Genomic DNA, 112,513 nt, shown 5'->3' with positions numbered 1-112,513 from the left:
GCGGCACAAACCATCGACGGCGTCATCGCCAAGCTGGAGGTCGTTCTGCTGGAGGGCGAGGTCAGCGATGGCCCTTCCAGCTTTCCCTGGCCGCAGCTTCGTTCGGTGCTGGAAGACGTGAGAAGGCTGACAGCACCCAAGCATCCCTCAGAAGCGCGCGGATAACGCACGCACTCGTCATTTACCCAACAAACCTTCGGCGCGGCAAGAAGTCTCAAAGAATACGTCCGCGCCAGCGGCCTCACAACAATGGGAGAAGACAATGAAACGTGGTTTTCGCGCGCTCAGGGCTGCCCTGTGCATGGCCCTTGCGGTGTTTGCGCTGGGCATCGCCAAAGACTCCGCGCTTGCCGAGAGCACGAAGGAGCGCATCTTGCGCGAAGGCAAGATCGTCATCGGTATCCATAACCGCTCACCCTGGGGCTTTCGCGATCAGGCCACGGGAGAGGCCACGGGTTGGCATCCCGATTTGCTGAAGGCTGCCTTTTCCGAACTCGGCATCAAGGAGCTCGACATCCGCGTCACCGAGTTCGGTGCGCTGATCCCTGGTCTGCTTGCCGGCCGCTTCGATGCGGTTGCCTCTGGTCTTTCGATCACGCCCGAGCGTTGCCGGCAGGTCGCGTTCGGCTCTCCTGATCTGAAGGTGCACGACGCAGCCATCGTGCTCGCAGGCAATCCAAAACAGATCCATGGCTTTGACGATATTGTCGGCAAGCAGATCATCATGGGGGCGGGACGCGGCAGTGTTTCGGTCAAAAACGCAACTGCAGCTGGCGTGCCCGAGAACCGCATGTTGCTGTTTCCCGACATTGAATCGAACATCGCGGCCCTGCGTGTCGGTCGCATCGATGTGACGGTGCTATCGTCTCCCACCGTGATCGGGCTGCTTTCGGGCGGCAAGGCCAAGGGCCTGGAGAGTGCAACACCCTTCGTGACGACAGACGAGCAGGCCACTTATGCAGCGGTCGCCTTCCGCAAGGAAGATGCGGACCTGGCAGTGCTCTGGGATGAGCGGCTTTTAGCCCTCAGGCAGGATGGCACGGTCACCACCATCATGGCCAAATACGGCTTTGGCGAAACTGAGGCCGTGCCCAATACCATCACCATGGAGAAGCTCTGTGGCAGCGCCAGCCAGGCGGGTGCCGGCAAATGAGCATTCTCGACATCTGGCTCGGCATCCTCGAAGGATTTCGCGTCACCGCCACTGTCACCCTCTACGGCCTGTTGTTCGCTGTGCCCTTTGGGCTGGTCTTCGGCGTCGCGCAATATCTGACGACTGGGTTCGCCCGTTTCGTCGTCACCGCCGTCATCGAGTTCTGGCGCAGCTCCGCCGTCATCATCCTGCTCTTCGTCTTCTATTATGCCCTGCCGGTGGTCGGGGTGACGCTGCCGGCCATGACCGTCGGCGCCATGGTGCTGGGTCTCAACATCGGTGGCTATGCCAGCCAGGCGGTGCGCGCCGGGCTGCAGGCACTCGACCGCGGTCAAAAGGAGGCGGGACAGGCGCTCGGGCTTTCACGCCAGACGATCCTGCTGCGCATCGAGCTGCCGCAGGCGCTGGTCGCCATGAGCCCGACCTTCATCAACCTCGTCATCCAGCTGGTGAAGGCGACATCGCTCGTCTCGCTGATCACGCTGACCGACATGACCTTCCGCGCCAAGGAGATCTCCCAGGTCGAGCACGACCCGGTGCCGATCTATTTGTCGCTGCTCATGGCGTATTTCGTTGCCTGCTATCCGATCGCGCTTTTCGGGCGATGGGTGGAGCGGCGGGTACGCCCGGAAAGGCAGGCGCGCCATGGGATTTGACATCGGCTTTGCGCTGTCGACCATGCCGGCAATCCTGAGCGCCATCGGCATGACCTTGCTCGTGGCCGCCGCAAGTTGCCTGGGTGCTGCGGCAATCGGCTTCTGCCTCGAGATCATGCGGAGATCGGGCGGCATATCCGGCCTCGCCGTGCGCTTCCTGATCGATTTCATTCGCGCAACGCCGGTATTGGTCTGGCTCTACTGTCTATATTTCATCCTGCCCTATTACGGACTGCGCCTTAGCGCCCTGACCGTCGGCGTGACTGGCCTCAGCCTCTATTACAGCGGCTATCTCGCCGAGGTCTTCAAGGCTGGGATCGACGCCATCGCGAAAGGCCAGCAAGAAGCGGCCCAAGCGCTTGGCCTCGGCTGGATCGACGCGATCATCTTCGTCATCGCCCCACAGATGCTGCGCAACATCGCAGCACCCATGGGCAACTATTTCGTCTCCATCCTGAAGGCGACGCCCTATCTGGCGGTGCTCGCCGTGCCCGAGATGCTCGGCCAAGCCTTCGACATCGCCTCCGAAACCTACCGCTATGCTGAGCCACTCACCGTTGCCGGCATCATCTTCCTCGCGCTGGCGCTCGGGATTTCGCAAGCCATCAAATGGCTCGAGCACCGCCTGTCCGCGCCGATGGCCCGATGAACGACCAGCGCAGCGCCGACGCATGGCCCTGCCCTTTCAGAAAGATCTTCATCCATGCATGACACGTCGCAAAATCTCGCCGTCCAGATCACTTCGCTCCACAAATGGTACGGTGCCTTCCATGTCCTCAAGGACGTCAGCCTCACCGTGCCGCGCGGCGCCCGCATCGTCATTTGCGGCCCGTCCGGCTCGGGAAAATCCACCCTCATCCGCTGCCTCAACGGTCTGGAAAACTACCAGCAGGGAACAGTTCAGCTCGAGCAAACACGTCTGGGCGCCAATGCCAAGGAGACGGTGCTTGCGTACCGGCTCACCGGCATGGTGTTCCAGAATTTCAACCTGTTCCCGCACCTGACAGTGCTTTCGAACTGCACGCTCGCTTTGCGCCGCGTCGCTGGCATGGCGAGGCACGAGGCCGAGAGCCTGGCGCTTCACCACCTCGAAAGGGTGCGCATACCCGAACAGGCGCATAAATATCCCGCGCAGCTGTCGGGCGGCCAACAACAGCGCGTGGCGATCGCGCGGGCACTGTGTCTGAACCCACGCCTGATGCTGTTTGACGAGCCGACCTCAGCACTTGATCCGGAGATGATCAAGGAGGTGCTCGATGTCATGACCGGCCTCGCCCATGATGGCATGACAATGATCTGCGTTACCCATGAGATGGGCTTCGCCCGTGAGGTGGCCAACGAGGTTGTGTTCATGGATCAGGGCTGCATCGTCGAGCAGGCAACGCCGGCTACCTTCTTCTCGACGCCCAGCCACCCGCGCGCCCGCAGCTTCCTCAACACATTGCTGCATTGACATGACGGCAGCGCTGGCGAGCGACACACGTATATGGACATCTGTCGACTTCGACAAGGACGGCAAGCAGCATGGCTTGCTGCGGCTACCATTTTCGACCGATCTCTCCGCCTATGGCACCGTCCCGATCCCGTTCACCTGCATCAGGAATGGCGAGGGGCCGACGGCCCTGCTGATCGGAGGCAATCACGGCGATGAATATGAGGGCCAGGTCGCGCTGAGCAAGCTGGCCCGCCACGTGGCGCCCGGGGATGTGCGCGGCCGCATCATCATGCTGCCCGCCCTCAACTATCCCGCCGTCGCCGCCGGCCGGCGTCTGTCCCCGCTGGACGAGGGCAACCTCAATCGGCTGTTTCCGGGCGAGGCGAACGGCACCCCGACCCAGATGATTGCCCACTACGTCAGCTCGGTCCTGCTTCCGATGGCCGATCTCGTCATCGACCTGCATTCGGGCGGCCGATCTCTATCCTATCTTCCCTGCTGCCTGATCCGTAGCGGCAAGACGGCAGCCGAAAGCGCAGGACTCGTCGAGATCATGAACGTCTTCGGCGCCCCGATCGGGTCCGTCAGCGATGGCGCCGGCGGCGGAGGGGCAACGACCCTCTCCGCAGTCGCCCAGGCGCTTGGCGTTCCAGCTCTCACCACTGAACTTGGCGGGGGCGGCAATTTCTCGCGCGCCGGCGAGGCCATCGCCACACAAGGCCTCCAACGCGTCCTCAAGCATGTCGGCTTACTGCCCAATGTCGAAACCGAACCGGCACCGCCCGTCCGCCTCATGCGGGTCGATGGCAGGGATGCCTTCACATACGCGCCCATCCACGGCATCTTCGAGCCAGCTGCCGAAATCGGCGACACCGTACGTACCGGCCAATCCGCGGGCCTCATTCATCCCATCGAAGGGCCCCACCAGCCGACTGTAGAAATCCGCTTTGCCCAGTCTGGCCTCGTCGCCTGCCGCCGCGGGCCTGCGCTTATAGCTCCCGGAGACTGCCTGTTTAAGCTGGTAACCGATGTCGAACGCAAATGCCGCTAGCGATGCGGAAGGCGTGCCTCCAACGAGAACATGATGGTCTGGGTCGACGTCATCACCCAGGTTGAGTGAGGGCTCGCCCCCTTCCCTCACATCGGTCAATACCAATTTTCAGGGATACCCTCGGTTTTTCCACTGCCCTAGGTGAATGGTCCGCAAATAGCAGGGGGGATGGATGAAGCCGGATTCGTCTGAGTGGCACAGCTCGCAGGCGTATGATTTCATCGGAAAAGCACCAGCGGACGCACTCGCCTGGGAATTCCTTCGAAGGAATGCAGCCTACCAGCGCGAGTTCGCAGACATGCACAATGAAGGCTCCACGCGGGCCTCCTCGTCCCCGAACAGGCTGCGGAGACGGTGGGGGCTGCGATTTCCCAGCCAATCCTGAGCGCCCGGCGGCAAAGCAGCCGGTTTACTGGACACCAGAGGTCGACCCCGGCGTCATCCTGCTGGTCAATACTCCGCCGTTTTTGGCGGAGGACGCCGACGTCCAGGCCGCTCTACCGCCGGCAGTTTCACAAAGGGACGAGTTCGGTGAGCATATGCGCAATTTGTCTGCAGCAAATGGCTGGCAGATTGCGCTTGTTCATGGCACCGAGAGCAAGCACGCTCTGGCAGCGATAGTGCCCCTCGACGCCAAGGCACCCGAACGACTTTCAGCGGTCGACAGGTTTATCAGATCGTGCAAGGGACGCAGCGTACCGGACCCGCGGCTGACGTCATCGCAACGCACTCGACTTGGTCGCATGCTTCGCGCCCTCGACGGCCGCATCGAAGGCGCTTCCCATTTCGAAATAGCCCATGTGCTGTTTGGCTCGCGCTTCGTCATCGCAGCGGAATGGCAAGAGTCACCATTTCGCTATGCAACGCTCCGCCTCATACGCGACGGCCACAAGATGATTAATGGCGGCTACCGCCAGTTGCTGCGGTTCCGGCGTCGCGGCTCCTGAGCTTCTGATTGGCAAAGCCGGCGGCATTTTGCGTGTGCGAAATTCGACCCGCTCATTTCGCACCTGAACAGCGCTGTCCCCCTTCTCCATCATCACCCGTGTCCGCCGCTTGATCTCAGCGGCATTCACAAATGCGATGGAGACGTCCGATGAACGGTCGAAACACCGGCTTGCCGCCGCGCTTTCTGCGCACCAAGGAAGCGGCCACTTTCCTCAGTCTCTCCGCCCGCACCCTCGAAAAACATCGGACCTACGGAACTGGCCCCGCTTATCGCAAGCTTGGCGGCCGCGTCGTCTACGCCATCGACGATCTCGAAGCCTGGGCCGATCGCGGCGCGGTGACGTCCACTTCCGATCCGCGTGGCACAGTCCTGCCCGCCAAGCGCTATCCAACGACACCTCCGGCTCAGGCCGGTCGCTACGCCCGCTGATCGCGCGGCGGTTCCCTCTTGTCGGCTCGGACTCGCCTACCTTCGGAACGCGGACAGCTCGATCTGTTCCATGCGCTCCCCGGCGACTTCGCGCCCCGCGATGCGCAAGACCTCATGGCCTATCCCTTCTTCTCCCTCGCAAAATCCAAACGCGTCGCGCCCATCGACTTCAAGGCCGGCGACGTGACCATCCGCGTCGAGGCCGTGCCCGATCACGGCATGGCCACCATCTGGGACGCCGACATCCTGATCTGGGCCGCCAGCCAGATCGTCAACGCCCGCGACGCTGGCTTGCGCACTTCGCGCCTGATGGCGACCACACCATACGAGATCCTGACCTTCACCGGCCGCGGCGTCGGCGCGCGCGATTACCAGCGCTTGAAGGCTGCACTCGATCGGCTCCAGTCCACGACGGTCGCGACCTCCATTCGCCAGCCGGCGGAAGGCCGCCGCCATCGCTTCTCCTGGATCAACGAATGGCAGGAGCGCAACGATCGCAACGGACGCCCCGTTGGCATGGAACTCATCCTGCCCGACTGGTTCTATCGCGCCGTCCTTGATGACGCGCTCGTGCTGACGATCGACCGGGCGTATTTCGACCTGACCGGCGGCCTCGAACGCTGGCTCTACCGGGTCGTGCGCAAGCATGGCGGTCGCCAGTCCTTTGGATGGAGCTTCGACTTCGCGCATCTGCACCAGAAATCCGGCAGCCTCTCGCCGCTCAAGCACTTCGCCTACGACTTGCGCGACATCATCCGCCGGCAGCCCCTGCCCGGCTACCGCCTCGCCATCGAGCACCGGACCGATGGCCCAGACGTCCTCACCTTTGTCGGCTCCGATCCGACTTCTTTCACCCCGTCGCGCCAGCAACGGAAATCGTCAACGCGCTCGGGGGATAAGCTGTGAAATCACTCGTGCTATCGGGGACCGCCCCTATCGTGCCATCGGGGACCCGATGCTCGTGCTATCGGGGACCGGAATCGACGATTCATCGTCGCGATTCAAAGCCTTGTGGCCGCTGTAACTTATCTAACCTGGATTCCTTCGGAATCTTTCTAACGAACCTGCGCCTTTGCAGGCTTGAGGATAACCTCGCAACGCCGACCGAGAGCTGCCCATGTGGCCGCTCTCACCGCACGGCTCACCATCGACATCACGCCGACCTGCGCGGGCGCATCAAGATCATCGTGTTCCAGCGCGGCGTCACCGTCGCCAACATGCTGTCCGAGCTGCTCGCGCGCGAATTCCCGTCAACCCCAGGAGAAACACCATGACCGGCATCGCGGCCTCCCGCATGCGCGGCGGCCCGACACCGGCCGCGCTCCCGCACGACAACCTCACCCACGTCGAACTGACCTGGGTCGAGAAGAAGGTCGAGAACTGGATACGCTTCGGCACCCACGCGCACAAACAGATCCTCGACCGGCGCCGGCGCGTCCTGTCGTTCCGGCCCGACACGGTCTTCGCCTTCGTGCGCTGGGCCTCGAACGACTTCGGCACGATCATCTCGCGCATCGACATCGTTCGCGCCGTGTCGGGCGGCGAGGCGTACCAAACGCTGCCTTTCGTGCGGCCCGGCGGCGACATCCTGCTGAAGATCGAGAGCTGGCCCAAGGTCGAGCGCGTGCTGCAAGCGATCGACGCCATCGAGCGTCTCGGCATCAATCCGGAAGCTGTCTCGCCCGATCACTGGCGCCACGTCCACAACCGACTGACCGCCGGACATGAGCCGCGCGCCTACATGCTCGAACATCACCGCGCCTTCCTGCTGCGCCGGAGGGCGGAGCCGTGAGCCGCGCAGGACTTCTCCTCGCGACGACGCTCGCCGCGATGGGCGTCGGCTATCCGGCGCTCACACCGATGCCGACCAAACTCATCTTGAATGCGTCGGCGAGCGCGCCGATCGGCTTCTACACCATCGACTTCGACGGTCCCTTCGAAGTCACCGATCTTGTCGCCGTCGATGCGACCGAACCGCTCGCGACCTTCATGGCGACACGCGGCTACTTGCCCAAGGGCGTGCCGCTCATGAAACGCATCCTCGGCGTTTCCGGGCAGACCGTTTGCCGCTCGAACCTCACCATCACCGTCGATGGCGTCGAAGTGGGCGCGGCGCTGGAGCGCGACCGCACCGGGCGTGAACTGCCAATCTGGCAAGGCTGCCGCCGCATCCACACCGGCGAAGTCTTCCTGATGAACTGGCAGGTCCGTGACAGCCTCGACGGCCGCTATTTCGGCCTGACCTCCACCCACCAGATCATCGGCCGCGCAATCCCGCTGTGGACCGACGAAGACGGGCACGGCCGTTTCGAATGGTGCGCACCGACGCGCTGAACGCTGCCCCATCGGCGGAAGCGGTGTCCGTCGATGGCTTTCCCAACACCACCGCAAAGGAAACAGCCATGCCACAGATTGGTCAATTCACACGCGAAACCACCGGCTTTGCCGGACGCCTTGAGACATTCACGCTCTTCCGTGACGTTGTCATCGTTCCGGCGGACCCGTCCGACACCGAGAACGCGCCGGACTACCGGATCCACGCCAGCGACGATGGCAAAGCGGAAGCAGGCCCCGAGATCGGCGCAGGCTGGAAACGCACTGGCGAACGCGCGGGCGATTACGTCGCGCTGCTGATCGACGATCCCGCCTTGCCGCAGCCGATCCGCGCCAACCTGTTCCGCGACGACGATGCCGGCAACGCCTGGTCGCTGCACTGGTCGCGCCCGCGCGATCGCGGCGAGAAGGACTAATCCATGTCTGCTCGCCGTCCATCGACGAGCCGTCGGAGTGCGTACGGGCGGTCTCAATCCGCCCGACGCATGGCTCTCCTCCTCCTTACCGGCCTTTCCCTCGCGAGCGTCATACCCGCGGTCACGATGGCGCAGGGCACTCCCATCGCGCAACCGTCGCCGGGCGATCCCTATGCCGATCATATCGCGGAGGCATCGCGGCGCTTTGGCGTTCCGATCGCATGGATCGGGGCGGTGATGCACGCCGAAAGCGCCGGAGAGCCGGGCGCGCTTTCCTCCGCCGGCGCGATGGGCCTGATGCAGATCATGCCCGCGACCTGGATCGATTTGCGCGCGCGGCACGGCCTCGGCCGCGATCCCTACGATCCGCGCGACAACATACTCGCGGGCACGGCCTATCTTCGCGAACTGCACAATCGCTACGGCTCGCCGGGATTTCTCGCGGCCTACAACGCCGGACCCGGACGTTATGAAGAGTCGCTTTCCGGCCGCCCGTTGCCGGCGGAGACGCGCGCCTATGTCGCCTTGCTCGCGCCCTTCATCGACGGTTCCGCTGGCGCGAATCCGGCCGCCGCCGAGATCGACCGATCGGCGTGGATACGCGCGCCGCTGTTCGTCGCGCAGCCTAGCCGCAATTCAGCCGCCGCTTCCGTGTCGGCCGAACGACCTGCGGATGACGCCCCGGCCGCGACCGCCGTACGCGATGTTTCCGCTATCGTGCTACAGTCGAACGGATTGTTCGTGGCGCGGACCACCGCCGGAGAGCCGCGATGACGAGCCTCGGCCTCATTCGCAGCGGATCGCACACCAGCGTATCTCAGAGGGCGCAGGGGTGGGAGGCAGGCAACACAACCGGAGGATGGCGAGATAAAAGGCCGCGAGGTGCGGCTTCGGTCGGTTGTGGTTTTTCAAGGGGTTATGCAGCGATTTCGCGAGGTGCGGAGTTTTCACGCACCTCGCGGCAAACCCGTTTTCTCAAGGGTTTCCTGCGCTTGGCGCGATGTGCGGAGCATCGGCCATGACCGGCGACAACGAATTCCGTATTCGGCCAGGCCGCATCCGTTCGACGCGCGCCCAGGCCGCGCGTCCCTTCATCGCACAGGCGCTGGCGGCCGCGCAGAAGGCCGGCGCCCGTGTTTCGCGCTCTGGTCGGATCAGCCCCGGCAATCGCTCTACCTTCGGGCGCGGACGCACGGCGAGCGTTCGCGCCAACCGCCTCCTGACTGGCCGTTCGCGCATCGTCATCATCAAGACTCGGGTCGTGCGCCACACTGTGCGCGCCGCGCCACTCGCCGCCCATCTCACCTATCTGCGCCGCGAAGGCGTGACCCGCGACGGGGAGAAGGCGCGGCTATTCGGACCAGACACCGATGAGGTGAATGGCCGCGCCTTCGCCGAACGGTGCCAGGACGACCGGCATCACTTCCGCTTCATCGTCTCGCCGGAGGACGCCATCGACATGGCGGACCTCAAGACCTTCACCCGCGATCTCATGGGGCAGATGGACAAGGATCTCGGCACCAAGCTCGACTGGGCCAGTGTCGACCACTGGAACACCGACAATCCGCATGTCCACATCCTCGTGCGCGGACGGACCGATGACGGCCAGGACCTCGTCATCGCGCGCGACTACATCAAGGAAGGAATGCGCGCCCGCGCGGCCGATCTCGTCACGCAGGAGCTTGGCCCGCGCACCGATCTCGACATTCGCCGCAATCTGGAACGTCAGGTCGAAGCCGAACGCTGGACGCAGCTCGATCGCCAGCTTGTTCGCGACGGTCACGGTACCGGCGTCATCGACATGGCGGCCGATCCGAACACACCGCCCGACGAATATCACGCGCTGAAGGTCGGACGGCTTCGCAGGCTGGAAACGCTCGGGCTCGCCGAACAGATCGGCCCCGGTCAATGGATGATCGATGCGAAGGCCGAGGCGACGCTGTGCGAACTCGGCGAGCGCAGCGACATCATCAAGCGCATGCACCGGGCGTTGACCGAGCGCGGCATCGAGCGCGGCTCGGCCAGCTACGTTCTTGCAGCCGAGAGCCTCGATACGCCAATCATCGGCCGGCTGATCGAGCGCGGTCTCAACGACGAACTGAAAGGCACGGCCTACGCCGTGGTTGACGGCGTCGATGGACGCACGCACCACATCAAGCTACCCGACCTCGATGCAGTCGGCGACAGCGCGCCGGGTTCGATCGTCGAACTGCGCAAGTTCGATGACGCGCAGGGGCAGCGGCGTGTTGCGATCGCAATCCGCTCCGATCTCGACATCGATCGGCAGATCACGGCGACGGGCGCGACCTGGCTCGACCGGCAGAATATCGCCCGCGAACCGGCTGCGTTGTCCGAGGGCGGCTTCGGCGCAGTCGTTCGGAACGCGATGGATCGGCGCGCCGATCATCTGGTTGGACAGGGCTTTGGGGAACGCCATGGCCAGCGCGTCACCTACAACCGCGGGCTCATCGATGCGCTGCGTCGTCGGGAACTGGAAGCGGTTGGCGAAAAGTTCGCCGCCGAGACCGGCCAGCCGTTCAATCGCGCGGGAAGCGGCGAATATGTCGCCGGCACGTACCGCCAGCGCCTCACGCTCGCCTCGGGCCGTTTCGCCATGCTGGACGATGGCTTCGGATTCCAGCTCGTGCCCTGGTCGCCCTCCCTCGAAAAGCGGCTCGGCAAGCACGTCTCCGGCGTCGCACGCAACGACGGCGGCGTCGACTGGAGTTTCGGCCGCAAGCGAGGGCTCGGCCTCTAACCTCTCTCGGAAAGGACCGCCGTCATGTCGGCAACAAAAATCCTCTGGGGCCAGATCCTCACTGTCTTCCTGATCGTGCTCGGGACCAGCTGGGGCGCCACCGAATATGTCGCGTGGAAGCTCGGGTTTCAGGCGCAGCTCGGGCCGGCCTGGTTCACGGTCCTCGGATGGCCGTTTTACTATCCGCCCGCCTTTTACTGGTGGTGGTATTTCTACGACGCCTATGCGCCGTCGATCTTCGTCGAGGGCGCCTTCATCGCCGCATCCGGCGGTTTCATCTCGATCGCCGTCGCTATCGGCATGTCGGTCTGGCGGGCGCGCGAAGCCAAGAAGGTCGAGACCTATGGTTCGGCGCGCTGGGCCGAAAAGAAGGAGGTGGATGCCGCCGGCCTTCTCGGTCCCGATGGCGTCGTGCTGGGGCGCTATGATCATGCCTATCTGCGCCATTACGGGCCGGAGCATGTGCTGTGCTTCGCACCGACCCGCTCAGGCAAGGGCGTCGGCCTTGTCGTGCCCTCGCTGCTGACCTGGCCGGGCTCGGCCATTGTCCACGACATTAAGGGCGAGAACTGGCAACTCACCGCTGGCTTCCGCGCAAAGCACGGCCGCGTGCTGCTGTTCGATCCGACCAACGCGAAATCATCGGCCTATAATCCGCTGCTCGAGGTGCGCCGCGGCGAATGGGAGGTCCGCGACGTCCAGAACATCGCCGACATCCTGGTCGACCCCGAAGGCTCGCTGGAGAAGCGGAACCATTGGGAGAAGACGAGCCACGCGCTGCTGGTCGGCGCGATCCTCCACGTCCTTTACGCTGAGGGGGACAAGACGCTGGCTGGTGTCGCAGCCTTCCTCTCCGACCCGAAGCGACCGATCGAGTCGACGCTAGCCGCGATGATGAAGACAGCCCATCTCGGCGAAGCTGGACCGCACCCAGTCATCGCCAGCGCCGCCCGCGAGTTGCTCAACAAGTCCGACAACGAGCGGTCGGGCGTCCTCTCGACCGCCATGTCGTTCCTCGGGCTTTATCGCGATCCCGTCGTGGCGGAGGTGACGCGCCGCTGCGACTGGCGGATCACGAACATCGTAGGCGACAAGCGACCGACCACGCTCTACCTGGTCGTGCCACCCTCCGACATCAATCGTACCAAGCCGCTGATCCGCCTGATCCTCAATCAAGTCGGCCGACGCCTGACCGAGGATCTGCAGGCGAAGGCGGGACGCCATCGTCTACTGCTGATGCTCGACGAGTTTCCAGCGCTTGGGCGGCTCGATTTCTTCGAGTCGGCGCTGGCCTTCATGGCGGGCTACGGCCTGAAGAGTTTCCTGATCGCGCAGTCGCTCAACCAGATTGAAAAGGCCTATGGCGCGAACAATTCGATCCTCGACAACTGCCATGTGCGCGTCAGCTTCGCGACCAACGACGAGCGCACCGCCAAGCGCGTGTCGGATGCGCTCGGCACCGCCACCGAGATGAAAGCCATGAAGAACTATGCCGGCCACCGGCTGTCACCCTGGCTCGGCCATTTGATGGTTTCGCGCTCGGAAACGGCCCGGCCACTGCTCACACCTGGCGAGATCATGCAGCTTCCGCCCGCCGACGAGATCGTCATGGTGGCGGGCACGCCGCCGATCCGCGCGAAGAAAGCGCGCTATTACGAGGATGCCCGGTTCAAGGAACGCCTGCTGCCACCGCCCGCGCTCACCGCACCGAAGCAGCGACAACCCGATGATTGGACCGCGCTACCGCAGCCGCTGCGTCCGCAGATCGCCGAGATCAATGGAGCCACGCAGACCACCGATGACGATCCGACCGAATCCGGACGCCGCCAGCAACCGGAACTCAGTCGCGTGAACCCCGTCGAGAAGAAAGTACCGATGGACAACCCGTTCGAGATCAATGCCGACGGGGATGAGGTCGAAGATGATGCGGCGCGCAACAGCCGGATGAACCGTCTCATGCAGGGCCTCGCGCGTCAGGTCTCGCTCGATCCCGGCGACGGCATGGACCTGTGAGGCGCGCCGATGACGAAACCACGCCGCAAACAGCGCCTCTCCGCCTATCTCGATCCCGCTGTCATGAGCCGCCTGGCGGAGCACGCCGCGCGCCGTGACCATTCGCGATCGCTGGTCGCAGAAGCAGCGATCGAATCCTTCCTCTCACCCGATGCGGCCGAACGTCAGGAGGCGGTCATCACCAAACGGCTCGACCAGCTCGATCGCCGCATGACCCGGATTGAGCGCGATGTCGGCATCGCCGTGGAAAGCCTCGCGGTGTTCATCAAATACTGGGTCACGACCACACCCACCTTACCGGAACCGGCTGCACAGGCCGCCCGCGCCAAGGCCGGTGAACGCTATGATCAGTTCGTTACCGCGCTCGGGCGCCGTCTCGCCAAGGGGCCGAAGCTGCGGCAGGAGATTTCCGAAGACATTGCCGCCCCTTACGATGATAATAATTCCCGAGAGGCACACGCTCCGCCAGATTAACCTAAAAAACTGCCTGGCTGCGCCGTGTATACGGATTCGCCCGCAATACTTTCGAGGAATTGCTCTGGAAGTACGCGTTCCCAGACGCTTAAAGCCGCCTTGACCAGCGCCAAATACTGATCTTCATCGCCCCCTTCAATGCGCCGCCATGCACTGGGCATATAGCGAACCATTATCGAAAGGGCATAGAGGGTTGCGGCAGCGATCAATCGATAGTCTCTGAGCCCTCCAAGTGTCGGCAACAGGAGAGCGCTTCGTGTTCCGAATGGCGAGGAATGTGTTGGCAGAACGTTCCACCAGACATCGTGACCAACGTGGTCGACACGAGCCCTGAACATGGTTCCCGGACCGGAAAAGTCATCCACTCTTTGGATTTCTGCGAGAGGCCAACCGGCATTGTTCAGGCGCTCGGTAGAAATTTCACCCGAGCGATCATGAAACAGACCGTACGTGCTGTCAGCCTTCTTTTCCCCTCTGCCGTGGATTGAAAACTGCATATTGGTCTTACTGTCGTAGTGAGCAGATACCCAGTTCGCCGTCCCATTGAAGACCTCGGAGAAGAGATCATCGATCTCAGGCACCGATGCGAACAGGTCGCGAAGCGAGCATACGGTGCCTTGAGGTTGTTTTTCGATATCGCCAAGAGAACGTGCTTTTCGCGTCGGATAGCTAGACGTATCGTAACCAAGAAAGCTCGCCCATTGCGGCAGAAACCCGGTTGCCAAAACTCCAACACGAAGATCCGAAAAAATCCCGTTCGAGCCGGCGAGCGTATAAAGACCGTGTCCTTGTTTGGTCATTCCTTCGACTTCATCAAGGTCAATCGGCCCCGTTGGTGATGCCAGCATCTCTGCCTGCGCGAAGGCCATTGTCCCATAATAGAGTCCGAGAACACGTTTGTTGAGCCGATCTCCGGTTGCGGAGATGATATAATCAAGCGCACTGCGCATCGAGAAAGCAATGCCGGTGGCCTTGGTCGTCATGGCGTCAGGAAGCAATTGAGCATCTTCCGCTGCGGCACGGCGTTCAACAAGCTTGGTCGCCAAGTTTACACTTGTGAATTGCTGAAGCCGCATAAGAACAGCTTCGAGCGGGTTCTCTGCGGTGAGGCGTTTTGCAGTTTTCTGGCGCTGAATCTGTAGCTGGGGGGAGCGATCGGGCTCGATCCGCTTGTTTAGCCCGACTAGGAATGGAAAAAAGTTACTCAGCGGTTCCACTGGGATCGTTACACCGACTGCGAACGACTCTAGCATATACGGTTGGCCGTGGAAAAATATGTGCTCGACCTCGTTTCCTAGCGCACGATACTGCTGATTGGAGATTCCGCTGCTGCTGTAGAGAATGGCAATTCGAACCGACTCTGTCCCCCGTTGCGCCGTCAACTTGATCAGGTCTCCATGCACAAATTCCTGCATGTCTACGATTGACCAACCATGGGTCCGAAGTGGTTTGAGCACGATCTGCTCGATATCTCGCCGAAGTAGCTCAAGCCTTGGACTTGATGTTGCTGATTGCTGCTTCATCTTCAAGCTTTGCCGTTTCCCTGTATTTGCACGCTACACTACTATGCCCTTGATTCCTTGTTGAATCATCGCGATTTGCGGCTCTTTTAATCATCCCCGTTCGGGGACCGATCTGTTGCGTCCCCATTGGCATCGGGGACGACATGGCCGCTCACCATCATAAACCGGAGGCGATCGCACGCGGGGCGCGGATGCTGCGCACGGCGCTCGGTCCCGCCATCGCCAGATTTCTGGAAGACGCTGCCGTCGTCGAGGTGATGCTCAACCCAGACGGACGCATCTGGGTGGACCGGCTGTCGGAAGGCTTGGCTGACACAGGCGAAAAGCTGTCGGCGGCAGACGGCGAGCGCATCGTCCGCCTGGTCGCCCATCATGTCGGCGCCGAGGTCCATGCCGGGAGCCCTCGCGTCTCGGCCGAGCTGCCCGAGACGGGGGAGCGGTTCGAGGGGTTGTTGCCGCCTGTCGTCGCCGCACCCGCCTTCGCGATCCGCAAACCCGCCGTCGCCGTGTTCACGCTCGACAACTATGTCGCGGCCGGCATCATGTCGGCGGAGCAGGCCGTCGCGCTCCGCCAGGGCGTTGCGTCGCGGGCCAACATCCTCGTCGCCGGCGGGACATCGACCGGCAAGACCACGCTCACTAATGCGCTGCTCGCCGAGGTTGCGAAGACCGACGATCGCGTCGTCATCATCGAAGACACGCGCGAGCTGCAATGTGCGGCGCCGAACCTCGTCGCCATGCGCACGAAGGATGGCGTCGCCTCGCTCTCCGATCTCGTGCGCTCGTCGTTGCGCCTGCGCCCCGACCGTATTCCGGTCGGCGAGGTCCGCGGCGCGGAGGCGCTCGACCTGCTCAAGGCCTGGGGCACTGGGCACCCTGGAGGGATCGGCACGATCCACGCCGGCAGCGCCATCGGCGCGCTGCGCCGCCTCGAGCAGCTCATTCAGGAAGCAGTCGTCACCGTCCCTCGCGCGCTGATCGCCGAGACGATCGATCTCGTCGCAGTCCTGTCCGGCCGCGGCTCCGCGCGCCGGCTAGCCGAACTCGCCCGTGTCGACGCTCTCGGCCTCGATGGCGACTACCGCGTCACCCCCATCACCTCAAAGCCCAATGAAGGAGAATCCGCATGATCTCGCATGCCAGCAGAATGCCTCGCCGCCTGATGATGACGGCGTCAGCTATCGTCATCAGCGTGGCGATGGGCCCCGCCGCCCACGCCTCCGGCTCGTCGATGCCGTGGGAGCAGCCGCTGCAACAGATCCTCCAGTCGATCGAAGGCCCGGTGGCGAAGATCATTGCGGTGATCATCATCATCGTCACCGGCCTGACCCTGGCGTTCGGCGACACGTCGGGCGGTATCCGCCGCCTGATCCAGATCGTGTTCGGCCTATCGATCGCCTTCGCCGCGTCGAGCTTCTTCCTGTCCTTCTTCTCGTTCGGCGGCGGAGCGCTCGTCTGATGGCGGGCATCGTGGATCAGGCCGGCGAAGTGCCCGGCTTCACAGTCACGGTCCATCGGGCACTGACCGAGCCGATCCTGCTCGGCGGTGCCCCGCGCGCCATCGCCATCATGAACGGGACACTCGCTGGGGCGGTCGGCCTCGGCTTGCGCCTCTGGCTCGTCGGCATTGCGATCTGGGCGATCGGGCACGTCGCGGCTGCCTGGGCGGCGAAGCGCGATCCGCTCTTCGTCGACGTCGTGCGCCGGCACCTGCGCATTCCCGCGCATCTCACGGTCTGAGGGAGGGCTTGGCAGTGATGAACCTCGCCGAATATCGCAATCGCAACAGCCGGCTTGCAGACTTCCTGCCCTGGGTCGCGTTGGTGGGCGCCGGCCTCGTCCTCAACAAGGACGGCAGCTTCCAGCGCACCGCGCAATTCCGCGGACCCGATCTCGACTCGGCCGTTCCTGCCGAGCTGGTCGCTGTCGCCGGCCGTCTCAACAACGCCTTCCGGCGTCTCGGCTCCGGCTGGGCGATTTTTGTCGAGGCGCAGCGCCATCCCTCGAACCGCTATCCCGACAGCAAGTTTCCCGACGCGGCCTCGGCCCTGGTCGATGCCGAGCGCAAGGCAGGTTTCGAGGAAGCGGGCGCGCATTTCGAGTCCAGCTATTTCCTGACCTTCGCCTGGTTGCCGCCGGCCGAAGACGCTGCACGCGCGGAAACCTGGCTCTACGAGGGTCGCGAGAAATCCGGCATCGATCCCCGTGAGGCGCTGACCGGCTTTGCCGATCGCACCGACCGCATACTGCGCCTGGTCGAAGCCTTCATGCCGGAATGCCGCTGGCTCGATGACGCCGAGACCCTGACCTACCTGCACGGCTGCGTCTCGACCAAGCGCCATCGCGTCCGCGTTCCCGAGACGCCGATCTATCTCGATGCGCTGCTCGCCGACCAGCACCTCGCCGGCGGCCTCGAACCACGGCTTGGCGATCAGCATGTTCGCGTCCTCACGATCACCGGATTCCCGACCGCGACGACGCCCGGCCTACTCGACGAGCTGAACCGGCTCGCCTTTCCCTATCGCTGGTCGACCCGCGCGCTCCTGCTCGACAAGACCGACGCGACTAAGTTGCTGACCAAAATCCGCCGGCAATGGTTCGCCAAGCGCAAGTCGATCGCCGCGATCCTCAAGGAGGTGATGACCAACGAGGCGTCCGTCCTCGTCGACACCGATGCGGCGAACAAGGCCGCGGATGCCGACATGGCGCTGCAGGAACTCGGCGCCGACTATGCCGGCATGGCCTATGTCACCGCGACGGTGACGGTATGGGACGCCGATCCGCGCGCCGCCGACGAGAAATTGCGGCTGGTCGAAAAGGTCATCCAGGGCCGCGACTTCACCGCGATGGTGGAGACCGTCAACGCGGTCGATGCGTGGCTCGGTTCGCTGCCGGGCCATGTCTACGCCAATGTTCGGCAACCGCCGATCTCCACGCTCAATCTCGCCCATATGATCCCGCTGTCGGCGGTTTGGGCGGGACCGGAACGGGACGAGCATTTTGCAGCGCCCCCTCTGCTCTTCGGCAAGACCGAAGGCTCGACCCCGTTCCGGTTTTCCCTTCACGTCGGCGACGTCGGTCACACGCTGATCGTCGGTCCGACCGGAGCCGGCAAGTCCGTGCTGCTCGCGTTGATGGCTATCCAGTTCCGCCGTTATGCGCGCTCGCAGGTCGTCGCCTTCGACTTCGGCGGTTCGATCCGCGCGGCCGCGCTCGCCATGGGCGGCGACTGGCACGACCTCGGCGGCGATCTCAGCGATGGTGCAATCGACAGCGTCAGCCTTCAGCCGCTCGCGCGCATTCATGATGTGCCCGAGCGCGCCTGGGCCGCCGACTGGCTGGTCGCGATCCTGATCCGCGAAGGCGTAACGATCACGCCGGAAGTGAAGGAACATCTCTGGACGGCGCTGACCTCGCTCGCCAGCGCGCCGGTCGAGGAGCGGACGCTCACAGGCCTCGCCGTTCTGCTCCAGTCGAACGACCTGAAGCAGGCGCTGCGGCCCTATTGCGTGGGCGGCCCCTATGGTCGCCTGCTCGACGCCGAGCATGAATATCTCGGCTCGGCCTCCGTCCAGGCGTTTGAGACCGAGGGACTAATCGGGACCGGCGCGGCGCCTGCCGTGCTCGCCTATCTCTTCCACCGCATCGATGATCGTCTCGACGGCTCGCCGACGCTGATCATCATCGACGAGGGCTGGCTCGCCCTCGACGACGAGGGCTTCGCTGGCCAGCTCCGCGAGTGGTTGAAGACACTACGCAAGAAGAACGCCAGCGTCATCTTCGCCACGCAGTCGCTGTCCGACATCGACGGCTCGGCGATCGCGCCAGCCATCATCGAGAGCTGCCAGACCCGGCTCCTGCTGCCGAACGAGCGCGCGATCGAGCCGCAGATCACCGCGATCTATCGGCGGTTCGGTCTCAACGATCGCCAGATCGAGATCGTCGCGCGGGCGATGCCCAAGCGCGACTACTACTGTCAGTCGCGGCGCGGCAATCGCCTCTTCGAACTCGGCCTGTCCGACGTCGCGCTCGCGCTCTGCGCGGCATCCGCCAAGACAAATCAGACAGCCATCGCCCGCATCGTCGCCGAGCACGGCCGCGACGGCTTTCTCACCGCCTGGCTGCACCACCGCGACGTCGGCTGGGCCGCGGATCTCATTCCCACCCTCACCACCAAGGAGAGTAACCCATGAAACTGCGCCATTCCCGCGCAGCGCGTTTTGCTGCCGCGCTGCTGACCGCCCCCGTCGCCCTCGCGCCCATGCTGGCGACGCCCGCGCACGCCATCATCGTGTTCGACCCGTCGAACTATGCGCAAAATGTGCTGACCGCCGCGCGCACGCTGGAGCAGATCACTCACCAGATCACGTCGCTTCAGAACGAATCCCAGATGCTGATCAATCAGGCGCGCAACCTGACGAGCCTGCCGTTCTCCGCGCTCCAGCAGTTGCAGCAGTCTGTCCAGAAAACGCAACAGCTCCTCAGCCAGGCGCAGAACATCGCCTACGATGTCCAGAAGATCGACCAGATGTTCCAGCAGAAATACGGGAACGTCTCGATGTCGGCGAGCGATCGCCAGCTCGTTTTCGATGCCCGCTCGCGTTGGCAGAATACGGTCGGCGGTTTGCAGGACGCGATGCGCGTGCAAGCGGGCGTCGTCGGCAACATCGACACCAACCGCGCGCAGATGTCGGCGCTGGTCGGCCAGAGCCAGGGCGCGACCGGCGCGCTGCAGGCCACGCAGGCGGGCAACCAGCTCCTCGCGCTTCAGGCCCAGCAGCTCGCCGATCTCACCGCCGTCGTCGCGGCGAACGGCCGCGCGCAGATGCTGACCGAAGCCGAGCGCGCGGCCGCGGCCGAACAGGGCCGCGAACAGCGTCGCCGGTTCCTGACGCCCGGCTCGGGCTACCAGCCCGGAAACGCCCAGATGTTTGACAACCGGAATTGAGCGGGGCGATCGCCATGGACGGCAAAATGTTCGCCCGGCTCGGCGCCGTCGTCTTCGTCGGCGTCGCCATCACGGCCACCGTTATCGAGCCGACCCGGAAAGAGGAGGAGCTGGTGGTTCGCACGTTGAGCCTCCGGCAGGATGGCGATGCTGCTGATGCCCTGCAGCGTCAGCTTCGCGGATGCCGGGATATGGGCGAGGCCGCGACCCGTGACACGACCTGCCTCAAGCTCTGGGCCGCGAACCGCGATCGCTTCCTTGGCCAGAACACGGAAGCTCCGCAGACCGCCGCGCCGCAGGCGCCGACCTCGACCGCAACGATCGAGCCCGCGCCCACGCCGGAGCCGACGCCGAAGAAAACCGCTCCGGTCATGCAGCCGGAGCCCGCACGTCCGGGATCGCACTGACATGGGCGGCACCGGCGTCATCGACAATTTCCTAGGCGTCTTCACCCGCTACATCGATTCAGGTTTCGGCCTGCTCAGCGGGGAAGTCGCTTTCATCGCTACCACGCTCATCGTCATCGATGTGACGCTGGCCGCCCTGTTCTGGAGCTGGGGCGCGGATGACGACATCATCGCGCGCCTCATCAAGAAGACGCTGTTCGTCGGCGTCTTCGCCTATCTGATCTCCAACTGGAACAATCTTGCCCGCATCGTCTTCGAGAGCTTCGCGAGCCTCGGGTTGAAGGCGTCCGGCACGGGCTTTTCCGTCACCGACCTCCTGCGTCCCGGCAAGGTCGCGCAGACCGGCCTCGATGCCGGTCGGCCGCTGCTCGAATCCATCTCCGACCTGATGGGCTGGGTCGCCTTCTTCGAGAACTTCATCCAGATCGCATGCCTGTTGTTCGCGTGGGCGCTGATCCTGCTCGCCTTCTTCATCCTGGCCGTCCAGCTCTTCGTCACGCTGATCGAGTTCAAGCTGACGACGCTCGCCGGCTTCGTGCTGATCCCGTTCGGCCTGTTCGGCAAGTCTGCCTTCATGGCCGAGCGCGTGCTCGGCAACGTCATCTCCTCCGGCATCAAGGTGCTGGTGCTCGCCGTCATCATCGGCATCGGCTCGACCTTGTTCTCCCAGTTTACGCAAGGCTTCGGCGGCCAGACGCCGACCATCGATGATGCCATGGCGATCGTGCTCGCTGCGCTCTCGCTACTCGGCCTCGGCATTTTCGGCCCCGGCATCGCCAATGGCCTCGTCTCCGGCGGTCCGCAGCTCGGCGCTGGTGCTGCGGTCGGTGCGGGTGTTGCCGCCGGTGGCATGGTCGCGGCCGGCGCGGCGACTGTCGGCGCCGTCGCCTCCGGCGGCGCGGCGCTCGCCAGTGGCGCAGCCGCAGCAGCCCGTGGCGGCGCGGCTGTCGCTGGTGGCGCGTCCACGGCATACAGCCTCGGCGCCGCCGGACAGTCCGGCGCTTCGGGCGTTGCTTCGGGTCTCGGCAATGTCGCCAGCACCGGCGCGAAGGCCGCAGCCTCGCCTTTGAAGCGTGCCGCGACCCGCGCGGCCGACAGCCTGAAATCCAGCTACGCGGCCGGATCGCGCGCCGCGGCCGAGATCTCCGGCGGCGCATCGAGCGACGGCGGAGCGACTGAGGCTGCGCCTGCGGCCGCCTCGGCTCCGGCCAGCGACGGTCCGCCGGCCTGGGCCAAGCGCATGAAGCGCTCGCAGCAACTCGCCCACGGCGTCCAGGCCGCAGCCCATGCCGTCAAATCCGGCGACAGCCATGGCGGCGGCTCTTCCGTCAATCTCTCCGAAAGCGACTGACCATGAACTTCTTCAAACGACCATCGACCCACTACGGGAAAGCCCCACAGCCCGAAACGCCCTATCAACGCGCCGCACAGGTCTGGGATGACCGGATCGGCTCCGCCCGCGTACAGGCCCGCAACTGGCGCTACATGGCCTTCGGATGCCTTGCCCTTTCGGCCGGCTTGTCGGGCGGGCTCGTCTGGCAATCGGCCAGCGGCGCCGTCGTCCCCTGGGTCGTGCAGGTCGACAAACTTGGCCAGGCCCAGGCGATCGCCCCCGCCGTCGCCGACTATCGGCCTTCCGATCCGCAGATTGCCTTCCATCTCGCCCGCTTCATCGAGCAGGTCCGCTCGATCCCGGCCGACGCGATCATCGTGCGGCAAAACTGGCTGCGCGCCTACGACTTCACCACTCAAGGCGGTGCGCTCGCGCTCAATGAATATGCGCGCGCGAATGACCCCTTCACCAAGGTCGGCAAGCAGCAGGTCGCCGTGGAGGTGTCGAGCGTCATCCGCGCCTCGCCGGATTCGTTCCGCATCGCTTGGACCGAACGCCGCTATCAGGACGGCTCGCTCGCCTCGACCGAGCGTTGGTCCGCCATCCTCACCATCGTCGTGCAAACCCCGCGCGATGCCGAAAAACTCCGGGCCAATCCGCTCGGGATCTACGTCAACGCCATCAACTGGTCGAAGGAGCTTGGACAATGACGCCTGCCTTCCGCACAGCCGGAAAGCCGGCTCTCCGAAAATCCTCATTTGCGCTTCTGCTGTTCTGCACCTCTGCGCTCGCCGGCTGCGCGACCAACATGCCACCGCCCGAAATCAGCTACGACAACGCTGCGCCCGCCGTTCAGACGGTCGATCCGCCATCGCCGGTGCGTATCGTCGAGTTGCCGAGACCCTTGCCGCTCCCCGGCCAGATGAAGCCGGTCGACGGAGTACGCCAACCGGCGGAGGCGGCCGATCCCGCCGCCCGCGTCAATCAGGCCAACGCACAGGCTCGCGTGCAGCCGGTGCGCAACGGCTTCATCAACTCCATGCAGGTCTACCCCTTCACCCAAGGGGCGCTCTATCAGGTCTATACGGCCGTCGGGCAGATCACGGACATCGCGCTCCAGCCGGGCGAGCAGCTCGTCGGCGCCGGCCCCGTCGCCGCCGGCGACACCGTGCGCTGGATCATCGGCGACACCGAGAGCGGCACGGGTGCGGCGAAGCAGGTTCATCTCCTGGTCAAACCAACGCGGCCCGACCTGATGACGAACCTCGTCATCAATACCAACCTGCGCACTTACTACATGGAGCTTCGCTCGACGTCGTCGACCTACATGGCGTCTGTCTCCTGGCAATATCCGCAAGACCAACTCATCGCGCTGCGTCGACAGAACGCGCAGGCAGAGGCCGCGCAGCCCGTCTCGACCGACGTCGATGTCTCCCGCGTCAACTTCCGCTACGAAGTAACGGGCGACCGTGCGCCGTGGCGGCCGCTGCGCACCTTCGATGACGGCAAGCAGGTCTTCATCGAATTCCCGCGCGGCATCGGCCAGGGCGAGATGCCGCCGCTGTTCGTCGTCGGCCCGGAGGGCGCGACGTCCGAACTCGTGAACTACCGCGTGCGCGGCAACTACATGATCGTCGACCGGCTGTTCGCCGCCGCCGAACTGCGCTTCGGCGCCGACCGCAACCAAAAGCGAGTGCGGATCTCGCGCACCGATGGAAGGCCGGCGTCATGAGCGAGATCGAACCCGGAAAGGAGAAAGACCCGGAGCCGTCCGGCGAGGACGGCGCCCTGCCGCTGACCGGCGAGCCGGCCGCGCCGATGCGCCTGCGCCCGGAGCCGCCGCGCGTGACCCGGCTATCACGCAAAGTCCTGGCCGGTCTCGGCCTGGTCGCCAGCGTCGGGATCGGCGGCGCGCTGATCTACGCGCTGCAAATCCAGGGCGGGAGCAAGGGCAACGAGGAGCTTTATGCGACCGACAACCGTGCAACGCTGGACGGCCTGAACAGCCTGCCACGCGACTATACCGGGCCGGTGCTGGGCCCTCCGCTTCCGGGCGATCTTGGTCGACCGATCCTCAACGCGCAGAATGGCGTGCCGCCGATCGCGACGCCCAATCCCGGTATCAGCGCCGAGGAGCAGCGGCGGCTTCAAGAGCTGGAATCGGCTCGGACGGCGCGATTGTTCGCCTCCACCGAGACGCGCAGCGCGTCGCCGCAACCGGCGGCGACCGCCACGACGTCCACAGTCCCCGCGCCCGACCTGACAAATCTCGGGTTGGCGCCGCAGCCGGCGACGCCGCCCGCCCAGGACCGCCAGCTCGCTTTCCTCAATCAGACCCCGGACAAGCGCACGGTTTCTCCCGATCGCGTGACCGCGCCGGCGTCGGCGAATGTGCTTCAGGCTGGCGCGGTGATCGCAGCGGCGCTCATCACCGGCGTTCGCTCCGATCTTCCTGGCCAGATCACCGCCCAGGTGACGGAGAACATTTATGACAGCCCGACGGGCAGAATCCTGCTCGTTCCGCAAGGGACGCGCATCATTGGCCAGTACGACAACGGCGTCGGCTTCGGGCAGCGCCGCGTCTTGCTTGTCTGGAACAGGCTGATCTTCCCGAACGGCCGCTCGATCGTGCTGGAGCGCCAGCCCGGTGCTGATGCCGAGGGCTACGCCGGCCTCGAGGATGGTGTCGATTATCACTGGTGGGATCTTGCCAAGGCCGCCGCGCTTTCGACGCTGCTCGGCGTGGGCGCCGAACTCGCCAGTGACGACAACGGCCGCCTGATCAGCGCCATTCGTGGCGGTGCGCAGGACACCGTCAACCAGGCCGGCCAACAGATCGTTCAGCGGCAACTGCAGATCGCACCAACGCTGACCATCCGGCCGGGATTCCCCGTGCGCGTCATCGTCACGCGCGATCTCGTGCTCGAACCCTACGGAGGCTGACGTGGCAAAGCTGAAACTTGGTCCGATTGTAGACGACAAGCCGATCAAGGTGACGCTGGATCTCCCGGCAAGCCTCCATTGTGACCTCATCACCTACGCCGAAATCCTCGGCCGTGAGACGGGCAAGCCGCCGGCCGATCCAATTCGCTTGATAGTGCCCATGCTCGAGCGGTTCATTGCGACGGATCGAGGCTTTGCGAAGGCGAAACACTCGGCGGGAAGTTCAGGATCGGGAGGCTGACGCTCGCTCCGCTGCTCGTCCGGGCCATCGAACGCGCGAGGCTCAGGAGTCGGCGGCAGGCCGGATTGTCATTGCGCGGCGACCAGACTGCGCAAAATGGCAGAATCTCACCAACGATCCGCCGATAGACGATTCCGGGAAACTGAGCGGCGGTCCCGGCCTCGCTCATGACCGTCAGGCCCCGCCCAATCGCTACGAGCGACAAAAGATTGTCCCGCCCGACGTACTGTGTGTGGATTTCCGGGTGACGACCGAGATCGGCCAAGCGTTGCACGAGATAAGCTCAACGAGAACCCGCAACAGGTCCGCAGTTAGGTTCGTGTGTCGACTACAGTCGTCACCTCACAGTGACGACGTCTTCTGTCGCCTGATACGTTTCCAACTGGCGCACAACTTCCACTAGCTTGGTTTGAGGCGGGACGAGATCGATTTCTCTCATCGTGTCTTCGATCCAGTCACCAGTAGTCAGATTTATCGACGACTCCGATGACGAGTACGACCAGAGATCATTTTGCTCCCGCAGCTCGGAGAACAGTTCTTCTATGGTGCCGGCGGGCTTGTAAAATGTCGTCGGGCTTCCAGCCCCTGGCGAGAACAGGCACCAGATGAATGATTTGTCGTCTTGTGTTTTCGCTATCGGGAGGTGAGCAAGCCACGTTTCGACTGTTCCCTGCCCGACGCGACGAACACCGAAAGCATCCGCCTCCTCACCATTTCCCAGCAGTTGGGAACCTTCGACAAACTCGTTAAACACCGACAGGGCAGTCGAATATCCATCAAAGCTGTTACGCCTCTGGAGGTGATAGTATCGGTTGACGCAGGCATTCAGAATCATTGATCGCGTGAAGCCGTAGTTCTCTCGGACTTGATACGAGTGATCGGTGTAGTCGATTCCGAGAACCCGGATAGCGTCCGCGTCATCGGCCATGTAGACTTCTTCCTTACCCAGAGCCAGAAGGCGGGGCAGTTCCGCAGGAATGACATAGAGATGGTCAGCCAAGGCGACTAACCGCGATATCCCTAGAACCGCAGCACGGTAAGCATCCTGCACCGTTGTCGAATTATAGTCTCCATCCGGAACCGCTAGGTAGGGTGCATGGAAGCCGAGTTGTGCTCCTTTCTCCAGCAGGCGTGAGGGCAACTGATTTGGCAACGGGTCACCATTCCCCAAAGGGGTCGGGTCCTTTCGAGGTTCGGAGCCGCCAAGAAACGCGATAGCGCAGGCCGAGTAGCAGCCGTCTTCAGTGCGGACGATAGTCGTCATGCCCAGTCGGCGGAAGGTCATAGCGAGGTCAATGCCTTCGTGGAACGCGCCGCCGCCACTGTTCAACGAAAAGACTATTCTCCGCCATCGATCCTTCTCGGGAGAGATGTCGGCCTTGCGCAACGCCTCGACGACCCGATCGCTGTCACCTTTGATGATCGGACCTTCCATCCGGAAGCGTGCTTCGGCTCCTAGTTGCCCCTCAACCAACCCCTCGAAAGCAACTTCCGCTGCTTGGCCAACAGAGGGAACAAAAAGCGCGCAGACTAGCGAAACGACGTAGCGAACGTTCATTTTGCGATGCCTGGGCATAGCTCCTGAAAGACGCTGAGTGCCGTGGGATAGCCAGATGCCGAAGACCCGTCCAGAATCTCACCCGAAGCCAGGTCGCGCACAACGTAGTCCGCCATAAGGTCCGAAGAAGAAGCCTTCCCTTCGAACTTGAAGGCTTGCCCATGGACGTCAGTCCATGTCCGCTTCTTGCAGTTCGCCGTAACCCTGTCGCCGACCTTGACCTCCTTCATAGTGCGCTTCACGCAGGCCATCGAGTGATCCTGCTCGTATTCGACACAATAGGCTTTGGCGTCTTTCGGGGTATGCTTGACGACGATCACGGCCTTGGCAGTGCCGATTCCGGACTTCGACACCGTCGTAAGGTGCATGCCTGCCCGCGAACCGTAGTAAATCGAGTGATCCTCTGCCGCGAGAGACGGACTCGAAGCAGTGACTGCCGCGACCAACGCGATCCCCTGCGCGACTGAGTCGAGCCGATATCTGGCAAATGTTTTCATGAGATGTCTCCCCTAAGCCCGCGAGGGCAATTTCGATTTTCCGTCCCGCATCGAACGGCCCACCAGTGCGTGGGCCGTTCGATCCTTTTTAGGGTTGACCCGACAGCCGCTGATCCGGCATCGATCTCGGTCTGGAGAACGCATCATCTCGAGCGGGTCGCAGTTCATCGTCAACGGTTTCGATTTGATGCACCAGCTAACGTTCTGCAACTATGACTCCCTCAGTAGACCGTTGTATACAGTTCGCGGGCAATGGATATCTTTTGCAAATCTTGGGGTCTGTAAATGCCTCCGGTCCATCGGTGTGGGTCAGCAACCTGTAACCAGTCATTTCGGCGAGAGAAAGATTGATCAATTTCTTTGACGAGAATGCTTTCGTCAACAAGTCTGGACTAACCCCCATTTCCTCAAGGTACTTTTTCAAGACCGGGCCAAACTTCCGCGCGGCTTTCGCAGGAGTTCCAAGATGGACACCGACAAAACTTGCCGAAGTAATCTGTCGACTGACCCCACCCGCAATCATGTAGGTGCAGGCGGAATCGCAGTTGGCCATAGCCGACTTCGCGTAGCCTTTTACGTGCTTAACCTTGGGACACTTCTGATAGTCGGGCTGGCAAAGGACAACGACCGTCTCTCCTACTGCCACATCCAGATCATGCTGGCGTATCAGCCTCCCCAGTTTAAGTGCAGCATGGGTCTTGCCACCGCTGGAAGTCACCACGATGGGCAGACGCTGGTCTCCAAGACGCTCCAGCAATTTGCGAAGTTTGGACGGGGTATCCATCTCAATGGAACCGACCGCCGATATCCACTCAGTACATAGTGGTTCGCAAGAGACATCTGAGTTTCGAACCACTTGAAACTTCATCGACGTTTCAAGTGCCGCCGCTTGGGCGATTTGCATCGGTGTCGGCAGAGATGTGACGAAGGCTAACAGAATAGTGCAAACAATCCGCACAAAATAAGCTGATTTGGAAATCAAACCCTTTCCCCTCCCAAAATGGCCAAGCGGGTGATCCGCAAGAAGCTGATCTTTAACCGTGCTCCCGCCACTTCCCCTACTTCGAAATCCATAGCTCTACTTCCACGCGAACCCGCGTTGACCTTTACTTCGAATACGAAATCGAGACACTTGCTGGGATACCGCTCTCCGACGGAATTCTGTTGGTGGCTCAGCGAGCTCGAGAAGAAACGTGACTGGCAATTTGCGATCCTGCGGTCGCCGATCCGCCAAAGATTCAATATCGCTGACGGTGAACGCTCCCAGCGCTACAGTTTACCGCCTTTAACGCGCTGCAATTCTCAACGCATTCAGCGTCTCAGGTGTAATGGTCCCAGTAACTTTCAGACTGTAGTCGGCTTGCATCTTTTTCAGCGCAACTCTCATGTCTGGTCCAAGAACACCGTCGAGTTCGCCGTTGTAGTACCCATAAGCCAACATTGCGAATTGCACTTCTCGCACGATCTCTTTGAATTTATTAGCATTCCCCGGGAGTACCTTGAGAGGCGCGGGAGCTGGAGCGATCGCTGGCGCTCGATAAGTCGGAGCCGGATTCGGAGCAGCAAACGAAGGAGCGGGCGCAGAATATGTTGGCGACGGCGTCCGATATACAGGGGCCCGATAGACATATCCGCCGTTGGAAGATCGATGACTGCTATGGGAGCTATGGCTGCGGTGGGAACTGTGGCTTCGGTGCCCCGCCAAGGTGAACTGGTGGTCGAGCTTGAAAACGTCGAACAGCGATTTCAATTTCCCACCGTCATCGAACGACGGCCTAATCGGAGCTGCATAGATGTCGACAGGTAGGAACCCAGCTGCCAACAAGGACGGGATCGCAAACAATCTCTTTTTCATTGGGCCCTCAAAGCGCCGTATCCGTGACTACGAGGATGCCACTCGAAGAAGCCTCCACACTTGGTCCTCAGATCGCAACCGTCGCACTCTTCCATGTAAGCTCGCTTCCAATCCGAGATGGTGGATGGGGCTAAGTCCCGATACGGCTCCGGCACTGTGCACAACGGAAAATTGAAGAGTCGGGTCTCGATGCCCCGGCTCCTGACAAGGTCAATCGCGCAAGCCACGACATCAAAACCGACCGAGCTATCGTAAAACAACGTTTTCCAATTCTGACGCCCGTAGCCGATGTTTTCCATCTGCATGATGGCCCAGGTTTTTACGAAAGGTAGTGTCGCAGTGATGAAGCGCGCGAGATCCAGCAGGCCGTGTGCGTTTGGCTGCATCAGCACTGTGCGGAGCTCGATCTGCACCCCAGATCGGCAAAGGATTGCAAGGTTTCGGAGAAGCAGCTCCTGAGCGCCAGCTTTGCCGACGATCTCGTCATGGGTAATGGGGGAGCGCGAATAAAGCGGAATTCCCCAGAGCACTCTGGTTCGGTCGATCGATTGAAGGGCCGTCACATCGCTTTCGTCGAAGTGTTGGCCATTGGTTAGAATATGGAAGCGGAGATCCGAGCGCTGCCACATCACCCGCTGCAGGAATCCGAATAGCTGATCCTTGAACATCGTTGGCTCGCCGCCCGAAAGGCCAATGGTTGCTCCTTCGGGTGCGAGCAGCGCTGCCATTTCAAAATGGGGAAACAGATCGACGTGATGCTTCTTGGGCGGCTGCGAGCACATCACACACAGCTGGTCGCATCGTTCAGTGATCAGGAAAGTATTATGCGGTGACGTAGCGCGTATGAGGCGGTCGGCTACGCCGCGGCCCGGATTGACCAGCAAAACATCCCCGTCGACTTCCGATGGGTCGATGCCATGGACCCATAGCGTGCCGCCCTCGCCCACATACTCGGCACCGTCTGGACCAGCGGCCTCCAAAGCAGCCTCGTAACTATTGAGACCGTTGTTGCTTTCATCGCTGAAGCCCTCCAGGGAACGGAGACGGACAACAAATGGCTCGGCCGCGTCGCTGTCCACTTTGATGCGGAGCGGGATCATGCGTGCACGGAGACCATATGGTCCCCCCAGTTCCCCACGCCTGCCCAATGGGCAACGGAGGTTCGCGCCGCCTGGTCACGACGATAGAGAACCTCAAATACCTTATCGAACACAGACATATGTCGCCCGCAGAACCAAGTATCGGGCCGCGGGATGCCGATGCTGCCATAGCGAGAAACGTCATCAATGACGTCAGTCCCGCAAAATGGCTGGTAGGCGCAATGAATGCAGTCTGGATCGAAGTTGTTCAGCGAAGAGGCATTGAGGATATCAACCTTTTCGGTCTCGATCCCGGAACCGACATCCCCAACGCTGAGGTCAATGCGGCCAATGCGCGAGAGCATACGGGCTTCGTCGGTCGGATAGAAGCGGCCGTCATGGTCGATGACGATGTAGTCGGATCCGAAGAAATTCGGATTGCGGATGTCGACGTGATTGTCGGTACCCATCCTGAGCACACGTTTCAGGCACTGGCTGAAATAGTACTCTTCCATGAGGTTGCCCGTCCTCTCATTGCGGGCAATCAGCAGGTCGATAAATCGGCTGTGGAGCTTATTCCATCGCGAAGGCCCATCAGCCCCCTGCCCCAGCCGTCGAGCGAACCCTTGGTGGTTGATCGGCCGAAGGTATACCGAGTGGATGCCATAGCTTTCGAAATTATCGAGCAATGCTTCGAAGTCGGGCGGGTTGGCGACATCAATGGTCGGCAGCGCGGAAATTTTGCCTGCCGGAAAACGGCGAACGGCCTCTTCAAGGTTAGAGAAGAAAGCCTCGGTGCGGGCGGACTCGTGTGTCCGTTGCCGTTCATGGGTTAGCCGATCGCCATCCAAAGAGGTGCTGATGAATGTGTCATCAGCTTCCAGGAACGCCCACTCCCGCGATCCGAGGCTCTGAAGATTCGTGCAAACCACGAACTGCGCTTGGTCGAACCGGGTGCGGCAGAAATCTCGGACCCGCTCGAGCAGATCGATACGAAGCAGCGGCTCGCCGCCTTGGAACTCGATCTTGATGTCGGGGCCTTCAATTCCGTCAAGGAAACCAAGAACATTAGCCAGGGTCTCGTCTGTCCAGTCAAATCCCCGAGCCCCTTCCGCCGCACGCGAAACCTGGCAATAGTCGCAGGCTAAATTACACCGCAGCGTCGGCACCAGGATTACATAGGCCAACCGCTGTTGCTTCGATTGTCGTCGTGACCACCTGTAGGCAAACGAACTCCAGGAAAGATCGAACTCGTCAACGAAGGAATGACCGCCGTCCTGTAGGAAGGTCTCATCGCCAGCATTCAAGCTGTCGCCTGCGTAGCGCTGGAGAAACTCCATATTCGACAGGAAAAAACCACCGGCATCGTCAGCGAAGAGAATTCGATCTTCCGGATGCTCCCGGAATTTCAACGGCCAGACATTCACTTCGTCACCGCAGCGATCAGTGCGCGCCTCATTGGCAGGGTCTCGGTGTAGATTTTCTCGCGATAAAGGGCATGGAGAAACGATCTACTGATTTCTTCAGTGGCTCCCGCACCATGAATTGCCACGGTTGCATCATGGTCCATAAATCGAAGATGCGGGTGCTGCACCTGCATTTTCAAGCTGGCTGCCGATACATACTCTCTGAACCGTGGCGGCACTTCCACCACGGTTACGGACTCTGGTTCTTGTTTTACGGAAACCATTGCCTTCCCCCGTGGGGACATTGCTACGGGTCGGGCCGCCAATCAAGTCTGTGGTTGCATTTGGAGTACTTTGCGCCGGCAGCACTATCACCAGTCGGTCGCCGCAGCAGACAAAATTGCTAGTGAGATCGAACGGCAGATGAGGGGCTAATCAGATCCCATGCCCCCAACCCAGCAATTGGCGAATATGGCGAGCCGAAGATCCCGTGCCAGCACGGCGAAGTGCCGGACATGGAATGAGGCGACCCGAGATTCATTTTTCCGATGCGCCAAATCCCAGGCAACGGCGTCACGGAACTGTTCCTTGACCCGTTCGATCTGAGTTTCGACCGACACGAAATATACCGAGTCGTCAGACATCGCCTCTCTGACGATTTCCTCGCCGTCGGCGCATGCGGACAGCGCCGTTTCCGCTATTGTCGATGCGGCAGCATCGCGCCCCATTTTGCCGGTCGCTTCTTCAGCAGAACTAAATAGACAGGCGTACCAGGCCTTATTGGCGTCTGACACCAGCGGTCCGTAGACTAGTTTTGTTTCCACCAACGCCGGGCTGGCATCAACCCCAGCAAAGGCCGCAAGCACAAACGCCACAGGCAGAGAACGGGCTGCAATCCTCATTTGGCCAACACTTTTTTTGAAGGGGGCTTTTCGCGCTAGTCGACGGGATCGAGAATATCGGGCGTGTCGTTCTTCGGTGAGCCGACCTTCCTGGAAATCGGCCACATTGTCATGAGTTCGCTGGCAAATGGCTTCATTAAATCCTTAGGATCAAGCTCGGGCCCAATCCACCGAGCGTAGTCGACCGGTGCCAAGATCACTGGCATGCGATCATGGATCGTCGTCATCAGTTCGTTGGGTTCGCAGGTGACGACGCAAAAGGTGCGGATGAGTTCGCCCGTCGACGGGTTGCGCCAGATGTCGAAGATGCCTGCCAACGCGAAAGGTGAGCCGTCCTTCATGGCAATGGCATAGGGCTGCTTTTCCTTGCCGGTACCGTGGATGTCCTTCCACTCGAAATAACCGTCGATCGGGATCAGGCAGCGCTTTGAAGCATAGGCCCGCTTGAACATGCCGTTCGTGGCAATCGTTTCGTAACGGGCGTTGACCGAAGGTGGACGGCCAGGACTTGCCTCCTTCTGCCATGACGGGATCAGGCCCCATTTCGCCGTAACGAACATTGCGCTGCCCTTCAGCGCCTCGTCCTGGACGATGATCGGATACATCTGGCTTGGGGCGCCATTGTAGCGGGGAAAACTATTGTCGAGCCCGCCAACGGCTGCGGGATCAGCAAAGCCGAAGCTTCGCACCATCTCGGCGAGGGTCGATTTGACAAACACACGGCCGCACATGGTACGAATTTAGATGCGAATTCATGACGGGAGCAAGGGGACTGCCGATATGGGAGAGCGTGCGCAACGAGCATACGAGGCTGAGAACCGGAAGGCCTTCGCCGCCCTGCCCTGGCGCGAGCGCATGCGGGGCCGACTGCCCGGCCTTTTGATCCTCTTATTCTTTGGGGGCGCTCGCCGCCATCTTGGCGCTCGGGCCATTCCTCGCTCGCTGAACGCGGCAGTTACCTTCTTCAATGGAAAGCCATTGCCGACCGAGGCATTGCGTGAAATCTCTTACCTGCGGGAAGCAACGGAGGTTCACATGTTGAAGATTCGGTTTCTAAGCTTGGCCGGCGCTGCGGCGATCGGTTTGTTCATGGCGGCGCCTGCGAGCGCTCTGACCATGGCGGAATGCAGCACCAAATATAACGCCGCCAAAGACGCGGGCTCCTGAGCCGGCCAGACCTGGAACCAGTTCCGCAAGGATCAGTGCGGTTCAGATGCCAGCGCAACGCCCGAGCCAGCCAAGCCTGCCAAGAAGGCAGCAACTGAGAAAAAGCCGGCCAAAGCTGCAGACAAGGCGGCAGCCGAAGCTGCTCCAGCGGGGCTGTCCAGCAAAGAGTGCAGCGCCAAATATCAGGCCGCAAAAGACGCCGGCACCTTGGGCGACGTCAAATGGAACGATTTCAGAAAGACGCAATGCGCTGCTGGCGCATCTGCAACGGTAGAGCCCGCAAAGCCCACGAAGGCAGCCAAAACGACGGCTAAAGCTGAAGTGCCCGCCGCTGGTCTGTCAATGAAGGAATGCAGTGCGAAATATCAAGCGGCAAAGGATGCAGGCACGCTGGGCAGTCTGAAATGGAACGGGTTCCGCAAAGCACAATGCGGCGCTGATGCTTCCGACAACGACAACGCACCCCTGCCGACCGAAGCCGAATACACTGGCGAGCCAGACAAGGCCACGATCGCAGCACCCAAGGGTGTGACGTTCCCGCGGGGCATTTCGGCCAAATTTTCCAACGAGGCCCCTGGCAAGGCCAGGTTACATACCTGCTCTGAACAGTACTGGGCGAACAAGGAGGCTGGCACGCTTGGCGGCCTGATTTGGTCCCAGAAGGGCGGCGGTTATTATAGCCTTTGCAACGACCGCCTGAAGGGCTGACGCTTCTGCCCGCTGCGCAACTTAGCAAGACAGCCCCGGCCTAGTGTCGGGGTTTTTTGTGCCCAAAGCGAAAAAGGGAGCCCCACCACCTCTACGGCAGTGGGGCGGTTTGTCGACTAGATGTCAAAGGCAGGCGGCGGTGCTTCATCCTCTGCCATTCTCTTTTGCTGATTGTGCCTGCGCATGCTTTCAAACGCTTCTCTACGCGCCATGCCGATAAGGTAGGCGAGGAAGGCATCATTGATTTTCAGGCAAGTCAGGTCGAATGCACTCTCCAGGTACGCGATTATTTCTTGGTGAACCACCATGGCTCATCTCCCCCGGTGAACTTACGAATATTAACACCGAAGAAGTTGAGACGCATGTACACGGAGTGATGGTGGCCTGTGTGTAGCGGTGACAACTTACAATTTTCTATCGGCGTCAGTTCACAGGCTTCACAACTTTAATATTATCTATGGGCCTGTTGCTTCCGAGAAAGGCTTAGTCGAGCAGGCGCGGGGAGAAATGCCATGTCACAGCAAGCGTTCTCAACAGAAACAATCGCTACGACCACCATGCTCATTCAACAGGCAACAATTTTCCAGCTTATCCAGGCGGGAAAACTTGAAAGCGCTGATCTCGCCAATATCCTTGTAATGACGATCCAATCCGCCCAAACCAGCGGCATGCCCAACCCGAAAGAAATCTTGGAACTGATTGCGTGCGTGTACACTGGCAATCAATCCGCACCACTCCTTGACGAATTTCTCGTAAAGGGGGCTGTGCAGTAGAGACGAGATGCAAAAAAGCTCCGCTGGCCAGAGCCAGCGGAGCTTTAATACGCGTAATACCAAAACCATCAGGAAATAGGATTAATTACATTATCTCCAACTGATATTACTTCCTTGCGATGTGTAATAGCGCATATCGTGATTGGATAAGGGAGCGCTCGCAACGTAGCGAATATCCGTGCTTCGGTGTCCGCATCCAGGGCAGAGTCAGCGTTACGGCCGAAGGCAATACTCTGCGCTATGCTGTCATTAAGGATCACGACGTCCTGAGCTACCTATAACCAAACCAAACCCGCACCTGGGCTGACCTCAGACCTTACGCGCAAAAAGGGACTGCCCTCGCCGCGATCACTCCCTCAAAGCGCGGCGCTGGTGCTTTTCATACGCAGCAGCATGCCGAACAGGTCGCGCGGCTCGTCGGGGTCGGCAATGAGATCGAGTTCGGAGTAAAAGCCCGTGGCGGCAAGCTGATCACGGACGTAGCGCAGTGCTGAGAAATCCTCGGTCGCAAACCCTACCGAGTCGAACAATGTGATCTGCTGGGCATTGGCGCGTCCTAGCGTCCGGCCAGTGATGACCTCCCACAATTCCGTCACCGCATGATCTGCCGAAAGCTGCTGGATCTCGCCTTCGATCCGCGTCTGCGGGGTGTATTCGACAAAGATGGCGGATCGCAGCAGGATGTCGCGGTGCAGCTCCGTCTTGCCGGGACAGTCGCCACCGACCGCGTTGATGTGCAGGCCGCTGCCGACCATGTTGTCTGTGAGGATCGTGGCATACTGCTTGTCGGCGGTAACGGTGGTGATGATCTGCGCGCCCTCGACCGCTTCTTGCACCGAGGTGCAGATGGCGATGTCAAAGCCTAAACCAGCAAGATTGCTGGCGCATCTGCGCGACGCTGCAACGTCGATGTCATAGAGGCGCAGCTTATCTATACCGAGTAGCGCCCGGAACGCCAGGGCCTGGAACTCCGACTGAGCGCCGTTGCCGATCAGCGCCATACAAGAGGCATTCTGTGGTGCGAGATGTTTTGCGGCGACCGCCGAGGTGGCAGCCGTGCGCAGCGCAGTGAGGATGGTCATTTCACTAAGCAGTATCGGATAGCCGCTGCCGACATCCGACAACACGCCGAATGCGGTCACGGTCTGGCGGCCGTCACGCGTATTCTTCGGATGGCCGTTGACATATTTGAAGCCGTAGAGGCTGCCATCGCTGGTCGGCATCAGTTCGATCACACCGTCCAGGCTGTGCGAGGCGACACGCGAGGTCTTGTCGAAAAGTGCCCAGCGCTTGAAATCATCCTCGATATAGGCTGCGAGCTCGATCAGAAAACGCTCGACGCCGATGGCAAGAACCAGCCTCATCATGTTGTCGACGCTGACGAAGGGAACGATGGCCAGCGTGCCAGGCGCGGTCGTCTTTGGAGGTTGCGCCGGGCGGGTAACGGGGGACGAAATCATCGCGATGCTCCTGCGGAATTCTCGATCATCCGGCTTGCGCCCGAAGCGGCTTCCGTATCTTGCTTGTCAGTCAGCGCGGCGCGTTGCGAACGCAGCCGCCAGATCGAGGCCAATCCATTGGGGAAGAATAGCAGAACGACGATCATCGCCATGGCGATCAGCATCACTCGGCCCTCGTCGAGCCCTTCGATGCTGCCCAGCATCTCGGACGCGAAGGTCAGGATGATCGCGGCCGCAATCGGTCCGTAGATCGTGCCGGTGCCGCCGACCAGAACCATGGAAAGTACCAAGGACTGGACCGGAAAGCCGAAGATCTCCGGCGAGGCGACGCGAAGGTAGACGGCGAAGAAGCCGCCAGCGACGCCGGTGAAGAAGGCGGAGGCGACCAGTACCCTGAGACGCTGCAGCCCGGTCGGAATGCCTCGGGCGACCGCATATTCCTCGTTGTCGCGCAAAGCCCGCAACGACATGCCAAAATCCGACGCGACGACAAAGCGCAGGAAGATTGTCGACACGACAAGAAGGCCAAGCGCCACGTAATAGTAGCCGAACTTGAAATCGCGCAGGAAGCTGTGGCCAAATGCCTCGAGCGGGGGGATGCGCACGATACCTTGCGTGCCGCCAGTGATTTCGGACTGGCTCAACACCAGCTGCAAAACGAGCTGGCCAAAAGCGAAGGTCACCAGGACCACATAGATGCCCTTGAGCCTGATCACCGGCAGCGCGACAAGCGCGCCGGCAAGCGAAGCGGCAAGCCCACCGAGGAAGATGGCGATCCAGGGATCGACACCGAGGAACTTCGTCGCAAGGGCCGCTGCATAGACGCCGACGCCGAAGAAGGCGACATGGCCGAAGTTGAAGATGCCGGCATAACCGAGGCTGAGGTCCCAGTTCGACGCCACCATCGCGTAGATGAAGGCGATGATGAACAGGTGCCGCCAGTAGGTGTCCTGGACGAAGAAGGGCATCAGCACCGCGATGGCAAGTGCTGCCGCAATGACCAGTGTGCGGTTGCCAGCGAGTGAGCGGGTCATGCAACCCTCCTTCCGAACAGACCCTCGGGCCGCACCAAAAGCACTGCGATGAGGATGAGGAACAATGCCGAGGGAGCCCAATAAAAACCGACCGTGGTGATCAGGAAAGCTTCAACGAGACCGATGATGTAAGCAGCGCCGACGGTCCCAGCCAGGGAGCCCATGCCGCCGAAGATGACGATGATGAAGGCCTTGATCAGCGGTTCGGCACCAAGTCCCGGCGTCAGCAATCTGAGCGAGCCAAGCAGGATGCCGGTGAAGCCGGCAAGCACGGCGGAGAGCGCGAATGTGACGGCAAACATCGCCGGGGCATTGATGCCGATCAGCTTGGCTGCGTCGGGGTTTTGGCCGACGGCGCGAATGCCCCTGCCCGTCGATGTCCAGCGCAGGAATGCCCACAGTGCCGCCAGCACCAGCGGTGCGATGACGATGATGAACGCTTCCTGGGCGGAGATCGTGATGCCGAGAAGTGAAACCTTGCCTTCGACGATCGGGCGCAGTTGCTTGAGGCGCGGGCCCCACAGCATCTGGATGCCCTTTTCCAGGAACATCATGACCGCGAGTGTCGTCATGACCGTGATCAGTAGCATGTCGCGCTGGCCGTAGAACGGGCGCACCACCGTGCGCTCGATGAGAATGCCGAGCCCCGCCATGAAGGCCACCGACATGGCGATGGCAAAGCCTAGCCAGAGATTGAGGCCGGCGGCATCCGAAACCGACCAGGCGACATAGGCGCCAAGCGCCATGAAGACGCCGTGGGCAAAATTGAAGATACCGAGCGTTGTCCAGACAAGCGACAGGCCGCTGGCCATCATCGCGTAGATCGAACCCAGCACCAGCCCGCTGACAAGCAGGGCGCTGAAAGCATCAAGGCTCATCATGCGTGCTCCTCGCCGAAATACATTTGCATTATCTGTTCGTGGTCGACGTCCTGGCCTTTGCTGACCTCGCGGGTGATCTCGCCGTGGTCGACGAGATACATCCGGTCGGCGAGCGACAGGACGAACGATATGTCCTGCTCGACGAGCAAAAGGGGGATGCCGGTCTGCGAGATCTCGCCGATGGCAACAGCAAGCTCATCCTTGAGCTTGGGGGACAGGCCAAGCGTCGGCTCGTCCAGCATCAGCATCCTGGGCGCACACATCAGGCCGACACCGATGGACAGCATCTGCCGTTCGCCGCCGGACAGCGTCTTGCATTGCTGGCGCCGGCGCTCCTTCAAGCGCGGAAACAGCTGCAGGACCTTGTCGAGATTGGCCGACTTTTCCGGCTTGGCGCGCTTGCAGAAAGCGGCGAGTTCAAGCGTCTCCAGCACTTCCATCTGCGGAAACAGCAGATTGGCCTGGGGAACATGGATCAGGCCACGATCGACGATGGCCTGCGGCGACTTCCCCGCAATCTCGCCACCCAGAAAGCGGATGGTGCCGACGCGTGGCTTGATGACCCCTGAGATCGCATTCAGGAGTGTCGTCTTGCCGTGACCGTTGGGACCAAAGAGTCCGACGCGCTCATTGGCGCCGACCTTGAGCGACACCCCCATCAACACGTCGTAGCTATCGTAACCGGCACGAACACCGGCGACTTCAAGCGCAGGTTCCTGTGTCATAGGACAAGCTCCCGTTTGCCGAGATAGGCCTCGACCACGCGCTGATCGCGCACCACCTCGTGCGGATCGCCATGCGCCAGCACGGCACCCTGGTTGAGAACCATCAGCCGTTCCGACACTTTCAGAAGCAGAGTCAGGACGTGTTCGATGAGAATAATCGTCACGCCCCGGTCGCGGATGCGTAGCACGAGATCGCCGAGTTCCTTGATCTCGGGCTTGGTCAGTCCGGCGGCCGGCTCGTCTAGCAACAGCATCGCCGGATTACCGGCGATGGCGGACGCGATCATCAGTTGCTTGCGTTCATAGACCGAAAGGTCCATCGCCCGCAGCGACTGGCGCTGCTTGTCGAAACCGACAGCCTCGAGCGCGGCATCGGCTGCATCCTGCGCGGCCTCGCTTCGCAACCTGCCACAATAGACTGCACCGCAAACGACGTTTTCACGCGCCGTCATGGTCGGAAATTCTGCGTCCTTCTGGAAAGTCCTGACAAGGCCAGCCTGGCTAATCCGATAGGCTGGAAGACGCTGTATCTCCTCACCCTTGAAGATGATCCGCCCACCGGAAGGACCGAAGGGAATGCCGGTCAGGATGTTGAACAGCGTGCTCTTGCCGCTGCCATTGGGGCCGGCGATGCCGAAGATCTCACCCTTGAGCACGTCGAATGACACGTCGTTGACGGCGACCAGTTCGCCGAACCGACGGGTAACATTACGCGCTTGCAGGAGAGCGCCATTTTGATCTGGCGATGCGTTCATATCTCTTTTCCTCAAAGAGGGGTGACGGCCGGACGCCATGCGCACCGGCAGTCGGAAGTCGTGAAACATCACTTCATCCAGGGCGGTGTCTGGAACTCGGCGCCGGCAAGGTTGGCTGGATAGACAAGCTTGCGATCGCCGTCCCACAGCTGGAAGAACAGGATTGGCACGGCATCGGCGCCCTGGAGCGCGAGATGCGTCTTGGTATCGAAGGCGATACGGCCGATAGCGACCTGCTTGTCGGTTTCGCCGATGGCCTTGCCGATCGCCAGCCTATCGGCCGGGTCGCCAACCTTGGCGAGGGCATCGGCATAGATGTAGACCTGCTCATAGAGATGGGCGCCATAACCGCCCGGCTCGGCGCCGTACTTCGCCTTGTACTTGGACACCACCTCAGTGGCGCGCTTGTTGTCGCCGTTGGTGCCGTAAAGCCCGCCGATCATGTTGTACATGATGCCGGTGGACTTATCCTTGGTCAGCTCCATGAACTCAGGAACTGACGGCGCGTACTGGATGAAAACCAGGCTCTTGGTCGGCTGCTCGAGGAACTGCGTCAAGAACGTCGCCGCATTGGCCGAAATGTAGTCGGTGTTGACGATCACCGCAGGCTTGGCTTCGCGAACCTTGGCAAGGAACGGTCGCCAGTCGTTGATTTCGCCGAACGGTAGAAGATCGGTCGAAGTCACTGTCCAGCCGGCAGCCTCGAAGTTCTTCTTCAGCCCGTCCATGATCGTCTTGGAATAGGGATTGTCCGACGAGATCAACGCCGCCTTCTTGTTGTCGAGCGGCAGCTTGCCAGCCTTTTCGAAGCCGTCGACAACCGAGACCAGCTCAGATTCATAGGCGTCGTAGGTCGGCATATAGGACCAGACGGTCGGATATTTGTCGGGCGCGGCCGAAATGATAGCGCGTGTTTCAGCGCTGTTACCGGCGATGATATAGGGCATCTCCTGCTCCGCCATCAACTCGATCTCGAAATTTGTCGTGCTGGTGTAACCTGATACCATCGCGTTGACGTCGCGGTCGCCGGCGAGACGCTCGAAGACGCTGGTGACGACGTCGGGCGTTGAATCCTGGATGTCGCCGACGACGAGTTCGAGCTTGTAGCCGGCAACACCACCGGCAGAGTTGATTTCGTCGACCGCCATTCGCGCGCCATTGACCATCTCGGCGCCATCAGCGGCAGCCTTGCCGGAAACCGGAGCAAGCAATGCGATCTTGGTCGTCTTGTCTTGGGCGCTTCCCGGCACCATTCCGGCGACGAGCATCGATGTGGCCAGCAGGGCCGCCATCAGACGTTTGGTACTCATTTCACTCTCCCATTGTTGAAACAGATTGGCGTCGCCGACGATCGAGGCCCCCGGCGATCTGACTTGCTTGATGTGCTGGCGCCGCTTTTGCCGACGGCTTTTTTTCTTGCGGGCTCCCGCTTTGACGTGAGGTAAGACCATCGTCGCGATTATGTCAATAGCTCTTCAAGATTGACGATATTCTATTTTCTTGTAGAATTCTCTTCGTCGTTGGGTTACAGCTCAAATACGCCACAGAGCAAGAACGGGGAGAGTCATGAGCATCGAAACGGCCATTGAAAGCATCCAGAAAGTCGTTGAGCAGGAACGCGATTTCGTCGTCGGCCTGACGCGCGACCTAGTCAGGATTCCCTCCGTCAACCCGAAGTTCGAGGCGAATGAAAAACTCAACCGCGAGCCCGAGGTGCAAGCGCATCTGGCTCGCGTACTTGAAGAAATAGGTTTGAGCACGCAGCAGCAAGACGTGTTCCCCAACCGCCCCAATCTGATCGGTACGCTTGCCGGTAGCGATGAGCGGAGCTTGCTTCTCAACGGCCATATCGACGTTGTGCCGGTGGTCGACGAGGCGAAGTGGACTGTCGATCCATTCGGCGGCGAGATCCGCGACGGCCGGGTATGGGGCCGCGGCGCGATCGACATGAAATGCGGCATCGCCGCGATGGCTGCGGCCGTCCGGGCGATCGGCAAGGCCGGTTTCCGGCCCATCGGCCGCATCGATTTCCACGCCGTGGTCGACGAGGAAGCAGGCGGCTTTGGCGCCGCACACGCCGCAAAGACAATGCCCAAGGCCCGCGCCGGTATCGTCACCGAGCCGACATGGGGCGAAATCCTACCGGCGGCGGGTGGGCTCGAATGGGTCCGCGTTGCCATTCCAGGCAAGAGCGCGCATGCGGGCTGGCGCTACAACACCATCTACCCGCAGCGCCACGACAACCCAAAACGGCTTGAGCCAGGCGTCAACGCCATCGAACTTGGCACCCTGTTCATCATGGCCCTGCGCGAGTTCGAGCGCGAATGGGGCATGAACAAGTTCCACCCGCTGCTGCCGCCGGGCATCACCACCATCAACCCAGGCGTCGTCATTGGCGGCGTTTCGCCTGATGCCGACGGCAAGCCGACGCTGCTGTCCAATCCGGCGATCATCCCCGATGCCTTCGTCGTTGATCTCGACCTGAAGTTCCTGCCGCAAGAGAAGAAGGGAACCGTCCGCGCCGAGTTTGAAGCTTTCGTAGGCGCCTTCGCTTCGCAGCACGCCTTCCTCAGGCAGAATCCGCCGCGCGTCATCTGGGAGCTGCAGGGGCTGCATTTTCCGCCTCTCGACACGCCCGTCGACCATGCCATCGTCCAGTCGCTGGTCAGCCAGCGCAAGGCGCTCGGGCTGCCCGTCGAGATTTCGGCGATGGCCGGCGTCTGTGACGCCGCCCACTACTCCGGAGCCGGCATACCTTGCGTCATCTACGGATGCTCAGGCGACGGCCTGCACGGCATCGACGAATATGTCGAGATCGACAGCCTCGTCGAAACGACCAAGGTGCTGGCAGGCACGATCGCCGAGTTCTGCGGCCTGCGTGAAATCTGATCGTGCTGTCGAGCGCTGGAGACATTAATGGCCATTAGGGACGTGCTGATGCGGGAGGACCTCTCCCTGACGCCTTCCGAGGAGAAGATCGTGCGGCTGCTGCTGACCGACTATCCGACGTCGGGTCTGGGGACGGCAACGAGCCTGGCACGACGCGCCGGGGTAAGCGACCCAACCGTGGTGCGGCTGGTGATGAAGCTCGGCTTCGACGGCATCGCCGACTTCCAGTCGAAGCTGCTCGCTGAAGTTGAGGCACGACTGCATTCGCCGCTAGAGATGATGGGGGCCAAAAGTCCTGACGGCAGCCAGGACGCCGTGATCATCTCCTACCTGAAATCGGTGACGGCCTGCGTCGACAAGTCGACCACCGCGACCCCGCCACAGACCTATGACCGCGCCGCCAAGCTGATCATGGAAGCGAAAGGCCAGGTCGTTCTGATCGGTGGCCGCTTCAGCCGCCATGTCGCCGGCATGCTGGCCGGCTATCTCATGCAGTTCCGCCCTGGAATCCGCGAGGTGGCGTCACTTTCGGCCCAGGATTTCGACACGCTGGTCGACCTCGACAAGCGCGATGTGCTGGTCGTTCTCGACTATCGCCGCTACCAGCTCGACGTCGTCGCCTATGCGAGGCAGGCCGCAGCGCGGGGCGTGCGCATCGTGCTTTTCACCGACCCGTGGCTGTCGCCAATCGCCGATCTCGCCGAAGTGGTCATTGTCAGCCAGCTGGAGGTCGAGTCGCCCTACGACAGCATGGCCCCGGCGGTGGCGCAGATCGAAGCGCTTGTCGCCCACATTGTTTCAACGATGAGCGAAGCCACCCGGGCCCGCATCGTTGATCTCGAAAACGTGCGGCATGCCAATGCCGTCACACTCGACAGCACAAGGCGCACCTCGACCGAGCCGGACGCTGGCTCCGGCTTGTTTGGCCCGAAACGTTCGAAGAAAGAACCCAAGCAATGACCGAGACCTTGCCAGGGCGCGATGCACCCTATCAGCCGGGAGCAACGGCCCTCTTGATCGTAGACATGCAACGGATATGGCTGGAACCCGGCCTCGACCCAGATCATGCCGACCTGACCGCTGACCATTATTTCTATCGCGAGACCGCGACACGGACCATCCCCAATGCCGAGCGGCTGTTGGCGGCGGCACGCGACAATGGTGTCGAGGTTCTGCACACCATCATCCAGAGCCTCACCGAGAACGGCCGCGACCGCTCACTAGACCACAAGCTGACCCCGATGCACGTGCCGCCGAGCATGGCCGAGGGACTGCCCGTTCCGAGCCTCGCTCCGGTTGGCGACGAGATCATGTTGCCAAAGACCTCGTCGGGCATCTTCAACTCGACGAATGTCGACTACATCTTGCGTAACCTCGGCGTTCGACAGTTGGTCATAGCCGGCATCATGACCGACCAGTGCGTCGACATGGCGGTGCGCGACGCCGCCGACAAGGGCTACCGCGTCACATGCGTGTCCGATGCGTGCGCATCCTTCTCCCAGCTGCGCCACGACACCGCGCTCTCCGCTTTCAAGGGCTACTGCTGGACCGCCGATACGGCGACGGTCGTCGCCCGTTTCAACGCTTTAGGAAATAAGGCATGACCAACCGTTTCGAACCCCTGGTCGCCGTGGTGACGACCGACCTCGCCGCGGTGACACGCGGCCGCTCGGTCGTCGAAAGCAAGCTTGGCAAGGTCGCAGAAACCGGCATCGGCTGGCTCCAGGCCAATCTGTCGCTGACGCCGTTCAATTCGATCGCCGATCCAAATCCATGGGGTTCGGAGGGCGACCTCAGGATCCTTCCCGACCTCAAAGCGCGCTACAAGACCGACTTGACCGGCTCGGCCACGCCGTTCGACATCATTGCGGGCAACATCGTCGAACTCGACGGCACGCCTTGGCTCGGCTGCACTCGTACCATGCTGCAGCAAGCCCTGGCCGACCTGAAGGCGGCGACCGGCCTTTCGGTGGTCGCAACCTTCGAGCAGGAATTCCAGATCTTCGGCGCCAATTTCCCGACCGCACATTCGTTCTCGGTCGACGCGCTGCGCCGGACCGATCCGTTCGCGCCCAATCTGATGGCGGCACTTGAGGAAGCTGGCGTCGCACCCGAAGTGATCATCGCCGAGTTCGGCAGTGACCAGTTCGAGATCACGCACGCCCCCACCGACGCGCTGACCGCGGCGGACCGCGCGGTGGCGATCCGCGAGATCACCAAAGAGGTGGCACGCAATTTCGGTTGGCGCGCCAGCTTCGCGCCCAAGACAGCGCCATCGGCTGTCGGTAACGGCGTCCACATCCATTTCAGCTTCGTCGACGAGGCTGGCCAGCCAGTCACCTATGATCCAAAGGGTCCCGGCGGGCTGTCGGCAGCGGCAGGCTCGTTCTGCGCTGGGATCGTCAAGCATCTCCCTGCGATCACCTGTCTGACCGCCGCAAGCGTGCCGTCCTACTACCGCCTGACGCCGCACAACTGGAGCTCGTCCTACACCTGGCTCGCCGACAAGAACCGTGAGGCGACGCTGCGCATCTGTCCGACGGTGACTATCGGTGGCCGCGACCCAGCCAAGCAGTTCAACATTGAATACCGAGCGGCCGACGCCACCGCCAATCCCTATCTGGCGCTTGCGGCGATCGTCCGCGCGGGGCTCGATGGCATGACTCATAAGCTACCGGTGCCGCCGCTCGTCTCCGACGACCCGACACTAATGAGCGACGGTGAGCGAGCGGCACTCGGCCTTGTCAGGTTGCCGCAGACGCTGGATGCCGCGCTCGATGTGCTGCTCGACAACGCCACTGTGACCAGCTGGTTCGCGCCGGTGTTCATCGAAACCTTTGTCGGCGTCAAGCGCGCCGAGATTGCCAAGCTCGCCAGCCAGGACGCGGCGGCGATCTGCGAGCTCTACCGGACGCTCTATTGATGTCACAGCATGCTACGCATAGCCGGACCGATGATTGGCCAGAGGCCGTCGCCGTACTCAACGAGGCCGGCCGCTCGGACATCGTGCTGCTGTGCGAGCACGCGTCCAATCACATGCCCGTCGAGTATACTCGTCTGGGGCTTTCCGAACTCGACCTGCAACGACACATCGCCTGGGACATCGGCGCGGCAATGCTGACGCGCAGGCTGTCGACACTGCTCGATGCTCCGGCCTTTCTCAGCAATTACTCGCGGCTGCTGATCGACCTGAACAGACCACTCGGGTCGGAAGGTAGCATCCCTATACATTCCGAAGACACCGCCATCCCCGGCAATGCCGGCATCAAGGATTCAGAACGGGCGCTCCGTGAGGCCGTCATGTTCAAGCCCTTTCATGACAGAGTGAGCAAGCATCTCGACAATCGCGAGAAGGATCGCAAGCCGACACGCATTCTGACAGTACACAGCTTCACGCCAACCTATCTCGGCGTATCCCGCCCATGGCACGCGGGCGTGCTGTTTGCCGCCGCCACTGATCTGGCCGAAGCGTTGATTGCCGGTCTCCGCAGTGGAGAGCCGGGGCTCAACGTTGACGCCAACGTGCCCTACGTCATCAACCGCAATTCCGATTACGCCATACCGGTCCACGGCGACGACCGCGGCCACGAAGCCGTGCTGATCGAGATCCGCCAGGACCTGCTGAAATCGGCCGGCGAAATCGACAAATGGGCAAACCGACTGGTCGCTGCCCTGCCGGCTCTCAGTGGAGAAATGATGGCATGAGCAAATCTGGTCTGTCCCTGCGCGAACGCGACGCCAAGGTCATCGCCGAGATCGGCAGGCTTAGGTTTTCGCCGCTGAGCCTGGTTGGGGGACGCGGCAATCGCCTGATCGAGGAAGGTGGGCGCGAGGTGCTCGACCTCTCCGGATCGGCCGGCCCAGCCATTCTTGGCTACGGGCATCCAGCGATCGTTGCGGCAGTGGAACGTTCCGTTCGCGATATGGCCGGCGCCAGCCTCCTGCTCTACCCCAATGAACCGGCCGTCTCGCTTGCCGAAGAGCTTTTGGCGGTCACGCCGGGCGAAGGCGAAAGGCGCGTCTGGTTCGGGCACTCTGGGTCCGACGCCAATGATTGCGCCGTACGCGTACTGCAGGCTGCGACCAGGCGCTCACGCTTCATCTCCTTCATCGGCTCCTATCACGGCAACCTGTCGGGCTCGATGGGCATCAGCGGCCATACGGCCATGACCCATACCTTGCCGCGACCTGGTGTTCTGCTTTTGCCTTATCCCGACCCTTTCCGGCCCCGGTTCAGCGCCGACGACGTGCTCGCCTTGCTCGACTACCAATTCGAGACCACTTGCCCGCCTGACCAGGTCGCGGCGATCTTCATCGAGCCGCTGATGTCTGACGGTGGCTTGATTGTGCCACCACCCGGCTTCCTCCCTGGCCTTCAGCAACGCTGCCGCTGTCACGGCATCAAGATCGTCGTCGACGAGGTCAAGGTCGGTCTGGCGCGCAGCGGACTGATGCATTGCTTCCAGCATGAAGGGCTGACGCCCGATCTCGTGGTGTTCGGCAAGGGCCTTGGCGGCGGCCTCCCATTGTCGGCCGTTGTCGGACCCAGCGCTATCATGGATCACGCGCCGGCCTTCGCCCTACAGACCACTGCGGGCAATCCCGTCGCCACCGCTGCCGGCAACGCTGTGCTGAAGACCATTGCCAGCGAAAACCTGGCCGCACGGTCGGCGTGGATGGGCAAGCTGTTCACCGACGGCTTGCGGGGGCTTGGCGCGAAATACGATATCATCGGCGATGTTCGAGGTCGCGGTCTTGCCGTTGGCGTCGACCTCGTGGCGGATCGCAAGACACGCGAACCGGTGCCAGCCACCACTACCGCCAAGATCATCTATCGCGGTTACCAGCTAGGCGCCGCCTTCACCTATGTCGGGCTCAAGGCAAATGTTCTCGAATTCATGCCGCCCTTGACGTTGAGCGAGGACGAGGCAGCCGAAGGTGTCGCAATCGTCGGACAATCGATCGAGGACGTGCTTGCCGGGAAGGTCTCCGACAAGGACGTGGCCTCGTTCATGATGTGGTGAGGAGCGAGCAGAATGGGCTTGAGCTGGAAGGAAATTCCACCCGACATCCGTACCTTCATCGAGGAACAGAAGCTGTTCTTCGTCGCCACCGCGCCCATGGATGGACGGGTAAACCTGTCGCCCAAGGGCCTGGACACGCTGCGCGTGCTCGACGCGCGCACTGTGACCTATCTCGATTTGACCGGCAGCGGTAACGAAACTGCGGCCCACGTCACCGAGAACGGCCGCATGACGATGCTGTTCTGTGCCTTCACCGGCGAGGCGATGACGCTTCGGCTCTACGGAAAGGCCGATCTGCTGCGACCCGACCATCCGGAGTGGGAGGGGATGCTGGCGCTGTTCCCATGTCTACCGGGCACCCGTCAGATTTTCCGCCTTCACGTCGAGAGCGTGGCGACGTCATGCGGCTGGAGCATTCCCGTCATCGGCGAGATGCAGGAGCGGAATGAACTGATCGAGTGGGCCGAAGCCAAGGGCGAGAACAACCTCGAGGCCTACCGTTTGAGCAACAATGTCGTCAGCATCGACGGTCTTTCGACCGGCTACGTCTCCGACGATTTCTAGGCCAGCATGATGGACACGATTTCGATCACCTTCGCCGATGGCGAAGTCATGACCTTTGCACCGGCACCTGGCGGTTCGGTGCTGACCTCCGCCGAACAGGCAGGCAACGCCCTGGCTCACAGCTGCCGCGAAGGCACTTGCCGGACCTGTGTGGCGCGCCGCCCCAACGGCGACGAGGTGCTGCTCTGCGTCGAGCCGGCGCAGAGCGGATTTGAGGCCGTCGTGCCCTATCGCCGGGCCGACGTGTCGCCGCCCACACTGCGCCGCGCCAAGATCAACAGCTTTCAGCGCGTCTCGCGCTCGGTCTGGGAGATCAGGTATCGGCTGCAATTTCCGCTGCCATTCCTGCCGGGCCAGTTCGTGGAAGCGACGTTCCCCGGCATCGATGGCCCCAGGCGCTTTTCAATGGCCAACAGCCCAAGCGAGGCCGAACAGATCCTGCATGTGCGCGACATTCCCGGTGGGGCGATGGCCGAATACCTCGGCTCTCGGGCCAAGCCGCAGGATGCATTCACTGTGCGCGGCCCGTTCGGCATCTTCTACCTGCGCGCCAGCAAGAGGCCCAAATTGTTCGTCGCCGGCGGCACCGGACTGGCGCCGGTCCTCGCCATGTTGCGCTGCATCGACCGGACATCGCCGCCGCCGATGAGCCTGGTGCTGGGCTTCGCCGATGCGCAGGACGCATATGCCATCGACGAACTTAAGGAGCTGGCGAGCGAACTGGCGCTGGAGATCGTGCTGACGGCCGACACGACCAACGCAAGCTGGCCGGGCAAAACAGGAAATCCAGTCGCCGGCATCAACCATGTTACCGGCGTGCCCTTGCGAGAGGACACTGAAGCCTATCTTTGCGGACCGCCCGGAATGGTCGGCGCAGCGCGCAAGGCGCTGCGCGAGTTTGGCCTGCGCCAGGACGACATCTTCAACGAAGAGTTCGTGCACCAGACGCAGCCGGCGTGATCATAGCGCCACCGTCAGCGGTCGGCGAGGTGCTGGCACAGCTCGGTCCTATACACTTAGGGCGCTGAAGGCATAGCGGTCGACCGATGGACGTTCCTCTCGAAGCGGCGCAGCTTCGGCATTGTCGAGCGCGGCAACTAGCTCCCGGAGCAGTGCCGTTTCGCCTTTGTCGCCCCGCTTCATAGCGGCGCGTAGGTCGCGGCGAAGCTGGCCTTCATCACCTCGCCCGCGTTCTCAGTCACAGAAACTACAGACTCTTCTATGTCACCTATTGCTACCTATTGATCCTTAATATAGGACTATTTTGGAATTTTGTGGAGTCGTTTTTCATGTCGAACGTCCTTATGACAGTCGAACAGGCCGCCGAGGAGATGAAGCTTCATCCCAAAACTGTCCTCCGCTACATCCGCGAAGGTCGCCTCCAGGCCACACGGATCGGCAAAGCTTATCGTATCGACCGCTCCAAGCTGGACGCTTTCACCGGTATGGCGAGCGGGCGCACGCGGCCTCCTCGCGATGTCCGCGCCACAGTGATTGTCGAGATTCCCGCGTTAGCTACCGAAGCGGCCGAGCGCATGGCGACTTTCCTCGGCGCCGCGGCCCTGGGAGGCGACGCCGAGACCAGACCGTTGCACGTCAATACGGCCTTCGATCCGACCAGCGGCAATCTCAAGATCGTGCTCATCGCCGCTCCGTCCGACGCCGCAAAACTGCTTGAGCTTATCGATCTGCGGATGGGGCTGTTGCGATGAGTGATCCTGTCTTTCGCAGCGATACCTATGCGGCCGAGGTTATGCGGGAGTACCGCGCTGTGCTCGACCACTGGCCTGTGCCGAGGCAAGAGATTGAACTGCCGACCTCGCAAGGCGCGACATTCGTGCTCGCCTGTGGTCCCGAGGCGGCGCCTCCGGTGCTGCTGCTGCATGGCGCTCAGGCGAACGGCGCCGCTTGGCTGCCGGATATCGCGCTCTGGTCAAGCCGCTTCCGGCTCTATGCGGTCGACATGATCGGCGAGGCCGGCCTCAGCGCCCGGGTGAGGCCGCCGCTCATTGGTGACACCCACGCGATATGGCTCGACGATGTCTTCACCGGGCTTGGACTTGCCCGTGCAGCACTGGTCGGCACATCACTCGGCGGCTGGTTAGCGCTCGACTACGCCATGCGGCGGCCGACACGAGCTTCCGCGCTGGCGCTGATCTGCCCCGCGGGCATCGGAAGGCAGAAGAACTTTCTCCTCGCCGTCGCACCCTATTTGCTGTTGGGGGCCTGGGGAAAGCGCAAGATTCTTGAAAAGGTGTTCGGGCCAGCACCGAAGCACTTAACGACCGATCTCGAGGCGATCTCGGGCCTCATGGATAGTATCGGCCGCGCGATCAAACCGCGCGTTGTCAAAATCCCGCAGCTCAGCGATGCGGCGCTGGAAGCACTCGAAATGCCGATCCTCGCGATAGCAGGGGGACGTGATGCGCTTATCGACTCCTATGACACGCGCGCCCGGCTCGAGTTGCATGTGCCGCATGCCGAAGTCTGTTTCCTTGAGGAAGGGTATCACTTCCTGCCCGACCAGTCGCAGCGCGTGTTCGATTTTCTGGCCCGCAGCTTGGAGGGGCACGATGCCCGGGCCCGTCATGATTCCAAGACACGCGCCGTGTCTGATGAATTGTCGGAGAGCCGTTGGAGCCTATCGACGAAGCCTAGCACGACCTGAAGGATGTTCATGAATCGACAGAGCGGCCGACGATTACACCCGGCCGCCGGTGATCGGGATGTTCTCCGGCTCGACGCCCTGCGCGCCATTGGCGGCGGCATGTATTGAAGCGCAACTTGCCCCGCCGATTTGCACGCTACGCTGCGATATTCCCGCAGGCACGGACCGGAGGCCTTTCATATTTCAAGAGCTATCGCTTTCTATCTCGGAGACCCCGAAACGATAGGAGGCATAGCATGGCGAGGGCATCTTCTAATGCGGCACTACGGCGTACCATCCGGCGCCAACAATTGCGGGAGATGATCCCGCTGGCTGACAGTACCATTTACGAAATGGAACAGCGGGGGGAGTTTCCGCGACGCTTCGCTTTGACCCCACGATGCGTGGTTTGGGATCTGGGCGAGGTTCAGGCATGGCTCGCGGCCCGTCGCTCAAAACCAATTCTCCGCGCGCCCGGCCCCGACGTGAAACAACGTCGAGCGAGCCCGGTCAAAGAGCCGGATCGGGCGCCAGGATCGGCATCGACGGCGGGATAAGCGTTGGTACGTACTTCTTGCCGTCGACCCAGGCGTCCAAGATATCCGACCACTCCTGCATCATGTGCCGCCGCTGCACCTCATATTCGGCTTTGTTATAAACGCCGCGCGACGAGCGCCCGTCCTCATGTGCCAGGCACTTTTCGATCCAGTCGCTGTTGAAGCCGAGTTCGTTCAGCAGAGTCGAACCTGTCCGCCGCAGATCGTGCACCGTAAAAGGTTCCAGGGGCAAACCTTCCGCCTTCGCCCGTTCGACAACTGCGTAAGTAATCCGGTTGAAGGTGGCGCGCGACATTGGAGCATCTGCGTCATATCGCGACGGCAGAAGGTATCTTGAATTTCCCGCACAGGTCTTCAGGGCGATCATGATGTCGAGCACCTGACGCGATAGGTAGACGTTATGCGCCTTCGAGCGCTTCATCCGCTCCTTCGGAATCGTCCAGACCGCATTTTCGAAGTCAACTTCGTCCCAAACCGCGTCCTGCAGCTCGCTCTTGCGCACCATCGTAAGGAGGTAGAGCCGCATTCCTAGACGGATCGTGGGAAGCGTGGCGACGTGTTCGATCTGCTTCAGCATCACCCGAATTTCAGAGGGCGAAAGCGAGCGGTCCTTGGGCGCGAAAGTCGCAATCGATGCCGGTCCCACTTCGTCGGCCGGGTTGGAAACCTTCTCACCATGCAGGATCGCAAAGCCGTAAATCTGCTTCAGGATGTCTCGCACATGGATAGCCGTCGCGGGAGCGCCGCGCTCAACGATACCGCCACAATGGGCTCTTAGATCGTCTGGCGTGATCTCGGTCAGGAGACGATTGCGCCAAACAGGCAACAGCTCTCGCTCAAAGATGGAACGCCGCATGGCCCGCGTGCTGTCGGCCATCGGCGCGGCCGTGAGCCACTTCTGCCCGAACTCGCCGAAACTCTTGGCCTCTTTCAGGCGGCGCTTGTCGCGCTGCTTCTCGATCGCAGGCGATCGTCCTTCGGCTACGGCCCGCCTTGCATCGATGCACTTCTCCCGAGCCCGGGCAAGCGAGATACCATCGCGCCCGTACCTGCCCAGATAGACAGTCTCCCGGCGGCCGTTGAGCCTGTAGTCCAAGCGAAATGAGATCGCACCACTGGGCATGACGCGCACATACATGCCGTCGCGGTCGGCGACTTTGTAAATCTTCTCTTTTGGTTTCAATGCCTTGAGGGCGGCGTCCGTCAGCATCCCTACTGCCTCCTGAAAAGTACCGTCGGCACAAATCCGGGGCTCCGCGACAGATATTTACCATTATATTCAATGGCTTAATACCAAAAAAGTACCGTCACGAGCCTCATTGCCTGTGACGGTACTTTCAAAAATTCGGCTAAGCAATATGCCCAGGGTCCGTCAGACGGGCCGCCAGGACCAAACTATACCCACCGATAGTTGTCGATCGCCATCGGCAGGATTTATTTTTGTTTTCAGTGACTTACGTCGTACAATGGCGTAAATTCGGCGGCGTTCGGATAGGCCTGAATCATTCCCACTCGATCGTGCCGGGCGGCTTGGAGGTCACGTCGTAGACGACGCGGTTGATGCCGCGGACTTCGTTGATGATGCGGGTGGCGGCCTGGCCGAGGAAGTTCATGTCGTAGTGGTAGAAGTCGGCGGTCATGCCGTCGACGGAGGTCACGGCACGCAGCGCGCAGACGAACTCGTAGGTGCGGCCATCGCCCATGACGCCGACAGTCTGGACCGGCAACAGCACGGCAAAGGCCTGCCAGATGGCGTCGTAGAGGCCGGCCTTGCGGATCTCGTCGAGATAGATGGCGTCGGCCTGGCGCAGGATCTCGAGCTTTTCGCGGGTCACGCCGCCCGGGCAGCGGATGGCAAGGCCCGGTCCGGGGAAGGGATGGCGGCCGATGAAGCTGTCGGGCAGGCCGAGCTCACGTCCTAGCACACGGACCTCGTCCTTGAACAGCTCGCGCAGCGGCTCGACAAGCTTCATGTTCATGCGGTCGGGCAGACCGCCGACATTGTGGTGCGACTTGATGGTGACCGAAGGGCCGCCGGTGAAGGACACGCTTTCGATGACGTCGGGATAGAGCGTGCCCTGGGCGAGGAAATCAGCACCACCGAGCTTCTTGGCTTCTTCTTCGAACACCTCGATGAACAGCCGGCCAATGGTCTTGCGCTTGGTTTCGGGGTCGGCCTCGCCTTCGAGCGCATCGATGAAGCGGTCGGCGGCATCGACCAGGATCAGCGGCAAATTGTAGTGCTCGCGGAACATGGCGACGACGTCAGCCGCTTCGTTCTTACGCATCAGGCCGTGATCGACGAGGATGCAGGTCAGCTGGTCGCCGACCGCCTCGTGAATGAGCAGGGCCGCGACCGAGGAATCGACGCCGCCCGAAAGCCCGCAGATGACCTTCTTGTCGCCAATCTGCTTGCGGATCGCCTCGACGGCATGCTCGCGGTACGCGTGCATGGTCCAGTCGCTTTCGATGCCGGCGATCTTGTGGACGAAATTGCGCAAAAGCTTCGCGCCATCGGGCGTGTGCACCACCTCGGGATGGAACTGCACGGCGTAGAACTTGCGGGCTTCGTCGGCGATGGCCGCAAACGGCGCGCCGTTGGAAGTGCCGATGACGCGGAAGCCGGTGGGGATGGAGGTGACGCGGTCGCCATGGCTCATCCACACCTGATGGCGGGTGCCCTTGGCCCAGACGCCATCGAACAGCGCGCTGTCGTCTTCGATCTCGAGATAGGCGCGGCCGAACTCGCGGTGATGGCCGCCCTCGACCTTGCCGCCGAGCTGGGCGCACATTGTCTGCTCGCCGTAGCAGATGCCGAGAACCGGAATGCCGGCTTCAAACACTGCGTCAGGGGCGCGCGGGCTGCCGATATCGACAGTGGAATGCGGGCTGCCGGAGAGGATCACCGCCTTGGGGCTGATCCGCTTGAAGGCCTCGGCGGCCAACTGGAAGGGAACGATCTCGGAATAGACCCCGGCCTCACGGACGCGACGCGCGATCAGCTGCGTCACCTGGGAGCCGAAGTCGATGATGAGGACGGTTTCAGGGTGCTCGGAGTTCTTCATGGCGGGCGTTTAAAGAAAGATTCGAGTCTGCGCAATGGTTTGCTGCGCATGGCTGCCTGTGCGAATTCGCATCTTGGTGCAAGGCATCCGCCTGAGGTCAGCGCCGAGCATCGCCGTCAAGCACGCGTAAAGCCTGCATCAGCGCCTCGAAGCTGCCTGGCCCCAACCGTTCGCGATAGCCGCTTTCGATGTCGAGCTTGACGCGGTCGCCGTCGCGAAGTGCCGCCAATCCAAGCTGCGTGTAGTGAACAAGCTTGCCGCGTTTGTCGTGCGGATCGGCCACGCGTTCGATGATGCCTTCGGCTTCGAGGCCATCGAGAAGCTGCTGTACTGCCTGCTTGGAGATGCCTGCCCGCTCGATGAGCGCGGCCTGGCGAATGCCACGGCGCGGTATGTGACCGAGCAGACCCGCGCGGCTTTCGCTGAACCAATCGTGGCCAGAGGCGCGCATGGCAGCTGAAAACTCGGCTTGCCAGGCACGGCTCGCCTGCCAGAGACGCCAGCCGACATGATCGGGCAGCGGCGCCTCGGCATTTTCGTCAAGCTGCTTGACCATTTTTCCATCCACACATAAAGTCAAGCGACTTGACGATATTGATAACCAATGGAGACCGCGATGGCAATTCTCGATCAAGCGACCCTGTCGGTGTTAATCCCGGGCACGACCCATGTGCTCGATCGCAACGGCAAGGAGGCCTATGTCTATTTCGAGCAAGGCGAGACGGCGCACATGCTGCTCGAAGACGGCGAGACCAGGAAGGGCGTGTGGAAACTCGCTGACGGTGGTTATGTCGTCGAGTGGGACAATGGTGCGGTCGGACGCTGGAAGATCGACCACGAGGCAGGTGCCGTGACCTACATCAACAGGGATCGCGATATCCAGGTGAAGCTGATCGGCGTCTTGTTCGGCAACGCCAAGAACCTGCCGCGCGCGGCGCAATAGGCAGGATGGTCGCCCACAAGGGACGACCATCCAAATTTCGTCAGGCGAGTTCTTCGTCGCGCTGGGCAACAAAGACAAGCACGAGCAAGATGGTGATGAAGAAACGGAAGGCATCCGGCACGCCATTCCATGTCTTCGACATCCACATGCCGAACCATTCGCCGCCGACCGACATGAAGCCAACCTGCCATACCAGGAAGCCGAGCGTCAGGCCGGCAATGGACAGCGTCTTGGCAGCATTGAAGCTGCGCGCATCTTTGCGAAGGTTGGTGGCAAGGCGGTAGGCGCCGATCCAGCACAGGATTGCCGTCAGGGATTCAGCGGCAATGATCAGGAAGTAGAACAGGTTGTGAAGCGCTGGATTGGTGATCGCGCGATACTTGATGGCCGCATCCGGGAAGATCGTGTCCATGCTCAGGACATGCTGCACGAAGGCGAAATTGGTGCCGTAGTCGGTGATGTTGCCGAAGGCGACAAGCGTTGAAAACAGTGCGATGGCAGCAACGGCGGCGGTCTTGGATATGCGGGTGATCATCATCTTATAAGCTACTCCTGAAAAAGCACGTGCACGCTTCGACACTGTTGCCCCATCTCGTCCGAGCAACAGAGCGCGGGTCGAGAAAAAGCATCAGCGTCGATGAGCGTGCATGACCATGCGCCGCATACATCAAACGCCTTGGCAAAGCTCATGGCAAAAGAGCGCAGTGCGCAGCCCGTCAGACTACTAAAGCTTGAGTTCGCCGCTGCTTATCGCCTGGCCCAGCAGGTGCACGGCATGCGCCAGCTTCTCATCGACGACATGGAGATATTCGGTCCAGTCGTCGACATGGCCTATATCGGCGGCGCCGTCCGAGATGCCGCGCAGGCCAATCAGCGGCACGGAAAACATCTGGCAGGCGCGGAGCACGGCAAAGGTCTCCATGTCGACCATGTCTTCTGAAATCGCGTCGTAGCCAGCACCTGAGATGATGGCGCCGCCGGTCGACAGGCTGGCTTGCTTCACCCCAGGGATTTTCAACGGCAAAGCCACGGTGACCGGCAGGTCGAGGAAAGGCGTGGCTCCCTTTTCAAAGCCGAGCGCTGACGCATCCATGTCGCGGTAACTGACCGAAACGGCCTGATAGACCTCTGTCTGTTCGAGCCTGCGGCTACCGGCGGAGCCAAGGCAGACAACAAGATCGGGCAAGTAGTTGGAGGCGGCGAGCAGCGCAAGTTCACCCGCCACCCTGACCCCTGCTTCAACCGGACCGACGCCTGTCATCACAGGGACAAACAGCTTTTGCAGATGCGGGCCATATTCGGCATCGGCCGCCATGACGAACAGCACCTTGCGACCGGCGAACTCAGTCACATCAGTCATGGTGTCAGCCCTCGATACCGTCACGACCGGCAATCGCCATCATCGTGCCCGTCATGGTGGCAATCAGCTTGGCCTCGCCGTCGGCCGAAATCGCATAGGCCTGGCCGTCGGCGACAACGATTGTGCGGCCGGGCTTGGTGACCGAGCCGCGAAACAGGAAACGCTCGCCCTTGCCGGGGGCCAGGAGATTGACCTTGAACTCGATGGTGAGCACGCTCGAGCTTTCCGGGATCAGCGAAAAGGCAGCATAACCGCAAGCGGAATCGAGTGCCGTCGAGATGACGCCGGCATGGAGAAAGCCGTGCTGCTGCGTCAGCTGATCTGAAAACGGCATCTCGATCTCGATGATGCCTGGAGTGACGAGCGTGAGCTCGGCACCGATGGTCCGCATCGCGCTCTGGCGCGCGAACGAGGCCCTGACACGCTCGTCATAATCGGGTGCGGGTACGATCTTGGCTGCCATTGCGATGTCCTCTTGGCATTCTTATCGCAAAGCCGGCAAATGCAGGCAATCGGAAATGCTGCAGCGCAAAAGTGGTGACGAGGTCAACCCTTGCGACGCATGGCGGCAAAATAAAAGCCGTCGGTGCCACTTCTTGCCGGTGTCAGCGACAGGCCTTGCGCGCCAAAGCGCACGGCATCATCGCGACCGGGGAAGCGCTGCGCCCAAAGTGCCGGATGATCGACCGCTGCAAAGCTCTTGTCGCGACCCAAGAACGCCGCGACCTGGTCGGCGTTCTCTTCATCGAAGACCGAACAGGTGATGTAGACCAACAGGCCGCCCGGCTTCACATAGGTGCTGGCAGCGTCAAGGATGGCCGACTGCTCAGCCTTGCGAATGTCGAGCTGCCTCTGGGTGAGACGCCATTTGGCATCGGGCCGGCGGCGCCACGTGCCGCTGCCGGTGCAGGGTGCGTCGATCAAGACGAGATCCATGTGACCGGTGAGAACGGAAAGCTCGGATGGCTTGGTGACGACCTGGACATTGCGGTTGTCCGACCGGCGCAGGCGATCAAATATCGGCGCAAGGCGCGACTTTTCCGAATCGTAAGCGAATATCTGGCCGCGATTTTCCATCGCAGCCGACAGCGCCAGCGTCTTGCCGCCGGCACCGGCGCAAAAATCGAGCACCTGCATGCCTGATGTGGCACCAGCCAACTCGGCGGCAAGCTGCGAGCCCTCGTCCTGGATCTCGAACCAGCCCTTCTGGAATGCCGGCTCGGCCTGGACATTGGGGTGACGGCCGCTGCCGTCGATCGGCGGAATGCGCACGCCATGCGGGGCAAGTGCCATGGGTGCTGCCTGGGTGCCTTCGAGTTCGCCGATGACGCGGGCGCGGTCGGCCTTCAGCGTGTTGGCGCGGATATCGAGCGGCGGACGGGCGGCAAGAGCTGCACCTTCAGCCACCCACTCGCTGCCGAAAGCGCGTTCGAGCAGCGGCGCGCACCAATCGGGAGAATCAGCGCGGACAACATCGGGCGCGTCAGTGAGCTTGCGCTCGGCGATAGCCTTGAGTTCGTCAGCGCTCAGCGGCTCGGGTGCGAACTTGTCGCCGTCGAGCGTCTGGTTGAGTGCCTCGGCCGACTGGTCCCATTCAAGCAGCAGGGCGCCGAAGCCGAGCGCGCGCGACGTCTCGTCGCCAAGCAGCCAGGCTGCGGAACGCTTGCGGCGCAGTGCATCATAGACAATGTTGCCGATCGCTGCGCGGTCGCCGGCGCCAGCGAAGCGGTGGGACAGCCCCCAATCCTTGAGTGCATCCGCAGCGGGCCGATGCCGCCTGTCGATATCGTCGAGTACTTCGATGGCCGCAGCCAGTCTTCCGCCAAGTCGCATGTTCGGTGTTTCCGCTTTCGGTTGACCCGTATCAGGCCTAGCTAAACAGCGGCGAGGCAATGCACAAGCGTCGGGCGAAGCTTCCAGGGTAAAAACTTCCCCCGAACGGGTCAGGCGAAAAATGAAACAGGCGCGGATCGCTCCGCGCCTGCCTGGTTCGGTCAATCCCGGCTTGTTATTCGGCCGCCTGCAACGTTTCGCCAAGGTCGAAGCGGTCGGCGTTCATCACTTTGGTCCACGCCGCCACGAAATCCTTGACGAATTTCCCCTTGGCGTCCGTGCTGCCATAGACTTCGGCAAGAGCGCGAAGCTGCGAGTGCGAACCGAAGATCAGGTCGGCGCGGGTGGCGGTCCACTTGACCTCGTTTGTGGTCCTGTCGCGTCCTTCGAACACGTCCCTGGCATCAGAGACCGCCTTCCACTCCGTTCCCATGTCGAGCAGGTTGACGAAGAAGTCGTTGGTCAGCGTGCCTGGCCGGGTGGTGAAGACGCCATGCGCGGACTCTCCCGCATTGGCGCCAAGCACGCGCAGGCCACCGACCAGCACCGTCATCTCGGGTGCCGTCAGCGTCAGAAGCTGCGCCCGATCCACCAGGGACTCCTCAGGCGACAGGCGCTGCTTGCCGCTGGCATAGTTGCGAAAACCATCGGCCGCCGGTTCAAGCGGGGCGAAGGAGTCGACATCGGTCTGCTCCTGCGAGGCGTCCATGCGACCCGGCGTGAAGGGCACCTTCACGTCCTGGCCGGCGTCCTTGGCAGCCTTCTCGATCGCGGCAACGCCGCCGAGAACGATCAGGTCGGCAAGCGAAACCTTCTTGTTGCCGGTCTGCGAAGCGTTGAACTCCTTCTGGATCGCTTCGAGCTTTTCGAGGACAGACGCCAGCTGGGCGGGCTGGTTGACCTCCCAGTCCTTTTGCGGGCTGAGGCGAATGCGCGCGCCATTGGCGCCACCGCGCTTGTCGGAACCGCGGAACGTCGAGGCCGAAGCCCAGGCCGTCGAAACCAGCTGCGACACCGACGGCACCGAGGCGAGGATCTTGGCCTTCAGGGCAGCGATGTCCTGCTCATCGACCAGGACATGATCGATCGCAGGAATCGGGTCCTGCCACAGCAGTTCTTCCTTCGGCACCAGCGGGCCGAGATAGCGCGCGACCGGGCCCATGTCGCGATGGGTGAGCTTGTACCAGGCGCGTGCGAAGGCTTCGGCGAACTGGTCCGGGTTCTCGAAAAAGCGCCGCGAGATCTTTTCGTAGGCAGGATCGGCCCGCAAGGCGATGTCACTGGTCAGCATGGATGGCGCGTGACGCTTCGACGGGTCATGCGCATCCGGCACCGTGCCAGCGCCCATGCCGTGCTTGGGTGTCCACTGGTGGGCACCAGCCGGGCTCTTGGTCAGTTCCCACTCGTAGCCGAGCAGGTTCCAGAAGAAGTTGCCGCTCCATTTCGTCGGCGTCGTGGTCCAAGTGACTTCCAGGCCACTGCCGATCGTGTCGCCGCCCTTGCCGGTGCCGAAGCTGCTCTTCCAGCCGAGGCCCTGCTGCTCGATGCCAGCGGCTTCGGGCTCAGGCCCGACCAGCGCGGCATCGCCGGCGCCATGGGTCTTGCCGAAGGTGTGGCCGCCGGCGATGAGAGCAACGGTCTCCTCGTCGTTCATCGCCATGCGCGCGAAGGTCTCGCGGATATCCTGCGCCGATGCCAGCGGATCCGGGGTGCCGTTCGGGCCTTCCGGATTGACGTAGATCAGGCCCATCTGCACCGCGCCAAGCGGGTTGGCGAGCTCGCGGTCGCCGCTATAGCGTTCGTCGGCCAGCCATTTGCCTTCGGAACCCCAGTAGATGTCTTCTTCCGGCTCCCAGACATCGGCGCGTCCGCCAGCGAAACCGAAGGTCTTGAAGCCCATCGATTCCAGCGCGACGTTGCCGGCGAGGATCATCAGGTCGGCCCAGGAGATTTTACGGCCATATTTCTGCTTGACCGGCCACAACAGCCGGCGCGCCTTGTCGAGGTTGACGTTGTCTGGCCAGCTGTTGAGCGGCGCGAAGCGCTGCTGTCCGGCTCCCGCACCACCACGGCCGTCGCCAATGCGGTAGGTGCCCGCGCTGTGCCATGCCATGCGGATGAATAGCGGCCCGTAATGGCCAAAGTCGGCCGGCCACCAATCCTGCGAGTCCGTCATCAGGGCATGAAGGTCCTGGATCACGGCGTTGAGGTCGAGGCTTTCGAATTCCTTCGCGTAGTCAAACGCCTCGCCCATCGGGTCGGACAGGGCCGAGTGCTGGTGGAGGACCTTGAGGTCCAGCTGGTTCGGCCACCAGTCACGATTGGTCCTACCAGCAGAAGTGTGCGCGACCGGGCATTTGCCCTCGCTCTTGTCAGTCGTAGCGTCCATGTTCATCTCCGAACGTATGTCTGTCGTTGTGCTTGCGGTCTGTCGGCCAGCTTCGCGGTGGGCTGGCGAGCTCTACAGGAGAACCCGGTAGCGCTCGCTCGCAGCGATCGAATTCTGGCTGTCCGGCGCACTGGCACTGGTGGTCGTCGGCTTTGTCATGGCTTGCGCCTCCCTCATGGATAGAACTCGCTAGACCGTCCAGGCAGCAGAAAGGCTGCCGCCCGATTGGAACCATTCCAGTCTAGGACGCGATTTTGATAAAGCCAAATTGCCTTTTCTAACGATCTTGATAACCTGAGATTATGATACGCCTGACAATCCGACAGATGGAATATTTCGCGGCACTGGCGCAGACGCTGCATTTCGGCCGCGCCGCCGAGTTTGCCGGGGTCAGCCAGCCAGCGCTTTCAGCGCAGATCGCAGAGATGGAAGAGCGTCTGGGGTGCACGCTGTTCGAACGCGGCGGCAAGGCGGTGCGCCTGACCGAAGATGCGCTGGAACTGCAGCCGCGCATCGAAAACATCCTGGCCGAAATCCGCGAGGTCGAAACGACCGCCCGGCGCGGCAGGCTGGCGATGGAAGGGAGACTGCGCCTCGGCATCATCCCGACGGTGGCGCCTTACCTTTTGCCGCATATCCTGCCGGCGCTGAAGCGCGAATATCCCAATCTCAGGCTGGAACTGCGCGAAGCGATCACCGGATCACTGGCAGAGGACGCGCTGAACGGCCGTATCGACGCTTTCGTCGCCGCCCTGCCGCTCGATTTTCCCGGCCTGATGGCGCAGGAGCTGTTTTCCGACCGCTTTTATCTTGCGGTTCCTGCCGACGACCCGGATTTCGCATCGCCGCCGGTGCCACCAGAAAGCCCGGCATTGGAACGGCTGATGCTATTGGAAGAAGGCCATTGCCTGCGTGAACAGGCGCTCGCCGTGTGCGGCAGCGTCAAGCCGGTGGCGATGGCCAGCTATGGCGCGACCAGCCTGACCACTTTGCTGCAGATGGTGGCGCATGGGCTAGGCGTAACACTGATACCGGAGATGGCGGCGGGACCCGCCCACGACCAGCGCGATTTGAAAATCGTGCCCTTTGCCGAACCGGTGCCGGAGCGCCGCATCTGCCTTGCCTGGCGCCGCAACAGCCCCAGGCACAATGAGTGCATCGAGCTTGCGCGGATTATCCGCGAACTGCAGCCGCTATTGCGGCATTGAACTCGGACAGCACCGCATCATCGGCCGCGCTGCGGGCTTTGCGCGACTGCACCAGGCACGCCTGCGACCGCAGGATGACGCCGTCCGACAAGATTTTCAGATGATTGGCGCGCAGCGTCGAGCCGGTCGAGGTGATGTCGACGATGACATCGGCCGAGCCGGCAGCCGGAGCGCCTTCTGTCGCGCCGAGGCTCTCAACGATGCGATAGACCTGGATGCCGTGCATCTGGGAGAAGAATTGCTGCGTCAGCCGCCAGTATTTGGTGGCGATGCGCAGGCGGCGGCCATGGCGCTGGCGGAAATCGGCGGCGACATCGTCGAGATCGGCCATGGTGTCGACGTCGAGCCAGATGTCAGGCACGGCGACGACGACATCGGCGTGGCCGAAACCGAGGCGAGCCGTGATTTCGGCCTTGCTTTCCCAGTCGGCGAGGTTTTCGCGGATCAGGTCTTCGCCGGTGATGCCGAGGTCGACATTGCCCTGGCCGATCTCGCCTGAAATCTCGGAGGCCGACAGGAAGGCGATCTCGATATCGGCCCTGCCCTCGATCGAGGCGCGATAGCGGCGGTCGTCATCAGGCAGGCTGACAGCAAAGCCAGCCTTGGCCAGCACGTCAAGCGCCTGCTCCTTGAGCCGGCCCTTGGACGGGAGCGCGATCGATATCGCCATCAGTTGATCTCCCTCAGGGCTTCGATACGGTCGAGCCAGACGGAGAAGCCGACACCGGGAATGGGTTTTGCCGCACCGAGCAGCGTCAGTAGCCGGTCGTAGCGGCCACCACCGGCCAGCGGGCGCTCGGCATCGGGGCCGGAAATCTCGAAGACGAGGCCGGTGTAATAGTCGAGCGGACGACCAAAGGCTGCATCGTAGCGCACGGAATTGGCGGCGAGGCCATGACCGGCGACGGCCTTGGCCCGGGCGGCGAAATTGTCGAGTGCCGAACCAAGCGTGAGCCCGGCACCGGCGGCGAACTGCTTGAGGGCAGCGGGCGCTTCGTCGAGCACGACGTCGATGGCGAGGAAGCGTTCGAGTGCTTCGAAGGCGTCGCTCGACAGCCGTACGCTGCGCAGTTCGGCCTTTTCGATGAGACGGCGGGCGATGTCGTTGGGCGTGCGGCCAGCCGAAGGCGACAGGCCAGCCTGCTCCATGCCAGTGGATATGTAAGCGGCAAGGGCATCACGGTCGCCATCGGCGACCAGTGAAGCTGCCGGTTCGGTCAACGCGGAGGAACGGGTGGGTGCCGCGAGATCACCAAGTGCCGCAGCCAGAAGCTCGTCCGAGCCGAAGGCGCGGGCAAGGCGCATGCGCCAACCGCGCGGCAGGCCGAGAGCTGCCAGCACCGCCTCGAAGATCGCCTGATCGCCGAGCGTGACCGTGAGGTCGCGGCCCGGCAGGCACAGCGACAAAAGCGCGTGCGCATCGGCCACCGAACGTGCGTCGGCAACCGCCGTATCGGTGTCGCCCAAATCCTCGACGCCAGCCTGGAAGAACTCGTTGCCACCCTCGCGGCGCTGGCGAAACACCTCGCCGAGATAGGAATAACGGCGCGGCGTGCCGGACTGGGTGTGGATGTGGTCGAGGCAGACCGGAATGGTGAATTCCGGCCGCAGGCACAGCGCCGCGCCCGTCTCGCTTTCGGTCAGAAAGATGCGGCGTCGCAAATCCTCGCCGGCCATGTCGAGGAACGGGTCGGCCGGCTGCAGCACCGGCACGTCGACGGCATCGGCCCCGCGCGCGGCGAAGAGCTTCAGGATATCGGACGCGATGGCAGGGTAGCGCGGGGTCATGCCCAACAGTCCTTCACGTAAGCGAGGCGCTGCCCCTCACCCTTACCCCCTCCCCGTAAACGGGGCGAGGGGGGCGCCAGCGTTGCGGCCAATCCCCTTCTCCCCGTTCCACGGGGAGAAGGTCCCGGCAGGGGGATGAGGGGCAGCGCGGACCGCTGCATGTTTTCGCTAGCCACGGCTGCGCTCTTCCGCCTGCGCCGCCAGGATCTTCTTCACTTCGGCAACGAGGTCGGTTTCCGGCACGGTGATCTGCGCCGGACGTGCCGCGCGCCATTCAGCGTTGTCGGTGATCTCGGCCGACAAACGCGCACCCTCGATCAGGTCCTTGATCTGGATTTCGCCCCGGGCGCGCTCATCGCCGCCCTGGATGATGACCACAGGCGAGCCACGGCGGTCGGCATATTTGATCTGTGCTTTCATGCCGGCGCCACCGAGATACATTTCGGCGCGAATTTTCGCCGCGCGCAACTCGGCGACCATCTTCTGGTAGCGGCCAAGGCTTTCGGTGTCCTTGTCCATGACCAGCACGACGACAGGCGCGATGACGTCTGAGGTGTCGAGCTTGCCGAGGTTCTTCAGCGCCGTCATCAGGCGAGACACGCCGATGGAAAAGCCGGTGGCCGGCACCGGCTCGCCACGGAAGCGCGACACGAGGCCGTCGTAACGGCCGCCACCGCCAACCGAGCCGAAGCGCACGACCTGGCCGTCGTCATTGGGGATTTCAGCCAGCAGTTCGGCCTCGTAGACAGGACCAGTGTAATATTCGAGGCCACGCACGACCGAGGGATCGATCTTGATGCGCCCGTCGTCATAGCCTGCCGCTGCGACCAGCGAGCCGATCTGCGCCAGTTCGTCAACACCTTCGGTGCCGCGGACATTGCCGGATACGATGGCCTTGAGGTTCTGGGCCGTGCTGTCGGAATCGGCGGCACCGGCTTCGGTAAAGGCGATCACCGTGTTGATCGCCGCATCATCCAGGCCAGCACCCTTGGTGAAGTCGCCCTCGCCTTCCGTGCCGCCGTCCCAGCGGCCCTTGCCAAGCAGGAGCCTGACGCCTTCGGGGCCGAACTTGTCGAGCTTGTCGATGGCGCGGAGCACAGTCAGGCGGCGGTTGGCGTTCTCGTCGCCGCCAAGGCCGATCGCCTCGAGCACGCCATCGAGCACTTTACGGTTGTTGACGCGGATGACGTAGTCGCCGCGCTTGATGCCCAACGCTTCCATGACGTCGGCCATCATCATGGTCATCTCGGCATCGGCCGCGACACCCGGTGTGCCGATGGTGTCGGCATCGAACTGCATGAACTGGCGGAAACGGCCGGGGCCGGGCTTTTCGTTGCGGAACACCCAGCCGGAGCGGTAGCTGCGATAGGGTTTTGGCAGCTTTTCGTAGTTTTCGGCGACGAAGCGCGCCGTCGGCGCGGTCAGATCGTAGCGCAGCGACAGCCACTGTTCGTCGTCGTCCTGGAAGGAGAAGACGCCCTCGTTGGGGCGGTCCTGGTCGGGCAGGAATTTTCCGAGCGCGTCGGTATATTCGATCAGCGGCTGCTCGACCGGCTCGAAGCCGTAAAGCTCATAGACCTCGCGGATCGCGACCATCATCTTCTCGACGGCGCGGATGTCGTCGGCGCTGCGGTCAACGAAGCCGCGCGGCAGCCGCGCTTTCATCTTTTCCGATTTGTCGGCCATGGTCGAGATTCCGCACTTTTTCAGGTTTTTTAGCCGCTGATACGGCGCGGCGTGTCGTAACCGAAATGGGCTGGAGCAGCAAGCGTTTGGCGCGGTGAGCGGTTACTGGGCTGAAACAAAGCTCGGTCGCAAAGAGTACCCCCACCCCTAACCCCTCCCCACAAGGGGGAGGGGGACTTTTCGGTACGACCTCCTCAGCACCTACCTTCTATGACTTTGATGTAACGGCGGCGCTGGCATTCCCCTCCCCCTTGTGGGGAGGGGTTAGGGGTGGGGGTACTTTTTTCTACTGACCCGGCCGCTTGAAGGCCTTGCGCTCGGCCTCGATCTTGCTCCGGCACATGCAGCCTTCGATGTGGTCGTTGACCAGCCCCATCGCCTGCATGAAGGCATAAACCGTCGTTGGGCCGACGAAGCTCCAGCCACGCTTTTTCAGTTCCTTGGAAATCCGCGTCGAGGTTGGCGTCGTTGGATTGGCGATCAGCGTGGGATAGTCGACCACCTCGGGCCGCTCGTCCGCGCCCGGTTCGAACTTCCAGAACCAGGCGGCGAGCGAGCCGGCTTCATCAACCAATTCGCGGGCGCGCCTGGCATTGTTGATGGTCGAGACGATCTTGCCGCGATGGCGCACGATGCCGGGATTGCCGAGCAGGCGCTCGATGTCAGTCTCGCCATATTCGGCGACACGATCGAAGTCGAAGCCGGAAAACGCCTCGCGGAAATTGTCGCGCTTGCGCAGGATCGTCAGCCACGACAGGCCAGACTGGAACCCTTCGAGGCAGATCTTTTCAAACAGCCTGATATCGTTCGCGACGGGGCGGCCCCACTCATTGTCATGGTAGTGCAGGTAGTCGGGCAGCGCGCCCGGCCAGAAGCAGCGCGTCGCGCCATCGGCACCCAGCATCAGGCCTGTCTTTTTCTCTTCCATCACAAATCCGTTCGTTAACAGCGAGAAGCTGCGATTTACCCGTGCTTTACCAGACTCCTGAACCGGTCGGTAACCACACCAAAAGGTTTCCCGAAAATCTCGCATTTTAAGCAACCCGATTCACGTTTCGGTGGCTAGGCACAGACAACATGATCTCGAATCGGGGGACGGGTTGTGCCCTGCCCCGCTGCGACGATCGAGTTGAGAGTGTGTCCATGAGAAAACCTCTGATCCTGTTGGCATCGGCCGTCATGCTGGCCGAACTGGTTTCGCCGGCAATGGCCTATGACCGCTACGCCGAGCGGCCGCCCGTCGTTGTGAGCCCCGACCTTTCGGCCCCTTGGGTGCTGCAGCTCGGCCGCAATCCCGGCGAAGTGATGCCTAAGCAGCAGCGCCAGCAACGCGCCGAGCAGGTCAGGCCGGCGGCACCGCGTGCCGCCCAGCGCCGCCAGGCGCAGCCCGACCGGGTGCAAACGGCAGCGCTGCGCGCTCCGGAAAAACGATCCGTCAAGCCGCAGATCAACCCGATCTACCTGCCGCAGATCGTTGCCTATGACGGCGGCGAAAAGCCGGGCACCATCATCATCGATACCAATGAGAATTTCCTCTACCACGTGCAGGCGGACGGCCAGGCGCGCCGCTACGGCGTCGGCACCGGCAAGCCGGGCTTCGAATGGTCGGGCACCCACAAGGTGACGTCGAAGCGCGAATGGCCGGACTGGCGTCCGCCGGCGGAAATGATCGCGCGCGAACGTGCCAAGGGCCGCGTTTTGCCGGCGATGATGACCGGCGGCCCTCAAAACCCGCTCGGCGCACGCGCGCTCTACCTGGGCTCGACGCTCTACCGCATCCACGGCACCAACCAGCCCTGGACGATCGGCGGGGCCGTGTCGTCGGGGTGCATCCGCATGCGCAACGAAGACGTCATGGAACTCTACGAAAAGGTCTCAGTCGGCACCAAGGTCGTCGTCAGATAATTGCGGTTACGGGGGCGGAGCCTGTCGCAAGACATGGTTCCCAAGCAAAAGGGCAGCGTGGCGGAAGACCGCGCTGCCCTTTTCGCTGTTCAGCAAACTGAAAGCCACGGCTCGATTTCTCAGGAAAAATTGTTTAACATGGATGAAATTTGATTTCGTCGACCCTTTTCATCCTCGGCGTGCCGAAGTATCCGGGTTTATCCCAGTCGATGACCGCCGAAGGAAGACACATGCCGCCGCTTGACGACAACCGCTATCTCAAAGGCGGCCCCGTGGCCGCCCGTATCATCGCTGAAGTGCGCGCCGCAGCGCAGCAGGCGACCGACGAAGGTTTTAGGCCCAAGCTTGTGTCGATCACCGTCGGTGATGTCGCCGCGGTCGACGTCTATGTCCGCAACCAGCGCGCCAAGGCGGAACTCGCCGGCATCGACTTCGAGGAGCGGCGTTTTCCCGCCGAACTGACGGCTGGCGAACTCGAAGCCGCCATCCACGGCATGAACGCCGATCCGCGCATCACCGGCATTATCATCCAACGCCCTGTACCTGCGCATATCCCGATCAAGGCGATCCAGGCGGCGGTGCATCCGCTGAAGGATGTCGAGGGCATGCACCCGGCCTCGATCGGCAACATCGTCTACAACCAGCTCGACCTCGCGCCATGCACGGCGGCAGCCTCGGTCGAGCTGCTGAAAGCCACTGGGCTCGAACTCAGGGGGCTGGAGGTCGTGGTCGTCGGCCATTCGGAAATCGTCGGCAAGCCGATTGCCTTCCTTTTGATGAGCGAAGGCGCGACGGTAACTGTGTGCCATCACATGACGCGTTCGCTGGCGGCCCATGCACGCCGCGCCGACGCGCTGTTCGTGGCCGTGGGCAAGCCGCGCCTGATCAAGGCCGACATGGTCAAGCCAGGCGCCGCGGTCATCGACATCGGCATCAATGCCGAAACACTGCCGGACGGTTCGACCCGTATCGTCGGCGACGTCGACACCGAAAGCGTCAAGGAAGTGGCGTCGTGGATCACGCCGGTGCCCGGCGGCGTCGGCCCGGTGACTGTGGCGATTCTTTTGCGCAACACGATGGTGGCGCTCAACCGCCAGCGCGCTGTCTATCGCGCGACCTTCGGCACTGCCGAAGAAACGCTGGCGGCGGAGTAACCTCGGCTCCTAGAGCCTGACAACGCCGCCCGAGACTTGCGACACTGCCGAAGGGGCACCGATCGGCAGTCCGCTGGTGACGACGATCGGCGTGCCGTCGGGCACGCGCTCGTACAGGTCGATGATGTCCTGATTGATCAATCGCACACAACCTGAGGAAACCGACTTGCCGATCGACGCCCATTCGGGCGAGCCATGCAGACGGTAGAGCGTATCCTTGCCGTCCTGGAAAATGTAGAGCGCACGGGCGCCGAGCGGGTTCTGGACGCCCGCCTGCATGCCGCCTTCCCATTCGTTTTTGCCAGGGATCTGGCGCGCGCGGTACTGCTCCAGTTCGGGCTGGCGGTCGATCATTTCGTTGGGCGGGAACCAGCGCGGCCACACCTGCTTCCACTCGATCACGCCGCGGCCCGCCCACTCGAAGCCCGCGCGGCCGAGCCCGACGCCATAGCGGATCGCCTCGTCGGAATTGGCCACCAGATATAGGAAATGGGCCGATGTATCGATGACGACTGTGCCTGCCTGCTCGCCGGTCGGGTTGGGCACGACCTGGCGATAAAATCTCTTGTCGATCTTCTGAAACGGAACGGCAGGAATGTCGTGGCCGTTGTCGCTCACAGCCGCATACATCATGCTCGGATCGCCGAAACCGGGATCGGCGCTCAGCGGCGGCGGCGCCGGCGGCTGGGGAAACGCCGTCCCGGCATAGGCCGGCCGTTCGCTGCGTGTGGTGGAGCAAGCGGAAAGGGCGACAGAGGCGATGCCTGTCGCGCCCAATGCCAGAAGACTGCGTCGGCTGATTTTTGACATTGGGCCTTCTAACACGTTTCGAATTCCAGCAACGCGCGAGACATTCGCATGTTCCACAAGCCGTGTTCAATCCGTGAAGGCGGCAACGCCTGCAACTAATTCTCGTTGTGGTCGCTGCGCATCGGTTGCCACATCGAAATGTCACGCGGCTTGGCCAGGAGCTCTTCAAGGGCGGCATGCCAGGCCTCGCGATATGGCCGCTTGAGCTGCACATCGAGCACGTCCTGGTGATCGGCCCAGGTTTCATGCAGCAGAAAATGGTTGGCGTCGCCCGGATCGCTGTGCAGCGTGGCGGAAACGAACATGTCTTCATGGCGCATCGCATCGAGCACGCCGTTGAGCAGCTTGAGAAAGCGGCCGCGCTGCTCTGGGTGGACGGTGAAGCCGATAAGGTAGGTGACGCTCAACTCAATCTCCTCGAAGTCATTCGGCCTATCAGCGACCGCATGACGAGGAAAATGCAGGAGTTATGATCTGTTTCAACGACCTGTGAGGTAATAGAGCAGCGTCATACTCCGCTCGGCCGATATCCGGAACGCCCGCCGGCTTGTCTCCGCCATAGGCCCAGTCGAGCAGCTTGACCGTATGGACCACCGGCAGCTTTGCGGTCGAGGCGATCTGGGTGATGCAGCCGATATTGCCGGTGGCGACGAGTGCCGCACCCGTGGCCTCGATGTTCTTGACCTTGCGATCACGCAGGCGCGCCGAAATCTCCGGCTGCATGATGTTGTAGGTGCCAGCCGAACCGCAGCACAGATGCCCCTCGCGCGGCTCCTTGACGATAAACCCGGCGCGCGCAAGCAACTCCTTGGGCTGGCGCGTGATCTTCTGGCCATGCTGCATCGAACAGGCCGAATGGTAGGCGACCGTCAGGCCTGGCTTGCGCTGGGGTTCCGGAAGATCGAGCGTGGCAAGATATTCGGTGACATCCTTGGCGAGCGCCGACACGCGTGCGGCCTTTTCGGCGTAGGCCGGGTCGAGCCTCAGCATGAAGCCATAGTCCTTGATCGTCGTGCCGCAGCCCGAGGCGGTGATGACGATGGCGTCGAGGCCGCCATTGTCGAGCTCGCGTGTCCAGGCGTCGACATTCTGCCGCGCCGAGGCAAGGGCTGCCTCCTCACGACCCATGTGGTGGACGAGCGCGCCGCAGCAGCCCTCGCCTTTCGGCACCACGACTTCGATACCAAGCCGGGTGAGCAGCGACACAGTCGCCTCGTTGATGCCGGGCTCGAGCACCGGCTGGGCGCAGCCGGTGAGAATGGCGACGCGGCCAAGTTTCGTGCCCTTGGCGGCATGGCTGCCGGGCAAAGCCATGGCCGACACAGCAGGCACCGAGGCCGGCGCCAGCCTGAGCATTGCCGCGAATGGCTTCAGCGCCGGCACGGCATCGAAGGCATTGGCGAAAGGCCGGCCAAGGCGGGCCAGTTTCAGCGCCGCGCGAAACCGCGCGGGATATGGCAGCACGGCAGCCAGAACGCCGCGTGTAAAACGGTTCATCAGCGGGCGCCGGTAGGTCTTTTCGATATGGGCGCGGGCGTGGTCGACAAGATGCATGTAGTTCACGCCCGACGGGCATGTCGTCATGCAGGCAAGGCAGGACAGGCAGCGGTCGATATGGGTGACGATTTCCTTGTCGGCCGGCCGGCCGTTTTCGAGCATGTCCTTGATCAGATAGATGCGGCCGCGCGGCGAATCGAGTTCGTTGCCGAGCGTCACATAGGTCGGACAGGTGGCCGTGCAGAATCCGCAATGCACGCATTTGCGCAGGATCTTTTCCGACTCCGCGACATGCGGATCGGCGAGCTGGGCGGGGGTGAAATTGGTCTGCACGGCGTTTTGGGCTTTCTCAGATAAGCCAGCTGTCAGGGTTCTTGATCGGCTCGCCGCGACCAAGCGCCTGCAGGCCAAGGATGCAACGAACGATGAACCAGACGGCCACGGCGAACATCAGCAGGAAGCCGACGAACAGGAACATCAGGACAAAAGAGACCAGCGCATAGAGCAGGCCGATCCAGAAGGTGCGGATGAGCCAGGTGTAGTGGGTCTCGACGAACCCACCTGCCTTGCCCCGGTTCATATAGGCCAGCACGATGCCGACTATGCCGCTGATGCCGATGACCAGGCCAGCGAGGTAGAGGATGTAGATGACCTGGACATTGGTCTGGCCCGGTTCGAGCCAGCGGTCGGTCTGGCGCGGGGTGACTGGCGGTGTATCGCTCATGCAGTTGCTCCCTCTACGATTGCAGTAGAGGTAGCATACTCGGCGCCCGGCACCATGCGGCCTGGATTGAGGATGTTTTTCGGATCGAACTCAGCCTTCAGCCTTGCCGAGAGCGCTGCGAGAGCCGGCGGCTGCGGCTCGAAGACGGGAAGTGCGGCCCGCCAGGCAGCTGGGGCTCGGACCAAGGTGGCGTGACCGCCGCCGAACTTCTTGATCAGCCCGCGCAGCAATTCGGCCTCGGGCTCACCCTCCATGCGCAGCCAGACGAGACCGCCCTGCCAGTCGTAGAAGGCATCGGCCGCCACCTGCATGCGCAGGGCCAGCACCATGTGGTGGGCATCGGCCGGTGGCATCGACACGCGCCAGACAGGTTTGTTGGTGCCATCGGCGAAGGGCCTGCAATCGCGCACGTCGCGCCAGAGCGTTTTCGATGCCTCGCCCGAGATTTCCTCGATCGGACCGGCATTGCCGAGCAAATCCTTGAGATGGGCAACGCGATAGGCGACGGAGGGTCCGAATCCTTCGACGCGGAGAAGCGTGGCGGGATCGCTGCCCAGCTTGCCATCAAGGACGCGCGCGGCCATGCGTTCCGGCAGATGCGCTGCCGACGACACTTCGCCACTGGAGCCCATGGCCAAGGCCATGGCGGCCGCAGCGTTGTCGTCGAGCAAGCCGCGTATGGCGAGCGTGGTTTCGGTTTCGGCCGCCGGCAGAACCTTGAAAGTGACGTCGGTCAGCACCGCGAGCGTACCCCACGAGCCGGCCATCGCCTTCGACAGGTCGTAGCCGGTGACGTTCTTGACAACGCGGCCGCCCGACTTGAAGGCCTCGCCGCGACCGGAAACGGCATGGACGCCCAAGATATGGTCGCGCGCAGCACCCGCCTTGAGGCGGCGCGGGCCGGCGAGATTGGTGGCCAGCACGCCGCCGATTGTGCCTCGGCCCGGCTCGCCGCCAAGCAAGGGACCATAGTCCATCGGCTCAAAGGCAAGCTGCTGGCCGTTTTCGGCAAGCAGTGCTTCGATCTCGGCCAGCGGCGTGCCGGCTTTGGCCGACAACACCAGTTCGGCCGGCTCGTAGAGCGTGACACCCGACAGTTTCGACAAATCAAGCGTGTGCTCGGTCTGCAGCGGACGGCCGATGCCGCGCTTGGAACCATGGCCGAGGATTTCAAGCGGCGCTTCTTCCGCCAGCGCCCATTGGACGGCGGACAGGACTTCGGCGGCAGAGGTGGGTGTGAAAGTGGTCAAAGCCGGTGCTCCCGCAGCTTTTCAAGCGCGGCTTCGCCGCGCGGCGACAGGCGATAGCCGATGTCGAGGCTTTCGGTCAGGCCGAGTTCCTTGAGCTTGCGCACGTCCTGCTTGAATTTCAGCTTCTCGACGCCGAGGTCTTGGGCAAGCACGGCGGCCGGTGTCGCGGGATGCTTGCCAATCGCGCCGAGGATCGAGGCGAAGTAGCCGGGCGCTGTCTTGTCCCAGCGCTCGAAGCGCCCCGCAAGCTCGTGCCAGTCGGCGTCTGACAGGTCTTCGCTGTTGCGCAGATCGACCCGCGGGTCCACCTCGATGCCGTCGAAAGTAATCCGGTAGAGCGCCCGGTCGCCATCGACGCGCAGATCTAAGACGAGTGCCGCGCGGTCGGCATAACCGGCGGCGATCGCGTCAGCGTCGGATATGGCCTCCTCATCAAGAGGTTCGACCTTGCCGATGCGGACAACGCCTGAGGCCGTGCGCAGGCCAGTGCCTGCCTTGACCGTCGGCCGCTGCCAGCGCCGAAAGGCAAGCGTGATGTCGCCGCGCGCGATACCGTCAAGGGTGGATTGCTTGAGCAGCATCGCTCAAAACCTCGGAATGTCGGGAAACGCCATCTGGCCACGGTGGACATGCATGCGCCCAAGCTCGGCGCAGCGGCGGAGCTGCGGGAACACCTTGCCCGGGTTGAGCAGATGGTTGGGGTCGAAAGCACATTTGACCCGCATCTGCTGGTCAAGATCGATCTCGTTGAACATTTCGGGCATCAGGTCGCGTTTTTCGACACCAACCCCATGCTCCCCGGTCAAGACGCCGCCAACCTTGACGCACAAGCGCAGGATATCGGCGCCAAAGGCTTCGGCCTTTTCAAGCTCGCCAGGAACATTGGCATCGTAGAGGATCAGCGGATGCAGATTGCCGTCGCCGGCATGAAAGACATTGGCGACGCCGAGGCCATACTGCACCGATAGCTCGCGCATGCCTGCAAGCACGCGTGGCAGTTCCTTGCGCGGGATGGTGCCGTCCATGCAGTAATAATCGGGCGAGATGCGCCCGACAGCCGGGAACGCCGCCTTGCGCCCGGCCCAGAAGGTCAGCCGCTCGTCTTCGGACTGCGATATCCGGCAGGTGGTGGCGCCGTTCTTGTAGGCAATCGCCTCGACGAGGCCGATCAGGTGGTCGACCTCGACACCCGGCCCGTCGAGCTCGACGATCAGCAGCGCTTCGACATCGAGCGGATAACCGGCATGGACAAAATCCTCTGCCGCGTGGATAGCCGGGCGATCCATCATCTCCATGCCGCCGGGAATGATGCCGGCGCCGATGATGTCGGCGACGCACTGGCCGCCCTCCTCGCTGGTCGGGAACCCGATCAGCAGCGCCCGCGCCGTCTCCGGCTTCTTGAGAATGCGCACGGTGACCTCGGTAACGACGCCCAAAAGGCCCTCGGAGCCGGTCATGATGCCAAGCAGATCATAGCCCTCGGCTTCAAGATGTTTGCCGCCCAAGCGCACGACTTCGCCATTCATCAGCACCATTTCGATGCCGAGCACATTGTTGGCGGTGAGGCCGTATTTCAGGCAGTGCACGCCACCGGAATTTTCAGCGACATTGCCGCCGATCGAACAGGCGATCTGCGAGGACGGATCGGGCGCGTAATAAAACCCGTCCTGCTCGACGGCGGTGGTGATGCCGAGATTGGTGACGCCCGGCTGGGCGACGACGACGCGGTTGGGGTAGTCGATCTCGATGATTCGGTTGAAGCGGCTCATCACAACAAGCACGGCGTCTTCTAGCGGCAGCGCACCGCCCGAAAGCGAGGTGCCCGAACCGCGCGGCACGACGCGGATGTTGCGGTCGTTGCAATATTTGAGCAGGCGCGACACCTGCGCCACCGTTTCCGGCAGCACCACGACCATCGGCAATTGGCGGTATGCGGTCAGGCCATCGCTTTCAAAGGCGCGCATTTCGTTGACAGCGTCGACCACGCCTTCGCCCGGCACGATGATGCGCATGTCGGCAACGATTTCGTCGCGCCGGCTCAGCGTCGCCGCATCTGGCTTGGGCATCAATATGCCGGACATGGGTCACCTGCGATCGATCAACTGGTAAAAAGCTTTTACCAGTAGTGCCGGCATCCTGTAAACCGCACGCATGTTGGATGCGCGATGGACGTCCAACCAGGTTCACGCAGCGTCAATCTGACGCTGGTGGGAAGGGCCTACCCATTTGAGCGAGCCTGCCCGCGCGAATTACTCGCCGGCTGCCGTCTTGGGCTCTTCGTGGGCGCGACGCACCCGGCGCACGCCCCACCAGACAAGCAGGATCGCCAGCGGCACCGAAGCGGCGGTGACGATCTCGGGGGCGAAGAAATGATCGACTGTCGATGCGCCCTTGGCGACGTAGCCGATGAGGCCTACGACATAATAGGACACGGCGGCGACAGACAGGCCTTCGACCGTCTGCTGCAGGCGCAACTGCAGACGGGCCCGGTTGTTCATGGAGGCGAGCAGGTCGCGGTTTTGCTTTTCGACCTCGACATCGACCCAGGTGCGCAGAAGCGTGGTGGCGCGGGTCAGCTTGCGCGACAGATTGGCCTGGCGCTCCTCGACCGACCGGCAGGTGCGCATGGCCGGCGCGACGCGGCGCTTGAGAAAGCCGGCCCAGGTGTCGTAGCCCGGCACAACCTCCTCTTCGAGCGCCTCAAGGCGCTCGCGGACGATGCCGTCATAAGCGCGGCTGGCGCCAAACCGGTAGAGGCTGGAGGCGGCATCCGCCTCGAGTTCGGCGGCAAGCTCGGTGAGATCGGCGAGCAAGGCCTGGCTGTCGCGGGATTCGGTCGCCTTCATCTCGCGCGTCGCCTGGGCGAGCCGGTCCTCGATGCGGCGCACGCGGCTCGACAGCGACAAGGCCACCGGCAGACCAAGCATGGCGAGCGTACGATAGGTCTCGATGTCGATCAGCCGCTGCGACAGCGCGCCTGTTCGGGCGGGCGTGAGGCCGCGATCGAGGATCAGTATGCGCGTCAGCCCGTCGCCGTCCTGGCGAAAATCGGTGATGATGCCGGCAGCACCATTCTCGACGAGGGAATAGCACAGGCTTGTCGGGTCAAAGCCGGCGATCAGCTTTTCGTTGTCAGGCGTCCATTTGCGGATCTCGAGCCTGATGCCCGAAATGACAGTGCCGGGCGGGCTGAAGCCGTTGCCGAAGGGCGAATCCTCCTGGGAACGGCCATTGTCGGAGAGCGGCCCTTCCCACAGATAGGTCGAGAACTCGGTGTGCCGCTCCCAGCGTAGCGAGCCCTGCCCCCATTTCATGGCGTGGTGGCGAGCGTGGCGGTCGGGCGAAGCAATGCCGAGCCGGCGCGACAATTCGGAAAGCACGGCGTGATCGACGCTGGAACCGCCTTCGGTCATGAAGGAGAGTTGGACCAGCACGCGCGGGGTTTCGACCAGAGGATGCGGCCTGGAATGCACCTCGCCAAGAGCGCCTGGTCGGCCCTCATGCGCAGGGAAACCCATGACGCTGCCGGTGGCGCGGGGGAGGAATTCGAGAGAGGACGGGTCGACTGTCACCAATGGCTCCATCTGTGCCCGGAATTTTTTGGCTCTAGGTAAATTCGAGGCAACAGGCAAACGCCAACTTTAGCGCTAGCTGATGAGCCGGCATCGGCGTGACACGGCGCGATCAGGCGAGATTGGATAATTAATTTGACCAGTTGCCAACGAGGCTCCTATCCTCAAGCGCACAACAAAGGCTTCGGACACGAATTTGAGCGACATCTTTTCCAGGATCGAACATTCGCGCACGGCCGACGAAGTGGTGCAGCAGATCGAGAGCCTGATCCTCGAAGGCGTGCTGCGCGCCGGCGACCGGCTGCCCGGCGAACGCGAGATGGCCAAGCAGTTCGACGTGTCGCGGCCGATCTTGCGCGAAGCGCTGAAGGTGCTCGAAGGACGCGGACTGATGGTGACGCGCCATGGTGGTGGCACCCATGTCGCCGACGTCATCGGCCAGGTTTTTTCCAAACCGGTGATGGAACTGATCGTCAACCACCGCAAGGCGGCGGCCGATTATCTCGAATACCGCCGCGAGATCGAAGGGCTGGCGGCTGAGTATGCAGCTAGGCGCGCAACCGCCGAGGATCTCGCACTGCTCGACGGCATCATGACGCGGATGGAAGCAGCGCATGCGCGCGCCGACTTCACCGAGGAAGCGGAAATCGACGTCGAATTCCACCATGCCGTCGGCGAATGCGCCCACAACATCATCCTGCTGCACACCTTGCGCTCCTGCTACAGGCTGCTGTCCGACGGCGTTTTCCAGAACCGGCTGGTGGTGTTTGCCCTGCCCGCTGCCCGCGAGGCGCTGCTCGAACAGCACAAGGCGATCCATCGTGCGGTCGTGTCAGGTGATCCGGATGGCGCACGCAAGGCGGCTATGGATCACATCACCTATCTCGAACGCGCCATGACCGAGGCCGAGCGCAGCGGCGACTGGCAACGCATCTCGCGCCTGAGGCTGCGGCAGCGTACGGACAACAAGCCATGACAGGCATGCACTATCTCGACGCCAAGGGCCCTGAAGGCATCCGCATCTATGCCATCGGCGACGTGCATGGCCACCTCGAGCTTCTGACGGAGATGCACGCGCGCATTGCGGCCGAGATCATGCGCGACAGGCCTGAGGACTGGCGCATCGTCCATCTCGGCGATCTCGTCGATCGAGGGCCGAACTCCAGGGGCGTGATCGAATATCTGATGGCGGCAACCGCCCGCGACAGCCGCAACATCGTATTGTCTGGCAATCACGATGTCGGTTTTCTCGATTTTCTCGCCTTTCCCGACCCGAACGGCCTGTTCGGACGCAATGGCGGACCGGAAACCGCGTGGTCGTATGGCGTGGCCTTGCGGATGGGAGATCCACTGAGCCTTCGCGACAGCCATGCGGAGTTGGTGCGCGCCGTGCCGGACAGCCATCTGCACTTCTTGCGCACCCTGCCGCGTTCGGCGTCGTTTGGTGATTTCTTCTTTTGCCATGCCGGCATCAGGCCGGGCATCGCGCTCGACCGGCAGGACCCGCAGGATCTGATCTGGATCCGCAACGAGTTTCTGAATTACCCCGGACTGCACCCGAAAGTGGTTGTGCACGGCCACACGCCGCAGGCCGAGCCCGAGGTGCTGGCCAACCGCGTCAATGTCGACACCGGCGTCTATTATTCAGGCGCGCTGACCGCGCTCGTGATCGACGGCACGGAAAAACGGCTGATCTCGGTGCAAGTACCCGGGCTTAGCGGGCGGCGGTGACGCCGTAGCCGTCGACCGCGTGGTGGTCGGCCGCGGCATCCGCGGCATAAATCCCGAAACCGCCGAGCACGATTGCCGACAGCATGGCGAAGGACAGGAGCGCTGCTTTCAAGGGAGTCATCTCAGGTTGAGCTTCCTGCATTCTGCATGAGCAGAGTTACGAATAAGTTTACGAAAAGTTTAAGCGACACCATCGACGCGCGGCATCACGGCCGTGCTTCTAGGGTCGTTCTGTATCGGGCTTGTGTCGCGCCGCACTCAGAGATGGTTCATTCGCGATACCATCGCCGACTGGCGCCGGGCTGTCTTTAGAAAGGCTTTCAGGCACAATCCAGAAGGCAAATGGCTATGCACAGCGGATTTTTTTCGACGTGCCAAAAATGTCACGGAACCGCTGGTTATATGGTCAGATCGCCGCCACCCAGGCGCGTGCCAGCGCCATGCCGACTGCGTCCGCCTCCGGACCGTGGCGGGCGGCTTCGCTGTCGTGGCGCGCGAGCCAATCGGGATTGCGCTGGGCGATGACCTCGGCAAAGGCCTCGTTCCACTGGCGCACCATCGGCTGGTCGGCCTCGAAATGGAACTGGATGCCGTAGCCGGCGCGGCCGATACGGAAAGCCTGGTTGCCTGTCACCGAACTTCCGGCAAGCCGCACCGCGTCCTCGGGCAAAGTGAAAGTGTCGTCGTGCCACTGGAAGATCGGGAAGCGCTGGGGCAGATCGCTGAAAACGAGATCGTCCTGGGCTTCCTCGGTCAAGGTGATGCCATGCCAGCCGAATTCGGTCGACCCGCCGATACGATTGTGGCCGCCAAAGGCGCGCGCCAAAAGCTGGCCGCCGAGGCAGATGCCGAGCACGGCCTTGTCCTTTTCGACAAAGTCGCGGGCAAGCGCAAGCAGAGCGGGGAAGTAGGGCGAATGCGCGTCGTCGCGGGCATTCTGGCCGCCGCCGAGCATGATCAGCGCGTCATGGCCATCGGCATCGACAGGCAAAGCGTCGCCGAGATAGGCGTTGCACTGATCGATCTTCGCCTCCACTTCGGCAAGGGCGGAACCCACCTGGCCGAGGCCGGTATCGGCAAAATTCTGGACGATCAGAACGCGCATTTCGGCCCTTCCGCAGCAGCGTGACAAAGTTGCGGCGAGCCCTATCATGCGCCGCGCGACGCAGCCAAGAAGGAACAGCTATGCCACTGCAGAACCGGGTCGACCCTTTCGGCGAGATCCATGCCGATCCGGCGCGTGGCATGTTCACCGGCAACCGCGGCATCATCCACGACCCCGAGACAAAAGAATTGCTGAAAAAGCGCTGGGCGACCAAGGCATGGATCACCTGCGCGCTGGCCTACAAGGGCGTAAGGCGCGAACCGATGGGGCGCAACCGCCCCGGCGACAAACCGGGCTGGACCGAGCTGTTTTTTCTCGACGAGGTGACGGCGCTCGCAGCCGGACACCGCCCCTGCTTCTACTGCCGGCGCGAGCGGGCAAAGGCCTACTCTGCCGCCTATGCCTGTGCCTATGCGGCCCAAGATCCGAAAGTTGGCGAAATCGATGCGCGGCTGCATGCCGAGCGACTGGCTTCCGGCGGCAAGGCGATCAAAGTCGACCGGCACGGACTGAAGCTGCTTCCTAACGGTGCGATGGTCTCGGACGGCGAAGCCGATTATGCCATCCACAACGGTCGCGCCCTGCGCTGGTCGTTCTCCGGCTATGGCCCGAGCCTTGGCTTTGACGACTTCGGCACGCGTGAAATGTGCGTGGTCACGCCGGCGACGACACTCGCCGTATTGCGCCAAGGCTATCGGCCAGCGTGGCATGAGAGCGCCGCACAAGCATAGGTCGCCGGATCAGCTCACCTCCCGCGCCTTTCTGTGCGCTTCGAGAACCGCGGCGAAATAACCCGGTGGAATTGTCATCGTCAGTGACGCGCGGCGTCCCAGCACCTTGAACGACATGCCGGTTTCGGCTCGGCGCGCCATCTCTTCCTCGGTAAGATTGATGCCGACGACCTCCTTGATGATGCAGAAGTCGGCACAGCTGACGCGCTCGCGATCGATTGCTGTCGTGCTTACCTCTTCCCCATCGGCAAAGGCCTGCTTGAGATAGACTCGCTTGGGGTATCGGCCGGTGACGAGGATCTGGAACTTGTCGTCAACGGACGGCCGCTCCGGATTGATCCAGCTGCGGATCAGGTAGGTGTTTCCGAGCAGGCTCCGGTCATGGAAAATCAGCGGCCCGGAGACCTCGATCGAACCGGTATGCGGATCGTGCTCAACCGAGATGTTTCTGGAAACCTGCTCCTTCTGCGCAGCCGCCACAATGGGAATGCCATAGGCCGCGGCAAGCGGGCCGCCGCAGCCTGCCAACAAGAGACACGCAATGATGACGCGCAAGATTGTCATGAATACTCCCCCAGACAGGAACATATCATGAACATAGCGCGTTGGAAAGTACCGTGAAACAAAAGCCCGGGCCTTGACCGCCGCCGTCGCCTGCCGCATTCCTCGCCGATGCGTGCAAACTACAAGATGCAACGGCTTTTCGTGCCGGACGACCTCGCCCACGGTGCCGGCTTCGATGCCAGCCCGCAGCAAAGCCACTATCTCGGCAATGTGCTTCGTCTCGGCGAAGGTGCTGAGGTTCTGTTGTTCAACGGCCGCGACGGCGAATGGTCGGCGAAGATTGCTACGAAGACCAAAAAGGCCGTGCGGCTCGAAGTGATTGAGCAGCAGCGGCCACAGCCTGATCATCCCGATCTCGTCTACTGCTTTGCCCCTTTGAAGGTCGGCCGGCTCGACTATCTCGTGCAAAAGGCCGTCGAGATGGGCGCGGGCACGCTGGTGCCCGTCATCACCCAGCACACACAATTGGCCAAGCCCAGCATCGAGAGGCTGCGCGCCAATGCGGTGGAAGCCGCCGAGCAGTGCGGCATCCTTGCCATCCCGGAGGTGCGTGAGGCCGAAAAGATCGAGCGTTTGCTCGGCAACTGGGACAAGGAGCGTCGGCTGATCTTCTGCGACGAGGATGCCAGCACCAATAATCCGATGACAGCGCTGCAAGGTATCAAGGAACGCAAGCTTGCCCTGCTGGTCGGACCCGAGGGCGGGTTTTCCGACGATGAGCGGCGCATGCTGCGCGCTTTGCCCTTCGTCACCGCCATCCCGCTTGGCCCCCGTATCCTGCGCGCCGATACGGCAGCAGTCGCGGCTCTGGCGGTGATCCAGGCTTCGATCGGCGACTGGTAGGATCGTCCTCACAGGCGTATTGCTTCCTGGAAATTGACCAGAAAGTGGAATGGGCAGTCCGCGACGGGACAATTCCAAGCATCAACATTTCAATATCGGCTGCGGAATCGATCAATTCCTGTTGACGAAGGCTCAGGATTTTTCGCTTGATCGGCAGGCGCTCGATCGTACATCAAGCGCCCGCGGTCCTTCCGCCCTTCAGGAGAAGCATATATGGCGCGCGACACCACTGATTTCCGGCCTATCGAGGGGATGGACGAGCTCGTCGACTATCTCGCAGCCGGTAACAAACCGCGCGACAAGTGGCGGATCGGCACCGAGCACGAGAAATTCCCCTTCTATGTCGACGGCAACGCGCCGGTTCCTTATGGCGGCGACCGCGGCATCCGGGCGCTGCTCGAAGGCATGCAGAAGACGCTTGGGTGGGACCCGATCATCGACGCCGGGCGCATCATCGGGCTTGTCGAACCGACAGGCCAGGGCGCGATTTCACTAGAGCCAGGCGGGCAGTTCGAGCTTTCTGGCGCACCTGTCGAATCCATCCACCAGACCTGTCGTGAGGGCAATGCGCATCTGGCGCAAGTCCGCGAGATCGCCGAACCGCTCGGCATCCGCTTCCTCGGCCTCGGCGGCAGCCCGAAATGGACGCTGGCAGAGACGCCGCGCATGCCGAAATCGCGCTACGACATCATGACCGCCTACATGCCTAAGGTCGGCACCAAGGGCCTCGACATGATGTACCGGACCTGCACCATCCAGGTGAATCTCGACTTCGAAAGCGAAGCCGACATGCGCCGCAAGATGCAGGTGTCGCTCAAGCTGCAGCCGCTTTCGACAGCGCTCTTCGCCAATTCGCCGTTCACCGACGGCCGCCCCAACGGCATGCAGAGCTGGCGCGGCGACATCTGGCGCGACACCGACAACCAGCGCTCGGGCCTGCTCGAATTCTGCTTCTCGCCGGAATTCGGCTTTGCCGACTATGTCGAATGGGCGCTCGACGTGCCGATGTATTTCGTCATCCGCGACGACCAGTACCGCAACATGACCCACATCACTTTCCGCCAGTTCATGGCGGGTGCGGCGCGCAACGAGATTCCCGACGGCATGCCGACAATGGGCGACTGGGCCAACCACCTGTCGACGCTGTTTCCCGACGTGCGCCTCAAGCGCTTCCTCGAAATGCGCGGTGCCGATGGCGGCCCATGGCGCCGCATCTGCGCGCTGCCGGCATTTTGGGTCGGCCTGCTTTATGATCCGGCAGCGCTTGATGCCGCCGAAGAATTCACCAGAAATTGGACCTACGCCGAAGTGCTGGCGATGCGCGACGCGGTGCCCGAGCAAGGCATTTCGGCTCCGTTCCGCGACACCACGTTGCGCGAGATCGGGCGCGAAGCACTGGCCATCTCCCGCCAGGGGCTTGTCAATCGCAGCCGCAAGAACCGCGAAGGTTTCGACGAGGCAGGCTTCCTCAACACGCTCGACGAGGTGGTGGCACGCGGCACGACAAGTGCCGAGGAAATGCTCAACGCCTACAACACGCGCTGGGGCGGCTCGATCGAACCGGCGTTCCTGGAATACGCATACTAGGGGTTCCGAAAGCCCCTTCAACCGCCTGCGAAAACGCACTACGCTCCTCCTCGGTGAATGACCCGAGGAGGAAAAAATGCTGCCACTGTTCGAGATGCTGGCCAATGCCCAGAACGGCAATGGCATGGAAGCGCTGTCGCGCCAGTTCGGGCTGAGCCAGCAGCAGACGCAATCGGCCGTCGAGGCACTGATGCCGGCCTTCAGCCAGGGGCTCAAGCGCAACGCGTCCGACCCTTACGGTGTCGGCTCGTTCCTGCAGGCCATGGCGAGCGGCCAGCACGCCAAATATTTCGACGATGCCTCCCGCGCCTTCTCGCCCCAGGGGGTCGATGAAGGCAACGGCATTTTGGGCCATCTGTTCGGCTCGAAGGACCTGTCGCGGGCGGTTGCCGGACAGGCGGCACAGGCGACCGGCGTCGGCCAGGACGTGCTCAAGCAGATGTTGCCGGTGATCGCCTCGATGATCATGGGCGGGCTGTTCAAGCAGTCGACCGGGCAGATGCAGGCGGCCAGCGGTTTCGGCGGCGGCAACAATCCGCTCGGCGACATCATCGAGCAGATGATGCGCCAATCTGGTGGAATGGGGGGCGGCGGCATGATGGGCGGCGGAGCAGCGCCCCAACAGGCACCGCAGCAGACGCAAGCACCCGACCCGTTCGATAACCCGTTCGGCAAGGTGCTGAAGGACATGTTCGGCGGCGGACAAGCACAGCCGCAGCCCACTCAACCTCAGCAGGCACCACAGCAAAGCCCTTATGGCGACAATCCGCTGGGCAAGATCTTCGAAGAGATGCTTGGCGCGGGCAGCCAGGCCTCCGCGCCCCAACCACAGCCGCAGCCACAGGAGCAGGCCGCGCCGAAGAACCCTTATGACGACCTGTTTGGCAAGATGTTCGACACCGGCCGCCAGCAGCGCGACGACTACCAGAAGGGCGTCGAGTCGATCTTCGACCAGTTCAGCAAGGGCATGGACCGGTACAGGTGAGGGAGTAGGGAGTAGGGAGTAGGGAGTAGTAGGTAGTGCTGCAGGAGGCTCTCAGGCCCTTCTATTCGCTACTCGCTACTCGCTATTCGCTATTCTCTACTCACTCCCCTCAAGAAAAATGCCCGATCCTTGGGAGGACCGGGCAATATGCAGGCAAGGCCGGAGGGGACCGGCTGGGAGTGGGGAGCCTGCAAAACTCCAAATCTGCGCCAATCAGGCGACGCGACGGGCCATGGCCTCGACGTTTTCGCTGCGCGACTGCCGGATCGAACGCAAGCGGGCCGTCGGGTCGCTGGCAAATGGCAGATCGACGGCGACATACAGGTCGCCGCGAGTGAGCCCGATATCAGCCAGTTCGCTGTCGCTCAGCTCGCCAAGGCGATAAAAGGCGCGCCGGTTTTTCCAGGCACGCAAGAGATCGGCGGTGTAATTGACGATACGCATCGCATTCACCGGCCGAGCCGCGGAATGCGTCGTCTCAGTTGAATGGTCGAGCGTGGTCATGGCGATCTCCCTTAGGGACACACGGGTCCCTTCCGGCTGGCGTTCCTTTTCCCGCCTACCGGTTCCGATTCACATGCTTCATGTGGACCTTGCGAGAGTGTCATCGCCGTATTGATTAATCCAACGAATGTTTCTAATCTTTACCATCAATGTTCATGATGGAAACGACGATGGCCGCTCCGCTCGATCTTGACCAGCTTCACACCTTCATCTCCATCGTCGACACCGGCAGCTTCACGCGTGCCGCCGACGAAGTGCACCGCACGCAATCGGCGGTGTCGATGCAGATGCGCCGTCTCGAGGACCGCATCGGCAAGGCCCTGTTCGAGAAGGAGGGGCGCATGAACAAGCTGACGGAGGATGGCGAACGGCTGCTGACCTATGCCAGGCGGCTTTTGCACCTCAACCGCGAGACGCTCGCCGCCTTCGACGACCGGGCGCTGGAGGGCACGATCCGCATCGGCGTACCGGACGATTATGCCGACCGTTTCCTGCCCGAGATCATGGCGCGGTTTTCGCGCTCCAACCCGCGTGTCGAGCTGTCGGTGCTGTGCGAGCCCACTGTCAACCTTGCCGACCAGATCCGCCGCGGCAATCTCGATATCGCGCTGGTGACCCAATGCGAGGAGACGAGGCCAGCCGAGATCGTGCGCAACGAGCCGCTGCTTTGGGTGTCGTCGTCGAGCCATATGGTGCATGAGGAAAAAATCCTGCCGATGGCCTTCGGCCGGCCGAACTGCCAGTGGCGGCGGACCGCGACCGAGACGCTCGATGCGTCGGGGCGCCAGTACCGTGTTTTGTTCACCAGCTGGTCGGCCACCGTCATTGCCGCAGCGGTTCTTTCAGGGCTCGCCGTTTCGGTTCTGGCCGAATGCGCGTTGCGGCCCGGTATGCGCGTGCTTGGCGAGGCCGACGGTTTCAGCCCCCTGCCCGACTGCCGGATCGGCATCATGCGTGGCCATACCAGCCGGCCGGACATTGTCGATGCGCTCGCCCGCCATATCTCGGAAAGCCTCGACAACATCTCGGTGCCGACGAATGAAGAAACCGGCACGTTCGATTTTGCCACCCTTGCGGCAGCGCGGGGCCGCCGGCTCAGGCCGAACCACATCATGCCGGGATGGTAGGCTCAGGCTGACCGGCAAAGCTTGACGAGGGGGCCGACCCGGCCCTCAATCGCGCCATGAACGAACTTGCCACCGAATCACGCACAAACGCTGCCGAATACACGGTCAGCGAGATCTCCGGCGCGCTGAAGCGCACCGTCGAGGACGCTTTCGGCAATATCCGGGTGCGCGGCGAGATATCAGGCTATCGCGGGCCGCATTCGTCGGGCCATGCCTATTTCTCGCTGAAGGACGACCGCGCCCGCATCGAAGCAGTGGTGTGGAAGGGCACGATGAGCCGGCTGAAATTCCGTCCCGAAGAAGGGATGGAGGTGATCGCCACCGGCAAGCTGACGACCTATCCTGGCTCGTCGAAATACCAGATCGTCATCGACAGCCTGGAGCCAGCAGGTGCAGGCGCGCTGATGGCGCTGCTTGAGGAGCGCAAGCGCAAACTCGCGGCCGAAGGCCTGTTCGACGACAGCCGCAAGCAGCTCTTGCCGTTCATGCCGCTGGTTATCGGCGTGGTAACGTCGCCGACAGGTGCCGTCATCCGCGACATCATCCACCGCATCAAGGATCGTTTTGCGCTGCATGTGCTGGTCTGGCCGGTGCGTGTGCAGGGCGAGACTTCGGGCACGGAAGTGGCCGCCGCCGTCAACGGCTTCAATGCGCTCGCCGACGACGGCGCGATCCCGCAGCCCGACCTTTTGATCGTTGCGCGCGGCGGCGGCAGCCTCGAAGACCTCTGGGGCTTCAACGACGAGGCGCTGGTCCGCGCTGTCGCCGCTTCGCATATTCCGGTCATTTCAGCCGTCGGCCACGAAACCGACTGGACACTGATCGACCTTGCCGCTGACAGGCGCGCGCCGACGCCCACCGGTGCCGCCGAGCTTGCGGTGCCTGTCAAAGCCGAACTTGAGGCGACGCTTGCCAATCTTGGCGCGCGGCTGCGCGGTGCTGTCTCGCGCATGATCGACCGGCGCAGCCAGGCCGTTCGGGCAGCGGCGCGCGCCTTGCCCACCCCAGACCAATTGCTAGCACTGCCGCGCCGACGCTTCGACGAAGCGACAAGCCGGCTTGGCCGGGCACTGACGGTCGCCACCGAGCGCAAGCGCGCGCGGCTTTCCGCCGTACGGCTGTCGCCTGCGACGCTGTCGCGGCGGATCGGCGAGACAAGGCGTCATCTCGACCGCGACATGTTGCGGGCGGATGCGGCTCTGCGGGCGATGGTGCGCGAAAAGCGCATCCGCTTCGATCGCACCCAAGGCCGGCTTTCGCCGGAACCGCTGGTTCGCCGCCAGGAAGCTTACGGCCAACAGCTCTCGGCGCTGGAGCGGCGCGGCACGCTGGCGATCGGGCGCAGGCTCGAACGGGCAAGGACGAGCCTGTCGCAGGCAGACCGGCTGATGGCGACGCTGTCGCACAAGGCGGTTCTGGCGCGCGGTTTCGCACTGGTGCGCGATGCCGATGGTGCGGTGCTCAAGCGTGCCGCTGAAATCGCCACCGGTGCTTCGCTGTCGATCGAATTTGCCGACGGCACGGCCAACGCCATCGCCACCAGTGGCGACGCCAAGCCCAAGCCGGGGGCTAAGCCCCTCGTCAAGGCCAAGGAACCCGGCAATCAGGGCAGCTTGTTTTAGGGTTAGTCACCCACCGGCTTCGAAAACACCGGCGCGACAAGAGGCGAAACGAACGGCGCGCTCCACGAGCCACCGACAAAGAAGGCCGTGGGCCTGATTGCAGGGGTGGTCGCGGTCGCAGGGTCCTTGGCTTCGATGGCCCCCGACAGGGCCAGCCCGCGGCCGACATAAGGCACGATGCCGGTGAGCCAGATGCGGTTGTGAGCGGTACGCGCCTCGGCCTTGTCGATCTTGGCGACCCCGTTGGCGATCGTCGCCTTGAGCTCCACGCCGTCAACGGGCACCGTGCCGCCGGAGACTTCGTCCAGCGAGAAGAAACCACCCTGCGAGGTGCGCTTGAGGAACGCCTGCAGGTCGAGCCCGGCAATGGCGCCGACGCCGAACGTGGCGGCCACCGAACCGTTGGCATTCTCAAGCAGCGCATTCCAGCTCAGGCCTGGTCCATTGAGGATCACGGACACGGAGCCACGGCCGATGGGCACGATATGGCTCATGCCTGCGGCGGCACCAAAGGCACCGCCATCGATGTCGGATGCCAGAAGCCGCATCTCGGCCTGCGTGCCGCCGGCCTTGCGGTCAAAGCGGATGCTGGCCTGGACGTTGCCACCAAAGGCCTCGGCGTCGGAAATGTCGAATGCCGCCAGCCCGCCCTTGACCTGAGCGGTTGCCGCGACTTCGGCGAGCGCGATGGAGCCGGCCGTCGCCTTGGTTGCCGAAAGCCGGAGATCGAGGTTGATGCGGTCAGCGAAGCTCGTGTCGATCTGGGATGTGCCTGGATTGTTCGTAGGCGCCATTGGCGCAAAGGACGACGCAAAGGTCATCAGGTCGAGCGTGTCGAAGGCAAGCGTTCCGGAAATCGACGGCACCGGACCGGCCAGCGACAGGTCGAGGATGCCCATGCCGGGATTGCCGTCGAGCGTGACCTGGGCGTTCTCTATCTTGAGACGCGATAGATCTCCGGTGATCTTGGAGGCAAGCGAGATCGAGCCGATTGGGCTGCCGGGCAGGACGCCGGGCTGCGACCATTCCAGCATCCGCCGGAGCGAGGGTGCCGACAGCTTGGCCTGACCTTCGACATGCGCGTCGGCAGCCATGCTTATCGTGCCGTCGAAGGACGCCTCCACCGGCGCTGACTTCACCGAAGCAATGACGGGTGCGGTGCCGCCGGCGAAAAGCACCAGCGGTCGCGGCGAAGACAGCTCGATCGCCACCTGTTCGCCACGCCAGACCCCGGTGGCCGTCAGCTTTCCAGCCTTGTTGAGCGCCGGCAGGCTTGCCTTGCCGGTGAGGTCGCTCAAAAAATCGGCCTCGCCCTCGGCCGAGACAGCCACGATACGGCCGTCGATGAATTCGATCGTGCCGAACTGGTCGGACGACAAGGTGCTCAGGTCCGGTTCGGCCGGGTTCGCGGCGACGGTGGCCTTTGCGCTTTCGATTGCCCGGCTGAGACGACCGCCACGCGAATGGGGAACCTCAAGCGCGCCATTCGCCAGACGCTTGAGGCGCAGCGTCGGCCTGACGAAATGCGCGTCGGAGAAATCGACATTTCCGCTCAAGGCGGAGAGCGCGGACAGTTCGATCTCGACACGCTCGGCCGCAATGACCGGCAATCCGCCCTCGTCTTCCCAGTCCGTCAAAGTCACGTCGGTGAGCGTTGCACGGAAGACCGGCCAGATCTCGATGTCGGGGGCGCCGTCGATCGAGACGCGAAATCCGCTCCACGCGCTCATCTCGAAAGCGATGCGGTCCTTGACGATCTGGGTGGAGGCGATGAACGGCAACGCCGCAACAGCGACGGCGATCAAGACGGCAATGCCGACGATCGCCCAGATGCTGCGCCTGAACAGTGGTGATGGCATGTTGCCCTTATGCTGCCCGTGCTGCGCGGTTATGGGAACCGGGTGTAACCGAGACACGCGGCATTTCAAGTCTTTGTGGCCTGGCGATGACGTTTGCGCACAGCGCAATGGCGCAATTCGACATTTCCTTGATCTGCTGCAGTGCGACATGCATAACCATGCACGGTTCTGGGAGAGATGCCGATGACTGTTGAAACGCCGCTTTGGACGCCGACTGCCGCGCAGATAGCGGAGGCGCCGTTGACGGCGTTCATGGCTGAGGCCAGTGCGCGGGCCGGCCGGAAGTTCTCCAGTTTTGCCGATCTGCACGCCTGGTCGATCGCCGATCGCGCGGCGTTCTGGGATCTGGTGTGGGATTTCTGCGGCGTGATCGGCCAAAAGGGCGATCGCGTGCTTGTCGATGGCGACAAGATGCCGGGCGCGGCGTTCTTTCCCGATGCCAAGCTCAATTTTGCCGAGAACCTGCTGCGCGGTTCGGGCAGCGGCGAGGCGATCGTCTTTCGCGGCGAAGACAAGATCGAGCGGCGGCTGAGCTGGGACGAGCTTTCAGCACTGGTGTCGCGGCTGCAGCAGCTGTTCGTCTCGCTCGGCGTCAAACAGGGCGACCGGATCGCGGCGATGATACCCAACATGCCCGAGACCGTCGCGGCGATGCTGGCAACGGCGTCGATCGGCGCTGTGTGGTCGTCATGCTCGCCCGATTTTGGCGAACAAGGCGTGCTCGACCGCTTTGGCCAGATCGAGCCGAAACTGTTCATCGTGCCCGACGGTTACTGGTATGCCACAAAACGCATCGACGTCAGCGAGAAGGTCGCAGCCGTTGCAAAGCGGCTGACAAGTGCCGCAAAGGTGCTGGTGGTCGACTATCTCGGCACAGCCAGGGAATTCGCCGCCGGCATCGCCAAGGCTGAGGCGCTGGACGATGCGCTGGCGCCGTTCGCAGCTAAGCCGGTGACGTTCGAGCCCCTGCCGTTTTCGCATCCGCTCTACATCCTGTTTTCGTCGGGCACGACCGGCATCCCCAAATGCATCGTGCATTCGGCCGGCGGCACGCTGGTCCAGCATCTGAAGGAACAGCGCCTGCATGCCGGGCTGAAATCAGGCGACCGCTTCTTCTACTTCACCACCTGCGGCTGGATGATGTGGAACTGGCTGGTCTCGGGCCTGGCCTCGGAAGCGACGCTTCTGCTTTATGACGGCTCGCCGTTCCATCCTGACGGCAATGTGCTGTTCGACTTCGCCCAGGCCGAGGGCATGACCCATTTCGGCACCTCGGCGAAGTTCATCGATTCCGTGCGCAAGGCCGGCTTGAGGCCGATCGACAGCCATGACCTGTCCAGCGTGCGCACCATCTCGTCGACCGGCTCGCCGCTGTCGCCGGAAGGTTTTGCCTTCGTCTATGACGGCATCAAGAGCGACGTCCACCTAGCCTCGATTTCGGGCGGCACCGACATCGTCTCCTGTTTCGTGCTCGGCGTGCCGACCGAACCTGTGTGGTCGGGCGAGATCCAGGGCGCTGGCTTGGGCCTTGCCGTCGATGTCTGGGACGACAACGGCAAGCCGGTGCGCCAGCAAAAAGGCGAGCTGGTCTGCACCAAGGCGTTTCCGGCAATGCCGATCGGCTTCTGGAACGACGCGGACGGCAAAAAATACCACGCCGCCTATTTCGACCGCTTCGACAACATCTGGTGCCATGGCGACTTCGCCGAGTGGACCAGCCATGGCGGATTGATCATCCATGGCCGTTCGGACGCGACGCTCAATCCCGGCGGGGTGCGCATCGGCACCGCCGAGATCTACAACCAGGTCGAGCAGATGCCGGAGATCCTCGAGGCCATCTGCATCGGCCAGGATTGGGACGACGATGTGCGCGTCGTGCTGTTCGTGCGGCTCGCGCCCGGTGTCACACTCGACGAGGGGCTGGAAAAGCGCATCCGTGCCAAGATCAAGATCGGCGCCAGCCCGCGCCATGTGCCGGCACGCATCGTCGCCGTCACCGACATCCCGCGCACCAAATCCGGCAAGATCACCGAGCTCGCCGTCCGCGACATCGTCCACCACCGCGACGTCAAGAACAAGGAAGCGCTGGCCAATCCCGAAGCGCTGGAGCTTTATCGCGACATTCCGGCGCTGCAAAAATGAGCGCGCGGCGCCCATATGCTTAACGAAAGATGAAGTGTAAATTTACCTAGACTTCAGGAGTGGTACACTTTCGTAAACTTTTCATCATCGCGGTAAGGTGGTGTTAATGTTCGACGCCGATATTCGTATCTAACTTGAGGGAGAAATCCCTTTCCTCGCCTTCGAGGATAGCTCGTTCGCTCAAGTCCCCGTTGAAACAGCATCTCCTTCAAAGGCGCCCCATCAGGCGCCTTTTTCTTTGGCGGCAAAGAATCGGAGGCGTCAAGAGCGCTCGTTGACCTGTCGCCACCTTGCAGGCAGATTTACAAGATGGGGATAAAAGAGCATCCGCCTCAAGGCGGCATTGTAACAGTCGACTATTCAACTGGCGGGTTTAGAGAACCTGAAATGATGAAGCGCAGGCTTGCGATAGTCCTTTCGCCCAAGATCGCGGCCCGTCCACACCTTTGCACTGTCGTGCCACTTAGCATGACTGATCCAGCGAAGGTCATGCCTTACCACAAGCGCATCGCCATCCCATTTGAATTACCCAAGGAGTGGGGCAATCATGAGAGATGGATCAAAGGTGACATGGTCAACGCAGTTGGCTTTCACAGGATTGACCTTCTTCGGCTAGGTAAGAACCATGCTGGAAAGCGTGTTTATCAGTTCGACATCCTTCCTGACGACCTATTCAAGATTGTACGGCAGTGTGTCCTTCATGGGATGGGCCTCTCGTCGTTGACAAAGCATCTCTAGATTCCCATATTGGTGAGGCTAGCGGCTCTGCTCCTGTCATCCGCGTCTAAGACCCCACCAGGGGCCACTGGCCAAGCGAGCGAAGGCAAGCTCGAGGTCAGTGCCGAAACCGCCACGAAACCCCGCACTAGCGGGGTTTTGTGTTTTTACCCCTAAGGAAAGAACTTAAAGCGAGGCCTCGGCGTCGCGCACCAGCGCACCGGAAAGCAGCACCACCGGCACCATCGCGGTGATGATGATGACGATCGCAGCGACAGCACCTTCCTCCGGTACGCCGCGCGAGGCGTTTTCGTAGACATGGGTGGCAAGGGTGCTGAAGCCGAAGGGCCTGAGCAGGATCGTCGCCGACAGCTCCTTGACAGTATCGACAAAGACCAGCACCGCAGCCGTCAGGATGGCCGGCTTGAGCAGCGGCAGCAGAACGCTTGTCGCACTTTGCGCCGGCGTCTTGCCCAGGCTGCGCGCCGCCTCGTCGAGGCTGCCGGGCAGCTTTTCCATGCCCGAGCGGACAGCACCTTCGGCAAGTGCGACGAAGCGGATGGTGCAGGCAAGAATGACGGCGGCGGCCGAGCCGGTGAGCAGAAGCCCGGTTGAGAAGCCGAGATAGGCGCGGGCGAAGGCGTCGACCGAATTGTCGAAGCGCGCGAGTACGAAGAGCAGGCCGAGGCCCAAAATGCCGCCGGGCAAGGCATAGCCTACCGAGGCCAGCCGCACTGTGGCGGCCATGGCGCGCGTCTTTGACAGGCGTTGGGCGTTGAGCAGAAACAGCGCGATGGCAACGGTGATAGCGGCGGTCAGCGAGGCCGTCATCAGGCTGTTGACGAAGGCATGACCGAGATCGGGCGAGGTGAATTGTTCGAGCCGGCGCGAGGCATATTGGCCGAAGACGGTGATCGGCACACCGAAGCCACTGAGAATCGGTAGCGCCACGGCAACCGGCATGGCAAAGCGCGTCCAGCCCTTCAGCGCCACCCGTGGCGGATGGACTTTGAGATGGGTACCGCGGCCGGCATGAAAGCGCTGGCGCCTTCGCGCCCATTGCTCGGCGACGAGCAACAGCACCACGAGCACCAGCATCAGCAACGCGATCTGCGCTCCGCCTTCCAGGCTGCCACGGTTGAGCCAGGTGGTGTAGACCGCAACGGTCAGAGTGCGGACACCGAAATATTCGGCAGCTCCGATATCGTTGATGGTTTCCATCAACACCAAAGCAACACCGGCAACGATGGCGGGACGCGCAACCGGCAAAAGCACGCGCCAGAACACCCGGCCTGGGCGCGCACCGAGCGTGCGGGCGACGTCGGCGATGTTGCGGCCCTGCATGAGGAAGACGATGCGCGTGGTGAGATAGACATAGGGATAGAGCACCGAAGCGAGCACAAAGGCCGTGCCCCAGGTCGAGCGGATGTCTGGGAACCAGTAGTCGCGGATGGTCTGGAAGCCGAAAATTTCGCGGACCAGGCTCTGCACCGGGCCCTGATAATGGAAAAACTCGCCGAAGGCATAGGCCGCGAGATAGGGCGGCACCGCAAGCGGCAGCACCAGCGCCCATGACAGGATGCGGCGGAACGGGAAATCATAGGCAACGACCGCCCAGGCGCAGGCAACGCCCGCGACCGATGTCAGTGCCGCAACCATGGCCAGCAGCGCAAGCGTGGTGCGAGTCGCGCCCGGCAGGACGTTTGCGATCAGATGCGGCCAGTCTTCGCCGGTGCCTGAAAGGGCGACGAAGACGAGCGACAGCACCGGCAGGATGACGACGATGCCGACGGCGAGCGCCAGCGTGCCGATCAAGGGATGGCGCAGGCGTTTGACGGGCAAGGCTCGGGCGTTCGCGGCAAATGCCGCGTCTGAAATCCCACCACCTGCTCCGCCCGTTGTCGGCAAGGCAATTCCCTTCTCACGCATGTTTCCGAAAATCGGAATCGATTTTCGGAAAGGATCATGCGCCAATTCAAACTGTTACAGTGTCCTTTGCGCGCCCAACAGGACGCATGGAGCTGTAATGCGGAAAAGCCGGGCTGATTGCCCGGCCCGGCTCTTCCTCAGAAATCTGACCGCCCGATCAGCTGTTCGGGCCGTCGTCGAGACCGACGCGGTCGACCATTTCGGACGCCGCCTTGCGGCCCTTGGCGATGTCGACCAGCGGCAGCGTGTCGGCGTTGAGCGTGCCGAAAGCCTTGACTGTCTCGGACGGCTCGAGGCCCGGCTCCACCGGATATTCGTAGTTCTTTTCGGCGTAGACCTGCTGGGCCTTGTGGCTGGCCAGGAAGCGGATCAGCTTGACGGCGTCGTCACGATGCGGCGCGTACTTAGCCAGTGCTGCACCCGAGATGTTGACATGCGTCAGGCCATTCTCAAAGGTCGGGAAGAGCACGTTGATGGCGTTGCCCCATTCCTTTTCCTTGGGGTCCTTCTCGTTGTTGCGCATCAGGCCGACATAGTAGGTGTTGCCGATGGCAATGTCGCACTCGCCGGCGGCAATGGCGCCAGCCTGCGGACGGTCGCCGCCGTCGGGCTTCTTGGCCAGATTGGCCTTGAGACCCTTCATCCACTCTTCGGTCTTCTCCGGCCCCCAATGGGCGATCGCCGCCGAGAAGAGCGCGAGATTGTAGTCATGCTGGCCCGAGCGCATGCAGATCTTGCCCTTCCACTTGGGATCGGCGAGGTCGGCATAGGTGATGGCCGTGTCCTTGACGCGCTCCTTCGAGGCATAAATGACGCGGGCGCGCTTGGTCACACCGAACCAGTTGCCTTCGGGATCGCGATACTCGGCTGGCAGTAGCTTGTTGATCTCTTCATCGACCAGCGGCTGGGTGACGCCCTTTTCCTTGGCCGAAGTGAGACGGGCGATGTCGACGGTCATGATGACGTCGGCAGGCGAGTTCTGACCTTCTGCCAGGACGCGTTCCTCAAGACCCTTGTCGAGGAACAGCACTTCGGTCCTGATGCCGGTTTCGGCCGTGAAGGCATCGAGAACAGGCTTGATCAGGTCAGGCTGGCGATAGGTGTAGATGTTGACGACACCATCGGCGAGCGCCGACGTGGTGAAGAGCGCCGCAACCGCAAAAGCGTAGCCGGCAATCGCCGACCGGGCGTTGTTGATCTTCATTTTTCTCTCCTGGCCAAAGGGGTCAAAGTCCCTCGAGGAACAAGTCAATGCCTCGGTTTCGAGGCTGCCTCCCCTATGGTCATTGTGAGACTTCCAGTCAAGTTTAAAGGCCAATCTTTTCAATAGTTTAGAATTATTCTAAACTGGATTGTTTCGCACCGGATTCAATGGCTTGTTCAACAAATTCTAACAATGGCCGAGCCAGCACACGCCAATGCGCACAAAATGTCGCACCCTGCCGGCCGCGCATTATTCGGCGAGCACCCGCGTCGACGGAAACGTCACCTCGACCAGCGTGCCCTCGCCCGGCGTCGAGGCAATGGCAAAGCGGGCGCGATTGGCCTCGACCATCGCCTTGGTCAGCGGCAGGCCAAGGCCGGTGCCGTCGCCGCGCGTGCGCTTGAGCGAATTGATCTGCTTGAACGGCTTCAGCGCCTGCTCGATCTCGGCATGGCTCATGCCGATGCCTGTGTCGCGCACCCGCATGACGATGTCGCCCGATGTCTCGTAGGCGGTGGAAACGATGACCTGGCCGCCGGCCTGGGTGTAACGCACAGCATTGGACAGGATATTGAGCGCGATCTGGCGGATGCTGCGCCGGTCGGCAACGATCTCGGGCAGGCGCGAAGCAAAGCTCGAGCGGATGATGACGCGTTCACGATTGGCCTGCGGCTGCATCATGGCGACCGTTTCAGCCAGCGTGTCGTTGAGCGACACCGCCTCGTAGTCCATCTCCTGCTGCCCAGCCTCGATCTTGGAGATATCGAGCAGGTCATTGACCAGCGACAGCACGTGATTGCCGGAGCGGTTGATGTCGCGGAGATAGTCGCGATAACGGTCGTTGGCGACGGGGCCGAACTTCTCGTCGACCATCAGCTCGGAAAAACCGATGATGGCGTTGAGCGGCGTGCGGATCTCGTGGCTGATGCGGGCGAGGAAATCGGACTTCTGCGATGACGAGCGTTCGGCCACGGCGCGCGCCTGGGTCAGCTCTTCCTCGGCGCGCTTCCACTGGGTGATGTCGCGAACCACGGCGCAAAAGCCACTCTCGTTGGGCAAGCGGCCGATGGTCATGAACAGCGGGATGAAACGCCCTTGCGACTCGCGGCCGATGACTTCGCGGCCATCGTTGAGCACGCTTGCAACGCCGTGTTCGGAAAGGCCAACCAGATAGTCGCGCGCGGCGCGCTGGCTCTCGATGGCGAAAAGCGAATAGAACGGCTTGCCGGTAACCTCGTCGCTGTCGAAGCCAAACAGAGCTTCCGCCGGGCGGCTGATCGAACGAATGGCGCCATCGCGATCGATCAGCACGACGCCGTCGGTCGCCGTGTCGATAATGGTGCGCATTTCGGCGAGGCGATCTTCGAGTTCGGCCACCTGCTCGGAAGCATCCTCGACATCGTCGTCGCCACTGATGCGGCGCACGACCAGCATCAGGGCCTTGCCGTCCTGCCACGGCACGGAGCGCAGCACCGCCTCGATCGGAAACTCCTCGCCTTCGCGGGTCTTCAATCTGAGATCGTGGTCCGAGCCCGGCTCGTCGCCATAGCTTTCGGCAAACAGTGCGTCGAGGCCACCAGCCTGCGCTAGCTCGTCAACAGAGGCGTACCCCGTCAGGTCGAGGAACTCGGCGTTGGCATAATGCAGCACGTCGCCGGCATGGATCAGCACCGGCACCGGCAATTGTTCGAGAATCGGCGCGTCGACTGGGGTGTCGCGCCCGGCAGCAAAGGACGGAATGACATCTTCGGTACGCAACGCCGGCTTTTCGGGCTCGTCGCGTTCGACATCGGCCTGTTCAAAGGCATCAGCTGGACGGACGGACGACAGCGTCACGATCTCGGCGCTCTCGGTCCCCAACTCCTCAACAGCCGCCGTCTCGGTCTCTTCAGACGTCGCGGGCGCCATGGTTTCAGCAATCGGCTGACGTGCGTCAGGCTCAGCGGCCACGGGCGCATGCTCGGCTATTTCAGCGGCGGCAGCTTCCGAATAGGCTGCGATCTCGGCCGATGCCCCTTCGCCATTCTTCTCGGCTACAGGTTTCTCCGCAGCGTGGGCGTCACTTGCAGACTGCTGCCTTGCGGCCACGATCTCGTTTGCGCGCTTCAACTTCTCGCCGATTTCGCGGAAGGCGTTGCGCTCGATGCTGGAAAGCCCCTTGCCATTGGCAGGCTCCTCCACCGTTGCCGGCCGATGTTCGGCAAGCCGGATCACCTTGTCGGAATAACGGCGGTCATTCGTAGGCCCGACCTCAAGCGCCGGCACTTCGCCGGCGAAAGGATCTGCCGGAGCCTCGGTCCCAACAGGAACCTCCTCGACAGGTTGTTGCAGGCTTTCGGCTTCCGGCTGCCCGGTTTCAGGCTGTTTCGCTTCCGGCTGCGCGACGTCAGGAACGTCGGCTTCCACGACAGGCGATTCGACTACGGTAGGCTCAACGGCAGCAGGCTGCTCGGCAATATCTGCGACTTTCGGTTCGGCTTCCTCAGGATGTTTGCCGTTGGGTACCAGCGCCAGGCCGATGCGCTCATGATCAAGCACGGCTTCACCGGGGCGCGCGACACCAAAGCCGCGAAACCCTTCAAAGCTGCGGTCGCGGCCATAGACCGGCAAGGCGGCCAGATCGACAGGAATGCGCTTGTCGGAGCCGGCGACCGGCCAGAGCACCGAACGGCCCGACCAGGTGTCGCGGCGCTGCAGGAGGCCGGCGATCTCGCCTGAGGGATCGAGCTCGAATGTGTTCGACACGTCCTGGAAGCGGCGACCGACGACGTCGGCGGCATGTTCGCCCACGACTGCGGCAAATTCCGGCGAAATCGCGCTGAAGCGACCTTCGGCGTCGGTGCGCCAGACGAAACGCACCGGAGCGGCGGAGCGCTCCGGTGCCGGCGTTGCCTGTGCCGGCTGGGACTGCGTCGGCGCGGACTCAGCGGGCGCAGCAACGGCGGCCGGCTCTTCGACCGGCTCAATGGCCGCAACCGGTTCTACAACTGGCTCCTGGATGGGCGCCGGCTCATCGGCCTCAGTGCCCCCTGATACAACAGGTGCTTCAGCCTGCTTTGCCGCCATGGCGCGAACGGCAGTGCCGGCCTGGCTTTCGCGCTCCTCGGGGCTGAAATACCAATGATCGTGATCGCTATCGTCCTGAGGACGTGCCGTTGTCAGCACCGCTGCGGGTGCTTCGTCGCGCGGGCGCTCGCTGGGCGCAGTAGGCGCAATCACAAAAGGCGCGTCCATCTCCTGGCCGGCGTCGTCCATCGCCTCAAGGCGTTCGTCGACGACGACAAGCAGGTGCCGCGCCGGATCGTCGGTCAGCCGCGCCAGCCCGGCCGGCAGATAGCCGCCGGTGGCAGGGATCGCACGCTTGATGATGCGGTCACGCTCGCGAGCGACCGATGAGACCAGCCCGGCAAGCGTGGAGGTCGCGATGCCAAGTTCGGCAAAGCCGTCGGTCGCAGCTTCAATCTCGCCGCCGCCATCGACGAAAGCGAGGAAATGTCCCGGCTCGGTGAACCCGCTGATGGCGTTTGCGGCAATGTTCCTAAAACCGCGCGAGCTGGCTTGAGCTGCGGGCACCGCAAGCATGATTGCGGTTGCGCCATCAGGCAGCCGAACCGAACTTGCCGCGAAGGCAACGGCACTGCTGGTCATGCCGGATGCCACGCGAACCATGATCGAGCGGTCGCGGCCGATCTCGGGGTACCCGGACGTGGCGGCGATCTGGCGGCGGGCGGCGATACCCAGCCGCGCGGGTGCGCCGATCACCGCATCGATGTCGTCATAACCAAGCACGGCAGCACCGGGACCATTAGCCCAGAGCACCTGCTCGAGATCGACCGACAGTACGACGATAGCGTCGCCAGCAGCGAAACGCTGCCTGACACGATCGACGACCGCGACGTCGATAAAGGAATAGGCTGCTGACGGCATTCACATAACCCGCAAGGCACGCATTCTCGTAATTAATGCTTTGTTAATAAAAGCCGTCATCGCTCAGGTCTAGCAAACAGGTGGACCATAGCGGCATTATTCTCGCCACGTGGTTAACCCCCCGAGATCGAAATGGTGCACTGCAACATAGATATTGCAATGCACCATAATATGCCCTATATGGAAAATGCGAATAAACGAGACGGGTGACAACACCCCGTCCAGTCCACAGGGTGAGACAATGTCCAAGACCAAGACCGCAGAATTCGCAGATACCATTGAAATGCCGAGCTTCGACGTTTCCAAGGCCACCGACCAGTTCCGCGTCTTCGCCGAAAAGGGCGTCGAGCAGTCCAAGGAAGCTTACACCAAGCTCAAGACCGGTGCCGAAGAGGCACAGAAGACCATCGAGACCAGCTACGAGACCGCCCGCAGCGTGACCAACGAGCTGTCGCTCAAGGCGATTGCAGCGCTCCGCACCAATGCCGAGGCCGGTTTCTCGCATCTCGAAGCTCTGGCCGGCGCCAAGACGCTGTCGGAGATCGTCGAGCTGCAGACCTCTTATCTGCGCGGCCGCGTCGAACAGACAGTCGAGCAGGCCAAGGAATTCCAGGCCGTTGCCTCGAAGGCCGCCGAAGACGTTTCGAAGCCGGTCAAGACCGCTTTCGAAAAGGCACTGAAAGACCTCAAGGCCGCTTAATCGCGCCTAAACAGATACCCGGCGGGCGGTTCCTCCTCCCTCTGCCTGTCGGGCGAAGCGGCCAGCACCTCCTCCCGCTGGTCATCACTGGAAAAGGCCGGCTCCTCCCGCCGGCCTTTTTCTTTTTCGGGGCCGATATGCCCCGGAAACCAACGACTTGCCGTTCAGGGCACAAATCGCCGCAGTGGATGGTTCGCAAAGCCCTTGAAATGTGATGGAATTGTCCGTATGGACGCTTCGCCAGAGCAAGGCACGCGGTTGTAGCTCAGTTGGTTAGAGCGCCGGATTGTGGATCCGGAGGTCGGTGGTTCGAGCCCACCCAACCGTACCATCACTTCCCCCGACACATCGATCTCCACGGCAACGCAGGATTTCCCGGCGAACAGCCTTTGGTGCGCCCTTGTGGCCAGCGAGACTGTGAGCGATTCGTTTCAGGCGTTTTCCCGGCGAATCATGATCACGGCGCGCACCAATGCAAAACGGCGCGCTTCGGTCGAAGCGCGCCGTTTTTTGTCCCAACGGACAATCAATCAAAACTGACGGGGTAGTATTACCGGCAAGGAGCCTCGTAGCTCATAGGATTGCCGTTGCGGTCGTACATCGGACGGCCACGGCTGTCCAACTGCTGGTAGCGGCATTGGCCCGGAGCCGTGCCAGCACCGATCATGGCGCCCGCGAGACCGCCGATGACAGCGCCCGCAACGGTCGCACCAGTGTTGCCGCCGATGGCCTGGCCGACAAGTGCGCCACCCGCCGCGCCGACGGCGCCGCCACCCAAGGCACGTTCCTGCGGTGTGTTACAGGCCGTAGCGGCCAGCGCGACGAAAGACAAAACTGCGACCGTAGCCATAAAACGTGTCATGAACCCTACTCCTCAAGATTATCGCCACGACGCTATCATGGCGACTTTGGCTTATCCAGTGGCATATCCTTGGAAAGCCTGACCTTTTGGGCGTTCCAGGACCTTGCCATTTCCGCTTCGCGCCGCTTGTGCCCAGCGTCGCTGACAGCCGGTCGGGCGTACCCGCTCACCCCCGCTGCGCTGCCTGTTCGTCGCGCAGGCGTTGAACCTCGCGCTGCTTGTTGACCAGCGAGGCAGCAATGACGCCGACGGCGACAATGGCGATCAGGATGGTGCAGGCAGCGTTGATCTCGGGCGTCACGCCCAGCCGCACCTGGCTATAGATCTTCATCGGCAGGGTCGTTGCGCCCGGGCCTGAAGTGAAGCTCGAGATCACCAGATCATCGATGGACAGCGTGAAGGCCAGCATCCAGCCGGAGATGATCGCTGGCAGGATGACCGGCAGCGTGATCTGGAAGAAGGTTTTCACCGGCGGCGCCCCCAAATCCATCGCTGCTTCTTCGAGCGAGCGGTCGAATGTGACCAGCCGCGACTGCACCACCACCGCGACAAAACACATGGAAAAGGTGATGTGGGCGAGCGTCAGCGTGAAGAAGCCGCGATCGAGCCCGACGGCGACAAACAGCAAAAGCAGCGACAGGCCGGTGATCACCTCAGGCATGACCAGCGGCGCAAACACCATGCCTGAAAACAGCACCCTGCCCCTAAACCGGGTGTAGCGAGTCAGTGCCAGGGCAGCGAGCGTGCCAAGCACGGTGGCGAGAGTCGCCGAGATCAGGCCGACACGGATGGTCACCCAAGCGGCATCCATCAGGCCCTGATTGTGGAACAGCGAGACATACCATTTGGTCGAGAAGCCGCCCCAGACGGTGACGAGCTTGGATTCGTTGAAGGAAAAGACAACCAGCAAAACGATGGGCAGATAAAGGAAGGCAAAGCCCAGAACGATCGCCGATATGTTGAAGCGGCTCCAGCTCGAATTCATCTCAGCGTCCCTGTTCCTGGGCGCGCGCCTGCGCCTGCTGGAAAAACATGATCGGCACGACGAGCAGCAGAAGCAGGATCACGGCGACGGCCGAGGAGACCGGCCAGTCGCGGTTGGCGAAGAACTCGTTCCACAGCGTCTTGCCGATCATCAGCGTCTGCGAGCCGCCGAGAAGGTCGGGAATGACGAACTCGCCGACGGCCGGGATGAAGACCAGCAGGCAGCCGGCGATGACGCCGGGCAGCGATAGCGGAAAGGTGATTTTCCAGAAGGCGGTGATTGGCGGGCAGCCGAGGTCCTGTGCCGCCTCGATCAGCGAATAGTCCATCTTCTCCAGCGCCGAATAGAGCGGCAGGATCATGAATGGCAGATAGGAATAGACGATGCCGATGAAGATCGCCGTATGGGTGTTCAGGATCACCAGCGGCTGGTCGATGACGCCGGTGGCGAGCAGAACCTGATTGAGCAAGCCCTCGGGCTTGAGGATGCCGATCCAGGCGTAAACGCGGATCAGAAAGCTGGTCCAGAACGGCAGGATCACCAGCATCAGCAGCGTCGGCCGGATCGTTGCCGGGGCGCGGGCCATGCCATAGGCGATCGGATAGCCGACAAGCAGCGCCAGGAACGTCGAGATCCCCGCTATGATCACGCTCGAGACATAGGCGTTGAAGTAGAGCGCGTCCTGGGTCAGCCAAATATAGTTGTCGAAGCTGAATTCGCCGATCTGCGACATCAGCCCGGAAAAGCCGTCGGAAAGGCCAATGACCGGCGTGTAGGGCGGCATTGCGATGGCCGTCGTCGACAGCGATATCTTGAAGACGATCAAGAACGGGATGAGGAAGAAAAACAGCAGCCACAGATAAGGAACGATGATGACGAGGCGGTTGGTGATGGCCGAAAGGGGGCGTTTCATCTCTCCCCCTATCGCGTCAGAACGACGCCGGCGTCGTTCCGGAAGGAGATCCATGCCTTGTCGTCCCAGCTCAGCGGATCGTCGGTGGCGCGCGTCGCGTTGAGCGAACTCGCCTTGACCACCTGGCCATTGCCGAGCTGGACGTGGAAGATGGTCATGTCGCCGAGATAGGCGATGTCGTAAATCTCGCCTTCCATGACATTGTCGCCGCTTTCCGGCTTCTTCGAAGAGACCTTGATCTTCTCCGGCCTGATGGCGAAGGCGACCTCGCTGCCCGCCGGAGCATCGCCGGCGTTGGCGGTGCGGATGATCACGCCATTGGCGCTGGCGATGGTGGCACCGGTGCCATCGCGGTCGGCAACCTTGCCTTCGAACATATTGATGTTGCCAACGAAGTCGGCGACGAAGCGCGAGCCCGGCGCCTCATAGACCTCGGCCGGCGTCGCCACCTGCATCACCTCGCCCTTGTCGATGATGGCGATGCGGTCGGCCATGGTCATGGCCTCTTCCTGATCGTGGGTGACGACGACGAAGGTCAGGCCGAGCGTCTGCTGCAGGTCCATCAGTTCGAACTGGGTCTCCTCGCGCAGCTTCTTGTCGAGCGCACCGAGCGGCTCGTCGAGCAGCAGTACCTTGGGCCGCTTGGCCACAGCCCGAGCGAGTGCGACGCGCTGGCGCTGGCCACCCGACAGCTGATGCGGCTTGCGTTTGGCGAACTGGCCAAGCTTGACCAGCTTGAGCATGTCGGCGACGCGTTTTTCGATCTCGGCCTTGGGCATGCCGTCCTGCTTGAGGCCAAATGCGATATTCTGCTCGACCGTCATGTGCGGGAACAAGGCATAGGACTGGAACATCATGTTGACCGGCCGCCGATAGGGCGGAATGCCACGGAGGTCCTGGCCGTCGAGCATTATCTGGCCGGACGTCGGCTCCTCGAAGCCGGCGAGCATGCGCAGCAACGTCGACTTCCCGCAGCCCGAAGCGCCGAGCAGCGCAAAGAACTCGCGCTCGTAGATCGACAGCGAGAGGTTGTTGACGGCGGTAAAGTCGCCGAAGCGCTTGGTGACGTTCTTGAATTGAATGTAGGGCTTGGCGTCAGGCTGGTTCCAGGGCGCAAATTCCCTGCGGATATTGCCGAGCGATTTCATGTCCCCTCCGTCCCTGCCCCGGTAAAAAATCCCGGCGCCGATGGCGCCGGGACAGTCCTCAATCATTATTGCCCTGTGACGATCTTGGTCCAGCTGCGCGTGACCGTGCGCTGGGTCTTGGGATCGTAAGGAGCCACGGTGAAGAGCTTCGCCAGCATCGCCTCATCAGGAAAGATCGCCGGGTCGCCAATGATCTCTTTGTCGATGAACTGCTGCGACGCCTTGTTGCCGTTGGCATAGAAGATGTAGTTGGAGGCCTTGGCCGTGACTTCCGGCTTCATCATGTAGTTGATGAATTCGTGCGCCTCGGCAACGTGCTTGGCGTCAGCCGGGATCGCCATCTGGTCGAACCACATCTCAGCACCTTCCTTTGGAATGACATAGTCGACGACGACGCCCTGGTCTGCTTCAGCCGCGCGGTCGCGTGCCTGGAAGATGTCGCCAGACCAGCCGACAGCGAGGCAGATGTCGCCATTGGCGAGCGCGTTGATGTATTCCGACGAGTGGAACTTGCGGATCGACGGCCGGATCTTGAGCAGGGCCTCTTCCGCCTTGGACAGGTCGTCGAGCGCTGTCGACTGCGGCTTGAGACCGAGATACATCATCGTGGTTGGCAAGATGTCGGTTGGCGAATCCAGGACATAGACGCCGCAATCGGCCAGCTTGGCGATCTGCTCCGGCTTGAAGACGACGTCCCAGCTGTCGATCTTGTCGACGCCGAGCGCTTCCTTGATCTTCTTTTGATTGTAGCCGATGCCGACCGTGCCCCACATGTAGTTGACCGAGTATTCGTTGCCCGGATCGTAGGCGGCGGTGCGCTCGCTGACCACGTCCCACATATTGGAAAGGTTGGGCAGCTTGGACTTGTCGAGCTTCTGGTAGACGCCCGCCTGGATCTGGCGCGCCAGGAAGGGACTGGCGGTCGGCACCACCACATCGTAGCCGCTGCCGCCGGCAAGCAGCTTGGTTTCGAGGATCTCGTTGGAATCATAGACGTCGTAGACGACCTTGATGCCTGTTTCCTTGGTGAAGTCCTCGATGATCGTGGAGTCGATGTAGTCCGACCAGTTGTAGACGTTGACGACCCTCTCCTGGGCGTTGGCCGCGGTCGCCACAACGGCGATGAGGGCTGACGCAGCGGTCAGCCAAAGCGCTCTACTGTTCATGACATTCTCCTTTCATGGACGCGCCCATCCCGGCAGCATCCTGATGCCTGTGCAAAATCGGGTTATGAAGGTAGCGCGCTCCCGCCGGCTTGCCGCGCGGCGCAAAACGTTCTGGCGATTTACAGCTGCGGACACCGAAGCCCCGGCAGTGGAACCTGGCAAGATACGCCTGTGTTGTTGTTACCCTCGGACCGCAGCCTGCCCGCCGGAAGGTAGCAATGTCAATGGCAAACAACCGACTGCTCAATCAGGCATGGGAACGCCTGTCACGCCCGGCCTTTGGGGTCGTGCCTGGCGCCTGAACTCCAGTGTCAGATGCACAAGCAGCGCACTGAAAATGACCGCACCGCCGGTGATGGTGCGAACCGACGGCACCTCGCCATGGATGAGCCAGACCCATATCGGGCCAAGCAGCGGTTCGAAGGTGCCGATCAGGGCGGCAACGGCGGCCGGGACCAATCTTGCGCCAGTCGCAAAGAAGGCAAGGCCAAGGCCAAGATTGACCACGCCGAACGCGAAGAGGAAACCCATGTCGCGCGGCGACACGGCAAACGCTGAAACCTGGGAGGCGGCGAAGGCTGCGGCAATCATGGTGCCGAGGCAGGTGGCGGGTGTCATGCGCACATGGGCGAACCGGCGGGTGATGACGGTGGCAATGGAGAACGCCACGGCGATCAGCAAAGCAAGCCCGTCGCCGACCGGCGAGACCTGGCCGCTGAACGATTCAGAGACCATGATGGCGACGCCTGAGATGACAACGAAGATCGCCACCCAGGTGGCGACAGCGACGCGCTCGCGAAACAGCATCCAGGCAAACAACGCCGCCAAAAGCGGCACACCGGCCTGCATCAGCAAGATGTTGGCAACGGTCGTATAGGACAGGGCCACAACGAAAGACGTCGAGGCGGTGGCAAAGCAGACCCCCACCAACAACCCCGGCAGGCCCATGTCGCGGAAGAGCCTCAAGGTGCCGCGCAGGCCGTCGCGCCAGGCCATGAAAGCAAGCAGGAAGGCCGCCGCCCAGAGCGAGCGCCAGAACACGACCGTCCAACTGTCCGGTTCTTCGATGAAGCGGGCAATGGCACCGCCAAGGCTCCACATCAGCGCCGACATGAACACCAAAAACACGCCGAGACGCTCGTCGCGCCGCGAGACATGCGGTGCAACGCCTGTTGGCGACGGCGGAGCGGCGAGATCTGTCATGGCGCTAATCTCGACGACTTGCGAGCGGCACGATGCGCTCGAAACGACTGGGGCTGGTGCGTTCGCGTAACGCAAGGCTGCCTTTGTGGCGAGGTCCAGCGCTCCCATCCCGTTGTGGCACAAGCAAAGCTCGCATCACCGAGCCGAAATGCCAGACGCCCCCTCGAAAGTTTCAAATTGGCGCTTGACCTCAATCTTAGTTGAGGTTTTACAGACAGGGCTCCTACAAGAAACCGAAACGGAGCCACCCCAAAAATGCATCAGAAAATCAAGCTCGCTTTGATCTATGGCAGCGCCCGCGAAGGCCGCTTCTGCGACACCGTCGTCGATTGGGCCGCAACCGAGATCCGCGGCTACCAGCAGTTCGCCATCGACCTGATCGACCCGCGCGAGCTTGCCAATAATCGTGCCGATATCGCGCGCCGGCTGGGCGAGGCCGACGCATTCATCGTGGTGACGCCCGAATACAATCACGGCTACACCGCCGACCTCAAAGCCCTGATCGATGCTCACTGCATAGAGTGGCAGGCCAAGCCGCTGGCGTTCGTATCGTATGGCGGCATCTCGGGCGGGCTGCGGGCCATCGAACAGTTACGCCTGGTCTTTGCCGAGCTTCATGTCGTGGCTATCCGCGACACTGTGAGTTTTGCCTTCGCCTCGAGACGTTTCGACGCCACCGGTGCGCTGATCGAACCGCGAGACGCACGAAAAGCGATGTCGGTTCTACTCGCGCGCCTGCAATGGTGGGCGATCAATTTGCGCGAGGCGCGCACCAACACGCCTTTTCTTGAGGTGGCGGCATGACCATGACGCATCAGCTTGTGCGGACGACGCCCTTCCCCGACAGTCATGCCGGCCGCAATACCACGCTGCTGCTCATCAGCACGCTGACCATCATGTCGGGCGCGACAATATCGCCCTCCCTGCCGGCCATCGAAAGTCACTTCACCGGCAGCGACAATGTCGAGATCCTGACCCGGCTCGTGCTGACGCTACCCGCATTGTTCATCGTCATTTGCGCGCCCTTCGCCGGCGGGCTCGCCGACCGCTTCGGGCGCAAGCCGCTTCTGATCGCGGGCGCTGTGCTTTACGGGCTGAGCGGCATGTCGGGCCTGCTTACCGACAGTCTGGCTGGACTTCTTGTCGGGCGCGCGCTGCTCGGCGTCGCTGTCGCCGGCGTCATGACGACCGCGACCGCCCTTGTCGGCGACTATTTCTCCGGGCCGGAACGCGACCGTTTCATGGGCTACCAGTCAGCTTTTGTCGGCATTGGCGGGCTGATCTTCCTGACCGGCGGCGGCATGCTGGCCGAATTGCACTGGCGCGCGCCCTTTGCCGTCTATGGCTTGTCGCTGCTGCTGATCCCGGCCATTCTGGCTTTCATCAACGAGCCGGCGCGCAACAACCCATCGACTGTCGGCGCGTCCACGCACATGGCGGGCCGCACAGTCTGGCTTGCGGTCATTGCCGTCTACATCGCGGCCTTGTTCAACAGTGTCGCCTACTACCTGCTTCCAACGCAGCTGCCGTTCCATCTCAATACCATGGGCATGGGCTCGCCAGCCGTGGCCGGGCTGACGATCGGTCTGGGCAACATGATCGGGGCAGCAGTCGCGCTGTTTTATGCCAGCCTGCGCGCCAGGCTTGGGGTGGTTGGTGTGTTCGGCCTCGCCTTTGGCTTGATGGCCATCGGCTATGGTCTTCTGGGGCTGGCGGATACGCTGGTGACTGTTCTTGCGGCGGCAGGCGTGGTTGGGCTGGGCCTCGGCATGATGATGCCGAACATCGCCGCAGCCGCAATGGCAGCCGCAGCGCCCGAAATGCGGGGACGTATCGCCGGCGGCATGACGGCGAGTGTGTTCGCCGGCCACTTCATTTCGCCCTTCGTCAGCCAGCCGGTGATCGCCACATTCGGCTACGCCGACACGTTCCTCTATACCGGGCTCGTCGTCGGCAGCGTGGCGATCCTTGTCGGCGCCATGGCAATCGTCAATGCGCGCCGCAGCCAGGCGACCGGCTTTTGAACCGCCGATCCAGCCGGGAGGTCTTGAAGGCCCTCTCGGCTTGGTGTCCCGCAGCACATCACAATCAATTCAACTTCCACGCGCTTTGCTGCAGTGCAGCGAAACGGTTCGGCAACAATTGTCACCGATAAGGGCGGTCTGCTTGGGGATCGCTTATGCTGACTGTACTCAACTGTCTCGTCACCGAACATGACTATCGCTTCGTCGCCGCAGCGTTGACCGTTTGCGCGATAGGCTGCGTGGTGTCGATGCGATTATTTGCGCGCGCCCGCAGCGTCAGCCGCGCCAAGCACGCAGCCTTTGTCTTCATGGCCGGCGTTGCCGGCGGCATGACGATCTGGACGACGCATTTCCTGGCCATGCTGGGTTTCATTCCTAGCGTCGAACATGGTTTCGAGCCCAACTTCACGGTCCTGTCGCTCGGCCTTGCCATCGTCACGTCGATGGCCGGTTTCCTGATCGCTGCGAGCCGCGAACGCGGCTGGATGATCGAAATGGGCGGCTTCATCATCGGCACCGGCATCGCGCTCATGCATTTTACCGGCATGCGCGGCTTCGTCGTTGCCGGAACGGTTTCTTACGACCCCAGCTTTGTCGCGGTGTCCATCCTTGGCGGTGCCGCACTCGGCATGCTCGCGACCAATCGCGTGGCACGGGGAACCACGCGCCGCAGCCAATATGTCGGCATGGCCGCTCTTATCCTTGCGATCGGCATGATGCATTTCACCGCGATGGGTGCGGTGCAGATCACACCCGACCCGCGTGTGGCGGTCCCCGGCCAGCTCATGTCGGACAGCGTACTTGCGATCCTGGTCATTGCAGTCACCGTTCTTGTGGTGGTGCTCGGCGCTGTCACCCATCTCGCCGAGGAACAGGGCCAGCAGGACGCTGTCGCGCATTACAGGCATCTCGCCATGCACGACCCGCTGACCGGCCTGCCCAACCGTGCGGCGGCCCGCGACGAGCTGCCGCTACGACTGAAGCAAGCCGGCGGCATGTCGCTCGCCATCATTGCCATCGACCTCAATCGGTTCAAGGAAATCAATGACGTCTACGGCCACGCCGCAGGCGACGCCGTGTTGAGCCAGACCACCGCGCGGATGCGCGCCGCGCTGGTCGACGGCGAGTTCTTTGCCCGCATCGGCGGCGACGAATTCATCGCCGTGAAACCCTTCACCCGCGAAAACGAGGTCGAGGAATTCGCGGCCCGCATCCGCGATGCCTTTTCGCGCCCCAACGAACTCGGCAAGGCGCGCTTTTCGACCAGCGCCAGCATCGGCATCGCGGTCTACCCCAAAGATGGTGACAACGTCGACGAACTGGCGACACGCGCCGACCTCGCCATGTACCGGTCGAAGAAAGTGCCTGACGGCAGCTGGTGCTGGTTCGACGCCGATGCCGACGAGGACGGCCGCCGGCGCGGGCAGATCGCAATCGGCTTGCGCAGCGCCATCGCCGACGGTGCGTTGCGCCTGGTGTTCCAGCCGCAGATATCGATCAAGAAGCGTGAACTGCTGGGTTTCGAAGCCTTGCTGCGCTGGACAAGCAGCGCGCTTGGCGAGGTCTCCCCGTCCGAGTTCATTCCGGTGGCCGAGCAGACCGGCATCATCGTCGAGATCGGCGATTGGGTGATGATGCAGGCTTGCCATGAAGCGACGCAATGGCCGGCACCACTCAGCATCGCCGTCAACGTCTCGCCGATCCAGCTGATGCGGCCGAATTTCGCCGAGCGTCTCAAGGAGATCTTGACCGAGACCGGCTTGCCGCCCACCCGTCTCGAAATCGAGATCACCGAAACAACGCTGATCGACAATCCCGGCCAGGCGCTGCTGATCCTGCGCCGGATCAAGGCCCTGGGCGTGCGGGTCGCCATGGACGATTTCGGCACCGGCTATTCGTCGCTTTCGACGCTGTTTTCCTTCCCCTTCGACAAGATCAAGGTCGACCGCAGCTTCCTCAACGCGCTCGGCCGGCAGGCACAGGCGACCAGCGTCATCGAGACGGTGATCGAACTCGGCCACAAGCTGTCGATCCCCGTTCTGGCCGAAGGTGTCGAGACCGATTTCCAGGCAGCGTTCCTGAAGGACCGGCGCTGTGACGAAGGGCAGGGCTTCTTGTTTGGACGCCCGCTCGATTCCGGCACGGCGCGCAACCTGGCCCAGACCGGCCTGGACACGGATGAAACCGCAGCCAGGCTGATCGCCTGAACTCTACTGGAAGTCGAAGGCCGACAGCCCCGTCACCATCTCGTCGAGACCGAGCGGCCGGGTGATCGGCGGTTCGGCGCGCGACAGGCAACCTGAGCGCTCGCAAAGCCGGCAGGCCGGGCCAACTGGCGTAGCAGCCACTGTGCCCGGCTTGGCGCCGACGGCAAGTGCCGGAAGGGCCGCGCCATAGACGATCTCGTCGCGGAAGGCGATGTCGCAACCAAGCAGGATCGCCGTGCGCCGTGGCCGTTCGCTGAAGGCACCCTGAGGCCCCTCCAACGTGCGGGCGACGCACAAAAACTCGGCGCCATCGGGCATTTCGACAGCTTCGACAAAAATCTGGCCGGGCTGGGTGAAGGCGGCATGTACCGGCAGCTTGGGGCAGCCGCCACCGAAGCGGCTTTGCGGAAAGCCTTGCGCACCCGCCTTGCGGAAGCGATTGCCGGCATTGTCGACCTCGAGCATGAAGAATGGCACCGATGAGGTGCCTTGGCGTTGCAGCATGGTCAGCCGGTTGGCCGCCTGCTCGAAGGACACGCCGAAACGCGAGCGCAACACATCGACATCGTAGCGGGCGCGCTGGGCGGCTGAGAGGAATGCCTGATAAGGCATCATCAGCGCATGCGCCGCGTAACGGCCAAGCTCGAAACGGGCAAGCCGCTTCGCCTCGTCCGACGTGAGTTTCAGCGCCTGGAGTTCGGCCGCGACCGCCACCTGCATGCGGATCAGGCTCGCTTCCATCGCGACTTCGCGCAGCTGGTCGAAGGGCGACAGGCGCTCGGACAGGAAAAGACGCTGCGAATGACGGTCGTAGCGGCGGCGCCAATTGGGCATGGTGGCCACCGGCAGCACCTTGACGACAATGCCGTGCTCACGCCTGAGCCAGGCCTTCAGCGCGCCCAGCAGATCGTCGCCGGGATCGAGCAGCGTGGTGAACGCCTCCGCCTCCTCCTCCAGCGAGGTGAAATGATTGGGCCGGCGCTCGAAGACCTCGTGCACCTCATCGATTGGCAGGCGTGCACCTGACAATGCTGTCGTGTGTCCCTCGCGGGCGAGCAGCTCGGTCAGATCCGACAACCGCTCGGCCTGCTCGCGATAGGCGCGGAACAATTTGATCACCGCCGCCGCCGCGTTGGGCGCTGCCTCGGCGATCTCGATCAACTCCTGGTCGCCTGGCAATTCGCCGGCCAAAAGCGGATCGGCGAAGACTTCGCGCAACGCGGCGATTGAACCGCGCGCCTCGCCTTGAAGCTCTTCCGGCTCGACCTTGTAGACCGAGGCAAGTTTCAGGATCAGCTGAACCGTCAGCGGGCGTTGGTTGCGTTCGATGAGGTTGAGATAGGAAGGCGAAATGCCGAGCCCCTCGGCCATCGCCGTCTGGGTCAGGCCCTTCTGGTTGCGGATGCGCCGGATACGCGGTCCGGCGAAGATTTTTTGCTCGGCCATCGGCTTTTACACCATTTTTACAACGAAAGTAGGGGTTTTACCCTACCCAGCCTTTTACATTCTTTACAAATTTACAGCGAGCCTTTGTCAAACGCAACACAGGTTTTCCCTAATATCACCAGCAAATTGTTGAATTTTCTGGCTGCTTCGGCGCCGCAATGTCAAACAAGTCACATAGAAATCGCCGCAAGAAGCCAAGACGCGGTGCCGCCCCAAGACCCAAAGTGACCAGACGGAGTCGACAATGACCGATTTTTACAACCTCGTCCCTTCAGCCCCGGATGGCCGCTTCGACGGCATCGAGCGCCCCTATTCGCCGGAGGATGTGAAGCGGCTGCGCGGCTCGGTCCAGATCAAGCAGAGCCTCGCCGAGATGGGTGCCAACCGCCTGTGGAAGCTGATCCACGAGGAAGATTTCGTCAATGCGCTGGGCGCGATGTCGGGCAACCAGGCGATGCAGCAGGTTCGCGCCGGTCTCAAGGCGATCTACCTCTCAGGCTGGCAGGTCGCCGCTGACGCCAACACGGCGGGCGCCATGTATCCCGACCAGTCGC

At 62.3% G+C, this 112,513-nt stretch carries 113 protein-coding genes, 1 tRNA gene and 1 pseudogene (2 of these 115 cut by a window edge); 63 read left to right on the top strand and 52 right to left on the bottom strand.

What is annotated here, in order from left to right; genetic code table 11:
• The 18 genes and pseudogenes from AC1RTB_RS19985 to AC1RTB_RS19900 all read left to right on the top strand — a co-directional run.
• A protein-coding gene (locus AC1RTB_RS19985; RefSeq protein ID WP_492880828.1) for a hypothetical protein crosses the window boundary here: on the top strand, nt 1-165 show its 3' end. It extends 381 nt beyond the left edge of the window; only the last 165 of its 546 coding nucleotides appear in the window; its start codon lies beyond the left edge, outside the window; its stop codon occupies nt 163-165.
• A 97-nt stretch (nt 166-262) separates the two neighbouring features.
• Nucleotides 263-1,153: an ectoine/hydroxyectoine ABC transporter substrate-binding protein EhuB gene (gene ehuB / locus AC1RTB_RS19980; RefSeq protein WP_492880827.1), complete on the top strand. Its 891-nt coding sequence runs from the start codon at nt 263-265 to the stop codon at nt 1,151-1,153.
• Complete coding sequence (locus AC1RTB_RS19975) at nt 1,150-1,809, top strand: amino acid ABC transporter permease (RefSeq protein WP_492880826.1); 660 nt, start codon at nt 1,150-1,152, stop codon at nt 1,807-1,809. Before ehuB ends, AC1RTB_RS19975 begins: the two co-directional genes overlap by 4 nt.
• Nucleotides 1,799-2,458: an amino acid ABC transporter permease gene (locus AC1RTB_RS19970; RefSeq protein WP_492880825.1), complete on the top strand. Its 660-nt coding sequence runs from the start codon at nt 1,799-1,801 to the stop codon at nt 2,456-2,458. The genes AC1RTB_RS19975 and AC1RTB_RS19970 overlap by 11 nt, the downstream gene beginning before the upstream one ends.
• 54 nt (nt 2,459-2,512) lie before the next feature.
• Nucleotides 2,513-3,262, top strand: a complete 750-nt coding sequence (locus tag AC1RTB_RS19965) for an amino acid ABC transporter ATP-binding protein (protein ID WP_492880824.1) — start codon at nt 2,513-2,515, stop codon at nt 3,260-3,262.
• Between the two features lies 1 nt (nt 3,263).
• Nucleotides 3,264-4,295: a succinylglutamate desuccinylase gene (locus tag AC1RTB_RS19960; RefSeq protein ID WP_492880822.1), complete on the top strand. Its 1,032-nt coding sequence runs from the start codon at nt 3,264-3,266 to the stop codon at nt 4,293-4,295.
• Between the two features lie 172 nt (nt 4,296-4,467).
• Nucleotides 4,468-4,680: a transcriptional regulator domain-containing protein gene (locus AC1RTB_RS19955; RefSeq protein WP_492880821.1), complete on the top strand. Its 213-nt coding sequence runs from the start codon at nt 4,468-4,470 to the stop codon at nt 4,678-4,680.
• Nucleotides 4,601-5,242 (top strand): DUF2285 domain-containing protein, encoded by a 642-nt coding sequence (locus AC1RTB_RS19950; protein ID WP_492880819.1) that lies wholly within the window; start codon nt 4,601-4,603, stop codon nt 5,240-5,242. The genes AC1RTB_RS19955 and AC1RTB_RS19950 overlap by 80 nt, the downstream gene beginning before the upstream one ends.
• Before the next feature lie 149 nt (nt 5,243-5,391).
• Nucleotides 5,392-5,673, top strand: a complete 282-nt coding sequence (locus AC1RTB_RS19945) for a helix-turn-helix transcriptional regulator (RefSeq protein WP_492880818.1) — start codon at nt 5,392-5,394, stop codon at nt 5,671-5,673.
• A 114-nt stretch (nt 5,674-5,787) separates the two neighbouring features.
• On the top strand, nt 5,788-6,579 hold the full coding sequence (locus AC1RTB_RS19940; protein WP_492943835.1) for a replication initiator protein A: 792 nt from the start codon (nt 5,788-5,790) through the stop codon (nt 6,577-6,579).
• Between the two features lie 174 nt (nt 6,580-6,753).
• Nucleotides 6,754-6,947 (top strand): annotated as a pseudogene (locus AC1RTB_RS19935) (hypothetical protein).
• Nucleotides 6,944-7,465, top strand: coding sequence for a DUF2840 domain-containing protein (locus AC1RTB_RS19930; protein WP_492880816.1), 522 nt, complete (start codon nt 6,944-6,946; stop codon nt 7,463-7,465). Before AC1RTB_RS19935 ends, AC1RTB_RS19930 begins: the two are co-directional and overlap by 4 nt.
• Nucleotides 7,462-8,007: a S26 family signal peptidase gene (locus AC1RTB_RS19925; protein ID WP_492880815.1), complete on the top strand. Its 546-nt coding sequence runs from the start codon at nt 7,462-7,464 to the stop codon at nt 8,005-8,007. The genes AC1RTB_RS19930 and AC1RTB_RS19925 overlap by 4 nt, the downstream gene beginning before the upstream one ends.
• Nucleotides 8,008-8,075: 68 nt before the next feature.
• Complete coding sequence (locus AC1RTB_RS19920) at nt 8,076-8,423, top strand: DUF736 domain-containing protein (RefSeq protein ID WP_492880952.1); 348 nt, start codon at nt 8,076-8,078, stop codon at nt 8,421-8,423.
• A 3-nt stretch (nt 8,424-8,426) separates the two neighbouring features.
• On the top strand, nt 8,427-9,197 hold the full coding sequence (locus AC1RTB_RS19915; RefSeq protein ID WP_492880814.1) for a lytic transglycosylase domain-containing protein: 771 nt from the start codon (nt 8,427-8,429) through the stop codon (nt 9,195-9,197).
• Nucleotides 9,198-9,441: 244 nt separating this feature from the next.
• On the top strand, nt 9,442-11,181 hold the full coding sequence (locus AC1RTB_RS19910; RefSeq protein WP_492880813.1) for a relaxase/mobilization nuclease domain-containing protein: 1,740 nt from the start codon (nt 9,442-9,444) through the stop codon (nt 11,179-11,181).
• 24 nt (nt 11,182-11,205) lie between these two features.
• A complete protein-coding gene (locus AC1RTB_RS19905) occupies nt 11,206-13,194 on the top strand; it encodes a conjugal transfer protein TraG (protein WP_492880812.1) in 1,989 nt (662 codons plus the stop codon).
• A gap of 9 nt (nt 13,195-13,203) precedes the next feature.
• Complete coding sequence (locus tag AC1RTB_RS19900) at nt 13,204-13,668, top strand: CopG family transcriptional regulator (RefSeq protein WP_492880811.1); 465 nt, start codon at nt 13,204-13,206, stop codon at nt 13,666-13,668.
• Here the strand turns inward: AC1RTB_RS19900 and AC1RTB_RS19895 are convergent.
• Nucleotides 13,665-15,191 carry a YaaC family protein gene (locus AC1RTB_RS19895; RefSeq protein ID WP_492880951.1) on the bottom strand — a complete coding sequence of 509 codons (1,527 nt, stop codon included), beginning with the start codon at nt 15,189-15,191 and terminating at the stop codon, nt 13,665-13,667. The two genes, AC1RTB_RS19900 and AC1RTB_RS19895, sit on opposite strands and share 4 nt — an antisense overlap.
• A 143-nt stretch (nt 15,192-15,334) precedes the next feature.
• On the opposite strand from AC1RTB_RS19895, the gene trbB reads away from it, so the two are divergent.
• The 11 genes from trbB to AC1RTB_RS19840 are packed head-to-tail and all read left to right on the top strand — an operon-like array spanning nt 15,335 to nt 25,063.
• Nucleotides 15,335-16,321, top strand: coding sequence for a P-type conjugative transfer ATPase TrbB (gene trbB / locus AC1RTB_RS19890; RefSeq protein ID WP_492880809.1), 987 nt, complete (start codon nt 15,335-15,337; stop codon nt 16,319-16,321).
• Nucleotides 16,322-16,338: 17 nt separating this feature from the next.
• Nucleotides 16,339-16,650 carry a TrbC/VirB2 family type IV secretion system protein gene (locus AC1RTB_RS19885; RefSeq protein WP_492880950.1) on the top strand — a complete coding sequence of 104 codons (312 nt, stop codon included), beginning with the start codon at nt 16,339-16,341 and terminating at the stop codon, nt 16,648-16,650.
• The gene (locus AC1RTB_RS19880; RefSeq protein ID WP_492880808.1) at nt 16,650-16,931 is read left to right on the top strand and encodes a VirB3 family type IV secretion system protein; all 282 of its coding nucleotides are present in this window, start codon (nt 16,650-16,652) and stop codon (nt 16,929-16,931) included. The genes AC1RTB_RS19885 and AC1RTB_RS19880 overlap by 1 nt, the downstream gene beginning before the upstream one ends.
• A 14-nt stretch (nt 16,932-16,945) precedes the next feature.
• The gene (gene trbE / locus AC1RTB_RS19875; RefSeq protein WP_492880949.1) at nt 16,946-19,384 is read left to right on the top strand and encodes a conjugal transfer protein TrbE; all 2,439 of its coding nucleotides are present in this window, start codon (nt 16,946-16,948) and stop codon (nt 19,382-19,384) included.
• Nucleotides 19,381-20,139, top strand: coding sequence for a P-type conjugative transfer protein TrbJ (gene trbJ / locus AC1RTB_RS19870; RefSeq protein WP_492880807.1), 759 nt, complete (start codon nt 19,381-19,383; stop codon nt 20,137-20,139). The genes trbE and trbJ overlap by 4 nt, the downstream gene beginning before the upstream one ends.
• A 14-nt stretch (nt 20,140-20,153) precedes the next feature.
• Nucleotides 20,154-20,546 carry a putative entry exclusion protein TrbK-alt gene (gene trbK-alt, locus AC1RTB_RS19865; protein ID WP_492880806.1) on the top strand — a complete coding sequence of 131 codons (393 nt, stop codon included), beginning with the start codon at nt 20,154-20,156 and terminating at the stop codon, nt 20,544-20,546.
• Nucleotide 20,547: 1 nt separating this feature from the next.
• Complete coding sequence (trbL, locus tag AC1RTB_RS19860) at nt 20,548-21,897, top strand: P-type conjugative transfer protein TrbL (protein WP_492880805.1); 1,350 nt, start codon at nt 20,548-20,550, stop codon at nt 21,895-21,897.
• A gap of 2 nt (nt 21,898-21,899) precedes the next feature.
• Nucleotides 21,900-22,589 carry a conjugal transfer protein TrbF gene (gene trbF, locus AC1RTB_RS19855; RefSeq protein ID WP_492880803.1) on the top strand — a complete coding sequence of 230 codons (690 nt, stop codon included), beginning with the start codon at nt 21,900-21,902 and terminating at the stop codon, nt 22,587-22,589.
• Nucleotides 22,586-23,611: a P-type conjugative transfer protein TrbG gene (gene trbG, locus AC1RTB_RS19850; RefSeq protein ID WP_492880802.1), complete on the top strand. Its 1,026-nt coding sequence runs from the start codon at nt 22,586-22,588 to the stop codon at nt 23,609-23,611. The genes trbF and trbG overlap by 4 nt, the downstream gene beginning before the upstream one ends.
• Nucleotides 23,608-24,822: a TraB/TrbI/VirB10 family type IV secretion system protein gene (locus AC1RTB_RS19845; protein ID WP_492880800.1), complete on the top strand. Its 1,215-nt coding sequence runs from the start codon at nt 23,608-23,610 to the stop codon at nt 24,820-24,822. Before trbG ends, AC1RTB_RS19845 begins: the two co-directional genes overlap by 4 nt.
• Before the next feature lies 1 nt (nt 24,823).
• A complete protein-coding gene (locus AC1RTB_RS19840; RefSeq protein ID WP_492880799.1) occupies nt 24,824-25,063 on the top strand; it encodes a DUF2274 domain-containing protein in 240 nt (79 codons plus the stop codon).
• A 337-nt stretch (nt 25,064-25,400) separates the two neighbouring features.
• Here the strand turns inward: AC1RTB_RS19840 and AC1RTB_RS19835 are convergent, their stop codons facing one another.
• From AC1RTB_RS19835 to AC1RTB_RS19795, 9 genes are all read right to left on the bottom strand, one after another.
• A complete protein-coding gene (locus AC1RTB_RS19835) occupies nt 25,401-26,621 on the bottom strand; it encodes a hypothetical protein (RefSeq protein ID WP_492880798.1) in 1,221 nt (406 codons plus the stop codon).
• Complete coding sequence (locus tag AC1RTB_RS19830; RefSeq protein WP_492880796.1) at nt 26,618-27,118, bottom strand: hypothetical protein; 501 nt, start codon at nt 27,116-27,118, stop codon at nt 26,618-26,620. Before AC1RTB_RS19830 ends, AC1RTB_RS19835 begins: the two co-directional genes overlap by 4 nt.
• Nucleotides 27,119-27,314: 196 nt before the next feature.
• On the bottom strand, nt 27,315-28,100 hold the full coding sequence (locus AC1RTB_RS19825) for a COG3904 family protein (protein WP_492880795.1): 786 nt from the start codon (nt 28,098-28,100) through the stop codon (nt 27,315-27,317).
• A 303-nt stretch (nt 28,101-28,403) separates the two neighbouring features.
• A complete protein-coding gene (hxsA, locus tag AC1RTB_RS19820; protein WP_492880794.1) occupies nt 28,404-28,973 on the bottom strand; it encodes a His-Xaa-Ser repeat protein HxsA in 570 nt (189 codons plus the stop codon).
• Nucleotides 28,970-30,073, bottom strand: coding sequence for a His-Xaa-Ser system radical SAM maturase HxsC (hxsC, locus tag AC1RTB_RS19815; protein ID WP_492880793.1), 1,104 nt, complete (start codon nt 30,071-30,073; stop codon nt 28,970-28,972). The genes hxsA and hxsC overlap by 4 nt, the downstream gene beginning before the upstream one ends.
• Nucleotides 30,070-31,479: a His-Xaa-Ser system radical SAM maturase HxsB gene (hxsB, locus tag AC1RTB_RS19810; RefSeq protein ID WP_492880792.1), complete on the bottom strand. Its 1,410-nt coding sequence runs from the start codon at nt 31,477-31,479 to the stop codon at nt 30,070-30,072. The genes hxsC and hxsB overlap by 4 nt, the downstream gene beginning before the upstream one ends.
• On the bottom strand, nt 31,476-31,742 hold the full coding sequence (locus tag AC1RTB_RS19805) for a hypothetical protein (protein WP_492880790.1): 267 nt from the start codon (nt 31,740-31,742) through the stop codon (nt 31,476-31,478). Before AC1RTB_RS19805 ends, hxsB begins: the two co-directional genes overlap by 4 nt.
• Before the next feature lie 147 nt (nt 31,743-31,889).
• A complete protein-coding gene (locus AC1RTB_RS19800) occupies nt 31,890-32,360 on the bottom strand; it encodes a hypothetical protein (RefSeq protein ID WP_492880788.1) in 471 nt (156 codons plus the stop codon).
• A 35-nt stretch (nt 32,361-32,395) separates the two neighbouring features.
• On the bottom strand, nt 32,396-33,091 hold the full coding sequence (locus AC1RTB_RS19795; RefSeq protein WP_492880787.1) for an SOS response-associated peptidase: 696 nt from the start codon (nt 33,089-33,091) through the stop codon (nt 32,396-32,398).
• Nucleotides 33,092-33,104: 13 nt separating this feature from the next.
• Here AC1RTB_RS19795 and AC1RTB_RS19790 point away from each other — a divergent pair, with 13 nt between their 5' ends.
• Entirely contained in the window at nt 33,105-33,527 is a 423-nt protein-coding gene (locus tag AC1RTB_RS19790) for a hypothetical protein (RefSeq protein WP_492880786.1), read from the top strand.
• 207 nt (nt 33,528-33,734) lie between these two features.
• Nucleotides 33,735-34,235, top strand: a complete 501-nt coding sequence (locus tag AC1RTB_RS19785) for an antifreeze protein (RefSeq protein WP_492880785.1) — start codon at nt 33,735-33,737, stop codon at nt 34,233-34,235.
• 116 nt (nt 34,236-34,351) lie between these two features.
• Here AC1RTB_RS19785 and AC1RTB_RS19780 read toward each other — a convergent pair whose 3' ends face one another.
• Nucleotides 34,352-34,543, bottom strand: coding sequence for a hypothetical protein (locus tag AC1RTB_RS19780; protein ID WP_492880784.1), 192 nt, complete (start codon nt 34,541-34,543; stop codon nt 34,352-34,354).
• A 204-nt stretch (nt 34,544-34,747) separates the two neighbouring features.
• Between AC1RTB_RS19780 and AC1RTB_RS19775 the strand changes: the two genes are divergently transcribed.
• Entirely contained in the window at nt 34,748-35,008 is a 261-nt protein-coding gene (locus AC1RTB_RS19775) for a hypothetical protein (RefSeq protein ID WP_492880783.1), read from the top strand.
• A 356-nt stretch (nt 35,009-35,364) separates the two neighbouring features.
• Here AC1RTB_RS19775 and ocd read toward each other — a convergent pair whose 3' ends face one another.
• The 6 genes from ocd to AC1RTB_RS19745 all read right to left on the bottom strand — a co-directional run bounded on the left by ocd (nt 35,365) and on the right by AC1RTB_RS19745 (nt 41,173).
• A complete protein-coding gene (gene ocd, locus AC1RTB_RS19770) occupies nt 35,365-36,468 on the bottom strand; it encodes an ornithine cyclodeaminase (protein ID WP_492880782.1) in 1,104 nt (367 codons plus the stop codon).
• Nucleotides 36,465-37,502, bottom strand: a complete 1,038-nt coding sequence (locus AC1RTB_RS19765) for a branched-chain amino acid ABC transporter permease (RefSeq protein WP_492880781.1) — start codon at nt 37,500-37,502, stop codon at nt 36,465-36,467. Before AC1RTB_RS19765 ends, ocd begins: the two co-directional genes overlap by 4 nt.
• Nucleotides 37,499-38,380, bottom strand: a complete 882-nt coding sequence (locus AC1RTB_RS19760) for a branched-chain amino acid ABC transporter permease (protein WP_492880780.1) — start codon at nt 38,378-38,380, stop codon at nt 37,499-37,501. The genes AC1RTB_RS19765 and AC1RTB_RS19760 overlap by 4 nt, the downstream gene beginning before the upstream one ends.
• On the bottom strand, nt 38,380-39,108 hold the full coding sequence (locus AC1RTB_RS19755; RefSeq protein WP_492880779.1) for an ABC transporter ATP-binding protein: 729 nt from the start codon (nt 39,106-39,108) through the stop codon (nt 38,380-38,382). The genes AC1RTB_RS19760 and AC1RTB_RS19755 overlap by 1 nt, the downstream gene beginning before the upstream one ends.
• Complete coding sequence (locus tag AC1RTB_RS19750) at nt 39,105-39,863, bottom strand: ABC transporter ATP-binding protein (protein ID WP_492880778.1); 759 nt, start codon at nt 39,861-39,863, stop codon at nt 39,105-39,107. Before AC1RTB_RS19750 ends, AC1RTB_RS19755 begins: the two co-directional genes overlap by 4 nt.
• Nucleotides 39,864-39,931: 68 nt before the next feature.
• Nucleotides 39,932-41,173 carry an ABC transporter substrate-binding protein gene (locus tag AC1RTB_RS19745; protein WP_492880777.1) on the bottom strand — a complete coding sequence of 414 codons (1,242 nt, stop codon included), beginning with the start codon at nt 41,171-41,173 and terminating at the stop codon, nt 39,932-39,934.
• 256 nt (nt 41,174-41,429) lie between these two features.
• Here AC1RTB_RS19745 and AC1RTB_RS19740 point away from each other — a divergent pair, with 256 nt between their 5' ends.
• The 11 genes from AC1RTB_RS19740 (at nt 41,430) to AC1RTB_RS19690 (ending at nt 51,544) form a co-directional block, all read left to right on the top strand.
• The gene (locus AC1RTB_RS19740) at nt 41,430-42,752 is read left to right on the top strand and encodes a M20 family metallopeptidase (protein WP_492880776.1); all 1,323 of its coding nucleotides are present in this window, start codon (nt 41,430-41,432) and stop codon (nt 42,750-42,752) included.
• A gap of 27 nt (nt 42,753-42,779) precedes the next feature.
• On the top strand, nt 42,780-43,712 hold the full coding sequence (locus tag AC1RTB_RS19735) for a MurR/RpiR family transcriptional regulator (protein WP_492880775.1): 933 nt from the start codon (nt 42,780-42,782) through the stop codon (nt 43,710-43,712).
• Nucleotides 43,709-44,356, top strand: a complete 648-nt coding sequence (locus AC1RTB_RS19730; protein ID WP_492880773.1) for a cysteine hydrolase family protein — start codon at nt 43,709-43,711, stop codon at nt 44,354-44,356. Before AC1RTB_RS19735 ends, AC1RTB_RS19730 begins: the two co-directional genes overlap by 4 nt.
• Nucleotides 44,353-45,675, top strand: a complete 1,323-nt coding sequence (locus AC1RTB_RS19725; protein WP_492880772.1) for a glutamine synthetase family protein — start codon at nt 44,353-44,355, stop codon at nt 45,673-45,675. The genes AC1RTB_RS19730 and AC1RTB_RS19725 overlap by 4 nt, the downstream gene beginning before the upstream one ends.
• The gene (locus tag AC1RTB_RS19720) at nt 45,675-46,457 is read left to right on the top strand and encodes an N-formylglutamate amidohydrolase (protein ID WP_492880771.1); all 783 of its coding nucleotides are present in this window, start codon (nt 45,675-45,677) and stop codon (nt 46,455-46,457) included. The genes AC1RTB_RS19725 and AC1RTB_RS19720 overlap by 1 nt, the downstream gene beginning before the upstream one ends.
• Nucleotides 46,454-47,776 (top strand): aspartate aminotransferase family protein, encoded by a 1,323-nt coding sequence (locus AC1RTB_RS19715; protein ID WP_492880770.1) that lies wholly within the window; start codon nt 46,454-46,456, stop codon nt 47,774-47,776. Before AC1RTB_RS19720 ends, AC1RTB_RS19715 begins: the two co-directional genes overlap by 4 nt.
• Before the next feature lie 12 nt (nt 47,777-47,788).
• Complete coding sequence (locus tag AC1RTB_RS19710) at nt 47,789-48,340, top strand: pyridoxamine 5'-phosphate oxidase family protein (RefSeq protein WP_492880769.1); 552 nt, start codon at nt 47,789-47,791, stop codon at nt 48,338-48,340.
• Nucleotides 48,341-48,349: 9 nt separating this feature from the next.
• Entirely contained in the window at nt 48,350-49,300 is a 951-nt protein-coding gene (locus AC1RTB_RS19705; protein ID WP_492880768.1) for an FAD-binding oxidoreductase, read from the top strand.
• Between the two features lie 344 nt (nt 49,301-49,644).
• On the top strand, nt 49,645-50,052 hold the full coding sequence (locus tag AC1RTB_RS19700) for a helix-turn-helix domain-containing protein (protein WP_492880767.1): 408 nt from the start codon (nt 49,645-49,647) through the stop codon (nt 50,050-50,052).
• Nucleotides 50,049-51,008 carry an alpha/beta fold hydrolase gene (locus AC1RTB_RS19695; protein WP_492880766.1) on the top strand — a complete coding sequence of 320 codons (960 nt, stop codon included), beginning with the start codon at nt 50,049-50,051 and terminating at the stop codon, nt 51,006-51,008. The genes AC1RTB_RS19700 and AC1RTB_RS19695 overlap by 4 nt, the downstream gene beginning before the upstream one ends.
• A 236-nt stretch (nt 51,009-51,244) precedes the next feature.
• Nucleotides 51,245-51,544: a helix-turn-helix transcriptional regulator gene (locus tag AC1RTB_RS19690; protein WP_492880765.1), complete on the top strand. Its 300-nt coding sequence runs from the start codon at nt 51,245-51,247 to the stop codon at nt 51,542-51,544.
• Here the strand turns inward: AC1RTB_RS19690 and AC1RTB_RS19685 are convergent.
• The 3 genes from AC1RTB_RS19685 to AC1RTB_RS19675 form a co-directional block, all read right to left on the bottom strand.
• Nucleotides 51,498-52,754, bottom strand: a complete 1,257-nt coding sequence (locus AC1RTB_RS19685) for a tyrosine-type recombinase/integrase (protein WP_492880763.1) — start codon at nt 52,752-52,754, stop codon at nt 51,498-51,500. The genes AC1RTB_RS19690 and AC1RTB_RS19685 overlap by 47 nt on opposite strands.
• Before the next feature lie 292 nt (nt 52,755-53,046).
• The gene (gene guaA / locus AC1RTB_RS19680; RefSeq protein WP_492880761.1) at nt 53,047-54,609 is read right to left on the bottom strand and encodes a glutamine-hydrolyzing GMP synthase; all 1,563 of its coding nucleotides are present in this window, start codon (nt 54,607-54,609) and stop codon (nt 53,047-53,049) included.
• A gap of 97 nt (nt 54,610-54,706) precedes the next feature.
• Entirely contained in the window at nt 54,707-55,165 is a 459-nt protein-coding gene (locus AC1RTB_RS19675; protein ID WP_492880759.1) for a MarR family winged helix-turn-helix transcriptional regulator, read from the bottom strand.
• Between the two features lie 60 nt (nt 55,166-55,225).
• Between AC1RTB_RS19675 and AC1RTB_RS19670 the strand changes: the two genes are divergently transcribed.
• Nucleotides 55,226-55,552, top strand: coding sequence for a hypothetical protein (locus tag AC1RTB_RS19670; RefSeq protein WP_492880757.1), 327 nt, complete (start codon nt 55,226-55,228; stop codon nt 55,550-55,552).
• A gap of 40 nt (nt 55,553-55,592) precedes the next feature.
• Here AC1RTB_RS19670 and AC1RTB_RS19665 read toward each other — a convergent pair whose 3' ends face one another.
• From AC1RTB_RS19665 to katG, 5 genes are all read right to left on the bottom strand, one after another.
• A complete protein-coding gene (locus AC1RTB_RS19665; RefSeq protein WP_492880755.1) occupies nt 55,593-56,090 on the bottom strand; it encodes a DUF2165 family protein in 498 nt (165 codons plus the stop codon).
• A gap of 186 nt (nt 56,091-56,276) precedes the next feature.
• On the bottom strand, nt 56,277-56,912 hold the full coding sequence (locus AC1RTB_RS19660; protein WP_492880754.1) for a 5'-methylthioadenosine/S-adenosylhomocysteine nucleosidase: 636 nt from the start codon (nt 56,910-56,912) through the stop codon (nt 56,277-56,279).
• A 4-nt stretch (nt 56,913-56,916) separates the two neighbouring features.
• Complete coding sequence (locus AC1RTB_RS19655) at nt 56,917-57,375, bottom strand: PaaI family thioesterase (RefSeq protein WP_492880753.1); 459 nt, start codon at nt 57,373-57,375, stop codon at nt 56,917-56,919.
• Nucleotides 57,376-57,458: 83 nt separating this feature from the next.
• A complete protein-coding gene (locus tag AC1RTB_RS19650; protein WP_492880752.1) occupies nt 57,459-58,745 on the bottom strand; it encodes an RsmB/NOP family class I SAM-dependent RNA methyltransferase in 1,287 nt (428 codons plus the stop codon).
• Between the two features lie 175 nt (nt 58,746-58,920).
• Nucleotides 58,921-61,134: a catalase/peroxidase HPI gene (gene katG / locus AC1RTB_RS19645; RefSeq protein WP_492880751.1), complete on the bottom strand. Its 2,214-nt coding sequence runs from the start codon at nt 61,132-61,134 to the stop codon at nt 58,921-58,923.
• A 302-nt stretch (nt 61,135-61,436) separates the two neighbouring features.
• On the opposite strand from katG, the gene AC1RTB_RS19640 reads away from it, so the two are divergent.
• Nucleotides 61,437-62,342 carry a hydrogen peroxide-inducible genes activator gene (locus AC1RTB_RS19640; protein ID WP_492880750.1) on the top strand — a complete coding sequence of 302 codons (906 nt, stop codon included), beginning with the start codon at nt 61,437-61,439 and terminating at the stop codon, nt 62,340-62,342.
• On the opposite strand, the gene hisG is transcribed toward AC1RTB_RS19640, so the two are convergent.
• From hisG to AC1RTB_RS19620, 4 genes are all read right to left on the bottom strand, one after another.
• Nucleotides 62,308-63,012 (bottom strand): ATP phosphoribosyltransferase, encoded by a 705-nt coding sequence (gene hisG, locus AC1RTB_RS19635; protein WP_492880749.1) that lies wholly within the window; start codon nt 63,010-63,012, stop codon nt 62,308-62,310. The genes AC1RTB_RS19640 and hisG overlap by 35 nt on opposite strands.
• A complete protein-coding gene (locus AC1RTB_RS19630) occupies nt 63,012-64,130 on the bottom strand; it encodes an ATP phosphoribosyltransferase regulatory subunit (protein ID WP_492880748.1) in 1,119 nt (372 codons plus the stop codon). The genes hisG and AC1RTB_RS19630 overlap by 1 nt, the downstream gene beginning before the upstream one ends.
• A gap of 168 nt (nt 64,131-64,298) precedes the next feature.
• Nucleotides 64,299-65,816 carry a histidine--tRNA ligase gene (gene hisS / locus AC1RTB_RS19625; RefSeq protein ID WP_492880747.1) on the bottom strand — a complete coding sequence of 506 codons (1,518 nt, stop codon included), beginning with the start codon at nt 65,814-65,816 and terminating at the stop codon, nt 64,299-64,301.
• 286 nt (nt 65,817-66,102) lie between these two features.
• A complete protein-coding gene (locus tag AC1RTB_RS19620) occupies nt 66,103-66,744 on the bottom strand; it encodes a DNA-3-methyladenine glycosylase I (RefSeq protein WP_492880746.1) in 642 nt (213 codons plus the stop codon).
• Nucleotides 66,745-66,959: 215 nt separating this feature from the next.
• Here AC1RTB_RS19620 and AC1RTB_RS19615 point away from each other — a divergent pair, with 215 nt between their 5' ends.
• Both AC1RTB_RS19615 and AC1RTB_RS19610 read left to right on the top strand, forming a co-directional pair.
• Nucleotides 66,960-67,721 (top strand): L,D-transpeptidase, encoded by a 762-nt coding sequence (locus tag AC1RTB_RS19615; protein ID WP_492880744.1) that lies wholly within the window; start codon nt 66,960-66,962, stop codon nt 67,719-67,721.
• A gap of 230 nt (nt 67,722-67,951) precedes the next feature.
• Nucleotides 67,952-68,875, top strand: a complete 924-nt coding sequence (locus AC1RTB_RS19610) for a bifunctional 5,10-methylenetetrahydrofolate dehydrogenase/5,10-methenyltetrahydrofolate cyclohydrolase (protein ID WP_492880743.1) — start codon at nt 67,952-67,954, stop codon at nt 68,873-68,875.
• 9 nt (nt 68,876-68,884) lie between these two features.
• Here the strand turns inward: AC1RTB_RS19610 and AC1RTB_RS19605 are convergent, their stop codons facing one another.
• The 8 genes from AC1RTB_RS19605 to AC1RTB_RS19570 all read right to left on the bottom strand — a co-directional run bounded on the left by AC1RTB_RS19605 (nt 68,885) and on the right by AC1RTB_RS19570 (nt 76,728).
• Nucleotides 68,885-69,685, bottom strand: coding sequence for a L,D-transpeptidase (locus tag AC1RTB_RS19605; protein WP_492880742.1), 801 nt, complete (start codon nt 69,683-69,685; stop codon nt 68,885-68,887).
• A 95-nt stretch (nt 69,686-69,780) separates the two neighbouring features.
• Nucleotides 69,781-70,092: a putative quinol monooxygenase gene (locus tag AC1RTB_RS19600; protein WP_492880741.1), complete on the bottom strand. Its 312-nt coding sequence runs from the start codon at nt 70,090-70,092 to the stop codon at nt 69,781-69,783.
• Between the two features lie 28 nt (nt 70,093-70,120).
• Entirely contained in the window at nt 70,121-71,515 is a 1,395-nt protein-coding gene (gene glcF, locus AC1RTB_RS19595) for a glycolate oxidase subunit GlcF (RefSeq protein ID WP_492880740.1), read from the bottom strand.
• A gap of 16 nt (nt 71,516-71,531) precedes the next feature.
• Nucleotides 71,532-71,906: a DUF4870 family protein gene (locus tag AC1RTB_RS19590; RefSeq protein ID WP_492880738.1), complete on the bottom strand. Its 375-nt coding sequence runs from the start codon at nt 71,904-71,906 to the stop codon at nt 71,532-71,534.
• Complete coding sequence (gene glcE, locus AC1RTB_RS19585; protein WP_492880737.1) at nt 71,903-73,156, bottom strand: glycolate oxidase subunit GlcE; 1,254 nt, start codon at nt 73,154-73,156, stop codon at nt 71,903-71,905. Before glcE ends, AC1RTB_RS19590 begins: the two co-directional genes overlap by 4 nt.
• A complete protein-coding gene (locus tag AC1RTB_RS19580) occupies nt 73,153-73,737 on the bottom strand; it encodes an ASCH domain-containing protein (protein ID WP_492880735.1) in 585 nt (194 codons plus the stop codon). Before AC1RTB_RS19580 ends, glcE begins: the two co-directional genes overlap by 4 nt.
• Before the next feature lie 3 nt (nt 73,738-73,740).
• Complete coding sequence (locus AC1RTB_RS19575; protein ID WP_492880734.1) at nt 73,741-75,237, bottom strand: FAD-linked oxidase C-terminal domain-containing protein; 1,497 nt, start codon at nt 75,235-75,237, stop codon at nt 73,741-73,743.
• A 168-nt stretch (nt 75,238-75,405) separates the two neighbouring features.
• Nucleotides 75,406-76,728 carry a DUF3422 family protein gene (locus AC1RTB_RS19570; RefSeq protein ID WP_492880733.1) on the bottom strand — a complete coding sequence of 441 codons (1,323 nt, stop codon included), beginning with the start codon at nt 76,726-76,728 and terminating at the stop codon, nt 75,406-75,408.
• A 196-nt stretch (nt 76,729-76,924) separates the two neighbouring features.
• Here AC1RTB_RS19570 and AC1RTB_RS19565 point away from each other — a divergent pair, with 196 nt between their 5' ends.
• Nucleotides 76,925-77,704: an FCD domain-containing protein gene (locus AC1RTB_RS19565; RefSeq protein ID WP_492880732.1), complete on the top strand. Its 780-nt coding sequence runs from the start codon at nt 76,925-76,927 to the stop codon at nt 77,702-77,704.
• The gene (locus AC1RTB_RS19560) at nt 77,701-78,459 is read left to right on the top strand and encodes a metallophosphoesterase family protein (RefSeq protein WP_492880731.1); all 759 of its coding nucleotides are present in this window, start codon (nt 77,701-77,703) and stop codon (nt 78,457-78,459) included. The genes AC1RTB_RS19565 and AC1RTB_RS19560 overlap by 4 nt, the downstream gene beginning before the upstream one ends.
• On the opposite strand, the gene AC1RTB_RS19555 is transcribed toward AC1RTB_RS19560, so the two are convergent.
• Together AC1RTB_RS19555 and AC1RTB_RS19550 are read right to left on the bottom strand one after the other, a co-directional pair.
• Entirely contained in the window at nt 78,443-78,571 is a 129-nt protein-coding gene (locus tag AC1RTB_RS19555; protein WP_492943838.1) for a hypothetical protein, read from the bottom strand. The genes AC1RTB_RS19560 and AC1RTB_RS19555 overlap by 17 nt on opposite strands.
• A 294-nt stretch (nt 78,572-78,865) precedes the next feature.
• Nucleotides 78,866-79,564 (bottom strand): type 1 glutamine amidotransferase, encoded by a 699-nt coding sequence (locus tag AC1RTB_RS19550; RefSeq protein WP_492880730.1) that lies wholly within the window; start codon nt 79,562-79,564, stop codon nt 78,866-78,868.
• Between the two features lie 80 nt (nt 79,565-79,644).
• Here AC1RTB_RS19550 and AC1RTB_RS19545 point away from each other — a divergent pair, with 80 nt between their 5' ends.
• Nucleotides 79,645-80,295, top strand: coding sequence for a hypothetical protein (locus tag AC1RTB_RS19545; protein ID WP_492880729.1), 651 nt, complete (start codon nt 79,645-79,647; stop codon nt 80,293-80,295).
• Between the two features lie 9 nt (nt 80,296-80,304).
• On the opposite strand, the gene AC1RTB_RS19540 is transcribed toward AC1RTB_RS19545, so the two are convergent.
• Nucleotides 80,305-80,850: a hypothetical protein gene (locus AC1RTB_RS19540; protein WP_492943834.1), complete on the bottom strand. Its 546-nt coding sequence runs from the start codon at nt 80,848-80,850 to the stop codon at nt 80,305-80,307.
• A 117-nt stretch (nt 80,851-80,967) separates the two neighbouring features.
• Here AC1RTB_RS19540 and AC1RTB_RS19535 point away from each other — a divergent pair, with 117 nt between their 5' ends.
• The 3 genes from AC1RTB_RS19535 (at nt 80,968) to AC1RTB_RS19525 (ending at nt 84,274) form a co-directional block, all read left to right on the top strand.
• A complete protein-coding gene (locus tag AC1RTB_RS19535; RefSeq protein ID WP_492880727.1) occupies nt 80,968-81,702 on the top strand; it encodes a 16S rRNA (uracil(1498)-N(3))-methyltransferase in 735 nt (244 codons plus the stop codon).
• Between the two features lie 213 nt (nt 81,703-81,915).
• Nucleotides 81,916-83,289 carry a glutamate--cysteine ligase gene (locus AC1RTB_RS19530; protein WP_492880726.1) on the top strand — a complete coding sequence of 458 codons (1,374 nt, stop codon included), beginning with the start codon at nt 81,916-81,918 and terminating at the stop codon, nt 83,287-83,289.
• Between the two features lie 76 nt (nt 83,290-83,365).
• On the top strand, nt 83,366-84,274 hold the full coding sequence (locus tag AC1RTB_RS19525) for a DUF937 domain-containing protein (protein ID WP_492880724.1): 909 nt from the start codon (nt 83,366-83,368) through the stop codon (nt 84,272-84,274).
• A 213-nt stretch (nt 84,275-84,487) separates the two neighbouring features.
• Here the strand turns inward: AC1RTB_RS19525 and AC1RTB_RS19520 are convergent, their stop codons facing one another.
• Nucleotides 84,488-84,778, bottom strand: coding sequence for a DUF1127 domain-containing protein (locus AC1RTB_RS19520; RefSeq protein ID WP_492880723.1), 291 nt, complete (start codon nt 84,776-84,778; stop codon nt 84,488-84,490).
• Nucleotides 84,779-84,948: 170 nt separating this feature from the next.
• On the opposite strand from AC1RTB_RS19520, the gene AC1RTB_RS19515 reads away from it, so the two are divergent.
• Nucleotides 84,949-85,905, top strand: a complete 957-nt coding sequence (locus AC1RTB_RS19515; RefSeq protein WP_492880722.1) for a LysR substrate-binding domain-containing protein — start codon at nt 84,949-84,951, stop codon at nt 85,903-85,905.
• A gap of 56 nt (nt 85,906-85,961) precedes the next feature.
• Entirely contained in the window at nt 85,962-87,527 is a 1,566-nt protein-coding gene (gene xseA / locus AC1RTB_RS19510) for an exodeoxyribonuclease VII large subunit (protein WP_492880721.1), read from the top strand.
• Between the two features lie 2 nt (nt 87,528-87,529).
• Here xseA and AC1RTB_RS19505 read toward each other — a convergent pair whose 3' ends face one another.
• Nucleotides 87,530-89,386 (bottom strand): AsmA family protein, encoded by a 1,857-nt coding sequence (locus AC1RTB_RS19505; RefSeq protein ID WP_492880720.1) that lies wholly within the window; start codon nt 89,384-89,386, stop codon nt 87,530-87,532.
• 183 nt (nt 89,387-89,569) lie between these two features.
• Here AC1RTB_RS19505 and AC1RTB_RS19500 point away from each other — a divergent pair, with 183 nt between their 5' ends.
• Both AC1RTB_RS19500 and AC1RTB_RS19495 read left to right on the top strand, forming a co-directional pair.
• On the top strand, nt 89,570-91,528 hold the full coding sequence (locus AC1RTB_RS19500) for an acetoacetate--CoA ligase (RefSeq protein WP_492880719.1): 1,959 nt from the start codon (nt 89,570-89,572) through the stop codon (nt 91,526-91,528).
• Nucleotides 91,529-91,837: 309 nt separating this feature from the next.
• Nucleotides 91,838-92,266: a type II toxin-antitoxin system PemK/MazF family toxin gene (locus AC1RTB_RS19495; RefSeq protein WP_492880718.1), complete on the top strand. Its 429-nt coding sequence runs from the start codon at nt 91,838-91,840 to the stop codon at nt 92,264-92,266.
• A gap of 165 nt (nt 92,267-92,431) precedes the next feature.
• Here the strand turns inward: AC1RTB_RS19495 and AC1RTB_RS19490 are convergent, their stop codons facing one another.
• The 3 genes from AC1RTB_RS19490 to AC1RTB_RS19480 form a co-directional block, all read right to left on the bottom strand.
• A complete protein-coding gene (locus AC1RTB_RS19490; protein ID WP_492880717.1) occupies nt 92,432-94,174 on the bottom strand; it encodes an ABC transporter permease in 1,743 nt (580 codons plus the stop codon).
• 157 nt (nt 94,175-94,331) lie between these two features.
• Nucleotides 94,332-95,378, bottom strand: coding sequence for a Fe(3+) ABC transporter substrate-binding protein (locus tag AC1RTB_RS19485; protein WP_492880716.1), 1,047 nt, complete (start codon nt 95,376-95,378; stop codon nt 94,332-94,334).
• A 249-nt stretch (nt 95,379-95,627) separates the two neighbouring features.
• A complete protein-coding gene (locus tag AC1RTB_RS19480; RefSeq protein WP_492880715.1) occupies nt 95,628-99,305 on the bottom strand; it encodes a PAS domain S-box protein in 3,678 nt (1,225 codons plus the stop codon).
• 241 nt (nt 99,306-99,546) lie between these two features.
• Here AC1RTB_RS19480 and AC1RTB_RS19475 point away from each other — a divergent pair, with 241 nt between their 5' ends.
• Both AC1RTB_RS19475 and AC1RTB_RS19470 read left to right on the top strand, forming a co-directional pair.
• Entirely contained in the window at nt 99,547-100,005 is a 459-nt protein-coding gene (locus AC1RTB_RS19475; RefSeq protein ID WP_492880714.1) for a phasin, read from the top strand.
• 254 nt (nt 100,006-100,259) lie between these two features.
• Nucleotides 100,260-100,336, top strand: a tRNA-His gene (locus AC1RTB_RS19470).
• A gap of 219 nt (nt 100,337-100,555) precedes the next feature.
• Here the strand turns inward: AC1RTB_RS19470 and AC1RTB_RS19465 are convergent.
• The 6 genes from AC1RTB_RS19465 to AC1RTB_RS19440 all read right to left on the bottom strand — a co-directional run bounded on the left by AC1RTB_RS19465 (nt 100,556) and on the right by AC1RTB_RS19440 (nt 106,282).
• Nucleotides 100,556-100,867: a YMGG-like glycine zipper-containing protein gene (locus AC1RTB_RS19465; RefSeq protein ID WP_492880713.1), complete on the bottom strand. Its 312-nt coding sequence runs from the start codon at nt 100,865-100,867 to the stop codon at nt 100,556-100,558.
• Nucleotides 100,868-101,033: 166 nt separating this feature from the next.
• A complete protein-coding gene (locus AC1RTB_RS19460; RefSeq protein ID WP_492880712.1) occupies nt 101,034-101,852 on the bottom strand; it encodes an ABC transporter permease in 819 nt (272 codons plus the stop codon).
• 1 nt (nt 101,853) lies between these two features.
• Complete coding sequence (locus tag AC1RTB_RS19455) at nt 101,854-102,765, bottom strand: ABC transporter permease subunit (protein WP_492880711.1); 912 nt, start codon at nt 102,763-102,765, stop codon at nt 101,854-101,856.
• Nucleotides 102,766-102,773: 8 nt separating this feature from the next.
• The gene (locus AC1RTB_RS19450; protein WP_492880710.1) at nt 102,774-103,913 is read right to left on the bottom strand and encodes an ABC transporter ATP-binding protein; all 1,140 of its coding nucleotides are present in this window, start codon (nt 103,911-103,913) and stop codon (nt 102,774-102,776) included.
• 65 nt (nt 103,914-103,978) lie between these two features.
• On the bottom strand, nt 103,979-105,079 hold the full coding sequence (locus AC1RTB_RS19445; protein ID WP_492880709.1) for a polyamine ABC transporter substrate-binding protein: 1,101 nt from the start codon (nt 105,077-105,079) through the stop codon (nt 103,979-103,981).
• Nucleotides 105,080-105,322: 243 nt separating this feature from the next.
• The gene (locus AC1RTB_RS19440) at nt 105,323-106,282 is read right to left on the bottom strand and encodes a DMT family transporter (protein ID WP_492880708.1); all 960 of its coding nucleotides are present in this window, start codon (nt 106,280-106,282) and stop codon (nt 105,323-105,325) included.
• Between the two features lie 255 nt (nt 106,283-106,537).
• On the opposite strand from AC1RTB_RS19440, the gene AC1RTB_RS19435 reads away from it, so the two are divergent.
• The 3 genes from AC1RTB_RS19435 (at nt 106,538) to AC1RTB_RS19425 (ending at nt 110,513) form a co-directional block, all read left to right on the top strand.
• Nucleotides 106,538-107,086, top strand: coding sequence for an NADPH-dependent FMN reductase (locus tag AC1RTB_RS19435; RefSeq protein WP_492880707.1), 549 nt, complete (start codon nt 106,538-106,540; stop codon nt 107,084-107,086).
• Complete coding sequence (locus tag AC1RTB_RS19430; RefSeq protein WP_492880706.1) at nt 107,083-108,306, top strand: MFS transporter; 1,224 nt, start codon at nt 107,083-107,085, stop codon at nt 108,304-108,306. Before AC1RTB_RS19435 ends, AC1RTB_RS19430 begins: the two co-directional genes overlap by 4 nt.
• A 155-nt stretch (nt 108,307-108,461) precedes the next feature.
• On the top strand, nt 108,462-110,513 hold the full coding sequence (locus AC1RTB_RS19425) for a putative bifunctional diguanylate cyclase/phosphodiesterase (RefSeq protein ID WP_492880705.1): 2,052 nt from the start codon (nt 108,462-108,464) through the stop codon (nt 110,511-110,513).
• A 3-nt stretch (nt 110,514-110,516) separates the two neighbouring features.
• Here AC1RTB_RS19425 and AC1RTB_RS19420 read toward each other — a convergent pair whose 3' ends face one another.
• Nucleotides 110,517-111,959, bottom strand: a complete 1,443-nt coding sequence (locus AC1RTB_RS19420; RefSeq protein ID WP_492880704.1) for a helix-turn-helix domain-containing protein — start codon at nt 111,957-111,959, stop codon at nt 110,517-110,519.
• A gap of 244 nt (nt 111,960-112,203) precedes the next feature.
• On the opposite strand from AC1RTB_RS19420, the gene aceA reads away from it, so the two are divergent.
• Nucleotides 112,204-112,513: the 5' end (the start) of an isocitrate lyase gene (gene aceA, locus AC1RTB_RS19415; protein WP_492880703.1), read on the top strand. It continues 980 nt past the right edge of the window; the window shows 310 of its 1,290 coding nt (coding positions 1-310); it begins with the start codon at nt 112,204-112,206; the stop codon falls past the right edge of the window.

The organism is Aminobacter sp. GW821-FHT11F06 (assembly GCF_058808215.1).
The sequence above is the reverse complement of the archived record's forward strand: the minus strand, read 5'-3'. Positions and strand labels throughout refer to the sequence as shown.

Coding starts and splice junctions, on each gene's coding strand:
- ehuB (WP_492880827.1), top strand. CDS start 263: ATGAAACGTGGTTTTCGCGCGCTCAGGGCTGCCCTGTGCATGGCCCTT.
- AC1RTB_RS19975 (WP_492880826.1), top strand. CDS start 1,150: ATGAGCATTCTCGACATCTGGCTCGGCATCCTCGAAGGATTTCGCGTC.
- AC1RTB_RS19970 (WP_492880825.1), top strand. CDS start 1,799: ATGGGATTTGACATCGGCTTTGCGCTGTCGACCATGCCGGCAATCCTG.
- AC1RTB_RS19965 (WP_492880824.1), top strand. CDS start 2,513: ATGCATGACACGTCGCAAAATCTCGCCGTCCAGATCACTTCGCTCCAC.
- AC1RTB_RS19960 (WP_492880822.1), top strand. CDS start 3,264: ATGACGGCAGCGCTGGCGAGCGACACACGTATATGGACATCTGTCGAC.
- AC1RTB_RS19955 (WP_492880821.1), top strand. CDS start 4,468: ATGAAGCCGGATTCGTCTGAGTGGCACAGCTCGCAGGCGTATGATTTC.
- AC1RTB_RS19950 (WP_492880819.1), top strand. CDS start 4,601: ATGAAGGCTCCACGCGGGCCTCCTCGTCCCCGAACAGGCTGCGGAGAC.
- AC1RTB_RS19945 (WP_492880818.1), top strand. CDS start 5,392: ATGAACGGTCGAAACACCGGCTTGCCGCCGCGCTTTCTGCGCACCAAG.
- AC1RTB_RS19940 (WP_492943835.1), top strand. CDS start 5,788: ATGGCCTATCCCTTCTTCTCCCTCGCAAAATCCAAACGCGTCGCGCCC.
- AC1RTB_RS19930 (WP_492880816.1), top strand. CDS start 6,944: ATGACCGGCATCGCGGCCTCCCGCATGCGCGGCGGCCCGACACCGGCC.
- AC1RTB_RS19920 (WP_492880952.1), top strand. CDS start 8,076: ATGCCACAGATTGGTCAATTCACACGCGAAACCACCGGCTTTGCCGGA.
- AC1RTB_RS19915 (WP_492880814.1), top strand. CDS start 8,427: ATGTCTGCTCGCCGTCCATCGACGAGCCGTCGGAGTGCGTACGGGCGG.
- AC1RTB_RS19910 (WP_492880813.1), top strand. CDS start 9,442: ATGACCGGCGACAACGAATTCCGTATTCGGCCAGGCCGCATCCGTTCG.
- AC1RTB_RS19905 (WP_492880812.1), top strand. CDS start 11,206: ATGTCGGCAACAAAAATCCTCTGGGGCCAGATCCTCACTGTCTTCCTG.
- AC1RTB_RS19900 (WP_492880811.1), top strand. CDS start 13,204: ATGACGAAACCACGCCGCAAACAGCGCCTCTCCGCCTATCTCGATCCC.
- AC1RTB_RS19895 (WP_492880951.1), bottom strand. CDS start 15,191: ATGAAGCAGCAATCAGCAACATCAAGTCCAAGGCTTGAGCTACTTCGG.
- trbB (WP_492880809.1), top strand. CDS start 15,335: ATGGCCGCTCACCATCATAAACCGGAGGCGATCGCACGCGGGGCGCGG.
- AC1RTB_RS19885 (WP_492880950.1), top strand. CDS start 16,339: ATGCCTCGCCGCCTGATGATGACGGCGTCAGCTATCGTCATCAGCGTG.
- AC1RTB_RS19880 (WP_492880808.1), top strand. CDS start 16,650: ATGGCGGGCATCGTGGATCAGGCCGGCGAAGTGCCCGGCTTCACAGTC.
- trbJ (WP_492880807.1), top strand. CDS start 19,381: ATGAAACTGCGCCATTCCCGCGCAGCGCGTTTTGCTGCCGCGCTGCTG.
- trbK-alt (WP_492880806.1), top strand. CDS start 20,154: ATGGACGGCAAAATGTTCGCCCGGCTCGGCGCCGTCGTCTTCGTCGGC.
- trbL (WP_492880805.1), top strand. CDS start 20,548: ATGGGCGGCACCGGCGTCATCGACAATTTCCTAGGCGTCTTCACCCGC.
- trbF (WP_492880803.1), top strand. CDS start 21,900: ATGAACTTCTTCAAACGACCATCGACCCACTACGGGAAAGCCCCACAG.
- trbG (WP_492880802.1), top strand. CDS start 22,586: ATGACGCCTGCCTTCCGCACAGCCGGAAAGCCGGCTCTCCGAAAATCC.
- AC1RTB_RS19845 (WP_492880800.1), top strand. CDS start 23,608: ATGAGCGAGATCGAACCCGGAAAGGAGAAAGACCCGGAGCCGTCCGGC.
- AC1RTB_RS19835 (WP_492880798.1), bottom strand. CDS start 26,621: ATGAACGTTCGCTACGTCGTTTCGCTAGTCTGCGCGCTTTTTGTTCCC.
- AC1RTB_RS19830 (WP_492880796.1), bottom strand. CDS start 27,118: ATGAAAACATTTGCCAGATATCGGCTCGACTCAGTCGCGCAGGGGATC.
- hxsA (WP_492880794.1), bottom strand. CDS start 28,973: ATGAAAAAGAGATTGTTTGCGATCCCGTCCTTGTTGGCAGCTGGGTTC.
- hxsC (WP_492880793.1), bottom strand. CDS start 30,073: ATGATCCCGCTCCGCATCAAAGTGGACAGCGACGCGGCCGAGCCATTT.
- AC1RTB_RS19805 (WP_492880790.1), bottom strand. CDS start 31,742: ATGGTTTCCGTAAAACAAGAACCAGAGTCCGTAACCGTGGTGGAAGTG.
- AC1RTB_RS19800 (WP_492880788.1), bottom strand. CDS start 32,360: ATGAGGATTGCAGCCCGTTCTCTGCCTGTGGCGTTTGTGCTTGCGGCC.
- AC1RTB_RS19795 (WP_492880787.1), bottom strand. CDS start 33,091: ATGTGCGGCCGTGTGTTTGTCAAATCGACCCTCGCCGAGATGGTGCGA.
- AC1RTB_RS19790 (WP_492880786.1), top strand. CDS start 33,105: ATGCGAATTCATGACGGGAGCAAGGGGACTGCCGATATGGGAGAGCGT.
- AC1RTB_RS19780 (WP_492880784.1), bottom strand. CDS start 34,543: ATGGTGGTTCACCAAGAAATAATCGCGTACCTGGAGAGTGCATTCGAC.
- AC1RTB_RS19775 (WP_492880783.1), top strand. CDS start 34,748: ATGTCACAGCAAGCGTTCTCAACAGAAACAATCGCTACGACCACCATG.
- ocd (WP_492880782.1), bottom strand. CDS start 36,468: ATGATTTCGTCCCCCGTTACCCGCCCGGCGCAACCTCCAAAGACGACC.
- AC1RTB_RS19765 (WP_492880781.1), bottom strand. CDS start 37,502: ATGACCCGCTCACTCGCTGGCAACCGCACACTGGTCATTGCGGCAGCA.
- AC1RTB_RS19760 (WP_492880780.1), bottom strand. CDS start 38,380: ATGAGCCTTGATGCTTTCAGCGCCCTGCTTGTCAGCGGGCTGGTGCTG.
- AC1RTB_RS19755 (WP_492880779.1), bottom strand. CDS start 39,108: ATGACACAGGAACCTGCGCTTGAAGTCGCCGGTGTTCGTGCCGGTTAC.
- AC1RTB_RS19750 (WP_492880778.1), bottom strand. CDS start 39,863: ATGAACGCATCGCCAGATCAAAATGGCGCTCTCCTGCAAGCGCGTAAT.
- AC1RTB_RS19745 (WP_492880777.1), bottom strand. CDS start 41,173: ATGAGTACCAAACGTCTGATGGCGGCCCTGCTGGCCACATCGATGCTC.
- AC1RTB_RS19740 (WP_492880776.1), top strand. CDS start 41,430: ATGAGCATCGAAACGGCCATTGAAAGCATCCAGAAAGTCGTTGAGCAG.
- AC1RTB_RS19735 (WP_492880775.1), top strand. CDS start 42,780: ATGGCCATTAGGGACGTGCTGATGCGGGAGGACCTCTCCCTGACGCCT.
- AC1RTB_RS19730 (WP_492880773.1), top strand. CDS start 43,709: ATGACCGAGACCTTGCCAGGGCGCGATGCACCCTATCAGCCGGGAGCA.
- AC1RTB_RS19725 (WP_492880772.1), top strand. CDS start 44,353: ATGACCAACCGTTTCGAACCCCTGGTCGCCGTGGTGACGACCGACCTC.
- AC1RTB_RS19720 (WP_492880771.1), top strand. CDS start 45,675: ATGTCACAGCATGCTACGCATAGCCGGACCGATGATTGGCCAGAGGCC.
- AC1RTB_RS19715 (WP_492880770.1), top strand. CDS start 46,454: ATGAGCAAATCTGGTCTGTCCCTGCGCGAACGCGACGCCAAGGTCATC.
- AC1RTB_RS19710 (WP_492880769.1), top strand. CDS start 47,789: ATGGGCTTGAGCTGGAAGGAAATTCCACCCGACATCCGTACCTTCATC.
- AC1RTB_RS19705 (WP_492880768.1), top strand. CDS start 48,350: ATGGACACGATTTCGATCACCTTCGCCGATGGCGAAGTCATGACCTTT.
- AC1RTB_RS19700 (WP_492880767.1), top strand. CDS start 49,645: ATGACAGTCGAACAGGCCGCCGAGGAGATGAAGCTTCATCCCAAAACT.
- AC1RTB_RS19695 (WP_492880766.1), top strand. CDS start 50,049: ATGAGTGATCCTGTCTTTCGCAGCGATACCTATGCGGCCGAGGTTATG.
- AC1RTB_RS19690 (WP_492880765.1), top strand. CDS start 51,245: ATGGCGAGGGCATCTTCTAATGCGGCACTACGGCGTACCATCCGGCGC.
- AC1RTB_RS19685 (WP_492880763.1), bottom strand. CDS start 52,754: ATGCTGACGGACGCCGCCCTCAAGGCATTGAAACCAAAAGAGAAGATT.
- guaA (WP_492880761.1), bottom strand. CDS start 54,609: ATGAAGAACTCCGAGCACCCTGAAACCGTCCTCATCATCGACTTCGGC.
- AC1RTB_RS19675 (WP_492880759.1), bottom strand. CDS start 55,165: ATGGTCAAGCAGCTTGACGAAAATGCCGAGGCGCCGCTGCCCGATCAT.
- AC1RTB_RS19670 (WP_492880757.1), top strand. CDS start 55,226: ATGGCAATTCTCGATCAAGCGACCCTGTCGGTGTTAATCCCGGGCACG.
- AC1RTB_RS19665 (WP_492880755.1), bottom strand. CDS start 56,090: ATGATGATCACCCGCATATCCAAGACCGCCGCCGTTGCTGCCATCGCA.
- AC1RTB_RS19660 (WP_492880754.1), bottom strand. CDS start 56,912: ATGACTGATGTGACTGAGTTCGCCGGTCGCAAGGTGCTGTTCGTCATG.
- AC1RTB_RS19655 (WP_492880753.1), bottom strand. CDS start 57,375: ATGGCAGCCAAGATCGTACCCGCACCCGATTATGACGAGCGTGTCAGG.
- AC1RTB_RS19650 (WP_492880752.1), bottom strand. CDS start 58,745: ATGCGACTTGGCGGAAGACTGGCTGCGGCCATCGAAGTACTCGACGAT.
- katG (WP_492880751.1), bottom strand. CDS start 61,134: ATGGACGCTACGACTGACAAGAGCGAGGGCAAATGCCCGGTCGCGCAC.
- AC1RTB_RS19640 (WP_492880750.1), top strand. CDS start 61,437: ATGATACGCCTGACAATCCGACAGATGGAATATTTCGCGGCACTGGCG.
- hisG (WP_492880749.1), bottom strand. CDS start 63,012: ATGGCGATATCGATCGCGCTCCCGTCCAAGGGCCGGCTCAAGGAGCAG.
- AC1RTB_RS19630 (WP_492880748.1), bottom strand. CDS start 64,130: ATGACCCCGCGCTACCCTGCCATCGCGTCCGATATCCTGAAGCTCTTC.
- hisS (WP_492880747.1), bottom strand. CDS start 65,816: ATGGCCGACAAATCGGAAAAGATGAAAGCGCGGCTGCCGCGCGGCTTC.
- AC1RTB_RS19620 (WP_492880746.1), bottom strand. CDS start 66,744: ATGGAAGAGAAAAAGACAGGCCTGATGCTGGGTGCCGATGGCGCGACG.
- AC1RTB_RS19615 (WP_492880744.1), top strand. CDS start 66,960: ATGAGAAAACCTCTGATCCTGTTGGCATCGGCCGTCATGCTGGCCGAA.
- AC1RTB_RS19610 (WP_492880743.1), top strand. CDS start 67,952: ATGCCGCCGCTTGACGACAACCGCTATCTCAAAGGCGGCCCCGTGGCC.
- AC1RTB_RS19605 (WP_492880742.1), bottom strand. CDS start 69,685: ATGTCAAAAATCAGCCGACGCAGTCTTCTGGCATTGGGCGCGACAGGC.
- AC1RTB_RS19590 (WP_492880738.1), bottom strand. CDS start 71,906: ATGAGCGATACACCGCCAGTCACCCCGCGCCAGACCGACCGCTGGCTC.
- AC1RTB_RS19580 (WP_492880735.1), bottom strand. CDS start 73,737: ATGCTGCTCAAGCAATCCACCCTTGACGGTATCGCGCGCGGCGACATC.
- AC1RTB_RS19575 (WP_492880734.1), bottom strand. CDS start 75,237: ATGTCCGGCATATTGATGCCCAAGCCAGATGCGGCGACGCTGAGCCGG.
- AC1RTB_RS19560 (WP_492880731.1), top strand. CDS start 77,701: ATGACAGGCATGCACTATCTCGACGCCAAGGGCCCTGAAGGCATCCGC.
- AC1RTB_RS19550 (WP_492880730.1), bottom strand. CDS start 79,564: ATGCGCGTTCTGATCGTCCAGAATTTTGCCGATACCGGCCTCGGCCAG.
- AC1RTB_RS19545 (WP_492880729.1), top strand. CDS start 79,645: ATGCCACTGCAGAACCGGGTCGACCCTTTCGGCGAGATCCATGCCGAT.
- AC1RTB_RS19535 (WP_492880727.1), top strand. CDS start 80,968: ATGCGTGCAAACTACAAGATGCAACGGCTTTTCGTGCCGGACGACCTC.
- AC1RTB_RS19530 (WP_492880726.1), top strand. CDS start 81,916: ATGGCGCGCGACACCACTGATTTCCGGCCTATCGAGGGGATGGACGAG.
- AC1RTB_RS19525 (WP_492880724.1), top strand. CDS start 83,366: ATGCTGCCACTGTTCGAGATGCTGGCCAATGCCCAGAACGGCAATGGC.
- AC1RTB_RS19520 (WP_492880723.1), bottom strand. CDS start 84,778: ATGACCACGCTCGACCATTCAACTGAGACGACGCATTCCGCGGCTCGG.
- AC1RTB_RS19515 (WP_492880722.1), top strand. CDS start 84,949: ATGGCCGCTCCGCTCGATCTTGACCAGCTTCACACCTTCATCTCCATC.
- xseA (WP_492880721.1), top strand. CDS start 85,962: ATGAACGAACTTGCCACCGAATCACGCACAAACGCTGCCGAATACACG.
- AC1RTB_RS19505 (WP_492880720.1), bottom strand. CDS start 89,386: ATGCCATCACCACTGTTCAGGCGCAGCATCTGGGCGATCGTCGGCATT.
- AC1RTB_RS19500 (WP_492880719.1), top strand. CDS start 89,570: ATGACTGTTGAAACGCCGCTTTGGACGCCGACTGCCGCGCAGATAGCG.
- AC1RTB_RS19495 (WP_492880718.1), top strand. CDS start 91,838: ATGGGGATAAAAGAGCATCCGCCTCAAGGCGGCATTGTAACAGTCGAC.
- AC1RTB_RS19490 (WP_492880717.1), bottom strand. CDS start 94,174: ATGCGTGAGAAGGGAATTGCCTTGCCGACAACGGGCGGAGCAGGTGGT.
- AC1RTB_RS19485 (WP_492880716.1), bottom strand. CDS start 95,378: ATGAAGATCAACAACGCCCGGTCGGCGATTGCCGGCTACGCTTTTGCG.
- AC1RTB_RS19480 (WP_492880715.1), bottom strand. CDS start 99,305: ATGCCGTCAGCAGCCTATTCCTTTATCGACGTCGCGGTCGTCGATCGT.
- AC1RTB_RS19475 (WP_492880714.1), top strand. CDS start 99,547: ATGTCCAAGACCAAGACCGCAGAATTCGCAGATACCATTGAAATGCCG.
- AC1RTB_RS19465 (WP_492880713.1), bottom strand. CDS start 100,867: ATGACACGTTTTATGGCTACGGTCGCAGTTTTGTCTTTCGTCGCGCTG.
- AC1RTB_RS19460 (WP_492880712.1), bottom strand. CDS start 101,852: ATGAATTCGAGCTGGAGCCGCTTCAACATATCGGCGATCGTTCTGGGC.
- AC1RTB_RS19455 (WP_492880711.1), bottom strand. CDS start 102,765: ATGAAACGCCCCCTTTCGGCCATCACCAACCGCCTCGTCATCATCGTT.
- AC1RTB_RS19450 (WP_492880710.1), bottom strand. CDS start 103,913: ATGAAATCGCTCGGCAATATCCGCAGGGAATTTGCGCCCTGGAACCAG.
- AC1RTB_RS19445 (WP_492880709.1), bottom strand. CDS start 105,079: ATGAACAGTAGAGCGCTTTGGCTGACCGCTGCGTCAGCCCTCATCGCC.
- AC1RTB_RS19440 (WP_492880708.1), bottom strand. CDS start 106,282: ATGACAGATCTCGCCGCTCCGCCGTCGCCAACAGGCGTTGCACCGCAT.
- AC1RTB_RS19435 (WP_492880707.1), top strand. CDS start 106,538: ATGCATCAGAAAATCAAGCTCGCTTTGATCTATGGCAGCGCCCGCGAA.
- AC1RTB_RS19430 (WP_492880706.1), top strand. CDS start 107,083: ATGACCATGACGCATCAGCTTGTGCGGACGACGCCCTTCCCCGACAGT.
- AC1RTB_RS19425 (WP_492880705.1), top strand. CDS start 108,462: ATGCTGACTGTACTCAACTGTCTCGTCACCGAACATGACTATCGCTTC.
- AC1RTB_RS19420 (WP_492880704.1), bottom strand. CDS start 111,959: ATGGCCGAGCAAAAAATCTTCGCCGGACCGCGTATCCGGCGCATCCGC.